Raw genomic sequence first — 115,343 nt, 5'->3', positions numbered from 1 at the left:
AATTGATGGATTCAAATCTGGAGCTCAAAAAGCTCAATGAAGAAATGGATCGTTTTGTATACAGTACGTCTCATGATTTGCGAGCCCCACTCCTTTCGATTCTAGGATTACTGAATATCATAGAAAGTGAAAATACACAATATGATATCAAGGGATATCTAAAACTTCTAAGGGACAGTACCGTGAAGTTGGATAGATTCATTAGCGACATTATTGACTATTCCAGAAATACCCGATTGGAGATCAACTGTGTAGAAGTGGATTTTGCCGCAGTCATAGATGAGAGTTTCAAGCACCTCAATTACATGCCTGGTTGTTCAACTCTACTCAAACTGATCAATATTGACGACCACACCAAATTATACAGCGACGACAGAAGGCTTTCAATCATTTTCAACAACTTAATATCAAATGCTATCAAATATCAAAAACCCGATATAGAAGATAGCTTTGTCAATATTGAAGCTGAAATTACCGCTTCAGAACTCAAAGTAGAAATTGAGGATAATGGCGTTGGAATTGAAGAAAAATACCTTGATCACATTTTCGATATGTTTTATCGTGCCTCTCCAGAAGCCAAGGGCTCTGGATTAGGCTTATACATTGTGCAAGAAACGCTAGAAAAACTTCAAGGAAATATTGAGGTAGAATCTACCTACGGTGAGGGAACCAAGTTTACGGTAACGATCCCGAATATGATATTAGGCGCTTAGCATGAGGATTCTGATTTACATATGGCTAATTTTCGTATTATCCATGTCAAGTCAGGCGCAAAATACACCTCCCAATGATCTTACCCCGTACTTCAATGCCATCATCGTTAGCAACATGGATTCGTCTTTGGTCTGGTATCAGCAAACTTTAGGATATGAAGTACTGAACAGTAAGCAATTCCCGGAAATGGGCTTCAAACAAGCCAATCTTAAAAAAGGAAATGCTAGTCTCGAACTGATTGAACTCAATTCCGCCATTGACCCGAAAGAGCTTATTCTTAATTACGATAGTAAAACAAAAGTGTTAGGCCTATTCAAGCTTGGATTTCAAGTTGATGATTTTGATCTATGGATTGCATTTCTAAAATTGAAACAAGTATCATTCAATGGTGGTGTAGTTAAAGACGAAACCACTGGAAAGCGAATAGTCATTATATTGGATCCAGACAGCAATCGTATACAATTATTTGAAAGATAGTTAAACCCTACAGCCTATGCTACCCAACAAAACTTATTTTGTATCAAAAGTATTCTTAAACTTGATTCTGTTTTCTATTTTTTTAAACACAACTGGTTTTACTCAAAACATATCAGACAGCCTTACCTTCATTCACGCTCAATCAGATCAAAAAGTACTCCTCACCCAAGGCATGCTTTTGGAAATTAAAACGAATGACAATCAAAAACTAGTGGGTGAATTCAATGGAGGATCTAGCACAGAGTTTTATCTGAAACAAAAAAACAATAACCAAAAGTTAGCCCTATCAGCTATTAAGAAAATCACAGCATACAAAGAAGGAAGTAAAGACCCCATCACAGGGACTGTTCGGTTTGTCGTAAGTGCTTCAAGTGCTACATCATTGATTCTAGGCGCAGGTGCAATGGCTGGAGGTATCGCTACAGTTAGCAACAATAAGGCACTTGGCATAGGCCTCATCGGCGTCAGTATTCCGTTGATCTACTATGGGATCAAACTTCATTTTATGCTTAAAAATGCTGATCGAGATGTTATAAAAATGAATAAGGGTTGGACAGTTGCCAGTTCCAATCAGAAATAAAATTAAAGCGAACATCACTCCTCCTTTATTGGGATAAATTTCTTTTATCATTTCATATAGAATGAGCTAGTTTTCTAATAATGAAAACGATATCACGAAATTCTATCATCTCGCTCTTTCTGATAACCAGCATTGTCTCTTACTATTACTCTTGTACCCAACTAGAAGAACAACAATTAGACACGCCATCCTCCTACCCTAATCCTAGCCTGAAGGCACAACCCAATATTTTATGGATAGTGGCTGAGGATTTAAGCTCATATATTCCTGCCTTTGGCGACAGTACAGTAGTTACACCGAACCTAGATAAGTTAGCAAAATCGGGTGTATGCTACGACAACTTCTACTCACCGCACCCAGTATGCGCACCTGCCAGAGCTTCGATCATCACTGGTATGTATGCCAATAGCATTGGTGCCAGCCACATGCGTACAGGCCCGTGGTATGCAGGTGCAGCTACTGCTGAAACCATAAGTAAATACAATGAATTGCAGCCAGACGGACTTGAGGCTTATGAAGCTGTTCCGCCGGCTGAAGTGAAAATGTTTACTGAATATCTCAGAGCAGCAGGTTACTACTGTACCAACAACAGCAAGGAAGACTACCAGATGATCAAAACACCTACTGCATGGGATGATTCTAGCAACGAAGCCCATTGGAGAAATAGACCCAAAGACGTCCCTTTCTTTTCTGTCTTCAACCTGATGGTAACACATGAGTCCAAAATCTGGGCAAAAGCCAATGATTCGCTATTGGTGGATGCAAATCTGGAAATACCAATCCCACCCTATTTGCCAGATACCGAAATAGCAAAAAATGATATTCGGAGGATGTACTCCAATATATTAAAAATGGATTCTCAAGTTGGAGAAATATTACATCAGCTTGAATCGGATGGTCTTTTGGATAATACGATCGTTTTCTGGTGCACCGATCATGGCGGACCACTACCCAGACAAAAGCGACTGTTATATGAATCAGGGTTGGAAGTTCCTGCGATCGTCCGATTTCCTAATGAGCAGTTGGCTGGACAGCGAGACGACCGACTGATCAGCTTTGTTGATCTGGCCCCTACAATGCTCTCCATAGCTGGTATTCAACCGCCAAAACATATGCAGGGCCAGGCTTTCCTAGGCAAATATGCACGACAACATGAACCCGAATATCTTTTCGCGGCATCAGATCGATTCGATGAATATACCGATCGCATTCGATCAGTTCGTGACCAGCGATACAAGTACATTCAATACCTCATGCCTGAACAGCCCATGTACGCAGACATTGCTTATCGCAATCAGATGCCCATTATGCAGGAACTGAAAAGACTACAAGCATCTGGAGAGCTTACACCAGAGCAAGCTTTGTGGTTCAGGGACTCCAAACCAACAGAGGAATTGTTTGACCTGGAAAATGACCCCCACGAATTGAATAATCTGGCCGAAGTACCAAAATATGCTGACAAGCTCAAAGAACTTCGTACCGCATGCAACGAGTGGAAAATTGACATTAAGGATACCGGTCTTATTCCAGAAAAGGAGCTCATTGCCCGCTTCAAACCCAATGGCATCCAGCCACAAACGGCTCAACCAGTCATCCAAATAAATGATAGTCTTACCGCGATCACCTGTACTACTGAAGGTGCATCCATAGGATATAAACTGTATCACAAAAGTGAAAACCCGGACCGAATGAGCTGGTCTGTCTACACCAAACCATTTACAATCTCAGAAGAGCAAGAATTACAGGTAATTGCGCATCGAATGGGATACCAGCCCAGCGAAATCGAAGTCTATGCATTGTAGCCGATTTATTAGTCTATCGTACGATTGGCATAAATTATCCGTAGCTTTGCGCCTGCAAATAAATACACCCCTATGAAACGCGTCAAAGCATACAAACAGCTATTCAACGTAGAAGCAGATACTGATCTGAAACAGTTGAAATCTACCTATAGAAATTTGGTAAAAGAATGGCATCCAGACAAGTTTCAAGATGAGGTCAAAAAATCTGAGGCCGAGATCAAAAGCCAGGAAATCATCGACGCGTATCACTTTTTGGTAAGTATAGCTCCCGAAACCAAAGCAGCCAATCTGGATGAATACATCAAAACCACTACAGAATCTGGCATAGCCGATTTCAAGCACAAAGGTTTGCTCCTTGAAGTGTCATTTACTGATGGTACCACTTACGAGTACTTTGGGGTAAATAGAAACTTATATCTCAAGTTCGTGAATGCAGAAAAACAATTCCGTTTCGCCAAAAGAAATATCTTCAACTCCTTCCTTTACAGAAAATCAAAGCGAGATCTAGAGATGGCTTAACAGCCATCATACTTTCCCGTTGTTTTAAGTGTTCTGAAGGATCACTTAAAACCTGAATGATATCTAGTGTCTCTGACACGGCTTTTCTTATGCGATTATCGAAATCTCCAACAAGCCTTTTTGGCCAGCGTAACATTTTGCGCTGGAGTAAAAATAGTGCTCTGGCTCATCAGTTAATCTCGCTTCTACTGGATTGTTGTGAATATAACCCAGTTTCTGATCCATGAACTTATTAGAGACCAATTGCTCTGCGTGATTGTCCTGTCTCCAAAATTGATAATTTTTATTATTACTGTTTTTTCTTCCTGCTGACTCAAAAATCCACAACATCCAATTCTTCCTACTTTCCCCTGTATTTTCTTTAATTGATTTGATGATTTTTGATGATGTAAATTTCTTAAAATCTCTTACAATATCTGATAATGCTTCTCCATCTTCCTTTCTTGATATGATCAAATGAAGGTGGTTAGACATTAATACCCAAGCATGAATGATTAGCCCTTTCTCAGTCTGGCAATATTTCAAACTATCAACCATGATCAGCCGATAATCATCTCTTGTGAACACATCCACCCACTCCACAACTGTGAAAGTCACGAAGTACATGCCAAGCGGATCATTAAATTTATAAGCAGACATATCTCAAATATATGGAGATCTTGCTTCTTGCGCCGTGTCGAAGACACTCGTTTTCATTCCTTACTTTCAAGTCTCCCTTCTGAAGACTTAAAAGAACATGCAACTTTTCCCGACTGAAGATAATCTACAAGGGATCGCCGCGCTGCGCTCGCGATGACGTCGATTTTTCGGGTTTACTTTACCAACTTCCCAATTGCCATTTCAGCCTTTTCAAACCCAAACCCTTTTAAGACATTGGTCAGTTTCGCTTCTATTTCATCATTAGCAGGATTACCAATACTACCCAAGTGCGTATGATTTACTGACTTGTTGAGTGTGCTTCCACCCTCTTCGATGGCTTTGCCCACTTGGATATAGGCATCTCGAAAAGGTACGCCTTCATTTACCAGACGGTTCACTTCTTCCACGCTAAACAAGTCGTTGTACTTCGGGTCGTCAATAATATCTGACTTCACCTCGATGTTTTTCATAGCAAAAGTGCAGACCTCTAGCGTAGATTTCAATTCTGCGAAAGCAGGTAAGAAAGTCTCTTTGATCGTTTGCATATCCCGGTGATATCCAGAGGGCAAATTGGTCGTAATGAGTGTTACTTCGTTGGACAACGACTGCAACTTGTTCATCTTGGCACGGATGAGTTCGAATACATCCGGGTTCTTTTTGTGCGGCATGATGCTCGACCCTGTAGTCATTTCTACCGGAAGCTTCAAGAAGCCAAAGTTCTGCGAGTTGTATAGACAGATATCCATACTCATGCGAGACATCGTAGCGGCGATACTACTCATAGCAAATGCCACAGACTTCTCTACCTTGCCACGGCTCATTTGTGCATATACGACATTGTAGCTCAAATCTTCAAAGCCCAACAACTCAGTGGTCATTTTACGATCCAATGGAAAAGACGAACCATAACCTGCGCCAGAACCTAGCGGATTCTGATTGGCGATCTTATAAGCCGCTAGAAGCAGCTGTAAATCATCCGTTAGACTTTCTGCATACGCGCCAAACCATAGTCCAAAAGACGAAGGCATAGCCACTTGCAAATGTGTATAGCCGGGAATGAGAATGTCTTTGTGCTTTTTACTTAAGCCATTGAGCGTGTGGAACAACTCCTCAACCAACTCTGTGATGATTCTAATCTCCTCACGGATAAACAAACGCAAATCGACTAAAACCTGATCGTTTCTAGAACGTCCACTGTGAATCTTTTTACCGATGTCTCCAAGTTTTCTTGTTAATAGCAACTCTACTTGAGAGTGAACATCTTCAATACCATCTTCAATCACAAACTCACCCGCTTTGATTACATCAAGGATATTCTTCAGTTCTGACAGTAACTGATCCAATTCTGATTTGGTCAGCAGGTCTATACTCTCCAGCATGGTAGCATGTGCCATGGAGCCATACACATCAAAAGGCGCCAATAGTAAATCCAACTCACGATCGCGGCCTACGGTGTAGGTTTCTATTTCTTTCGATACTTCGTTTGTTCCTTTATCCCAGAGTTTCATGTTTTTTTATTCAAGTTCTCCTTTATTTATGTCCGTCATCACGAGCAAAGCGAAGTGATCTTAAAGTTTGATTTCGAATCGAAATTTCAAGATTGCTTCACCCCGTTCTTACGGGATTCGCAATGACGTAATATGAGAGACAGTTACAATTTCAAATCCTTCAACAATGCTATATATCCTTTAATGCCATTCTCTATCTCGTCAATCCCAATATACTCATCTGCTGTATGCGAACGAGCAGAGTCGCCAGGCCCAATCTTGATCGTATCAAACGGCATCAGTGCTTGATCCGACAAAGTCGGCGAACCATATTTCTTCATCCCTAAAGACTCCCCACGCTTCACGATAGGGTGATCTTGCGAAAGACCTGATGAGTTTAAACGAATCGAACGTGGTTTCACATCCACATCCATTAGTTCGTCGATGATTTTTACCGTCTCTGCATTAGTGTAGGCATCCGTCGTGCGTACATCTACTACAAACTTACAGCTATCAGGCACGACATTGTGCTGAGCGCCCGCCTCAATCAATGTCACTGTTTTCTTTATTGGTCCCAAATAGGCGGACTCCTTTTCAAATTGAAAATTCTTCAACTTTTCTATTTCAATCAAAGCTTTGTAGATGGCATTCTCTCCCTCGTCTCTTGCGGCATGTCCACTTACACCTCTGGCTTCACAATCCAAAACTACCAATCCCTTTTCTGCTACAGCCATATCCATAAGTGTAGGCTCGCCAACTATAGCCAAGTCTACTCTTCCCAATTCAGGTAAAATCGAGGCTACACCATTGGCTCCAGATATTTCTTCTTCGGCTGTGGCTGCTATTATTAGGTTGTACGGCAACTGTTCCTGATCTTGATAATGCAAAAAGGCCTGCATCAAACAAACCAACGGACCACCAGCGTCATTACTTCCTAATCCATAAAGCTTTCCATCTATGACCTGCGCTTGGAATGGATCCAGCGTATAAGAAGCAGCTGGCTTTACTGTGTCGATGTGAGAATTGAGTAAAATCGTTGGTTTAGCATCATCCCAATACTTGGACTTCAACCATAGATTGTTTCCTGACCGCTGCGGCGACAATTGTTTTTCTTTAAAATAGGATTCTACAAAATCAGCCACTTCTTCTTCCTCTCTACTGAACGATTGAATTTCGATCATTCCTGAAAGAAGCTCTACAGCATCTTGAGTTTCTGGGTCGTATGTGTCGCTTATTTTTGACATATCAAAGTACCTGAATACTCGTCAGATTGTACGGTGTCGATTGCATCGAAATGACAGATTTTCACCTGCTCCACACCAGCATCAATCGCATCAAATGCATTATCGATTTTAGGTATCATACCATCACTGATGGTACCATTCTTTTTCAACCCATCATAGTCCTTTTTTCCGATCTTCGGAATGACGGTTTTGCTTTCAAAATCACTCAACACACCTGGTTGTTCGAAGCAGTAAACCAAATCCACTTCATGGGTTTCTGACATCCCGGTAGCCAAGGCTGCAGCGATCGTATCTGCATTGGTATTGAGCAATTGCCCTTTGTTATCATGAGTCAATGCACACACCACAGGCGTGACATTTAGATTGATTAATAAATTTAACATATCGCCATTAACTTTCTCAATATCACCAACATAACCATAATCAATTACAAGATTCATTCGCTTATGCGATTTTATCAAGTTTAGGTCTGCGCCAGACAATCCCAAGGCTTGAGTATCAAGCCCTTGCAGTTTCGCTACAATCTTTTTGTTTAACCCTGAGAAGATCATGGTCACCACCTCAATCGCGTCTTTGTCAGTGATCCGACGACCTTCGATCATCTTAGGTTCGATGCCCATTTTTCGTTGCCATTCAGAAGCGATATTTCCACCGCCATGTACCAGGATTTTCTTCCCCTCTATTTTGGTAAATTTCTTCAAGAAACCATCCAGAGCTGCTTCTTCGTTGATGACCTTTCCACCAATCTTTACTACCGTCAGTTTCTCCATTACCCTATTAGTTTTCTAAGTACCAAATTCGCGGATGTCACACGATGTGCCGCTTGCTGCATCACGATAGAATTTTCACTGTCTATCACTTCATCCGACACAATCACATTTCTTCGCACAGGCAGACAATGCATGAATTTCGCATTATTCGTCAAGTTCATTTTCACTTTATCGATCATCCACTTTTTGTCTTGCGACAAAATCTGACCATACTCCTCATACGAAGACCAATTCTTAGCATAAATAAAGTCTGCCCCTTCAAAAGCTTTCTTCTGATCATATTCTAAAGTGGCACCTTGCATAAACTCAGGAGCCAATTCATACCCTTCCGGATGGGTCACCACAAAATCATAATCCATTTGACCAGCCCATTGTGAAAATGAATTGGCTACAGCCTGAGGCAAAGCTTTCGGATGAGGCGCCCAAGAGAGCACTACTTTAGGCTTTTTCACTTGTGCAAACTCTTTGATCGTAATCATATCTGCAAGCGACTGCAATGGGTGCAAAGTAGCTGATTCCATATTGATCACAGGCACTGTACAGTGTTTCACAAACTGATTGAATACCTTTTCTGTATAATCATCTTCTTTATTGCTCAAGGAAGCAAAAGAACGCACGCCCACGGCGTCAAAATAACTACTCAACACGCCAGCCGCTTCTTTGATATGCTCACTGGTATAGCCATTCATTACGGTGCCATCTTCGAATTCCAACTGCCAACCTTCTTGGTTTAGGTTGAAAATGAAGGATTGAATCCCCAAGTTGAATGCTGCTTTTTGCATACTCAATCTTGTCCTCAAACTAGGGTTGAAAAACAGCAAGCAGATAGACTTGCCTGTATATACTTTAGGACCGTAGGTCTCTATTTCTTTTTTAAGTGCCAATGCTTCATCCACCCACCCTTGGGGATCATCCACATCGTTTATTGAGCAAAAGTTCATGATAATATTTCTTTTAGAGCATTCACAAAAGTGTCAGCTTCTTGTTTTCCAATTCCCATCGGGGGTAATAATCGTAAGACATTTGGGCTAGTAGCCGCGCCTGTAAATATTTTATATTCGGTCAGTAATCGGCTTCGTATTTCCTTAACTGGCTCTTCAAACTCCAATCCTAAAAGAAGCCCCTTTCCTCTGATCTCTTTGATGGCATCTATTCCTTCCAATTGCGCTTTGATGTATTCACCCATCTCAGCAGCATTGTGGATTAATCCCTCTTCTTTGATCACATCTAAAACAGCCAATGCAGCTGCACATGCGAGGTGGTTGCCGCCGAAAGTAGTTCCTAGTTGTCCATAAGTAGCTTCAAATCGAGGGGCAATCAATACTCCACCAATAGGAAAGCCATTGCCCATGCCTTTAGCAACGGTCACTAAATCAGGCTGAATACCGGCATATTGGAAGGCGAAGAATTTTCCTGAGCGACCATAGCCTGATTGAATTTCATCCAAAATCAACATGGTCCCCGTCTTCTTACAGAGTTGCTCTAAGGCAATTAAAAACTCATTCGTAGGCTTGTAAATACCTCCTATACCCTGAATACCTTCTATGATGACAGCCGCATACTCTTTAGTTTTCAATGCCTCTTTTACTGAATCCAAGTCATTCAACTCAAACAAATCAATATGATCTGTTGGATTGACCGGCGCCTGAATTTTGGCATTATCAGTTACCGCTACAGCCAATGACGTACGACCGTGAAATCCTTTTTTGAATCCCAATACTTTTTTTCTTCCTGTTTCGAATGAAGCCAGTTTCAATGCGTTCTCATTAGCCTCTGCCCCTGAGTTACACAGAAAGAGACTATAGTCTGGCAAACCTGAAAGTTCTCCCAGCTCTAGTGCTAATTCATCCTGAATGGGAATTTTGATTGAATTAGAGTAGAAACCAATTTGCTGCACCTGTTTAGTGATATTTGAAACATACTTTGGGTGCGAATGACCAATTGATATTACGGCATGCCCACCATACATATCCAAATATTTAGTTCCATGATCATCCCAAACATAGGCACCTTCGGCCTTCACCACATGGATATCAAAAACAGGGTATACTTTATAATTTTCCATGTTTACTTCTCTGAAATGATGTCTGAAATTTTGTCGTAAGATTTCATCAAGCCTTTGATCAAAGCAGAACTCATACCTTCATGTTCCATTTCATTCAGCCCTGAAATGGTGCAACCACGTGGAGTAGTTACCTTATCAATTTCTTCTTCCGGATGACTGTTGGAGTTGAGCAACAAGCTAGCTGCTCCCATACACGCTTGTGTAGCCATGTTTTTAGCCTCTGGCGCATCAAACCCTAATTGTATCGCACCTTGTGTAGTGGCACGTATCAAGCGCATCCAAAAGGCAATACCACTGGCACAAATAACCGTTGCGGCCTGCATCATATTTTCTTCGATCACCAATGACTGGCCTAAGGCATCAAAGATTTGTTGTGCAATCTTCATTTGCTCCTTACCCTGCTCATTAGCACTGAGGCAAGTCATCGACTGTCCCACAGAAATAGCGGTATTCGGCATACTTCGAATCACAGCAATATCCTTTTTGATCACTGCTTCGATATCTGCAATAGCACGTCCAGTAACGGTAGAAATCAATACGTGTCTACCTTCTAATAAAACACCCTTGATTTCATTGAGGACACTATTGATTTGACCAGGCTGAATGGCCAAAATAATGATATCAGATTGCTGAACCGCTTCAATATTGCTCGAAGTGACTTTCACTTTGTTGCTATCGAATTTCTCAGCGAGACCTGTTACATTTCGCTTCGTGAGCGTCAATTGGTCTACATGAAACCCTGTCTGCTCTGCAATACCCTGAGCAATGGAGAATCCCAAGTTTCCCACGCCTATCAATGCAATTTTCATTTTTTAGAATTTAGTAATTAGTAGTTAGACATCAGATCAAAAGCCGCTGCTCTTTAATCTTAAGCCTTCTTTTTGGTCCAGTCCAAACATGAGATTCATGTTTTGAACTGCCTGACCAGATGCACCTTTTATCAGATTATCGATCACAGAGGTGATCAATACCGTATCTCCATGTTTTTCAACATGAATCAAACACTTGTTGGTATTTACCACTTGCTTCATATCTGGTGCTTCGTCCAGCACATGCACAAAAGCTGCTTCCTTATAAAACTCTTTGTACCAACCCACTACTTCTTGCTCACTTGCTTTTACTGTCGTGTAAAGGCTTGCAAAAATCCCTTTGGGGAAATTGCCTCGAACAGGTAAAAACTTGATGTCATGAGCGAAATCATTTTGCAGCTGCTTCACTGACTGATTGATCTCTCCTAAATGCTGATGACTAAATGCTTTGTAGATAGAGACATTATTATTTCTCCAACTAAAGTGTGTGGTACGGCTTGGGTTTTGGCCTGCGCCTGTTGATCCGGTAACTGCATTCACATGCACATCCTCTGTTAACACACCCTGTGCAGCTAGTGGCAATATGCCCAACTGAATCGCTGTAGCAAAACAACCTGGATTTGCTAAATGCTTGGCCGATTTGATGGCTTTCAAGTTCAACTCCGGCAATCCGTAAACAAAATCATTGCCTTTTGCTTCCAACCGGAAATCATTACTTAAGTCAATGATTTTTACATCCGCTGGCACTTTATGACTGTCTAAAAACTCTTGCGTCTTTCCATGACCTGAACAGATGAATATGACATCTACATTCAAATTAAATTCAGAAGAGAAGTCACCTTCCACATCACCTATCAAATCCTTATGCACGCTATGAATTGGTTTCCCAGCGTTACTTGAGCTTTGTACACAAGTGATTTCCACCTTTGGATGATTGGCCAATATTCTCAACAATTCTCCAGCAGTATACCCTGCTCCCCCTACTACTCCTACCTTAATCATGAATTGATCGAATTATAAATTTTTGATTGGTTAGCCAATATTTTGGTAAAGCCTTTAACATCTTCACCAGACCAGCCATTATTCATTTCTCCATACTGACCAAACTCTGATTTCATCAAGTCTTTATCTGAAGTAATTCCCACCACTTCAAAACGATAAGGAGCCAATTTCACCGTCACAGTTCCAGTCACGTTTTGCTGTGTGTTTTCAAGAAACACTTCGATATCACGCATCACTGGGTCTAAGAATTGTCCTTCATGCAGCAACATGCCGTACCAGTTCGCTAATTGTTCTTTCCAATGCTGTTGCCATTTAGTCAACACATGTTTTTCTAACGTGTGGTGTGATTTGAGAATAATCACAGGCGCTGCCGCTTCAAATCCCACTCGACCTTTGATACCAATGATGGTATCACCTACATGTACATCACGTCCGATTCCATATTTTGAGGCCAAATCATTCAATTTGAAAATAGCATCCACCGAATCGAGTTTCTGACCATTCAAGCCAACAAACTCTCCTTTTTCAAATTGAAGTTCAACTACTTCAGATCCATCTTTTTCTACTTGACTTGGGAAAGCACTTTCTGGCAAGCCCAAATTAGAAGTCAAAGTCTCGTCACCTCCTACAGAAGTACCCCAAAGGCCTTTGTTGATCGAGTATTTAGCTTTCTCCCAAGAGATATTCACGCCTTTGGTCGCTAGGTAATCAATCTCCTCTTGACGTGATAATTTGTTATCTCGTATTGGAGTGATGATTTCAATATCTGGACATATGATTTGAAAGATCAAATCAAATCTAACCTGATCATTTCCAGCGCCAGTACTACCATGAGCAATATATTTTGCACCGACAGACTTGGCGTATTTAGCAATTGCTAATGCCTGGAATGCTCTTTCAGCACTTACAGATAATGGGTAAGTATTATTTTTCAATACATTGCCATAAATCAAGTACTTCAAACACTTTTCGTAGAAATTCGAAGTTTCCTCCAGACACTTATGCGAGTCTACTCCATAAGACATCGCTCTCTTTTTGGTTTCCTTTAGTTCTTCTTCTGAAAAACCACCTGTGTTTACTATTACCGTATGGACATCCAGTCCCTGATCTTTAAGATAGAATGCACAATAGGTTGTATCCAAACCGCCACTAAATGCCAATACTACTTTCTTACCACTCATTTCTTCTTATTCAATTTTCGTTTGTTCTTAAAATTTGTCAAGCGCTGGAATCGCTTGGCAATTACACCTTTCGGTTTTTCAGTTTCTTTTACTTGAGATTTCTCATCGAAGAGCATACCAGTACACAGACAATTGGCTCGATTGTTTCGCTCCAAAATATCATGGTTAGGACAGCTCTTACAGCCATTCCAAAAGGCGTCATCTGTGGTCAGTTCTGAGAAGGTGACCGGACGATAACCTAATTCATAGTTGATTTTTAGAACAGCCAAACTAGTCGTGATTCCAAACAATTTGGTACCAGGAAATTTCTCCTGCGACAACTCCAAAATCTTCTTTTTGATTTTTTTGGCCAATCCAATGTTTCGAAATTTTTCACTTACTACTAAGCCAGAATTGGCTACATACTGTTTGTTTTGCCAAGTTTCTATATAACAAAAACCTGCCAACTCGCCGGCGTAGCTTGCGATAACCGCCTGACCTGATTCAATCTTCTTACGGACATATTCAGGTTCTCTTTTTGCGATACCAGTTCCACGTGCTTTAGCAGCAGACTCTATTAGATCACAAATTTCCTGAGCATACTTGATATGCTCTATGGTTGCGTATTGCACATCCACGTTCATAACCAATGAACTTTAATGGTTTAAATAAAATATTTTGAAATAATGTTGGAATTGGGGTTACCGCATAGGTAACCCAGTATTAGCAGACCCCTACGGGCCTGTTGTTCCTCCTTGGAGCAGGAGTAGCAGCGATGAATGCGATATGTACTTGCGTGTTGTTCATCCTTGTGATACAAAGAAAGAGAAAGTATTATTGAAAGCGCAAGCTTTTGTTTCGATTTTTAATAAATCCCTGAATATTTAGAGATCATCCAAAATATTAACCATTTATTGAATGATTTGCAACGGCTACAATTAGATTAACTGATTTTGAAGAAATACTCTCTCCTCTTCGATATCAAAATATTCAGAGAAGACATCTAATTTTTTCACTTGTTCCCTCAGAAATTTTTGATGATTTTCTGACTCAATATTGAAAGGTCGGTGAGCTAATGCCGCCTTAATTTTACCCCACTCTTTAAGTACTTTTTTGGTCTGATCTGAAAAGTAGGTTTGTTGGAATTTTTCCCAGATATATTCTTCGGCCATTTCACTAGGATGGATCATATCTGTCTTATAAAAGCGATAATCACGCAGGTCATCCATCATCATTTCATAAGCTGGAAAATAGCTCACCTGACTATCTTGAGTCAACTCATGACACAGCACTCTTAGCAATGATTTACTTAATTGGTTTTCGACAATTCCATCTTTGATATGTCGCACAGGGCTCACAGTAAACACAAACTGTAGTGAAGGATTTAATTGAATCAATTTTGTTTTCAATTGCTCAAAAGCTCCCTTCATTTCTTCCAGACTTAGCAGTCTCTTGGTAAACTTTTTTTGTGATATTTTATGACAATTAGCCACAACTGAGCCGTTTTCTGCCCATTCATATACATAGGAGGTGCCTAGTGTAATGAAGACAATTTGCGCTTGATTCAAATAATCCGATAGCTCCTTAAGCTTAAGTTTCAGTACGGTCTCCAGTGTTTTTTTATCCCTTCCTGAAAACTGAGAATGAAAGTCCAAATGATACCACAGCCCTCCCACTTCAACGAACTTATCGTCATCTAAGGGATCATTGCTCAGGAGTTTAAAGATGGAGATTGGATTATAAACCGTTCCTAATGGATTAACCAAAACAGGAATCTTACCGCTTTGTAGTTTTGCTCCTATGTTTTCTGAAAAGCACGATCCGATGGTCAACAATTGAGTATCAAAGCCCATCTGAAGATGTGAAGGCTTCGGGTGGAATTCGGTCCGGAAGTTATTTGCGTTGTGAATAACCATAGATCAAAGATAAGGCAATAAAAAAAGCGACACTATCGCTAGCATCGCTTTCTATATCTTGAGCTTATTATAATTACTCAGCTACTACATTGATGTTTACATCGTGCTGAACTTCTTTGTGCAAGTCCAAAGACACTTTGTATTCTCCAACGTTTTTCACTTGTGTATTAAAGCTAATTTTCTTTCTGTCAATTTCGAAACCTTTGGCAGCCAAAGCATCTGAAACTTGCAATGCAGTAATAGCACCGAAAATTTTACCGCTTTCACCAGCTTTAGTTTTGATTTCCAAAACAACTTCCCCTATAGACTTAGCCAAATCTTCAGCATCTTGTCTAAGCTTCTCCGCTTTGTGAGCTGCTTGCCTGATGTTTTCAGCAATCATCTTCTTGTTAGAAACGCTTGCAATGATGGCAAATCCTTGAGGAATCAAATAGTTTCTTCCGTACCCTGGCTTTACATCTACTGTATCGTTCTTATATCCAAGGCCTTTGATATCTTCTTTCAATATAATTTCCATGTCCTTGTCTTATTTAAGTGAATCAGTAACGTAAGGCAACAAAGCAATATGTCTCGCTCTTTTGATCGCTTGAGAAACTTTACCTTGGAATTTCTGGCTAGTACCAGTCAATCTTCTTGGTAAAATCTTACCTTGTTCGTTTACGAATTTCAAAAGGAAGTTGGCGTCTTTGTAATCAATGTACTTGATACCGTTCTTCTTGAACCTACAGTATTTCTTCTTCTGATCGGCTCTATTTATTGGCTCGTTTACTAATGTCATGATTTTGCCTCCTCTTTCTTTTTGTTAAATGCACCGCTCTTTCTCTTCACATTGTAAGCCAATGCATGCTTGTCCAAAGCAGTAGTTAAGAATCTCAAGATTTTCTCGTCTCTTCTGTACTCAGTCTCAAGCGCGTCAACGATTGTCTCTTCTGCTTCAAACTCGAACAATTGATAAAACCCTGTTTTTTTGTGCTGAATCGGATAAGCTAATTTCTTAAGGCCCCAGTTCTCTTCATTGATGATTTTCGCACCATTGTCAACTAGTACCTTCTTAAACTTACCGACAGCATCCTTCATCTGATCATCAGACAAAACGGGAGTTAAAATGAATACCGTCTCGTAATTTTTCATTATGAAATATTTAGTTTAAAAATTTTGAAGTGCAAAAGTAGGTAAATGAGTTGAAAGTGAAAAGCATTAAAGTAAAAAGACTTTTCACTTTTAAACTTTATACTCTCTTACAAATCCCACTTTTCATTCAAATGACTGAAGGCGTGGTGGCCTGTCAGGTCAAACTGGCAAGGAACGATAGAGATGTAGTTATTGGCAATAGCCCATTCATCGTTATCCTCTCCTTTGTCATGATTTACAAAATTACCCACCATCCAATAATAGTCTCTACCGTGCGGATCTCTACGTTTGTCAAACTCCTCCTCCCATCGGGCATTTGCTTGTCGAGCAACTTTGATTCCTTTGATGTTTTCGTTCTGCTTAGGCGGGATATTCACATTCAACGCAATTCCTTCGGGCAAACCATGCTGCAATGCTTCATTAGCAATTTTCAATACAAACTCATCTACATGTGAAAAGTCAGCGTGCCAGCTAAAATCACACAATGAAAATCCAATCGCAGGAGTTCCTTCAATGGCACCTTCTATAGCAGCTGACATCGTGCCGGAATAAAGTACACTAATACTGGTGTTGGAGCCATGATTGATTCCACTAACTACCAAGTCAACCTTCCTGCCTTTTAACACTTCGTGCTTAGCTAATTTGATGCAATCCGCTGGTGTTCCAGAACATTTATAAGCCTGGATATCATCAAAAATATCAGTCTTAGTCAATCTCAAAGTATCACCAACTGTAATCGCATGTCCCATTCCAGACTGAGGCCCATCGGGTGCTACTACTACCACCTCGCCAAGTTGTGACATGAGGTCAACCAACTTTCGTATTCCCTTTGAAGTGATACCATCGTCATTAGATATTAAAATTAGCGGTGCAGACATAAATTTTTATTCTTTCTTTTAGATCAACAAATAAAGCGAAAAAAAAGACCCAATTTCCATTGGGTCCTTAACATTTCTCAAAGCTTATTAAAAATCAACCACCTTTGATGACATAGCCATCTGCGATCAATCTAAACTCATTAAATATTTTCGATGTAGCCACCTTAATATTCTTTCTTGAATCTTTATTATCTCTTGAAAACACACCCGAGGCATATCCTTGCCAAACGGTCTGTTTCTTCTTGCGATCAAAAAACACTACAAGCAAGGTACCATCGTTCATTTCGTAATTACTAACTCTATACTCTTCGCCCTCGACCTCCTCATCTTCGAAAAAATCATCAGATGAATCATTATCTTTCTTTGAACCCTCCAAGGCTTGATCATTATTTACCCAACTCTCAAAGTGAGGTTGATTATAACCTCGCAATGAAAAATCATCGTAAAATATTTTATACATCACCAATAAGTCCGGCTTTTTTGTTTGCTTGAAATATCCTTGCGCTCCCATTCTTGAAGAAATGGTTTTTTCAAGGATTTCACGATGAAAAAGCGTATCATTCTCAGGACTTGTCATGAAGTTATAAGTTCGATACTTCTTGAACTTACCCCCATAACTATAATCAGAATCTGTAATAAAATCTTTTTGTGAGAGGCAGCTCCCTAAGAGGATCATTGTGCCAATTAATAAATAATTTTTGAGTTGTGTTGAATATGCTCTTATCATTGGTTTTTTTGATTTACAATTGAAGCATCACTACAATTACAATAATGATTGAACCCTACAATTTAAATAAAATTTATCTATTCAGGATAGAAACACAAATTTGAATTAATAAATTCCTTACTTATCAAATAGATATTATCCTTATATAAATTTGTGTCTTTAAAAACCTTATTAAGATGTCAAGAATTTTAATCATTGGTGCAGGAGGTGTGGGCCGTGTGGTCGCCTACAAATGTGCGCAAAACCCAGAAGTATTTACGGACATTTGGATGGCCAGTCGAACCAAATCTAAATGTGATCAAATAGCAAAAGATATTGATTCAGATCTCAATATCAATATTACCACGGCACAAGTTGATGCAGACAACGTTCCGGAGTTAGTTGTTTTAATCAACAAAATCAAGCCCAAACTACTCATCAATGTGGCTCTTCCCTATCAGGATCTTACTATTATGGATGCCTGTTTGGAAACTGGGGTTCACTATTTAGACACCGCTAATTACGAACCTAAGGATGAAGCCAAATTTGAATATAAGTGGCAATGGGCCTATCAAGATCGATTTAAAGAAGCTGGCCTTACCGCCGTTCTAGGTTGTGGATTTGACCCCGGTGTAACAAGCATCTATACTGCATACGCTGCCAAGCATCATTTTGATGAAATTCAATACCTGGACATTGTTGACTGTAATGGCGGTGATCATGGTAAAGCATTCGCCACAAATTTCAACCCTGAAATCAACATTCGTGAAATCACTCAGAATGGACGGTATTGGGAAAACGGAGATTGGGTAGAGACGAAACCATTTGAAATCAAAAAAGAATTAAACTACCCTAACATTGGCACAAGAGACTCTTATGTACTCTACCATGAAGAACTAGAGTCACTCACTAAAAACTTCCCTAGTTTAAAAAGAGCAAGATTTTGGATGACATTTGGCCAAGAGTATTTGACTCATTTAAGAGTAATTCAAAATATTGGCATGGCTTCTATAGAGCCTATCAAGTACAAAGGAGTAGATATCGTTCCCTTGCAATTTTTGAAGGAAACCTTACCTGACCCAGGTAGCTTAGGAGACAACTACGAAGGAGAAACTTCAATCGGTTGCAGAATTAAAGGCTTGAAGGATGGAAAAGAAACCACCTACTATGTTTACAATAACTGTAAGCACCAAGAGGCATTCAATGAAACGGGAGCTCAGGGCGTGTCATATACCACTGGAGTTCCAGCTATGATCGGCGCGATGATGGTTTTGACCGGTGAATGGACTGGCGCTGGCGTATTCAATGTAGAAGAGTTCAACCCTGATCCATTCATGGAAAAGCTGAATACTGAAGGACTGCCTTGGCATGAACAACACAACATTGATTTGGAAGTAGAGTAATGCAAAAAAACATTCCTTCTCCTTGTTTTGTTCTTGACGAGCAAAAACTAGAAAACAACCTGAGTTTGATCAAATCTGTATCGGATCAGGCTCAGGTTGAAATCATCCTTGCATTCAAAGGCTTTGCCATGTGGAGTGCATTTCCAACGGTACGGAAATATATTTCTGGAGCTACTGCCAGTTCTGTTCATGAAATGATGCTCTGCAATGAATATATGCAGACCAAATCTCATACTTATGCGGTAGCTTATAAGGACAGTGAAATAGATGAAATTCTTGCAGGAAGTAGTCATATCACGTTCAACTCCATCAATCAATTAGAACGTTTCGGTCCCAAGGCTAAAGCAAGTAGTGTATCAGTAGGACTAAGAATTAATCCTGAATATTCCGATGTGGAGACCGATTTGTACAATCCCTCCTCACCTACTTCAAGGCTGGGGGTAAAAACAGACGCTTTAGCCCTAGAAATTCCTGACTACGTTGAAGGCCTTCATTTTCATGTATTATGCGAATCAGATTCTAAAGCCCTGGAGCAGACACTCAAATCAGTAGAAGAAAGATTTGGACATTTGCTACCCCAAATCAAATGGCTCAATATGGGTGGCGGACATCTGATGACCAGAAAAAACTATGATACAGATCATTTGATCAAAGTCCTTAAGGAATTCAAAGTCAAGCATAACTTACACCTGATTCTTGAACCAGGCAGTGCCTTTGCCTGGGAAACCGGATCGTTAAAAACCACAGTACTAGATATTGTTGACAACGGAGGAGTTAAAACGGCCATTATTGATGCTTCTTTCACTTGCCATATGCCCGATTGTTTGGAGATGCCGTACAGACCTAATTTAGCGAAAGGATATACTGACGCGAAAAAAGGCAAACACCAATATCGACTTGGTGGGGTAAGCTGCCTTGCCGGTGACTTTTTGGAGGCCTATTCTTTTGATCAACCGTTAGCTATAGGAGATGAAATTGAATTTCTTGACATGATACACTATACCATGGTTAAGACTAGTACCTTCAATGGGGTTCAACATCCAGCAATTGGAATCAAAAGAAAAGATGACTCTTTTGACTTGATAAAAACATTTGATTATTCAGATTACAAAAATAGACTTTCCTGATTAGTGCTGGATGATGATTTTTCTTACTATAGCGTTAGCCCCTTTGTAAACTTTCAAAAAGTAGATGCCATTTTGAACGTTTGAAATCAGCAATTCGCGAGATCGATCCATCACCAATACTTTGCCGGATAAATCCAGCAACTCATAATAATCAAAGTCTCCTTGAAGGGTCAACTTCTCATTGGCAGGATTGGGATAAATGACTACTTCAGGCTTTGGCTCATCAACTGAAGTTACAACATAGTCCGAATCAGCAAAAACGGGTCGAATCATAATCATACCCTCTACTTTGTTATTAGGCTCCCATTCATCTTCTGTGTTCACAAAAATTTTCTGCGTACCAAGTAGACTATTATTATCCAACCCAATACCTATATAGTCATTAGTAAACTGTTGAAACCCAATATAAAACTCACCTGAAACTATAACAGGGGCATCTAAAACAAAGCGATCAAATTGATTCAACTGAGCACCACCTGGTATGATATAGGTTTGTTCACGCAAAACGCTAGATGGTTCTCCTGAAAGATCCTTAAGTACCGAGAGCAAAATCTCCTCCCCTGAGGAAGAAGGATTGAGCTGAGGAAAATAGATATCGATGTAAGTGATCGTGTCAGCAATTGGTATATTATAATGTATAGCCAACTGAGATCTATTTTTATTCAACCCTGCCGCATATTCTGCACTACCGTCATCATAAGCCAATGCCTCGTGGATTTCAAAATATGACCTTATGGTATCATTAAGTCGATAATTGTATTCATCGTCAGTCAGATATGTAATTACTTCAGCACCTTCTGGTCCGTCAATAGATTTGATAAAATATCCATCCGTTGTAGAAGAAAATATCAATTCCGTTTCAATGAACAACGAGTCATATCCCAAAAAATACGAATCATTCAATGCAGGTATAAAGTTGGTATTTCGGCCATTCGCTGGTAAAGAGAAATTATCGTCCGTATCGTTGAGGTAAAACAAAGTGGCATTGAAAGCTGCACTGTCTGTATTGGGGTAATCGTAATTCGTTAATGTGTACTCAAACTCTACGGGATGCACTTTATTCTCTAATGTGGCAAAGTCGAATGAAATCTCATGGTAAATAGTATCTGGAAAGTCGAACAAAAGATCATATGGAATCATGGTATACTCACTGAAAATTGGAGTTGGTGCTTCTGTGACTGCTCGATCTACAAGCGACTCGTTGATTGGAGATCGATCCTGATTAAGGTAAACATAGTCTATATGCCACGCATCATAGGGGCCTAAACTATTGCCAACAGATACAAATCTGAATTGAAAACCTGAATGAAAATAATCGTCATGATTTATTTGGATAGATTCCTTCATGAAGGAATCAAACCTATTATCGGCAACTCCTAACAATGTAAGTTCTTCATTCCATGAGCCTTTTTTATCCAAAAATTGCAACATCAAAAAATCACGCTGTTCTGGCACTTCACCCAACCCTTCCATCTGCCAATAAAAGGATAACCAAACAGAATCGCGTTTATCTGGCTTTACAGCTTCCAAATCGATGGGCTGAGAGGTCAATACATCTACTGTATCACTTCCTACTCCACCTGGGTTATGAGGGTTACCAAACAAATCGTTCCCATCGAATGAAGCCACATTAACTGTTGGCGCTACTTTACCTAAAGTGCCATTTATCACCGCTCCTGTATTGCTTTCCCAAAGCGTGGAATCGGCTGCGGTTTTTGAGAAAGAAAAATCATCCCAGAATGGCAAGTTCACAGTATCCCTCGTCGCCGTTATTCTAGCTCCACTGGAAGTCGCTAACGAATTAGAAGCTCGGTTGATGGGTCTAATATGAAGCTGAGCAAAGCTGACCGTATCCAAGCTCAACATCATTAATATTACCACGCTCCAGACTGCTAATTTCATAATATTCTTAACGAAGAATTTATTCAATATTTTATGATATACATCTTATTCAGAGACCAAATCCAAAGTAGGCACATCTTCTACCGCAGACGAATCTACTTCTACTATCCACAAATCTATCTCCTGACCAATCCGCGCAATCCTTTTTGCATTTGGTGCATGCTTAAATACTCTACCAGGACGAGCTTCAATCGCTTCAACTGTTATATCACCATTGGAATCTTCCTTCTCTTTCATGATTTTACCTTCCTTCTCATAAAATACGTCTCCCAACTTCAATCCATAACCGCGCATCACAAACACCGCTTCATCTAAAACCATATCGGTTAAATTCAGCATTTGAAAGGTTTGATTCCCTAAGCCATCCCCTACTTCAAAGTCAATTTTTGATCCTTTTGGAATTTCATCACCTGCATTTAACTTTTTCCCTTGATAATACTGACCAAGTATCGTATTTAATGCAAAATCAGGCCTATATCTGATTTCTCCTAAAAACAACCCTAGACTACGTAACTCTAATTGGGCATTTTTTAACGACCGTTGTATCAAGGACGGCATCTTAACCACGGGAGGCTTTGATGAGTTTAGGGTAATGTAGATTTTCCGTCCTTCTTTTACCTTGGCATTCGGTAAGGGAAACTGTTTCAATACAGTGAGTGGAGGAAATTTGGGTGAATACCCAGAGTCTGGTTCAATTTCATACCTCAGATCTCTTTCTTCTAAAAACTCTCCTAAATCCTCAAGTAAAATCCCTTCAAGATTCGGCACAGTCATACTCTCTCCATGATTAGTGGTAAAAGGAAGATAGATGTAAAACACAAACAGCAAAATCGCTATAGATGTTGCAGCCGCCAATCCAATATGTACTAATAAGTCTTTCTTCGAAGCTCCAGTTTTACTCATTTCTTTCTTTCAGTCAGTGACGCGGCAAATTACATGGAATCATTGAAAAAATTAAATAAATGAGTGCTATAAAAAGTCAATTGAAAGAATGTTAACTTAAATCTCTTCTTATATACATTTGCTTCCAATATGGAGAACAAAATCAAAGTAGGCATCTTGTTTGGTGGCAAATCAGCCGAACATGAGATCTCGCTGAGATCAGCAAAAAATGTAATCGAGGCCCTCAATAAGGACAAATATGAGCCGGTGTTAATTGGAATTGACAAAAGTGGTCAGTGGCTTTACAATGAACAGACTTCCCTCATTCTTCATGCTGATGATATTGAAAAAATAAGCCTTAATACAAATAGTGATAGTGTTTCACTCATCCCTCAAAGTGAAGGGCTACTCTCCGGGGCTAATCAAAAGGTGGATGTAGTATTTCCAATTCTTCATGGACCAATGGGAGAAGATGGTACCATTCAAGGGTTGCTCAAGTTAGCCAACATACCCTTTGTAGGCGCCGGTGTCTTAGGCTCTGCTGTTGGCATGGATAAGGATGTAATGAAACGTTTGCTTAGAGATGCTGGATTACCTATTGGTAAATATATTACTATCCGTTCTCATCAGGATCGACCTACTTTTGATAGCATTACCAAACAGCTAGGCTTGCCTTGTTTTGTAAAGCCTGCAAACTTAGGGTCCTCTGTAGGCATCAACAGAGTGGACAATGAAGAGCAGTACCATCAAGCACTCGACGAAGCCTTTTCATTTGATCATAAGGTAATCATCGAAGAATTCATTGAAGGTCGAGAAATCGAATGTGCGGTATTGGGTAATGAAAATCCAAAGGCTTCTATACCAGGTGAGATATCCTTTACACATAGCTTCTACTCTTATGAAGCCAAATATCTGGATGATCAAGGATATAAAATTGATATTCCGGCACAGATCACTGACGAGCAGATAATAGCCGTGCAAAAAATGGCTATTGATACATTTCAGACACTAGAATGTGAAGGATTTGCGAGAGTAGATGTATTCTTAACCAAAGACGGTAGACTACTTGTCAACGAGATAAACACTATTCCAGGGTTCACACAAATTAGCATGTATCCCAAGCTTTGGGAGGCCTCAGGCATTCCATATTCTGATTTGATTGATCAGTTATTGCAATTGGCTATTGCGAGATTCGTAAAAGAAAAGCAGATCAAGAGCTCGGTTTAAGCTACTGATGAATGATTATTTTATTGGACAAGTTAGTAAAATCACCAATGGCTTGAAGAATATACATGCCATTGTTAGTACTCTGGATATGATCAATTCGATAAACTTGGTTCAATGTGTTTGGAAATGATTGTTCTGCAATCACATCTCCATCCAAGCTCATTATTCTTAGCAAGATTTCCTCTTTGATGTTAAAGTTAAATTTGACTTCAATATAATCCGTAGCAGGATTAGGGAAGGCTCTCATAGATTCAGTAATTACAATTTGATTTTCGTCTGCAGAAACATAGAACTCAATGTTATCCAAATACAAATTATTACCATTCTGATTAGTTACTACAAAAGCAAGTCTAACTTCCTGATCACCAACCAAGTCACTGAGATCTACAAATTCATTCCTCCAATCCTCAGTAGTCACTGGTGACCAAGCCGATTCGCTCTGGGCGATAGCCAAAGCACTACCTTTTTTGTTATAAACTTCAATTGGATATACTCTGCCACAATTGGTCGATGCCAAAATCTGTAATTGATCATTTCTATCTGATTTATTCGCATAGGAAACATCGAAAGTCATTGAGGCCTCTTCCGTTGCTGAAAAATCGAGAATGGGACTCACAAACCAATTTTCCACACCCAATTCATCAATATCATAGCCCATAAAACTAAGCGCATAGTTACTTACATTTTCTTCCCTGAATTCTGAAATGGTCCAATCCGTAGGTGCGTCTGATCGCCAGTAATACCAGCCGGAGCCTTCTAGGGTTTTAGCAAACTTCTGACGAACAGGTATTACTTCAGACAATGTATCTATTTCAAAATACACCGTTTGAAAATTATTACTCTTGTCCTGATCTACTTCTCCGTTAGGTCGTTCGATTACCACGTCCATTTGATACTTATTATTTTCTAAATTATAAGATTCAATCTCAACCACTTCAGTCTTGCCCGGTAATAAATTCAGATCTGAATTGACATTGACAGAATTGGATCTAGAACCAAATTCATAATTCACTGAAAATGATGTTATAACCTGAGAACCAAAGTTTTTCACTTGAACGTTCATTACAATATCTTCTTCACAGGTTACCATGGGCAATGACTCTACTGCAGTAATTCCAATATCGTATTCATTAGCTGCACTTGAGTAAATTTGTATATCATCTAAATACAAGTTATTCCCTCCTCCGTTACTTCCTACGAATGCTATTACAACCTCTTTGGTTGAAAATTCCCCGAAGTTTATATCAATTTCGACCCAATCAGCTTGATCTGCAGGAACAAATAATGAGTTGGTAGCAGGTGAGGTACTTAATTCTGCCCCTATCTTTTGAAACAAAATGTTATCCTGTGGAAAAGTAGCTCCACAATCTGTAGACACCATAACAGTCAAAGCGTCACTTAAATTTGTATCATGATTCGCATAAGCATACTTAAATTTCAAATCAGCGGTAGGTAGCTCTGTAAGGTCAAGTACAGGGCTCAATAGGTAATCTAATTCTCCAAACGACCCTCCTGGAGCACCATAATAACTTAGCATAGCTGCTTTATTTTCTATAGTAGCATTCGGTGCAGTCGCAAAACCCCAAGCGGGTGGATTCAAATTACTATTCTTCATTTTCCACAACTCTGCAATTGACTCCTCTGTACCTTCATAATCTTCGGTCAAAGGAGCAATTTGAATTGAAGGAAAAAATGTACTAACGGACTCACAATCATTATCTGCATTACCATCTATTCCTCCGTTAACAGACAGAATTTTTATTGAAATTTCCTCAACATTTTTGGAGATAGATATCTCGGACAAATCAACGAAAATCGATTGAAGAGGAATTAATGTTTCTACATAAGAATCGGTGATTTGTACTTCTCCATCCAAAAGCAGTTCAATTGAAAAACTAGATATATTATTACTCCCATAGTTTCTCACCTCTACCTGTGGAGAAAGTTCTAAACTACAATTGCCAAATGTGGGAGATATTACAGAACGTATCCCCAAATCATTGGCTACCTGAATTGCCTCTTGCGCACCTGAACTACTGAGTAGTTCTTTTCTTCGAGGGCTATTCTCCAATACAGTTCTCATACGATCACCTTGACAATTGGTAAATAGATTCATGCACTCATCGTCAGTATAATCCATGTAATTTTGAAACATGTCAATAGTAGAACAAGAGGTTTGACTTACATCTGGACATCCAGAGCTACTACTTCCTTGAACCGGCGTATCAGTGCAAAAATCATCTACACTACAGCCTCCATCTCCCCAAATATGACGAAGTCCTAACCAGTGCCCTACTTCATGCACTAGGGTTCGTCCTTTCGAAAAATCATCTGCATTGAACCCTGTGCCAAAATACTCATAATCTACATATACACCGTCTATCAATCGGTTAAGGTTGGGGTCTTCATCCATACCAGGTTCATTCGATACTGGAAACTTTGCGAATCCAAGCAATCCTCCACTCATATGTGCCACCCAAATGTTGAGATATTCTTCTGCAGGCCAGTAGCTATTAGCAGCTAATTCTTTTGCTTGACTTATCGAGTAGAAATCTTGATTGCCAACGACTCTTACCACTCCGCTAGTTGGCAACCCTTCTGGATCCCTCTTAGCCAAAACAAATTCCAACTTCACATCCGCAGCAGCATCTTCAAACTCAGCTGGCGTATTCACCCGATCGGCATTCATTCTCCGGAAGTCTTCATTCAGCGTGTTGATTTGAGATGTTATTTGTCCCATGGGGATGTTTCCTCCAGTCCCTTCGGGTTCACTTGCTTGATGAACTACATGAACGACAACCGGAATTTCATAGAGGGTCTCACTCGTGGTAACCGCTGCTCTATTTTGTTTGATTATCTGCTTTTGGAAAATTTCTTGTTTCAACCAATTCTCGAATTGAATCTTTTGCTCTTGCTGATCCATCGAAGATTTTGACTCATTGAAAAGCATAGTACCACATCTATCCTGTGCAATAGACAAGTGACAACCCGCAACTAATACAAAAAGGAATATGAATTTCAATCTGAAATGTGGTTTAAATCCCAAATACCATTTTGAATGAACGAAGAGAACTTGAATAAATTGGGAGGTTAGGTATGGAAATGTATTAGTTGACCGATGCAACATTCACAGCATTAATGGCTTTCACTTCTGGGGCAACGCGCTTTACCGCTTCCTCAATTCCTGCCTTCATAGTCATAGGAGACATTGGACACGCCTCACAAGCACCTAAAAGCTCAACTTGAACGACATAATCATCATCGATATCAAGCAACTTCACATCACCTCCATCAGCTTCTAAATAGGGTCTGATGTTGTTTATCGCCTGATCAATTCTAGCTAAAAGCTCTTGTTTTTTGTCTGCTTCCATAGGGTCAATGACTTATATACGGTAAATTTAGTTCATTTGAACAATCTTTGTCTTTTCTTTTGAGGCATTTCTTATAGCCACTTGTCTGGCCACACTTTGTGCCAACTCATTAAAAGCATCCTCTGTGATTCCTTCTTTCATGACTGCCGGGTAACCGCTGTCTCCACTCTCACGAATAGACTGCACGATCGGAATCTCTCCCAAGAAGGGAATCTCATACTTTTCAGCCATCTTCTTTCCCCCTTCTTTACCAAACAAATAGTATTTGTTGTCCGGCAACTCCTCAGGTGTGAAATAAGCCATATTCTCTACCACTCCTAGCAAGGGCACATTGATTTGTGGTTGTTTGAACATCGACAGTCCTTTCTGCGCATCTGCAATGGCTACTTTCTGTGGTGTTGTCACGATTACAGCACCAGTCACAGGTACAGATTGAACTAGCGTCAAATGAATATCACTCGTCCCAGGAGGCAGGTCAATCAACAAATAATCTAATTCGCCCCATTTCACGTCGCTAATAAATTGCTTCAATGCGGAACTGGCCATGGGTCCACGCCAAATAATGGCATTGTCTTTTGGTGTAAGGAAACCAATAGAAAGCAGCTTCACTCCATATTTCTCAATGGGAATCAACATGTTCTTTCCGTTTTCCTCCACCATACTTGGCTGTTCATGCTCGCAATCAAACATGGTAGGCATCGATGGGCCGAATATATCCGCGTCGATAATTCCAACACTCGCGCCAGATTTGGCTAAAGCCACGGCCAAATTGGCCGTCACCGTAGATTTACCAACACCACCTTTCCCCGAAGCGACGGCGATGATATTCTTTACATTTGGTAAAATCATTGACTTACTTCTGATACTTGTCACATCAGAAGTCATATCAATATTCACTTTCAAACCGTTTAAAATTGGTTCCAGCGCCTTCAAACAGTCATTCTTAATCACTTCCTTCAATGGACAGGCTGGAGTGGTAAGTACCACAGAGAAGCTCAGTGCCTCGTCAGTGATTTCAATTTTTTGAATCATACCCAGCGTGACCAAATCCTTTTTAAGATCCGGATCCTGAACCTTACTCAACGCCTGCAATACTTCCTTTTCTGTGATTTTCAAGATTAAAAATGGCTTGTTCTACAATTTTTTTGCAAGTTAAAGGATATCCCTGTTTTGTATCACATAATCAGGCAATTTCGTTTTAGATTTGCATTTCCATACGGGCAAAAACAAAATCCTTACATTTAGTTGATCAAAAGTCAAACCATAGAAGAAATCAAAAGCAGGATGGATATCTATGAGGTGGTGAGTGACTTTGTTGCCCTCAAGAAATCAGGATCGAGTTATAAAGCCCTGAGTCCTTTTACCAATGAAAAGACACCTTCTTTTATGGTGTCTCCTGCTAAAGGTATATTCAAATGCTTCAGTACAGGAAAAGGGGGTGATTCCATTTCCTTCTTGATGGAAGTGGATGGTTTGAGCTATATCGAAGCATTAAAGTATCTGGCTCAGAAATACGCCATTACTATCGAAGAAGATGAGGCGGATCCAAATTACCTTGCCGAACAAAGTATAAGAGAAAGCCTTTTCATTACGCTCAATTTCGCCAAAGATCACTTTGTTGAGAATCTTTGGAATACAAACGAAGGTAAAAGCATAGGCCTCTCCTATTTTAAGGAACGAGGATTTAGCGAGGAAACGATAAAAAGATTCGATCTTGGCTATTCACTGGATCAATGGCAAGGTCTGATAGACGCCGCCAAAAAAGCTGGCCATAAGGATGAGTTTCTTGAGCAAACAGGACTCAAAATTGTAAAAGAGGATAAGTCTTATGACCGATTCAGAGGTCGAGTTGTATTTCCCATTCACAACATCACAGGTAAGGTCATCGCCTTTGGTGCCCGAACGCTCAAATCCAACGAAAAAGGCCCAAAATATATTAATAGTCCTGAGACTGAGCTTTATACAAAGAGCAAAATCCTTTATGGCATTTTTCAGGCAAAAAACGAAATTAGAAATCAAGAAAACTGCTACCTGGTAGAAGGATACACAGATGTGGTTTCATTAAGTCAGGCAGGGATCACTAATGTAGTAGCTTCATCCGGTACTTCGCTGACAGATGACCAAATCAAACTGATTCAGCGATATACTAAAAATGTAACCGTACTGTTCGATGGAGACAAGGCTGGTATCAAAGCCTCCATGAGAGGTATTGATATGATGCTGACCGGTGGGTTAAACGTAAAAGCAGTCCCATTTCCAGAGGGAGAAGATCCAGACAGTTATTCCAAACAATTGGGTGGAGCAGCGTTTAAGGAATATTTGGATGAAAACGCACAAGATTTCATTGCTTTTAAAACAGGTATCTTCCTAAAAGATGGTGGAGACGATCCGATCAAAAAAGCGGAGAGTATTCGAGAGATTGTGCAGAGTATTTCACTGATTCCTGATCCCATTCAAAGAACGGTCTATATTCAGGAATGTAGTCGTCTAATCCATGTAGATGAAGAAACGCTCATCAGTGAGACCAATAAGCTGTTGCTGAAAAGCAGCAAGGAAAAATGGGAAGCACCTATTCATGAAGTTCCCCCGGAAGCCTATGAGCCAGAAAAGACTGAAACCAAAATCAGTCGAGATGATATCATCAAAGTGCAGGAAAGAGAAAGCATACGCATGCTGATCAACTACGGTTCGGAATTGGTTGAAGGAATAGAAGAAGGTGAAGTTTCCCTAGCCGATTACTTTATGGCAGAGTCTGAGGATATCACTTTCGAAACCCCGATCTACAACAAAATTTTAGAGATTTTCAAAGAAAACCTGGCCAAAGGTCAGATAAGTACGATCCAACAGTTTTTGGATCATGAAGACCTCGCTGTAAAACAAGCTGCGGTTGATTTGTCTACAGAGCGCTATGAAATCAGCACCAACTGGTCTGAAAAATTCCAGATTCATGTAGCTCATGAATCTCAGACATTAAAAAATTCAACTTATACTAATATCTTGCGGCTCAAATTCCGTATCATTCAAAAGATGATTGCTGAAAACATGGAAAACATCAAATCGGCAAGCGAAGAAGAGCAGATAAATAAATTTTTGAGCATCCAAGGGGATTTAAAAAGCATGGAAATGACCATTGCCAAAACCCTTGGAAATGTAACCGTGAAGTAAACCCAAAGTAATATGCTAGACCCTGTATCAGAAGCGATTGAGGCTATAAAAAATGGAGAGGTAATCATCGTTGTAGATGATGAGGACAGAGAAAACGAAGGAGATTTTATCTGTGCAGCAGAGAGCATCACCCCTGAAATTGTCAATTTCATGGCCACGCATGGTAGAGGACTAATTTGCGCGCCTTTGGTAGAAGAAAGATGCGATGAATTGGGCCTTGAACTGATGGTAGGCAAAAACACCGTCCTCCACGAAACTCCCTTTACCGTATCAGTAGACTTAATTGGCTACGGCTGTACTACAGGAATTTCTGCAAGTGATCGGTCTAAAACAATCAAAGCTTTGGTTGATCCAAACATAAAGCCTGAAGAATTAGGGAAACCTGGCCATATCTTTCCACTGAAGGCTAAAAAGGGTGGTGTACTTCGTAGGGCTGGGCACACCGAAGCAGCCATTGATTTGGCAAGATTAGCTGGTAAATTTCCAGCTGGTGTGTTGGTTGAAATTCTAAATGAGGATGGTAGCATGGCTCGTCTTCCGCAATTACGTGAAGTTGCCGATAAATTCAACCTTAAACTCATCTCCATTAAAGATTTGATTGCTTATCGAATGGAGAAAGAATCTTTGATCGAAAGGGAAATCAAAGTAGATATGCCAACTGAGTGGGGTAACTTCAAGATGACTGCCTACAAGCAAATCAGTACTGGAGAACACCACCTAGCCTTGGTAAAAGGTGATTGGGATCCTAAAGAACCAGTCATGGTCCGTGTACATTCTTCTTGTTTGACTGGAGATATTTTCGGATCGTGTCGATGCGATTGTGGAGAACAATTGCACAACGCTATGACCATGGTAGAAAAAGAGGGCAAAGGTGTCATAGTCTATATGAATCAAGAAGGAAGAGGTATTGGCTTATTAAACAAGTTGAAAGCCTATAAGCTTCAAGAGGAAGGATTGGATACTGTAGAGGCTAATGAAAAATTAGGTTTTCAGGGAGATCATAGAGACTATGGTGTTGGTGCTCAGATTCTACATGATCTTGGAGTAGAAAAAATCAAACTAATTACTAACAATCCAACAAAAAGAGTGGGATTGATGGGATATGGCCTGGAAATTGTAGAAAATATTCCTATTGAAGTGGACCCCAACGTTCACAACAAAAAATATCTCGAAACTAAGCGAGATAAAATGGGTCATAGTATATTAAGGAATGGTTAAAAAGGTTTTCGCGTATTTTGTATTCACAACTCTTGTGCTTACTGCTAATGCACAAGAATTTTCTTCTCGCATGTTTCATAAAGGTTGGCTGGTGACAGAAGACCAAGATACTGTGCGAGGAGATGTAAAATACGATATGGAAACCAATGCTGTTCAGGTGGTCGTAGCAGACGAGAAGGTTCAAACCTACAGCAGCAAAAAAATCTTATACTTTGAAATCTATGACAATATATTAAAGACCTATCGTCAATTTTATGCCATCCCCTATCAGGTAGAATCAAATTATAAGGTTCCTGTTTTATTTGAAGTATTGTATGAAGGCAAGACCTCTTTATTGGTCAGAGAAAAGATCGTAATGACAACAGACCCTTACAGTCAAGCCTATTTTAATGGACCTGCGGCCTCATCTGAAAAACTCTCTTTCACTTATTATTTTGTTGACACTGAGGGAAACATGGAGATGTATAATGGGAAGAAGAATCATTTATTTGAAATACTCAGTAAAAACTCCAATCAGGTAAAAGAATACGTCAAAGCGAACAAACTCAAAACTGACGAAATGCGAGACATTGTTCGTATCACTGCTTTTTATAATTCTCTTTAGACGTACTTAGAAATAAGTATTTTTAGACGATTCTCTTACTCCCCTAGCTATTTAAGCTTCTTTTCTATTTACTTTTAAACTTTGACTTAAGTAAGTCAGTCGTAAACTTTAAAATAAAAATAGCTATGAAATTAAGCGCTCTGTTTTCAATTCTTACCTTATCCTTATTTGTATTTAGCTGCGGAGGCGACGACGACAACGATGATCCATTTGCGGGAGTACCTAGCAGTGAAATAGTTGACATTGATTTAAGAGATGCCACTCTTTCTGGCTCTGCCAGTTCTTCAGGAAGAGGTGCAGCTGTCGGGCAAAAGTGGTGGACTCAAAAGGTTAGCAAAATTGACTTGTCAGGTGAATGCGGCGATAATGAAAGTCAAGAAATCACAGATGGTTATTATTATGGTTTCTACCCTTCTGGCGAATATTTTGCAAAAAGTGGTAAAAGTGGTACTCCTGCGCGAGTGGGTAGTTGGCAATGGGAAGATGATGATACGAAAGACGCCATTATCATCAGCAGTGTGGTTTTCACCTTGAGAGGATTGAACTCTGATGAATTAATCATTGCAAGTGATCAAAGTCAGGCTTCTTGTACTGTGATTACCTGGGAGCAATTCAACAACCCATACGAAGAATAATTTTTGAAAAATGATTAAGCAAAAAAGGAGAGCCAAATAGCTCTCTTTTTTTGTGATCAACAATTTCTTATTTCAAAAATGCTACCGACAAAGTAGCTACATCATTTGGTACATAAGGTGACAAATCAGATAAGTCGGTAAACTCCGAAGAAAAGCCTTCTGGCACATTTTCACCTGCTCCAAGAAAACCAGATGTTTTATCAAAGTATGCCGGTGGTACGGCGTTGGTCAAATAGGCGTCAATCAAATTCTGATCTGTGATTCCTATACTTTTTATTTCCGCATCAAAAACGGCATATATCGAATAGTCATCCATTACATCTGCAGTTTCGACTGTGGACAGTGGTAGTGCCACCTCAGCGACAGCAATATCATTTGCATCATCTGCTCTAGCTATAAAGGCATAGTTTCTATCCACTGCTAAATCTGCATTTACCAACTCCAAGTTCGGATGATTTGAATTGCCAAACACTTCATAAATATCTCCTTCCTTCACCACGGTCATTTTCAACTTGTTCAATTCTTCGTGATTTGGAAATCCATCGATAGTTACCGTCATGGTCTGCTGTGCATTATCACTAGACTCTTCATAATCCAAGCGATAGAACGTATCAATAAACTCCTCTCCTTCCAATCTATTGATATAATAGGGATTTAAAATGGCAGTTCCTTTTACAGGGTTACTATTCCAAACCACCTGCAAAGCCAAACTTCCGTCTTCATCTTCTACTATCATTTCATGTGCATAGTTCACTCCTCCATACGACACACCGTCACTAAAAATGAATGTCTTAGATCTACCATCTTCATCACTTTCTATCGTGAAAGTTTCCACATTGACAATGTGTGCCACTCCAACCACAGTTACTATTTTCTGTAATACCATGGCAGCTTCTTCTCCCACGTAAATAAATTCTCTTAGCGCACCATAAATAGTATTTCCTGAAACGGACTCACTAGTATTCTTTAAGCGCCCGGCGCTTAACCCTGCTGAATTACTAAGCGTGCTGGGTATGTCCACAGTAAACGTTTCTGGAAATTCTGCAACTACATTCTCTTTAGCTTCTTCCTCAATACATGACCACATAAAAACAGTCAAAATCAAAAGCAAACTGACATTTCTCACAATTATTAATTTTAATAGGTATCTTTTTACAAATAATTAAAACTTTTCTGATGTCACCTTCATCATAATACCGAAACGCATAATTAACCGATTAAGTATTTATGAGTACCGCGACATTGCTAGACATTGCGATGAATCATTCGGAGAACATCATTGATCGTGCCAAACTTGGTGACAAGGGAGCATTTAATAAGCTGGTGAGTCTCTGGCACAAGAGAATTTATAATTTTTCTCTTAAATATTTCAATGATCATGATCTGGCAACGGAGGCAACACAAAAAACCTTTATAAAGGTATTTGACCATTTGGGGCAATTGAAAGAAATTGAAAAATTCAAGTCCTGGATATATGTCATTGCTTTGAACCAGTGCCGTGAAGAAGATCGAAAATTCGGCCGATTATCCAAAATGTTTATTTCTTCAGATGAGGTCAGCGAGGTTAAATACAAACAAGAACAAACCAGTAGCCCCGAATCCGATTATGTCAAATCAGAAATGAGCGACATAGTCACCGAAGCAATCAACGAATTGGGTGAAGAGCAAAAAGCGGTTTTGATTATGAAGGAATATGAAGGGTTGAAATTTAGAGAAATCGCAGAAATATTGAACGTTTCAGAAAATACGGTGAAATCAAGATTGTATTACGGATTGAGCCACTTGAAAAAAATATTAGAAAAGAGTAGAGCATTTAATGAATCATACCATGATGGAAAATAAAATTGATGAGGCAAAGATCATCGACTATTTGTATGGTGAATTGCCTAAAGAGGAGATCAAAGAAGTAGAAAGCTTACTGGAAGAGCACCCAGAGCTTAAGGCAGAGATGCAGAGTATGCAGGCCACTAGACATGCGCTCGGCACACTTGAGGACAAGGAGATCATCCCCCCCACTTTTGTTTTTAATGAAGGTCAACAATCTATTTCCTTCTTTCAGTCAGAGGCCTTTAGATGGGTAGGCTCAATAGCTGCAGGTTTGAGTTTATTATTGATATCAGCTGCGTTATTGAATTTCAACATCTCGAATTCTGCCCAAGGATTGCAAATTGGGTTTGGGGAACTTACGCCCTTGCCAGACGAAGAATTAAACAAGGAAAATGTAAAAGCCTGGATGAGCGAGGTAATGGATGACTACGAATCTACTACAGATCAAAAAATTGCTGCTGTTCAAACGCAATTGACTTCCGAAATGGAAAACCAAGATCAGAAGAACATAGCACTGATGACAAGTATGATGAAAAGCCATTCAGCTGGTACTGGTCAGCTCATGCAGCAATACGTGGCACAATTGAATAATGAAAACAAGGAGATTATCCAGAACTTCTTTACAGTGTCCACTGAAAAACAAAAGAAATATGTAAAAACAGTCATGGCGGATTTCAATGAGTTTTATCAAAACCAAAGGAACTACGACATGCGTTTGATTGAGACTAGCTTGAGCAAAATACAAAACACTCAGGATGTCAAGCAATTAGAACAAGATCAATTGCTAGCCAGCCTGTATGACATGGTTAAAACTCAAAGTAAATAAGTACAAGTATGAAAATTAAGTATTTGCTAATAGCGACAATATATTCGACTCTAAGTCTTACGCTTACAGCTCAGGATATTGATCAGAGCAAAATGGATAGAGACCTGAAAATTGCGGAAGACGTGGTCTCATCACTTGTGAAAGGTGAATCCAACGATGGTCGATTTTATTCAGCCAGCCCTGAGGCTAGCTACATACCTGGCTTCGGAGTAATGATTGACATAAACAGTTCAGGTAAATTTTACTCTCATAGCTTTGACCCCTCATACAATCTCACTTTCGTCTTAGACGATGAGGATTTCCATATCGATGTGGACGATATGGTAGAACTTGAAATGCAGGCAGAAATGCTGGCCCGACAGGCAGAGGAAATTGAGCGTCAATCTGAAATTATTGAAAGAGAAAATGAAAGAATGCTTCGAGAACAGCAACGTGCCTTGGAAGAGAAAGAACGAGCGCTGGAAAGACAAATGGAGCAATTGGAAAGAAGACGCGAACGAGAAGAGGAAAGAGAAAAAGAAGAGATAAAACGAATTGAGTATCAAGAGGTCAACAGAGTAGTGATTGATAGTGATGACGAATACACCTACCGCTACTCGTACAGTAACTCTAATGATGATGACGATGACGAAGACGACAAAGGCTACAGTTACGCTACTAGAGGATATCAAAAGGATTTTGAAGACTTAAAACCGCTGTACAGACAAGTCATGGTGACTTTCCTAACAGACTATGCAGACCTCATCGGCCAACTCAACGACGATGAACAAATTATGCTCGTTACAAAAGGTGGTCCTCAGGGATTTGGTGCCGTACTCTACAACTCTTCCAACCAAGGAGGAAAATTTAGTGCCTCAACATCCAGAAGGAATATAGCAGATTTCAAAGCAGGGAGGATCTCCAGAGCAACCTTTGAAAATAGAATCAATTTCATTGAAAGTAAAGGAGAGGAAAAAGCTGCTGCAGATTTAGAATTGTTTTCAAGCATTTTTCAAAGGCTTTACAAAACAGACTTGGCCACAACATACTATACCTCATCCCCCATTTCTTATGAGAGACTAAAAAGTTTTGGCGTCATTTATAGAATGAAAATGTATTCTTCTATTTCTACAGGAAGAGACAGTTATCGAATGCCTACTCAACGAAAGAGCAATTTAACTCGTGCAGAGAGAAACAAGGCGGTGATGGATTTGTACCCGCAGTTTATCAATGATTTTAAGAAGAATGTGATAGACTATGGCAAGACAATTAAAAGTCTGGAAGCAGATGAAGCTATACTTTTTCAGATCATCCTTACAGAATGTAATAACTGTGACATTCCAAACGAAATCAATGTGTTGATAAAACAAAAAACTCTTTTGGATCTAGATGCAGGTAGGATTAGCGAAAGCCAGGCTTTAGAACAGATTCAAATAAAAGACGCTAGCTAGTCTAAATTATAATTTCAAGTATAGTCTGGGACGCCTTAAGCAAGCGTCCCTTTTTATTTATAGCACAAACATTTCTGCTGCTTGCTTATCATTATTGTCCACAGCCTTCTTTTGTAACGTGAAATCATTGGTCTTTACATCGTAGACGTACTCCTCTTTTAGCTTTTGCTTGTTTTTGGCAATATATTCGATCGCCTCTAATGCATAATCTAATTGCTTATCAGTCATGGTTGGATGTAGAGACATTCTAGCCCAACCAGGCTTCCCAGTAAGGTTTTGACTATCAATTCCATCGGTGAGTCTTTTTGACTGTGATTGATCAAGCTCAAACAAATAATGACAGTACGTACTAGCGCATGCCCATCCGCCTCTAATTTGAACTCCAAATCGGTCATTCATAATTCTGACCACAGCATTGTAGTGTATGTCATCAATATTGAATGACACCACGCCAATACGCTTGGATTCTTGCTCTCCTACAATTCGAACACCTTCGATTTGGTTCATCTTTTCAAATGCTTTGGAAACCAACTCTTCCTCTCTTCTCTCAATATTAGCGATTCCCATTTTTTCTTTGAGCTTAATCGCTAATGCCGCTCGAATCGCTTGAAGAAATCCTGGTGTACCTCCGTCTTCTTTGGCTTCGTCGTTAGAAGTAAATCCATACTCTCCCCATGGGTTTGTCCAGGTTACGTTGCCTCCACCAGGGACACATGATTTACCTGTATAAATCTTTTTGTTAAAAAGCATAACACCACATGCACCAGGCCCGCCTAAAAACTTATGAGGCGAAAAGTATATGGCGTCCAGGGCTTGAAGATCATTTTTTGGATGCATATCCATAGCCACATACGGAGCAGTAGCCGCATAGTCTACAAAACAATACCCTCCATTCTTATGCATCACTTCTGCCATTTCATGAATTGGAGTAATTACACCAGTTACATTCGACCCTGCCGTAAAGGCTCCTATTTTCAGTTTCCGATCAGCATATTTATCTATTTCAGCTTGCAGCAGATCTAGATCTATTTTCAAATCTTGTCCGGGTGGAACAATGACTACATCCGCCACAGTCTCCATCCATGAGACATGATGAGAATGATGCTCCATGTGGGTAATAAACACAATCGGCCTATCCGACTCTTCAAGCTCAGGGGTGTTTTGATGCTTGCAGAGTCCAAGAATTTGCTGAAGTCGTACAACACCTCCTGTCATACCAGATCCTGTGAGCACGAGCATGTCATTTTCAGAAGCATTTACATGTTCTCTTATTATTTGCTTCGCTTGGTTATAGGCTGTAGTCATCAGACTACCTGTTTTATTGGAATAAGAATGAGTGTTGGCTACCCATGGACCAAATTTTTTAGTAATAGCCTCTTCGATAGGTGCATACAATCTACCACTAGCTACCCAGTCGGCATATAACATATCAAAGCTACCAAAAGGCGTGTCGAATGATTGGCCGCAGCCAACGACATTTTTTCTTATCTCATCGAAATTCATTGGATCAGTGTTGTTTGGACTGCAAATTTACAAATCTACCTGAAGGAACAAATTAATTGAAACACTAAGTGTTTAGAATAAAATGAGAAGCATACTTGTCAGATAAATTTGATTAATTTACTCCACCTTTTCACCCCATATTTAAGGTTATTCGTTAATTCAATAAAATGAGACTTTTACTTTTACTGTCTTTCTTTGCTGGGATCGGTACGACAATGAGTGTAGCACAATCAACGCCAGCACTTTCCAAAATTGACAGTTTAAAATCGCTATCCATTACTTCATCGGACAGTACGCTTGTTGATATTTATAATCAAATCAGTTGGGGTTATCGAAACATCGACATTGACTCCTCTATTCATTTTGCACAGCAGGCGCTCTGGCTTTCACGCGAAATGAGTTACCTCAATGGAATTAACCACAGCCTCAATTACCTTGGGATTGCCTACAGGAATCGAAGTAATTATTCGAAGGCACTAGAATTGTTTTTTGAAGCCTTAAAATCATCTGAATACTCAAAAGATTTACAGGAGATCAGTTATACCCTTATCAATATTGGTAACATCTATATTTTTCAAACCAACTACCAAGGAGCCATAGACTATTTCCAACGTGCGTTGGAGAATGCCAAAATCATCAACGACGGCAACATCATGGCTTATTGTTATTTGAACATCGGCCGATCACTTGTTGGACTTGAACAATATTCAAAAGCCGAGGAATACTACAGACAGGCTCAAGAGCTTCGTACAAAAATGAACGACTTGGAGGGTATGGTTATCTCAAATGTGGATATGGCCGAGTTATACATTAAAACCAACCTTCCTGATAAGGCTCTAAGTCTTTTGACTGAAAACTTAATTAATGTCAAAAGACTCAATCATACCAGCACATTGAGTCTCAGCTATATCAATATAGCCCGCTGCCACATAATGAAAAATAACACTGTAAAAGCGAAAGCATTTATTCAAAAAAGCATGACACTCAATGAGGCTCATGGCTTGAAAAGCAATCAGTCGCAGGCGCTCCAGTTGTTATCCGAGATCTCAGAAAAATCAAACAACTACAATCAAGCTTTAAATTATTTCAAGCTTTATGTAGCAACCAAGGATTCCATCTTCAATGAAGAAAATACTAGAAAAATAGAATCTCTACATGCTCAATATCAAACTGAAAAAGCGGAGGTAGAAACCAAATACCTTAGAGAACAAACTCGATTGAACCAGGTGATTATTGAACGACAGCGAGCGATAATCACCCTGGCTGTTGTGGCCTGCCTTCTGTTCCTAACGGTAGCTATTATTGCTTTTTGGTCTAGCAATGAACGCAAAAAGCTTAATGCTCAGATTGAGGATCAAAAAGAAAGAGCCTACAAACACAACAATGATCTCATAGACATCAACAATGAGAAAAACAATTTGATTAGGATACTATCTCATGATTTGCGTGCTCCAATTAACAATATCAAAGGACTTACCGAAATTCACCAATCCGAACATCAAGAATTTGGTGCATCAGAAAACCACACACTCAATCTAATTAAGAGTGAATCTGATCGAATCCTTTCGATGATCAGTAAAATATTGAACGTAGAAGCTTTGAGCACAACGCCTAAAACTGCCAATAAGGAGCGGGTGAACATTGTTAAGGTAATGAATGACACAATCACTAGTTTCAATTCTACCGCTCGGGCTAAAAATATAACTATCAAAGGCGAAATCAGTGAAAAGGCATGTATCATCCTAGGCGATGATATTCACCTGCATCAGGTACTTGAAAATTTAGTTTCAAATGCGGTGAAGTTTTCCAACCCTGACACAACCATAACTTTGCAACTGAACGTAGTGGGTAAATCTGTGCAGTTAAGCGTACAAGACCAGGGACCCGGCTTAACAGAAGATGATAAAAACAAAATTTTCAAGAAGTTTCAAACCTTAAGCGCGAAACCCACAGCGAATGAAGTATCTACTGGATTAGGACTTTCTATTGTCAAAAAATACGTAGAACAGATGAATGGAAAAATCTGGTACGAAAGTGAACTAGGAGAAGGAACTAAATTCACTGTACAATTCGAATTGGCTTAATTCGGCTATTGTACCAGTAAGAATTCGTAATTATTACAAGGATTATATAGCGAAAATACAGTTAAATCTGGTTGAGAAGGCACAGGATAATAGAGTGAATAAACCTCTCCTCCACCAGTTCCAAATATCTCGTCTGTAATAGACTCCAGATTATCTCTTTCTTCTGTAGTAAGATCACAGGGGTAATAATCATCAGCAGGATCAGCGTTAGAAGTAAATTGAATCTCGACTTTGTTCTCCGTTGCGCTAAGCACATCAAATTTCCTTAGTGCTATTCTCGAATTGCCGTTGTCATCTTCATAATAAAGACCAGTAGCATACTCAGGTTGTACCAAGGAGTCAACACTGCATGAATAATAAGCACTATCACTATCTAAGTATCCATAATTAAAAGCAAATCCCGTTGCCGAAGGAAAATACTCATTGATAGAACCACTTTGAGATAAAGAAAATCCATCTGCATCAGCTACAAAAAAAACATTAACACTGTAAGGGCTATCTTCCATAGGTTGAAAATCCAAGCCCTTAATATCAAATAAAGTTTTGTACATCGTCGCATTACCCAGTCCGGTAGCCGAGCCTGTATATACCGGAGACATTGTAGCACCTCCTGAACACATAGGATCTCCAGTTTCTGAAAAATTAGTCAGGCTCATTTCTGAAAAACTGTAGCTCTTCCCTGCCAAGCTAAAACTGAAAGGATTCGATAGTACCAACTTGCCATCAAAAAAACCATAGCCAGAGGTTTGATCTAACAATACAGAATTATCATTGGAAACAATTTCAGCATTGGTCAAACCAACTGCTGCACTTCGTAGGTTGATGCTTCTTTGATCAAGGTTTACGCTCCAAAAGACAGACACATTTTGATCTGAAAGCGCAATTTGCTGAGTGGTACCCGCAAACAGTGAACTGATGGTATCATAGGCCAACATATTTTCCGACAGGTCTCTGGAAAATACATCACCGGCATTCGCTGAAGCTGGAACTAAGGATATCACCGTCGCATCTCCAGAATTGTCAGACTTACTTGCAAACTGTAAGTTGTTGCCCTCCTTCCCTACATAGTAAAATTCAAATTCAGCTCCAAAACTGGATGCGTTCTGTTCAAACAGAAAGTGAAAAACGCCGTATGTCTCAAAAATTAACTCTAAGCTCAGTTTTGTATCCAAACGATAGGCAATGGTTTGGTCAAAGAAATAATCATCGTCCCCAGGCACATCTGATTCTATATGCACAGTACCATCTTCTTCAAAATCTAAAAGAATATAAAATATACCCGACTCAGGGGTTGGTTGATAATTTAACACCCAGCCATTGGCAGGAGCTGTAAGTTCATTCTGCAGATCGCTAATAGCCCCCTCACTTCTCTCGGCCGGCGGAGTGATTTTATCTATCTCGTCACTGCAAGAAGCAACAAGAAAAATAATGATGATATAAAGTCCTTTCAATCGATTCATAGTTATCATAACCTTGATAAAGCGGATGCTCTCAAATCATCCAAATCAATACCTGTGGATTTCAAGTAATGTTCTTTAATGGAATTTAGTTTCTCCAAAATCAACTTCCTTCCGGAATTTCGATCCTCACAGCCTGCAGTAGCACAATTCTCCTCGAGTGTGATATACTCATCGAAAAAATCTGCCTCCGCCATATAAAAGGCAATAATTTCGGCAAAGTCTTCATTTGGGCTGCTTGTTCCATAAGGTGAAACAAATCCTCTTATCAACGCCTCCTCTTCGCTCACATTAAACCACGACCCCGCACTACTATATCCCGAAGCTGAGATTTCTTCAAAAGCCGTAGGGAGTTTGTCGTTTTGGTGCACGATATGTGCAAATTCATGGTAAACCGTATGTAGCTGTCTCAGAAGCCATTCTTCATCATTAACATCGATTGAATTGACATCAGTAAAGGTAATTCGAGCACCTGCATCTGCTGTTCCTAAAGTAACTGTACCATCTCCATTGTAAATCAGTCCACCTAAAAACACGATTTCGCCTGGCACATATCTTCTAAAATAAGCCTCACCACCTTCTACATCGGCGTATACATCTATCCAATACTCATCAATGAGATCCAACATTGGTCTGATTACTTCCAATTTAGGTGGAGCCACTTGTTGTCCAGGATCAACAAACTTTTCATCATATCGATAGCGAACAGCTATCCCATACTCTTGAACAAAGTTGTCATCGATGTATTTGTCCAAGTCCGTGACTGGAGCATCTACCTCTGAAACTGGTGTATCCAGTTTATCTTCTTCCAAGCAAGAGACAAGCAAAAGCACAATCAAACCAAACCGTAGTTGGACCAACCATTCGATTTGAATCTTCTCTATGTATTTAAAAATTCCTTTCATACTACCTTTCATTACGTTCTAGGCCGCCGACTTCTTGAGCCGATGTTGGTATTTGCAAAACCTTTCGTAGGTCGTCCGCCTCCAACTCAGCTATCACAGATCCATCAGGACCTAAATGCTGAACAGGCACTTGAAAACGCTTCAGATCAAACCAGCGCATCCCTTGTGCAATAAACTCTTTTTGTCGCTCCAAAATCAAATACTCATACAGTATGGTAAAATCTGTCCAGCTGGATGGATAAAATTCACGCAAAAGCTCCATAGTTAGCACTACATCGTCCCCTGAATATCTTCTATCCGACAACACCTGTAAATCTGCTATAGCTTCATCATTATTTCCCAATTGGATATTGCATTCCACACGATTCAGAAGCACTTCTTCTCCTCTGAATGCAAGCGCGATATGATAGGGTGTTCCCACATTAGAATTTATACTGCTTCTCTCAAACAAACTTTCATAACGAACTGGGAACAAAGTATTTTGCCCTTTGACCCATGCGGGGTTTTCTCTCTCATCAGTTACGTCATCAAACACGTTGGATGCAAACAAACTTCCATAATCATTTCGATCTATTCCATAGGCAAAGTCAGTCCGTTGAACCAAGGATATCTTACGCATAAGCATTAGATTACTTGGTAGATCGGGAGAAGAATACAACTGAGGATACCCTGTAGTCGAAGATTTTGCTGCTCGAAACTCTTCCGAAGTCATATCTCTAACAAAAGCACCAGGATTACTCCCTAGTAACTCATTTGAATATTGAAGACACCTAATGAAGTCTCCTGTAAACAAGTAATAACGAGATGCAAAAGCCAATGCGGCATTTTTGGTGAAGTGATATTTCCCACTATTTGAATAAAAGCTATCGTCAACTAATTCTAACCCAAGTTTCAGATCATCCTCTATTTCTTCATACGTCTTGTTTACAGACGGCCTTTCATATTCAACCAAAAATTCAGTCTCTGGAGTTTCAATATATGGTACACCCAATCCTGACCCGTCTTTCAATATCCAATTGTCCTCACTAAATAAATTGACCAACATGAAATGACCATACGCCCGAGCTAATAATGCCTCTCCTTTGATCGCGTCTCGATAAGGTATATCAGTCTCATCTATTTCCAATTCATCAATAATATTGAGCACCTCATTGGCATGAGCAATTGCCGTATAGGTTTGGTACCAGAAAAAAGCTGGAGTATCCTGCTCATTAGGATCCGAAAATGGATCATCCCACACGTACATTTGTTGATGTGACGGTCTAAGCGTTGTGCCGATTGTATAGGTGAAATCATCAGACATCCAGTCTGTAAATGCATAACTGGCATCAGAATAGGCGTTAGTCATTAATTGTGCCGCCTTATCTAAATCATCCAGAGAAACTCTATTATCTGGAATTTCTTCTAAAAAAGAATTACAGGCACTTAAGGCAATAAGTAAAAGAACTGCCCCTTGCTTAAGCTTATCCACTAATAAGTCAATTAAATTCACAACAAATACTGTTAATCTCTGTATCAATTTCTTCATATCATTAGATTCCAATGTTTAAAGAAAATGTTACTAACCTGGGTTGTGGTAAGGATACCCCTCCCGAACTGAAAAATTCAGGATCTTGGCCATTCAGCGCATCATCCGAATAGATCAACCATAGGTTTTGCCCTTCTACACTCAAATTCACTGTATTCAATCCGATTCTACTAACCCAGGTTGTTGGCAGTTGATATGACATCCTCACGGTCTTAAGTCGTATGTAGTCTCCATCGGCCACCCTAATATCACTTTTATTATAAAGTGAATAGCTCGTCAAATCGGCTCCACCAGCAGCTACCGTTCTTACTGGCAATATGGCTGGAACATTGGTAATATCCTCATCCCCAGGCACTACCCATCTATTGGCTAGTTCTGCTGGCAACGCATCAAAATCAGTATAACTTGCTTGTACCACGTCATTCAAGCGTATCTTATAATCGAACTTGCAAGAAAGCAATACACTCAAAGACAAGCCTTTCCAGGTAAACGTATTTGTCAAACCTGCTCCTCCTCTAGGTTCCGTGGAGCCTTCATACTTTAAAGTGGTGGTTAAGTTGTCCCTACTCTGCAAATCGTATTGCAACACCACTTCTCCATTCTCATCGTAAAAGGTAGGATAACCAGAACTATTAAGACCGGCAAACTTAGAAGAGAACAACCCTCTTCTTGGCCCACCTAATACTGCCGCTCCATTTTGCCCTAAAGCATCTACGATCCTTGGTCCAAAATCCAAACGTGTGATCTTGTCTTTTGTATAGCCAATATTAAAATTTGTGGTCCATGAAAAATCGCCACGTGTCAAATTCACTGTATTCAAGGTAAATTCAAATCCATGAGATTCCATGTCTGCAAAGTTTCCTGTTTTCACGCTTTGACCTCCCACTCCACTAGTCAATACCTGCCCTATCAAATCAAATGACTGACGACTATACCAATCAATAGAGGTGTTTATTCTACTATTCATCAGTCCAATATCAACTCCTATATTTAATTCTTTCAATTTTTCCCAAGTCAGCTCCGAGTTAGTTAGATCTTGGATATAAAGGTAGGGTTCTTGATCAGTAGGCCTAACCGTTACATCAGCCTGCAAATTCAGCAAGGCACTTGCGTTTGGTGGAAGGTTTCCTGAGATACCATAAGTACCTCTCAATTTCAATTGGTTGATTACAGACAAATTAGACATGAAATTTTCGCTATGAATATTCCAAGCACCACTCACATTCCAGGTAGGTAAGTATCTGGCACTTTTACTTTCTCCCAATTGATTAGAGCCATCATACCTCACCGTGAAATTGGCTATATACTTTCCTTTATAGGCATATCCGCCATTTAAGAACAAACCAATGAAACGATCTCTCAACTGATTCTGAGAATAAATATCAATATTTTGAGAATTGAAGAACTCTACAATATTTGGGTCGGTTACCGCAATGCCTCCACTCTCATAAACTACTCCTAATCCAGTAGTGCTCTTTTCGCTTCTATTGGTAAACCTAATTTCCTGCCCCCCCAATACATTGATTTGATGAATTTCATTGTATGTCTTAGACCACTCAGCACTGACTCGACTGAAGAAATTCAGCATATCACTTTTATCCAAATAATTAAAACCACCGATAGGCAACACCACAACTGGGTTCAAGCCAGGATTATCAGGATCTCTATATAGCAAGTTATTGGCGTCCTGAATAAATTGTGTCTCGTTAGCTCTATAGGCTTCGGACTGATTGGACTTCTCATGGACGGTATGATCGCGCTGAGTAGATGCATACCTTAATTGCATGACACCTTTGAGGGAAATGTTTTTAGTTGGATTAAGTTCAAAATCAGTTTGAGTAGAAACATCAGCTACTGTGATGTCTATAAAATTATAATTGAGCTCTTCCAAAATATTGAAATCAGCATAATTTCTTCTGAAGTATTCTAATTCTCCATTTTCATCATACGGGCGAATGGAACGACTCGTATTAAGTGCATAACTCAACGGGTTAATGTCAAAGCTCCTGCTGTACCTTCCAGTAATCGGGTCAAACTCTCTATTCCTTGTTCCTGGCACGGTTTGGTCCCGGTAACTAGCAGATAGTTTTAATCCAAAAGTGAATATGTCAGACAAAAAATAGGTGTTTCTTGAGCTTGCTGTTAGTCTTTGCACTTTGTCGGCAATAGTCTGCCCTGCATCGTTTAAATAACTAATTGAGTAATAACTATTAGACTTGTCCGTACCAGAAGTAAAACTCAATGAATGCTGTTGTTGCAATCCGTAGTCCCTAAAGAGAACATCAAACCAATCCGTATTGGCGTTTTCATACTGATTGAGAAATTGTTCATTCAGCCCGCCTCCAGCGCCCCAGGGTATTTCATGCTGAGCAATTTTTGTATACATCTTGCCCATAGCTCCATAGTTCTGCGCCCTCACAGATGTCGTGATGTCAATTAGTCCCTTTTGGGTCATTTCTCTATACACTGACATCTCCTCTGCAGAATTCAATAGACTGAATTGATTGTAAGTTGGGCGAATTTTTACGGAATAGTTTCCGGAATAATTCACTCTCAATGCACCGCTTTTACCACGTTTAGTTGTAATTACAATAACACCATTAGCCGCACGCGCTCCGTAGATGGCTGTAGCAGAAGCATCCTTCAATATTTGAAAAGATTCAATATCATCGGGGTTGATGTTGGCAATCGATGAGCTGATTAGGGTGTTAGCATTTCCAGAAATAAAATCGTCAGTATTGACATTAGACAAATCCTCTAAGATCACTCCATCGACCACAAAAAGTGGCTGGTTATTACCATTGATAGAGGCGTTTCCTCTGATTCTAATTTTAGGCGATGATCCAAAGGTGCCTGATACATTATCTACATTTACTCCTGCTACTCGTCCTTCCAGGACACGGCTGACGTCCACAATACCATCCACTTTGATATCATCCATCTTCAAGCTCTCAGAAGCTCCAGTAAACAGCTTTCGGTCTACTTCTTGGAATCCATTCACCACTACTTCCTGAAGTGCAACAGACTCTTCTTCAAGTTTGATTTGGAATTTTTGATTGGCACTACCGATTTTTATTTTTTGCTCTTTCATCCCAAGCATACGAACCACCAACACCTCTCCTTTGGTCGCTGTAAGAGAAAAATTACCATCCAAATCTGTAATGGAGCCATTAGTAGTATTCTCAATAACTACTGAAACGCCAACCATAGGTTCTCCGCTTGGGTCAACTACTTTTCCGGATATGCTTGTTGTTTGAGCAAACAGAGATTTGTTCGAACAAAAGGACAACACAAAAAACAATAAAAATCCTAAGCCCCTTCTAGCCATCAATCGAAAACATTTATAAGAATTAAGTATTTATTTTTTTAATTCTCGTCCAAGATAAAGGCGTAGATTAATTCTATTTCAAGCGTATTCAAGTACTTGGCATATTCTTCATCAGTTAGACTATTGAGATAATCATTTATCTCGGTATTAGAATTAAAACGAGAATTCAGAGCCGCGATTGTGTCATCATGAAACCAACCTCCAAATGTTGCTGGCTGACTAATCCAAAGCCTTTTTTCTTCCTTAATATTAATAGAGAATTCTTGCGTAAATTCATCCTCATCCTCTTTGTTTTTAAGAACTAAATCGTCACCTTCAATAGACCACAAGCCGTCGTCAATCAAGCTTGGGGCACCTTCTAAACCGACAGTTCGATCAAAAGTATTATCACCATTTAAAGACAGGGTGTAACTGGTATAGGTAAAACCACCAAAAGTAATACCATCAATCGGAGCAGGTGTATCCTCATTACTTGTAAACCCTGCAGGAAAATCAGCTAATACAAATGATTCCAGCTTCCAAGTCCCAGAACCCTCTGCAGGCTCAGGATCTTCACTACTACAAGCAGCAACAAAAACAAGAGAGAAAGCAAACAAAACGGATTGTAAAAAATTTTTCATATGATACGATTTATGGGAATTACTCTTCGTTTATGCATTCCCTTTTGGTTGAAATTTTGAACCTTTTAAATATATCAACTTAAAAGGCAAAGACCCCTGTTTTAAAAATTAAATTTTGAGTAATAATTATACGCAAGGGATAATTACGCAAGACTATCATTAAACTCCCAAATAACAAATGATCTATAACCATAGTCGCTTGGTGCATTTTACTGCAATTACTAATTAAACAAAAAAAAATTACAAATAGTTGAAGCTAGGCATTCGTTTGTGTCTAGTTTTTTGAATTTCATTCAAATCCGAGTAGACATCGATCATAATTTACTATTAATTTACGTCCAAACGAATCATCGAAACACACTTGGCAACTCACAACAATTTTCTACAATCTCTTGCACAAAAGTGTCAGGATCAATTTGGCAACCAATGTGATCAGCTCACCATCATCTTCCCCAACAAAAGAGCTGGTGTATATTTTGCTGATTATCTGGCACAATTATATGATCGCCCGATTTGGTCGCCCGTCATCCTAAGCTTCGAGGAATTTGTAGAGCAAAAACAAAACAAGAATTTTGCGGATGACCTTCAGATGATTTTTCTCTTGTATAAAGCTTACAAAGAGATCGTAAAACAACCGGAGGATTTTGATGTCTTTTTTCCATGGGGTGAGATGATCCTCAAAGATTATAATGACATCGATAACTATCTGGTAGATGTTGATCACATTTTTAGAGTCATAAAATCACAAAAAGAGCTCGACGAAGCTTTCCAACATTTATCTGAAAAGGATCAACAGATCATTCAAGGATTTTGGAAGGGCTTCCTTCCTACTCCCAATAAAAAACAAACTGAGTTTATATCCACCTGGTCGATTCTTGCTGAATTATACGCTCGATTCAATGCGCTTTTAGACGAAAGTGGATTGATCTATAAAGGAAGAATGTTTCGCGAATATGCGGATCAAGTTTCTTCCGAAGAAACAACTATTTGGTTTGCCGGATTCAATGCCTTGACCAGAGCTGAAGAAAAGATCATCAAGTCTTATTTAGAATTTGGTACAGCGGACATCTTTTGGGATGTGGATGAGTATTACTTCAATGATAACAATCAGGAGTCAGGCACTTTTTTTAGGGAATATGCAGCTGATGAGCATTTCAAAGCAAGTATCACAAGGGATCTAAAACAAACGATCAATGAGGCCAGTCTATCTATTGACGTTCTGTCAGCTCCTTTTGGAATGGGGCAAATTAAAGCCGCTGCTCAAAAAATTGAGAAGTTGTCTCTTTCAAGTGCTGAGCAATCAGAATTACTTGTCATTCTTACGGATGAATCATTACTTCAGAATGTATTGCATGCCCTACCCGAGCAAATTGAAAAAGCAAACGTGACAATGGGATGGCCAATTGCCCAATCCAGAATCTATCTTTTCATCTCAAAAGCCATTTCACTCTATGACAAGTATCAGTCCAATGGTTTAAAAAAAATATTGCATAAAGAAGTGCTGAACATCCTTGAATACAATGACCTGCTTAACATTACTCAAGAACGAATCAACAAGTTTGATTCGATTGGTATTAAAAACAATAACGTATATCCATCGGTTGAATACGTTATAGAAGAATTCCCAGAGCTCGGTACAATTCTAAAATCAGTTGAGACTACACAAGAGCTCCTCACTCAATTCATTGCATTCTTCAGCGAATTGGAATTCAATAATCTCACTGACATAGACCGTTCTGTAGCAGTGTTGATTCATAGCACGCTGAAAAGGATCGACTCTGCCCTAAAACAGCATGGCGTAGCACTCAGCTTTACCTCATTTAACAGGCTCTTTCTAAAATTAGGAAATACCCTTAAGTTGCCGCTATCTGGAGACCACAAACAAGGCATACAGATGATGGGGATTTTAGAAACCAGAAATCTTTCTTTCAAGCATGTTCTAATTATAGGAATGAATGAAGGAAAGTGGCCCAAAGACAGCTCAAACACCTCTTTCATTCCCTACAATATTCGAAAAGCATTTGATCTCCCTACGGTCGAACATCAAGATGCTATGCAGTCTTATTTGTTTTATCGTTTGTTGCATAGTGCAGAAAACCTTTGGATCTCGTACAACAACATATCTGAATTCAATCATAATGGTGAACTAAGTCGATATGTGCGGCAGTTACAGTTTGAGTCTAACCTTGCCTTTAATACCTCGGCTCTAGTGAACCCAATTGTGGCCGAATCGTCGCCAGAAATCACTATTCAAAAACAAGGAGAGGTACTGAATAAGTTAGGTGAATTTCTAAGTACTGAGTCTGAGCCAATCAAAAGGTTATCTCCTTCAGCTCTGAATACTTATATAGACTGCAAGCTTAAGTTCTACTTTCAGCACATCGAAAAAATCAAGGAACCCGATGAGTTATTGGAAGACATGGATCCCTCGTTGTTTGGCAACCTCTTACATGGCGCCATGGAGCACCTGTATGAAAACAAAAAGCATTGGACGGCAGAAGATATCAAGCATTCTAAAACTGAATTAGATCAAGCCATTCGACAGTCCTTCAAAGATCAAAAACTTTCTGAAGAACGTGTACAAACCGGACGTCAATTAATAGCCTATGAGGTCATCAAATCTTATATGCAACGTATTTTGGTTTTTGATGAATCTCATTCACCTTTTACTATTCTAGGACTAGAAGCCACGGATTACTTTGTAGACTTCCCTATAGAAACCATCGATGGAAGTGTGAAGGTTGGCCTCAAGGGTGTCATTGACAGGATCGACGAATATGGCGAAACAGTAAGAGTCCTGGACTATAAATCTGGGAGAGACGACAGAAAGTTCGGGTTGATGTTCGATTTGATTGACGGCAAGTCGAACAAAAGAAACAAAGCAGTATTTCAACTTTTCTACTATTGCCTACTTTATAAAGAGAACCACCCGGACATAAAACGCCCCATTCAGCCAGGATTATTCAACAGTAAAGATCTGTTTGACGATAAATTCGATGCTTTAATTACGCAAACCATCGATCGCAAGAACAGGTTAGTGCTCAACTATGCTGACTTTGAAGAAGAGTTCAAAGAGGTACTGCTTTACTTACTCACAGAAATGTTCAACCCCGATATCCCCTTTTCACAGACCGAAGATGAGCAAAAATGTCAGTATTGTGCTTATAAACAGATTTGCAATAAAGGATAGTCTTACAGAACTTTAGCCTATATAATTTCACTAGTTTTGATAAACAAAAACAACTAACGCTATGCTTAAAAAAGTAATCATTGGATTGGTCGTCGCATTTGTAGCATATTTCGCTTACGGTGTACTCACTACGCGATCACACAGTCCATTAACTACCACTGAAAGGAGCTTGGGAGATTTAACAGTTTCAGTTGATTACTGTCAACCCTACAAAAAGGGTAGATTAATCTTTGGTGAAGAGATTGAGGAGGCATTAGTTCCTTATGGCAAGTATTGGAGATTAGGAGCAAATGATGCTACAGAAATAACTTTTAGTCAAGATGTAAATTTTGCAGGAGAGTCAGTAGCAGCTGGAAGATATAGGATGTACGCTGTACCCTACAAAAGTAAATGGGAAATTTCTTTAAACAGTCAGCTGGGTGAATTTGGCTATTTCGAACCGGACTATGCGCTCGATGTTTTGAAAGTGAATATTCCAACTCGGACCAACCCTAATACAATAGAGCAATTCACAATGACTTTTGATACTGATTCTACAAGTTTATACTTAAATATGGGGTGGGATACCACTATGATAAGGATACCAATAACTAAAGAGTAAGACTAAAGACATAAAAAAACCATTCCGATAATCGGAATGGTTTTTTTATGTCTTATATAATGGAGGCTTAAGCCAACTGAGCATCTAATTTTCCAGCCAATACATTTTTTGGAACCGCTCCTACTTGCTTATCTACCACTTCGCCATTTTTAAATACAAGCAAAGTTGGGATGCTTCTTACGCCATATTTAGCAGACACTTCAGGGTTAGAATCAACATCTACTTTTCCTACAACTGCCTTCCCTTCGTAATCCCCAGCAAGCTCTTCCACTACAGGTCCAATCATCTTACAAGGTCCGCACCATTCTGCCCAAAAATCCACCAATACTGGTTGATCGGTTGATAATACGTCGTTGAAGTTGCTGTCTGTAATTTCTACTGCTTTGTTCATGTCTATTGTTATTTAAATATTGTTATGCATCGAAAAACGCAAATATAGTAGAAATAGTTAAGGCCAAAAGATTGATTTTGGCAATGAGCAGATAAACAAAAACTATTTAGTTTTTCAATAGTACACCGTTACTGTATTCATACTCAAGCGTCACATTTCCGTTCTGATCATACCATTTGGCTGCCCCGTGCATCTTTCCATCGTACCAATTACTTTCTTCCATGATCTTGCCGTTGTCATAATATTGAGAACGCTTTCCTTGGAACTCTCCAGCCACATAGTTTCTTTTTTCAGTGATCACTCCATTATTGTAATAGATAAACTCACCCTCCTCGATTCCATTTACATAGTAAGCCTTCAAAGTCAGTTTGCCTTTGTCATCCATTTCCAAATGTGTACCATGCATGGTTCCATTCACATAGGTAGAAATTGATTTCACCAATTCATTCGGATGATAAGTAATCCAGCTTCCATTTCTAAACCCATTAAAATACTCTCCTTGCTGCTCAACCTTTTCTCCAAAATGAATGGTAGCCTTGATTAATCCTGGCATATGATCAAACTCCACTCTTTCCGCATAATCAGGTAAGTTATTCAAGCTCTCGGCTCCACCGGAGGTGACTACACCAGAATCACATGCAGCTAAAAAAATTACAAATCCAATTAGAAAATAAATACTGTTTTTCATTTCAAATGATTTTGATTCAAAAGCCCAAATGTAATTTTTTTACTTGAAATTTTCCTGCACCTTATTCCAATCTTCAATGGTGTCTACATCAATTAGTTCAGGTAGTTGAGCATAACTTCTATTTAGCAGCGAAATAGCCTTAATAGTATGACTGAATACTTTGTCAGTACTCCAATCAATTCCTTCAAACAGGGAAGGCTCAAATGATTTCATACCGAGAAGGTAATACCCGCCATCGTTAGCTGGCCCAATTACAAAATCATTTTCTTCTAATTTTTGGAATGCCTCTTTTAAATGAAATGATTTGAGTTGTGCGCAGTCTGTTCCGATGATACAGACCTTTTCATACTTTTCTAATTCATTGCTGATGGCCTGAGCCATTTTAGTGCCCAATTCTCCTACGCATTGAAGCTTCTTTTGAGTATTTATCCAGTTATCTTTCTCATCTATGTGTGTCGTATAATACACGATTAAATCAATCTGAGCTTTTGCGGTTTGTTCTTGCGTATAAGCTAGCAACTTATGGTATATATCAAGCGCGGCCTCATCCCCTACATCTTTAGCCAACCGAGTTTTTACTTTCCCCAACTCTGGGTTCTTCGCAAAAATGATCAGTGCTTCCTTAGACATTTTTTAACAAAGGTTTATTTTTCAATATTTCATAAACAGCTAAACCGATGACCAAAATATACTCCAGTGCTATCCAACCCATCGGATGCTGATAGCTACTATCAGAATAGCCCAGGTATGATATAAATATTATCCCTGACCACATGACCGGAAAAGCAAAACCTGTAAAACAGCTAAATGCCACTAAAGGAATAACATACCAAGGATGTACGGTAGTAGCAAAAATCAGCTGAATGAATAATACGACAGTAAACGCTTTCGCCCATCCGGTTTGATCATTGACCGCAAATAAGGAATACCCAACAATGAGCACAAAGGCAATGACAGTAAGCCAAGGACCAGCAGTCTGTACGATATCATATCCCTTGACCCAAAACCCTACTTCCCTAGTCAGAAAAAAGATGCCGGCATTAAATTCAAATTTTCGAAAGAACAGGTCTAAGCCATTACCTAATCCATTAATGATTTCTAAATTCAAAAAAGGCAACGAAAATATGATCATGTTAACACCTATAACCGAATAGCTCAATAATGATTTTTGAACACCCATTTTCTTAATGAGCAAAGGCAAGAACATCAATGGAGTCAATTTGGCTAATACGCCAAAAGACAAGGCCATGGCTCCTCTTACCCATTTGTTTTGTTCGTAAAACCACCAGGCCAATAGAATAAAAAAGATTACCACTCCTTCAAAGTGAATATTTCCAGTCAATTCGAGTATGACCAAAGGGTTTAAAGCATACAGCGAAACATGTGTAGCACTTCTAGTCATTTGAAATAGCAGATAGATGACTCCCATTTCAAATAGCAACAGTACGAATCGCATCACCATCGCAGACCAGAAAACATCATTAATGCCAGAAAGCGCTGGAATGGCAAAGATATATTGACTAATAGGCGGGTAAGTGGAGTGGTATGTTTGTGAGTTTAATTTCTTATATAGATCATTATATTGATTAGTCAGATCATCCACCAAATCCGCTGGCGTAGACTGATAAGGACTAATCCCTTCTGACCAAATTTGTCCATCCCAAATGAAGCGATAATAATCATCAGACAAGCATGGAGCTCCAAAAAACAAAAGCAATCGAATCAGCAATGCGGTGACTACCAACTGAGTGAAACTAAAATCAATTTTAAAAATGATGAGCAGGTAAAAAACAAAAGCAACTCCGTAGATTGGAACCAGCCACGAGCTACTTCTTTCGAATCCATAATGCACACAAAGCATTGGAATAACTAATCCCAGAATAAGCCAGCCGGTTTTAAACCCCAAAGGCTTTTTAGGCATGCTTGATGTGTTTCAATGAATGGAAGAATACAATGCCAAATCCTATAGCCAACATGATATGAAAAATGATCAGCCCAAAATCATGCAGCATCCAAGCAGAGGCAATGCCCCAGATAAAATAAACACACAACATCCCCTCGACCAGTGTCCCCCAGGTCAGTTTGGGTTTTATATATTGATTGTTGGACCAGCTTTCAGATCTTTTCGTAATGTTGAATTTTGGTGTCCTAATGAACGGCGTCTTAAAGCCCAAAAAACCTTCCATCACTGCGACCGCATTGTGTAAAGCCAATCCCATGGAAAAGGATAGAAATAGTGGGAATTTCTTCAAGAAAGTGGATTTAGTTTTCACCTTGACTATTTGCTTCAATCCTACATAGTAAAAAGCAGCTATCGAAAAGAAACCAATCAAGAACAAACTTCCCAAATTGAATAGCCACTCCAAATTTGGATTGGAACTTTTGATATACAGCATAGGGATGCTCAAGATAGATGCCGCGAGCAGTAGCACAAACACACTGCTATTCAACAAATGCATAGCAGCATGAGCTTTTGTTTTAAAAGACTGATCAGACCGAAAAACATTGAATAGATTTTTCTTCGCCGTTTCAGCAGCACCTTTGTTCCATCGATATTGTTGAGACTTGATCGCCGACATGATAACTGGAAGTTCGGCCGGCGACTCTACGCTTTCATCAAATTGAAATTGCCAGCCCTTGAGTTGTGCTCGATAACTCAGGTCCAAATCTTCAGTCAAGGTATCCGCCGACCACCCTCCTGCGTCCAACACGCATGACTTTCTCCAAATACCCGCCGTTCCATTAAAGTTCATAAAGCTACCGGAGCGATTCCGTCCTCCTTGCTCTACTGTAAAATGAGCGTCCAAGCCAAAAGCTTGCATCTCTGTCAGAATAGAATAATTTTTATTGACATGGCCCCAGCGAGTTTGGACCATACCTATCTTCTCATTCACAAAATAACCTACCGTTCTTTTGATAAAATCAGGATTGGGTAAAAAGTCAGAGTCAAAAATAGCAGTAAACTCGCCCTTGCAAATGGAAGTACCATAGGCCAAGGCACCAGCTTTAAATCCCTTTCGGTCATCTCTCCTAACCTGTTGAATATCAAATCCTAGATTCTGATAGTGCTTAACTTTTCCTTCAATGATATTGATCGTTTCATCGGTAGAGTCATCTAATATCTGAATCTCAAGTTTATCTTTGGGATAGTCTAGTTGGACGACACAGTCAATCAGCCTTTCGGCAACATACCTTTCATTATAGATAGGAAGTTGAACAGTAACAACTGGCTCGTAAGTATTGTCAAACGAAGCGGTTATTTTGGATGATGGACGAGTATATACCCAAGTCAGGTGCAACTGCCCTAAGCTGAACAAAAATATGGCTAACAAAGCCGTACAATAAACGACCACTATGATCCACTCCATCTACAAATATCTAAATATCGTTTGAATGATTTTGTATCCGGCTAATAGGGTGCCCTTAATAGTTCCGGATATCTTTGATACACCAATTCGGTTGCGATAGTTCACCGGCACCTCGGCTATTTGCATTTTCATCTTGGCTGCTTTCAATTGCATTTCTACCGTCCAGCCATAGGTTTTATCCTGCATGTCCATCGCCAACAAACTTTCATATCGAACAGCTCTGAATGGCCCCAAATCGGTGTATTGTACTTTATATAAAATTCGCAAAAGATAAGTAGCCAACCAATTACCAAAAATCTGTTGGGGAGTCATGGAACCTTTTTCTTTTTTACCCAAAGCCCTGGAACCAATCACCAGATCAGCATTACCCACTCGAATAGGTTCTAACAGCGCATGAATGAACTCTGGAAAATCAGAATGATCACCATCCAAAAACACGACTGTATCAGGTTTGGGCTCATCCAGATCAGCTATATGGGACATTCCTTTCAAACAAGCATTACCGTACCCACGTGCCGCTTCTTCCAGTACCACAGCTCCTCGCTCTTTGGCTACCTCTATCGTATCATCCGTAGAACCATTGTCTACTACAATGATATGCCTCACGCGGTTTTTGGGTATTTCATCAATGACCATCCCTACTGCATTCTGCTCATTGAGCACGGGAATGATCACATCTACGATTTGAGGTTTGGGCATCAATCCTCCGGGTAAGGAATGAAAATGAAATTGGTGAATTTCTCATCTACCACAAACAAGCAACAAAACTCATCTGGATTTTTATAGGCTTCCTTGAAGATATCGACATTTTTTTCTTTCACTAGATCACGCTGAACAAACTCATCCAAATACGAAGCTGAATAATTCCATTCCGCATCGAGCTCCTTTTGCTTGATCAAAATCTGCCCCACGCCTACATCCGTTTTGGCAATTGGGAATATGGGATATTCGGAAAAGCCTCTACTTCTGATTTGATAAGAAGCTTCTTTTAGATTATCTGATACTTTGATAAAGTCCTGAGTGATAGTTCCCAGGTATTTGCCGCTTAATTCAGGATCGTTATTCATTCTAAATTCAAGATTTGAAATTCAAGATTCAAAATTAGCTAGGATACTTTCTGTAACAAAACAATATGGACGCCAAGATCAGTTCTTGTAGAATCAAAAGCTAACAATAGCTCTATACTCAATGCATGATCCCCTGATCCTTCAACAGCTTGTACTTTTCTCCACAATTCATACTGGTTAACTCAGAGCCCTTAGCTCCTTTGCCTTTTTTGTATTGTGCCTTGTTTTCAGCTACGTAGGAATTATAAAAGGCTTGCGCTTCTTCTCTGAATACATCTATAACATGTCCATCCACTTCCTGATTGTGCGCATCATTGTCCGGATAGGCTTCAATAAGTTTAGTCAATTCTGAATCAATTTGGTCCAAATCATTGATGTCCAACTCTCCATGATTAAATCTCGGAACGCCTAAGACAAACTTGGTGATATAATGAACGGCATAGATATCCTCAGCCTCCAATGAAGCTCCTTTCACTTCCAATTCTCGCTGCATAGGAAGCGCAAAAGATTCAGCAATAAATGAGCGCTCTGTTCCATCTTGATAAACCAGCTCTTCGTATTTCTCCTGCATTTTTTTAGTACCGGCTAACGGATCTTTACCGTTCTGCCGATTCTCCTTCTTTTTTGCAGCAATAGCCTTCTCCGCAGGTTTTAGTTGGGGAGCCGTTGTATTCCAAGTGCTTAGAAATTCATAAAGTGGTTTCCTGATTTTACTCTTTTCAGAATGATGAAGCGTAGACACCTTAGCTGAAATAGCATCTTGTGCTAAAGTAGGAATGGTAAAAAAAACAACTATGACAAAAGCGGCAAATGGTTTAATTGTATGCATGGTGATAGTGCTTTGATTTCGAAACATAAATTTAGAAATATTTTGAACTCATTCCTATCCCTACCCAAAGTGCGATATTAAACTTATCTCTCATTTCATGCAACAATATTGCATTTTTAAATTGCAAATTATATAATTGCAACAATATTGCATTTATAACTATACCAATGAAAAACATCTTTATAAGTCTCGACCTTGTAGGATTCCTATCTTCGTTACTATGTGCGATACATTGTGGCGGTCTTCCACTTTTAATCAGCTTTACATCATTTTCAGGGTTAGGCTACCTCAATAACCCCTGGATTGAAATTACCCTGATTCTCTTTAGTTTGAACATCGCCTCCTATGCTTTAATCATTGGCTATAAAAGATGCCATCATCGTCCACTGGCCTTGATCATTGTAGTCATTGGCTTTGTGTTCATCCTGTTTGGTCATACTTCTAGTTCAGAGTGGTTCGAAATCGCTTTTTCAACCCTTGGTGCGGTAGCCATCGCTAGTGCACACTTTGTCAATTGGAAGTATATGAGGTATGAATACCTCAAAAAATCTACAAACTGATCAGTTAGTACAATTAAATACCTAAAAAATTCTCTAAAAGTCGAATCAGATCCTTCTAAAATTAGAACAATAATCTTATGGCAAAGTTCATAACCTTTCATATACTCCTGATTGTGCAATTCCTCTGCGTCTCCAATCTATTTGCCCAGGAGGACCAAAACTTCTCTCCTCCCGAAAAGGCACCCTTAGTGGTAGCCTCCAAAGCTGCTGGTCAAATCAAAATAGATGGCAAACTCAATGAATCAGATTGGCAAAAAGCAGAGGTCATAACTTCCTTCTTTAAAATGGAGCCTAGACAAGGAGGTGACTATTTGTATGACACCAAAGTCAGTCTATTGTATGATGACAAGAATCTCTATGTTGGAGCCTTTTGCAAAGATTCATTGGGACGAAAAGGCATCAGAGTACAAGATTTAAGACGCGATTTCAAATGGGGAGAGAATGATATCTTTTTCGTTCAATTGGATCCTCAAAATCTAAAGCAATATTGCGTCTCGTTTCAAACCACTCCCTATGGTAATCAACGTGACCTTCAGAATTTTAACGACAGCAATACAGACAACGATTGGAATGCACTTTGGTCAGTACGAACCCATCGCACCGACTCCGGCTACTTTGCAGAGTTTGCCATTCCATTCAAGTCCATTCGCTACGACGAAGTGCCAGATGGACAGTCCCCAACTTGGGGAATCACCTTTAGCCGATTAGCTCGGAGAGATTACGAGCAAACGGTTTTTCCTGCGATACCGCAATCCTTTTCGCCCTACCGAATGACTTATGCAGCTCGCCTGGAAGGATTGGAGCTGCCAGAACCGAGTGCCAATGTCAGAATTGAACCCTACACACTTTATCAATATGATCAAACCGAAGACGGAGATACTCAAAATTCTACTGGCGAGTTGAAACTTGGAGGAGATGTAAAATGGGCCATCAACTCTCATTCTGTTTTGGATCTCACCTTCAACACTGACTTTGCCCAGGCAGACGTAGACAGAGCAGTAAACAACCTCGAACGGTTCAATATTTTCTTCCCCGAAAGACGACAGTTCTTTCTCGAAAACTCAGGCATATGGGCTGGAGCAAATAATAATTCAGTCGTACCTTTCTTTAGTCGAAAGATTGGCTTAAATGGTAGCTTTAATGCCGAGCCAGCCAGAATTGACGCTGGCACACGGTATACGATGAGGAATGAAAAACTATCCATTGCAGGACTATACATCCACCAGGCCGAAACGGATAAATCTCCCGGTGCTAGCTTTATGGCTGGACGATACCTTCAGAACTATGGCAATGAAAACAACGTGGGCGTCATGGTTACCCATCGGCTGGATCAACAATCCACTAAATTAGGAGCTCAACAAAGCAACAATACCACCGTCTCACTAGATGGTTTTATCAGACCAAATGACGAATGGGAAGTTTCTTATCTCATTTCTGGATCTAGAGACAACTCGAATGACACTCTTGGAATAGCAGGAACTTTTTTCGCCGGTGCCAATAGCAACAAATATTATGTTGGCTGGCGCACTAATTTCGTCTCGGAAGACTATAACCCTGATATGGGCTTCGTTTTCCAAAAGAATGTAATCAATCACAGCCCGGGAGGATATTATATCTGGCGACCAAAAAACATATCATGGATCAGGAGATGGGATCCTGGGGCTTTTATAAATTATTACCATGATTTTGATTCTCCTGACAATTTCCAACAAGCCAATATTTACCTATTCCCTGTTTATATCTACTTCATAGACAACAGTTTCTTGCAATACGCCATATTCCCAACCTGGCAAAACATCAATTTCAGTTTTGCTCCACTGGGCCTTTCCATACCTGAAGGGGACTATTACTATACCAGGCAGCAGGTCAACTTTAGGACTAATCAGTCGGCCAAAGTTTCTCTAACAGGCAGTATAAATTGGGGCGGATTTTACAATGGGAAAAGAACAACCATTGAAGGAGGGCTAAGAATTGCCGCTATTCCACATGCTGCTCTTACCGTCGATTATGAATACAACAAGCTAACAGATATTGGAGAGGTTCCACAGCAGTTGAAAACACATTTGACCACCATAGGCTCACGATTTGCATTGAACCCAAGGGTTCAGCTTTCGGCTTTCTATCAATACAATACCTTCGACGAACAAGGACGATGGAATGTACGTGCGAGCTGGGAGTATCAGCCGTTATCGTTTCTATACCTGGTATTCAATGATACCCAAATCGATGGACTGGATGATCCTTTTAGCGAACAGCAGTTCATCGGAAAGCTTACTTTTTTAAAACAGTTTTAGAAGTATTCATTTAGGCCATTCAAGTCTAGGTTGATAGAGAAATCTACTGACAAGTACCATTAAATTCACACCTGATGAAGGTCAAAATTCGGGAAGATGTGGACAAAATACATATCCTCATCAAATACAACAGTATAGGTATTCCAGAAAAGGATCTCTCATTTGTGTTTGGAAAATTTAATCAAAGCGATCACACCAAAGAGAAAATAGAGCCAGATGTATTAGTAGAGTTTACAGGTCAAAGCAAACGCAGTGTTTATAGAAAAATAAAGAGCAACACAGGCCTCTCTCTGATGCAATAAATCAAGGAATGCAGATTAAGGAAAGCCCTACAAATGCTCGAAAACAAGGAATAACCTACCGTTTCTGAAATCTCTTATGCGGGAGGATTCAATTACTTGAGCTACTTCACAAAAAGCTACAAAGAGGGATTTGGCTAACAACCATCGGATTATCTGGATTGAAATGAATAACTAATCACAAGGGAAATTAGGATCGGTATCGCATCATTTTGATCTAAACAGATACTTCCCGTAAACTCTGTTTGAGGTAGTTCTTAATTAGACAATCTCTGGCTCGCCTTCTATAATACCATAAAAGGCTTCATCTTTTCCCTTCTCCAGTGCCCATCCAGCATTTCCAAAATCAAAATGCCAGTATTCTTTCAAGTCCACTACAAAATCCTCTGCTTCAAAAAGACCTATAAGAAGTGCTCTATTTTCCTTCGCTTCCGTTGATACTTCCGGATGATATGGATAACACTTTTTATTCAGGTCAATTTTCAATCCATCGTTGGTTCCGAAATCCATCACACAGTCTGCCTTCAGATCATAGATAAGCGCATCTACCGCTCCACCTGTTGTATGTGTTGATTCCTTTTCCGGCGCAATGAAATAAGAAACGATGCTATGAATTTCATCAATTCCCATATCTGGATGCTTTTTAAGCTGGAGAGCAACACATTCATCCCACAACATTTTTTGGTGATCGAAAGATCTCCATACCGAGCGGATAATCAAACGTTTATGGTCTTCATCCAGCGCCCGACTAATTCTCCCTATTTTTTCAAAAATAGGCTCACGTACCAAATACCTGTAGTTCTCTTTCATAGATGGCTCATAGACCAAATTGAATCCCGCACCCAATAAACTCTTCATCGGAGAATGATCTTCTCTAATCTTGATGGATGGAAAAAGTTTCTTGTGATTCAAGTCTTTTTCCTCCACCATTTTGCAATATTGGTCGGTATTTATTCGCATTGATATATTTTTTAGAAATTGTTTGTGAGCACATAGCTGAAAGCAAGGCTCCATAATTTAGACCAAAACTGACTCTGTCTCCCACCTTCAGCACTTTATCTTGGGTATTCATAATTAAATGGTCACTGCTGGCACCAAGTATGACCATATTTTCAGGGGGTATTAATTGATCCGTCTGCACATCCAACTTACCTATAGCTAAAATGGCTCGTTGTATCTGGCCTATATCTTCAAAAACAGGCTTATTGCCGAACGCATCTAAACCAGACTCTCCAAAGGGAAGAGAGGGCTTAAGACTTGTTTCTATGACCTCAGCAGACAACGAAAAAGCATCGGTATGTAAATCAGGAATGGCTATTCTTTCTAAAGTTTCACGGCCTAGAAATATGGATTCTCCCAAACGAAAATTGTTAATTCTCCCCAATATTTCTGATTTTGAAAACCAATGATAATTGGCTGAATTGCCACCTGAGATAATGGGCAATGATATATTGAATCTTTTCTCAAGATCTACGGCCAATGATGATAGTGCTCTCATCTTTCGAGCATTGGGCTTTATCCCTCCAAAACAGGCTAAATTGGTTCCGATTCCGACCAGCTTAATGTTTGGCAACCTTAGTATTTTCCTTACCACGCCATTGAGATCGATGGGCATCACTCCTTCTCTTAGGTCTCCCATCTCGATCATCAGAATGATCTTATGAATCAGGTTCTCTTTTTCTGCCGCTTTTGACAATAACCGAATAATTGCAATGTCACTATTCAAGCTTATTTCGGCATATTTCACAACAGAATCCACTTCGCTAGCCAGTGTTCTAAGCAAAAGGAACTTAGCACGTACTCCAGCATCCAATACCCGTTTGATGTTAGCTATCCTTGAATCTGCAAGAAAATTGAGTCCATTGTTAACCAGAATATTTGCTAAACTGGGATCCCCTCCTACAGCCTTGGTGACAGCAAAAATATTGATTCCCCTAGATCCAAAAAGTGCTTTAACTACATGGGCGTTACTGGCAATTTTCTCCAAATCGATGACTATTTCTGGACTAGACATGCCGCTTGGTTCCTTTTAGCAAGCTCCGGGAATATCTCATATATTTTTTTTATCAATTTCCCACACCCATGTTTTAGTACATCTGTAGTGGGTAAATGGTATTCTTCTTCATAATTCAATACTGTTTGATCCACTTCCTGATCAGTCATATCTTCATGATTGATTGTAATGGCAATCACTTTAGCATTTGAAAAGGTTTCAATCAAATGAATCTCACTGGCCAGTGTGGGCATAGGAATCGATGGATAATCACAATGATTAACTCTTTTAGGAGGATGCTGTACTATAACGGCTTTGGGGATAGCTCCACGGATAATGGCGGTAGAAGAAGTAAAAGCTGGATGACTCAATGCACCTTGCCCTTCCACGATAATTATATCAGGGTTTTCATGCTCAACGGCATTTAGAATAGCGTTTTCGACTTCACCGGTAGAAAATCCAGAACTCAGTACATCTACGGCTATCCCGTATTTGGAGCCTTGAAGCAACCCAGTTTGTCCGGTTGAAATAAAAACAGCCTCAATGCCTTCTCCTTTTAATGCCTCTACTAATTTGACGGCTGTAGTTCTTTTACCCACTGCACAATCAGTTCCAAAGACAGTGATGATCGGAGTTTTGACAGCATGAATTCGTCCGGTAAAAATATGAAGATCTTTTCGTGCCGGTGGTTTTCTAATGTCACTCAAGGTCACACCATATTGAATAGCCAATTGAACAAACTCATCATCATCGGTAAAAAACTCAGGTAGTCCATTCACGATATTCATTCCAGATTGCATCGCACTGATAATTACATTCCTTTGCTTAACATTCAGAAATGGTTCCAGTGGCGCAATGCCGTATATGAAAAATTGAGGTGTTTGATTCAATGATGTGATCGCTTGATCAATACTCCCAAAAACTGGTACCCCATTTTTTATTCCGTCAAGGTATTCACCTGCATCTTGTCCATTTTTCGTGCTATCTATTACCCCTTTAATTTCATATTTTTCAGAGTATCTCACCAAGCCATTGGCCACTTTACCATCTAGTTTTCCTAACTCATTTTCGCTATAGACTAATGCAGTCATTTTCATTTTGATATAATTTATTGCTTGAAATCAGCGTATCAGATCTTTTCCAAAATCGGATATTGAACATGTATTTCATGTCTGATAATAATAAAAGGCAGTATTGTATAGACAAACACTCATTTCTGAGTTATCGAATTTCGAACTACTAGCCAGAAGATGGCTGCACTGTTGTCTAAACAAGAATGTAGAAGCATGAGCACTGGCTCACTATACAAAAATCGTCAATTGTTTGCCAGATCAGTTATATATTCAAATCGGAGGTTTACACAAATCACACTTCTGAAAAGCAAGCGGTACGACTCCCATACAAATACTTGTCTATCCGGATTGAAAAAGTCTCAATGGGTTGCAGGTCTATAATGCTAACCAGACCACCCTACCGATGTCTTAGTGTTTAAACTTAATAGATTGACTTTTCTATCTTTAATTTTCCTTACTAAGGAAAGAATCAGCCAATAATTGCAAAAAATGAATGGTGGTATGACGATCAATCCTCCGATCAAAAATTGTTTGGAAAACTGAATGGCGGTATTTAGCCAGGCATATTTGAAGAGTACAGTTTCGGAGTGATTAAACGCAAAGCTGCCGATTAGACCTGCGATCCAATATAAGGGTATCATGGTAAAAGTATTCCATACAAGTAAGGATAAAATCATAGCAAACTTGTTTAGTCTTTTAAAAGAAATGGCTAGTAAAACCACAATAACGCCACTAAATCCTGGGGTAGGAAAAGCAGAAATAAACGTACCTAAAGCAAAACTAAATGCCACCTTTCTTTCGGAATCATGGGATTTCAGGATGGCTACCATGTTTCTTCTGAATTTGTACCTGATTTGCTCTATGAGCTTGCTTGCTTTGGTCATATAAAATAAATAAAAGCTATTAGTTAGGCTGATGTAGGCCATCTGCTCAGAGCCAAAACTTCATGATTTGAGCAAATGAGATATTAGGAACGACAGATCAATAAGTTTGTAACTCATCAAGAATGACATTTAATTCTATCCTGGTTTTATTCAGCTTCACCATAAGCAGATTAAGCATAGACTCTCGTTGTCCTTCTTCAAAATGAAAATCCTCATCGCATAGTGCTGGAAATCTCCATTTGAGCATGACCATTTGTTCTCGCCAACTTCTTGTTATGTTCATTATATAATCGAATTTCTAAGGTGCTGTAAATCAGGAAACAATTGGCAAATTTGGTTGATAAGTTTATCACAACCATGAGTCATGACATCAGTAACTGGAATTTGAAAAACCTCCTCATATTCTTCAATCACATCATCGATTTCCTTTTCCAACATGTTTTCTTGATTGATCGTAATAGCCATTACATACGGGCCTGCAGATTCTTCAATGAAATCGATTTCAGCTTGGAGAGATTGGATAGATATATCAGGATGCGTATCGTAATGCCTTCGTTTGGGTGCATGTTGCACAATTATAGCATCAGGGAGTGCACCCTTGAGAATAGCAAAAGTTGAAGTAGCAGAAGGATGACTAAGTGGCGCCTGTCCTTCTATAATAATCAGATCATAAAATTGACCTTCATCAGCCTCTAAAATCGCATGTTCTATTTCACCCACAGCAAACTCTGAAGTCAATTGATCTATTGCGACTCCATGTTTTGCTCCCAGTAGCAAACCAGTCCTCCCTGTGGCCACAAAACCAGCCAATAGGCCTTCTTCCTTGAATGATTCAATTAATTTCTGAGCTACAAGACATTTACCAATGCTGCTATCCGTTCCTAAAATCGCAATAACCGGTGTACTCATGCCTTGAATCCGCCCAGTGAAGTTATGTAGTTGATCTCTGGGTACGGGCTTTGTCACATCAGTAATTGTTACCTGATACTTTTTTGCATAATCAACAAACCCTTTATCATCAGTAAAAAATTGAGACGTTCCATTGATGATATGCATGCCATACTTCATGGCTTCGAAGAAAATGTGCCTTTCTTTTTCTTCCACTTTGGTGCCTGAGAATGAAACTCCATAGATAAAGCATTCAGGCCGGGCATTCAATCTTTTTATTGCGTATTCAGTGCTCTTGTATATTGGAATTCCGTTGGATATGCCATCCAATAATTGCCCAACATCCTGACCAGTTTTTGTGCTATCAAGGACGCCAACAATATTATATTTTTGAGAATACTGTACCAAGCAATGAACTAGACTACCATCTGATTTATTAAATCCGTTTTCGTAATAAATAAGGGCTGTTGTTTTCATAATTTTCTTGTGTTTATTTTAACAGCCAGTGAGTCTGAATTGGCGTAATTGATAGAGTCAAATATTTTCTCTACTGAGCGTCTTTATTTAAAATCTCCCTTTCGAATAGCACCCTATCTTTGGCATCCGGATGGCCCAGCACTGTACAGTAATAGATTCTTTTGATGTATCTCCTCACAATCAATTCTATATCCGGAGTAGCTTTCGCATAAACTGAATCGCCCACTCGGTACTTATTTTCATCATCTTCCATCTTGGCTTTACTTGTTAAATTTCACAGGCTAACGTCTTCGTAGCCACTTTTTATAATGATTGATAACATTTTGAATGCTTGTTTTGCCCTTATACTGTTCCAAATATGAGCTGGAATAACCGTTGCTTCCCCTGCAATCAATGTAGTAGAAGCCTCGTCTATAATAATTTCGGCCTCTCCCTCTAGGATTTGAATCATATGATCGAAGGGAGATGCCCTAACAGGTATACACTGGCCCGCATCGAAAGAGGAAATAGTTATGGTGCCAGTTTTTTTTCTCAAGATGAATTTGGTGACCACCGATCCCTTCTCATATCCAACCATATCGACTAGTCGATGATTGGCCGATTTCTCGAGTTCTGTACTATTCATTAATTTCTGCCATATCTCTACTTCATTCAATTGGCCTCGGTTTTACTCTCCTTTGCTTCTCTCTTTTCTTTTGGCTGCTTTTGCTGCCCGTTTTTCTTTTAATGTCTTCTCAGGTGCTTTCTTGCCTGATTTACTCTTGCCTTCTTTTTCTTTTGACATGATTGTTATAATTATAAGTAATGAGTCACTACAACAGCAGTTTTTTATTCCACACAAAAGTCGATTTATTCAGCAAGTAATGTGTTACACCCTGGCTTATCAACATTACATATATCCCACTTCTATGCAAGGAATTAAATGAAGTAAGGAAGCCTTGATATTATGGGTTTTGTCGCTCAGATAACAACCTTAGTCTTTGCCATAAGCAATAATTCTTGATAGAATTTCGGTTGAACTGCATTTTTAGGAATCAATATAATCTTGCCTTTATTAAACGATAAATAGAAATACTTTTCCTTCTCAATTATCATGTTCAATTCAGACCAGTTGCATTCAGATTCCAGTTTACCCTCGATATAAATCTCTAAAGATTCATTCGACATTTGAAAGACTGTCAAATTTGTTCTTGTGATTCCCTTGAGGTATTTATCTACCTTAGAGTTTGCTCTAGTAGATACTGTGTGAGAATTAATCTGAAGAATAATGACTCTGAAAATAAAGTACAGACCAGCAAAACCAGAGATAAGATACCATGGAATAATATGATGCTTGCCAAATTCAAAGCTGAATAGAGCTATGGCTATCAACAGCAAAGGCAACGCAATTAGTAGCAGTTTTAAAGTCGCTTTCCTATTAAATGCTCTGAGTTCAAGTAATTCGAGTTGATATATATTTTTTAGTTCCTCGAAATTACACTTCAGATCATATGGCACCCTTCGCCCAGACATGTTCGGCATTCTCAATGGTTGAAGAGTAGAAATATCAAAAATGCCATAATGGTTATGGAAGCCGAAATATAAAATGTAGTCGAGGTAAAAATAATTCTAGAAAAATTATGCTTGAAGCGTTCGCTGAAGCGCAAAGAGCGATTATTATAATCCGAGTAATCTTTTTTTATCATGAAGTACCTATGTATTTCACGAATACTTCCAGTGAAAAAATGAACTAGCACAAAGAAGACAATCACAGTAAATGCACCTAAATCCCTGAATACGCCTATCATTTCTTACTCAGCACTTTCTCTACTCCAATAAATGGAATAGCTCCAGCTCCCGTGACCTTTGGCAAAATACCATCCCATTTTTCTATGGCCTTGAGATTAGCTTCAATTTTTCTTAATTCAATCAGATCTGGTGAAATATTCATTTTTTGTAATCTTAGTGCCTCGGCTTCGGCCGTTGCGGCAGCTATAGTTTGTTGGGCTTCTACCTTTATCCTATCCAAGTCTCTTTTGGCCTTCAATGCATTTTGTTCAGCAGTTTGTTTTGCTTCTATTGCATCCGTAAATGTTTGAGAAAAGCTGAACGATATAATTGAGAAGGCATCCACAGAGATGTTTGATGCAAGCAATCGAGTAGTCAATGACTCTTGCATTTCTGTACTCACTGCGGGTCTCTTTGTGATTAGCTCTTCGGCCGTATACCGGGCAGATACCGCTTTCATTACTTCCTGAATGGCTGGATCAATAATCCGTTCTTTGAATTGCACGCCAATCGTTTGATAGACAATGTTTGCTTTATCTGGAATGATATGATAGTTAAGGGCGACCGAAAGGGCGACGTCTTGAAGGTCGGAAGATGCAGAAGCGGCATCCGTGATGGCCTTTTGAATCTTTACATCCATCAAAATAGCCGTTTGCATCACAGGCAGAAGAAAGTGAATTCCTTCATTCAAGACTTGATCCTGAACAGCCCCAAAATTCTGAACGATCCCTCTCTCTCCAGCTCCAACTTGAACCCATGGTTTAAACAAAAAAACCAAGACCAGAACTAACCCTACAATGAATAACTTCCTCCAATTACTATTGTAAAAAACATTTTTGATATCATTTATATCTGAGTTATCTATGGCTCTCATCTTTTATTGCAAAGATGAAATTGGCTCGACAGACTATGTTATACAAGCCTGGACTTGAGTTACATAAATCTCACGTTTGAAAAAATTCTGGTAGAACATCTTTGGTTGCGCTATTAATGACAAACAAAGGATCAAGCAAGACTTTTAAAGACCATATCATACTCCCTTCTATAAATCCTCCAAATTAGCTTTTCGCTTATTTTTGAGTTGCTTGTAGAAAGTAGGTGTCAATCCCGTGATTTTTTTGAATTGATTGGACAGATGTGCGACACTGCTGTAGTGTAACTTATAAGAAATTTCGGTCAGATTGAGCTCATCATAAATAAGTAACTCCTTCACTCGTTCTATTTTGTGCAAGATGATAAACTGCTGAATAGTAATGCCTTTTACTTCTGAAAAAATATTAGCCAGATAGGTATAGTCATATCCCAATTTTTCGCTTATGTAGTCAGAATAATTAACCTTTGGCAATTCATCAGTATAGTGAATCATCTCAATGATTAAATTCTTAATCTTTTCTATTAATATGCTTTTTTTGTCATCAAGCAATTCTAGCCCTGACTTCATCAGGTTCTGCTTTAGCTGAAGTCTTTGCTCAGGAGTGATGTCCTCTAAAATTTCAATCATCCCAAGGTCAACAACCACATAGTGAAGCCCGAGCTTCAGAAGCTCTTCTTTAACCATCATTTTGCACCGCAAACTGACCATGTACTTGATGTATAACTTCATAATCAGTGCTTTGCTTTTATGGAATACGTGAGGACTTCAATATCATAGGAATATAATTTCCAATTCATTGAGCTGAACAAAGATACTTTATTAAAGCTTGTTGAAGCTATACACAAAAGCAGGTAAAAGATTTGATTGATTTATCCTCTCCTCTCCAACAGCACAATATTTTCTACATGACATGTTTGTTTGACTTAAAAACCTTCTTCCAAGCCTGCAAAGCTCTATTTTTGATTACCACTGGTTTTCGCGGACAAAGAACGGACAAAAATATGTCACTTTCTCAGTTTTTTCCCATCTCAGATAGGAAAAAGATATAAAATGCTTCCCATCATTTGAAAAGACAGGAAATGGATGGAAAATAACACATTGTCACTCTGCTTGATTGCTATAATATAATTTATGAAAAATATTCAAAAATGGCTTCCATCCAATTTCAATATTAACGATATTCAGTCTTTAATAATGAAATTGGATATAATTCTATGAATGTCTTTCATTCAAAAGCTGATATTGAGGATAGGCTTACCAAGGCTTTCAGAGAAAAATATAAGCGCAAGGATGTTGTTCTGACAGGGATTCTCCTAGCTAGGCCTGAAGATAAATTGACTAAATCTGATATTCTTCCTCACTTAAATTACTGGCATTACAGGTCGGATTATTACGCAGATTTTTTCTGTGCGGGGTACATTCCTGTAGACTTCGAAAATGGCACCATTGCCGTTGACGCTTATATAGATGATCTTCAATGGGGTTTTTCTCATTCCGCTTTTGTGGAGATTGTCGAAGATATTGAGAATACTACTGACTGGTCATATAACGGCGACCCCACCTTAATACTTATAAATGCCTATTTCGATGAAAATGCAGCTAAATTAGACTTTCATCGACTGCTAAGAATCAATTTTAGAGAACTAAGTCTTCTAAAGAATCCACCAACTCCGACATCGATTGCTGAGAATGTATTTGAATTCGCTAAAAAATGCAACGAGGATGAGAGTGATCCAATATGGGAACTTAGCACAAAGTTTGGAAGACGCATTTTACGAAAAGGTATTAAAACAGCATTTTTATCATGGCTTCCAAAATGGTTGAGCCCTACGGTGGCAGAAGCGATGCAATTCGAAGTTGTGCACGAAATATGACATCTTACATGTGATACGCAACTGTATCAATTTGATTACTACTGGGCTTGCAACGTGATAACGGAGATTGTGGAAATTATTAGATCAGTTATTTTAATCCAATTGTAACAAGGGTTATATTACAACTCTCACATAACACAATAAACTTTGGCTTGAAAGAGATTACAGATGGCAATCGTGGTGCCATTAGCTCACTAAAGGGTTATAGGACTCAGGCATTATATTCGATATGTCGAATATTAGAAGATCAAAATCAGGAGTTAAAATACATTCCAGAGGGAATTGAAGATCTAGATATTCTCAATGAGAGCGAAACACTTCAGGAATGTATCCAGGTAAAATCTACTACTGGCACGCTTTCATTTTCCGATCTAATTCAGACAAACAGTAAAACATCCTTTTTTCATCGTGCAGTACAGACATTTGAAAATGGTAATAATCCTAAACTTAAGCTTGTATGTTTTGGAAATATTAGTGAGGGTCTAATCAAACTTTTTGCTCCGGAAACTGACTTCAAAGGCTTTGAGCAGAAGTTTAAAAATTTCGATTTTTCACCTGATCAGTTAAAGTATCTTCAGTCCAATACATCATTTGAGACCGCCTCAGAAGAGGATTATCAACATCGGACCATCGATTTAATCAAAGCGAAAGCCGTAGCCATTGATGCGGATCACGCAATTGAATATTTGCATTATTGGCTTTTTTTCTTATCAGAAAAAGGTGGTGAAATTACCCAAGAAATTTTATTTGCTAAGCTCAATGATATAGGAAAGTTCGTAGCCGAACGAGAAAAATATCACACCCACCTACACTCCTCAATTCGTAAAATTGAAACGAGGATTCAACAAGATAATGCTGTTGATCAATTGAGCAATGGTTTTTTCGAGGGAGTTGGAGCTACTTATGATCATATTTCAGCCGGACTGGATGTAAAAAGAGAGGAGAAGCTTTATGAAGTTGCTCAATTTTTTAAAACTAAGGATGCTGTTATTGTTCATGGTGCTTCAGGACAAGGAAAAAGCGCCTTGGCTTATCGATTTATTAAGGATTACTCTGCTTTGGCATATGAGGTGATATTGTTGGATAGACTCCAAGCCACCTTAGAACAAATTCAAGCTTTAAACGCTATTTCAAAATCGCTTGAGATACCCATTTTGATCTACATTGATGTTATACCCGGTAATCAAAACTGGCTTCAAATTTTAAAGGACTTTGCATCTGGCAGCAACTTCAAATTTCTAATCACCATTAGGGAGGAAGATTGGAACAGAACACCAGAAAAAGAGGCAGCATTCAGTTTTGGAGATGTTGAATTAAGGTTGACTGAGGAAGAAGCAAAATCAATCTATCAACGACTCAATAGTCGTTTGGATGATCATAATTTCACTGATTTTGATGAGGTGTGGCTGCGCTTTGGGGGTCATGGACCATTGTTGGAATTCACTTATCTGATCAATCAAGGTAAGACGCTGAAATCAAGAATTGAAAGCCAGCTCAATCGAATTGAGGATGAAAACCCCGAGTTCATTCAACTTTTGAAAATCGTTTCTTTTTCAGACAACAATGCAGCCAGGGTCAAAGTGGACAAGATTAGGAAGGCAAAAATTTCGACAAAATTGCGGCTCGCTGTGGAGTTTCTAAAAGGCGAATATCTGCTTCAATTTTCCGAAAATGAGTTCTGGTTGCTTGGGCTACATCCGATAAGGTCTGCCCTTATCAGTGAACTACTTCATATTGGTGATACTGATTTGGAAGCCACCTGTATACAAAGCTTAAAGTTGGTCGAGGAGGCAGACTTGTTTGTTTTATTGACCAATGTTTTTCGAAATATATCGATATCCAGGCCAACAATTATGAAGGCTTTGAATGATCATCAATGGAATGACTATGTTGCTTATCGCGGTATTTGCAAGGCATTGATTTGGTTGGGCATTAAAACCTTCACTGAAGATCATGAGCAGTTGATTGAGGGTCTCTACAAAGACGACTCAGAGCTATTGGCGCTTAAGATTTATCTAAATTTTTCAGAAACCGTCGAATCTATTAAGTTTCTTAAGGAAGATGAAAACTGGAATGAGAAATATCAGGTAAAAAAACAATTATTCAAAGGTCATGGAGTCTCCAAGTCTGCAATTTTCAGTATTGCCACAGCTTGGTTGAAGGTAGTTGAGATCGAAGTTAAATCTGTTGAAGGTGATCAGGCCTTAGAGGCGATGGGTGAATTTCTTTTTTGGATAAGCTATTTATTGCCGGACAAGACGATTCCGCTCAATGAAAAAGAAATAAAGTTTGGAATTCAACACTTGTCAATACATGCTTCTTCCCGTGCCTTATTTGGCCTTCATTGCTACTCAGATGAGTCCAAAGCCATTGCCTTGAGTTGTGAAGAGGTTTTTTTGGAAAGACTTCATAAAAAATATGAGATTGGGTTAATTGAAAGGGAAGATGGCTGGATTAAGGCACATTTTATACTAGATATTTTTAACGATTTTGAAGATGAAGGGAATATTCCCCACTTAAGAAAATTGGAAATAATTGATGCCTTGCGCTATGGGTTGCCCTATTTAAACAATCATGGCGCCAAAGGATATGGACACAAACTACATTTTGTTTCTACTGATCATGACGATTCAAACGCACAAATCTCAACCGAGAATAATCCAATTGAGTACTTGGTTTCCCTTAATAACACTCTCCAAAACCTGTTTACTTATGAAAGGCGTCCTGTTGATTGGACTGAATTTGTAGATCAAGTGCTTTCTATGCGAAAGAAAGCTATTTCGAGGCTAGAACCTTTTCTAAATGTTTTGGAAGAATATTTTAGAAAAGGAAGAAAACAAGCGGTTTTTGTTCAATATGCTAGTGAACTTGTTAATGTTGAACTGGCTTTAGAATTCAAAATTTTATTCCCACAAAGTATTTCTGATTCATTGGGTCTTGTGGCCGAAGGAAGTGACCAAAACGCAAAAAAAAAGGTTTTAACTGAGGGAAACGCTCATTCACTTTTGAACAAAAAGTTCAAAGCGTATCGGGATGATCATAATGAATATTTCACTTCACTTAACAATTTTCTTTGGCAGTCAGCTAAGGTAATCTTTTATCAACTTCATCTAGCACTGGGTAAAAAAAGAGATGTTGTTCGTATTTCATTGGTAAATATCATGGAAGCCCATAAGCAGCTGGCTCTTTTTCAACGTTCGTTTGGAAATTACTTTGGCAAGTACGTGGATCCCGTTGAGTTGAAGAATGTTGAGGAGAAGGAAGAACATATTTTAAGATCAATAGCTTTTGGCTGGAAGCACGTTGTCCACCCCATGCCAATGCCTTTAAAAAAAGGTGTTATTAAGGAATCTTCCATCTATTTAAAGAAGTTAAAGAATGATTTTGAACGTCGAATTAAAAGGGATTGTGACAAGAAGGCAGAAGAAAGCGGCCATCTGATTGAAATTGAAGCACATTTCGAAGCGGAATATAAAAGATTGATTCTCGTTGCCGATCTTGTAGACGTCATTGACCAGTTTAATGGAGTGGCTATTTGTCTACAACTACTCAAGGATGCCATAGGCACATGCCAATATTTAAGCTTGAAGCATTTGATGTTGGATTTGAACTATAATGAGTTTTGGATTATTCCTTCTTGTTTAGGTCAGGTTTATCACAAGCGAACTTACAGATTCAAATTGCATCAATTTACACTAGGAAATATCGAAAAGTTGCAGTCTCACGCATTTTTTCCTCAGGAAATTGACGAAGAAATAATTGAGAAGGTAGGTTTATTTATTCAACCTGATTTAAGCGGAAAAGTTGCTTTTGTCGAATTCATGACGAAATGGTATCAAGAATTGACTGTTGCGGTTGGAGTCGCTGCCCAGCTGCACGAGTTGGCTAGTCTAGATGGTCATTCAGCTATCGAGGAGGAGATCGTGAAAAAACAAATACAAAATGCTATTGATAAAGCAAACAATGCATTTTCTAAATTGACGGGAAATTTAGGTGAACAATTGAATTATTTTGAAGGTAAAACTGAGTTTGATGAGCTGGAACAGGAATACTTTCAGCTACTTCGCGAAGTTGCCGAAGCAGTACTTCCAACTCCTAATGAAGAAGGCAAGGAGATTTTCAGTGTCAGCCTGAACTATGATGAAATTTTGAGTTGGCGCAATAAATTAGAACAGGCATCGGAGCGATTGGGGTTGATTTATTTGATTAACCTAAAACTGATATCAAAGTAAAATTTGGAAATGATGTTTAATAATCAAAAATGACCAATTGGAAAATCAATATGCATTTTAAGTTTAAACGTGACAACTGGCAACATGAAAATTAGAGATTGGAGCTATTAAAGCTTATAACTTCTTTAAGAAAAAAGAATGAGACCAATAGCATATAAGGCTATTTTGCTGGAAAGTGAAACATATACCCTTGCTGATTTATGGGCGGGTTATAGCCTTGAATCAATCGCAAAGAAATCCCAGATCGAAAAAGTTCTGACGGAGTTTAATGATTCAGATTTTAAGACATTTGACGAATCATTTGTAAAGAAAGCAGATGATCTTATTATTTGGTTAACCGTGATGTCAACTAAATGATAAATTACGGCTCAAGACTATCAGTATATTCGATAGCATCTGGGAAAATTTCCTCTTGGGTATTTTCATTACCATTGATAATAGATATACCAAAACCATCATTTATCACAACAGAGCCATTATTTTGCCTGATCGCTTCTTTGATTTGATTTCTGCGCTTTTCGTTTAATGCTTTAATAGCATCAACCATTTCGTTGAATTCTTCCAGGGTCTCAGGTCGAACTGACGGGGCTTGATTTGTATCTGACATTTATCCTCCTTTAATCGGTAAAAAATTCGGTGACGACTTCTTCCTTATAAGTGCAAATATAGTACCACAACTCTTCAGCCAACAAAACTAAAATAGGCTGTATAACAGCTGAAAAAGCAGCATGAAACTCACTGTCCGCACTAATTATATTCTCTTTTTCATAGAAAAAATTTACGACTCCAACCGACCTCGGTCGAGTCGTTACTTTTGCCTCTTCTGATCGCTTAAACTCATCAAAAGATAAGTCAAAAGAGGCTAAACTCAAAAAATTATTACTCCTATCGTTATAAAACTTTTGCGTCTGTTTACGTACCCTGTCCGGCAAATGTTGAAATTCCTTCTCTATTGCTACTGTATTCGGGATAATATATTCACCTTTTCTATAAGCTAGGCAGGGACCAGGAATTTGATCCAATTCTTCAATATCATCACGTAACACCATCGAGACCATATTGGTGACTTTTCCATTTCCAATTGGAAAATGAAGCTTATTGGCCGATATTAAGGCACACATAATGTAACGATTGGCAATATAATGCCTAGGAACTGGTGTGTTTTTATTGAGCTTCCTGACTTTCTCCATTAACACTTCGTTTTCTTTCGTGTTTTCAATACCAATCATGATATTGGCACTAAATTGTTCAATGTCCTTTCGCATAAAATCAGCAAGAAGTTGACAGCCACGATGAAGGATTTCATTGAATATGCTTTCACACCTTTCTTTAGACTCTGGACTTGGATCACTTGATTTTAAGGCTTCTAACCGTTTAAGTAGGTAAATCGTCGTTCGGAAATCTGGAACAGCATTCGAAAGAGCTTCCATGTTTGGCGTTTTATATATCGCATATTTTATATCGTCAACGGCACTGAGTACATGATTTTCCACTTCGTCAATAGCACTCTGAACACGGGCTTCTCCACTTTTATTGATCAATCCATAATGGACGGAAACAAATACAACCCAGATAAAGGTGGATAAGTAATATAGCAAGGCTATCCAGCTTACATTTAGCGAAGCAAACACCAGATCATCTGAGAATACGGTGGCGAAAAAGACCTTCGTCCCTGTTAAAATTTCTTCTCGGTAGATCGCTAAAAAAAGAGCAAAAAGAACCGATCCCAAATAGATACATGATCTTCTGATGGTATGACGGTTAATCCCATTTCTTTTCCCCCAAAGGTAAAGAGTCCTTTTCTTAATCATAAAATTTAGGTCGTCTGGTTATTCTTTCTGTAAAAATCGATCAATTAACTTGAGGGTAATATATCCATCTACCCGTCCTTTTGGCGTTCCTTCTGCTGTTATAAAAGCGTCTTGCACATCTTCTTTACTCATCAAATCAGAGACTTCCTTAAGGGTGCGTTCTTTGCTGATGGTAATGAATTTCCTCTCTTTTCCTTCACTGATAAAATCAGCTATTTTTTTAGTCGCAGTTTGTTTTGACATATATGCTATCATGTCATCTCGATATAAAAGTGAAACGACTTTATCATGGTTGAGACCTGTGAAAATGGGAAAACGCGATTTATTGTACGTGTTTAATATCTCTATAGTCGCTGTCATGTCTTTACTTGTGTCCACTTCGAAAAATATGGACTCATAAACGATCATGACCTGCTCTACACTAATGGCCTTGGCTAATTTCTTTGGAGAAACCTGATCCAGCAATTCTCCGAACTTTTGAGAGGCAGATTCGAAATTTTCCCTGCCAAAAAAATACGCAAGGACTGTACCCACCCAAGCGGCCACAACAGGCAGTACTTGGTTGAAAATGTCTTTTGCTGCGTCATTATCTGGAGCGGCATTTATAGCATACAGGCCAATCACCAGCATGGAGGCAATGGCAAGGAAAATGACTATTAACCCCAAAGAATGTCTAGTTGCATTATTATCATCTTTGATCTTGGATAGGACAAGGTAAAGAACCACAAAGAACCCAAGCAAAACGAAAGCACCTACAACCAAAGAACCTGTTGGAAATATCGTTTCACTCACTTCGAATTTGGCAGCAACTTCTTTAGCTATTTGCAATGAATCAGCTGCACTAAGTTTAGTTTCTAATGAATCATTTGGAAGCATTTGCATGTTCATAATGGTTATTTTAGTTTGAATCCTGCAACTAGATTGATCGTCGTACGTTCCCATGCGCTGGTATCCTTCTCGGCATTATCATTGAGATCATTGATAAATCCCTGAATACCAAAAACGGCATTTAAAGGCGCATCCTTTTCTGACAAGTAAAAGCCAATACCAAGATTGGTTTTATTATCACCTTCCTCAAGGGTGTTATGCCTGACATGTAACATCGGATTAATCCTTCCATTGGTATTCAAACCAATATCTAACATCGTAGAGGTATTGAAAATATTCTCTGCGTATTCCTGAGCCAAATAAACGGTCTTTGCATCAGGGGTAATGATCTGTTGACCGTTAGCAATTGGGGTAAAGAATTCATAAGAGGTCAGGCCTGAGACATTGTCAGACCAACCTAGCCTAAAACCAAATCCAAATATCAACCCTCCTTTTTCAAAACTCGTTAGGGCATCGTCAATAAAGCCAACTTGCACATAGCTATTCAATGGAGATTGAGTCTCTATTTGTTCACCCGAAATTTGGGTACTGTCATAGGTTTGTAAACGACTTACACCTAGATTTCCAACAACATAAAAAGCGCTTTTGGCTTGCTGATTTAAATACCAGGTATGGGCATAGGTCAGGTTCCCCTCAAAATTAAAAATGCCATTTTTTACTATTGGAAAAGATTTGTCTTTCCCTTTTAGGGATAAAGATAAAGCCCCAAAATTCCATACGCTATCAGGAAGCATTTCTGGGAAAGTTATAGAAAAGGCTATCTTTTTTTCCTGTGCATTCACATTTAAAGTATTGTTCTCGAATACAGGAAAGGACGATTTGCCTTCACCGTCTTGCATGACATTGTATTGAGCCAACAGAGTGTGACTCACAACAGTAAGTAATGATATTAGATAACTGCGCTTCATGTGATCGGGGTTTCTGGTTGAACATCCGAAGGGATGGATACGCTATCTACAATGCATCCTTTGTTTTTTGACCCACCAGTGCAGCCTTCACTGATTTTACCCTCTTTTTCTTCTACCAAGTCCTTCCAGTCATTCTCGTTCTTAATTTCAATGCCTAGCTCAAAGCCAGTATTCCTTGGACCGCCAACGATGAGTTGATAGTCAAAATCTCCTTCAACATCAATTGAAAACTCATCAGATTTCCAAGTTTTGAAATCAGGTGATTTTGAAAATCCCAGTGAAAAATCCTGATCATTTTCAGGGTAAAATTTAACGCTCCATAATTTGCCCTTACCTGTGACGGTAACTTTAAAGGTGTGAATTGCCATGGTTATTTAAGTTTAGGTTTACATGTTTTGTGGTTTATTCTTCGTGATTCTGCTTATTACTAGATATTAAAATAAGATGGGATATATCTTTCTCTAGGACTGATAAGATCAAACCTGCGGAGTTGGTGATCAACAAAAATATGATGGTAATTGATGGATAGGAATGCTGCCCATTTGCGGGTACACCTGCGCAATTTTTGAGTCTCATAGCAACAGTGTTAGGTGTTGTCTCTCAAAAAAGCTGCAAACTAATTTATTTAAAAAATTCGTCTTATCAAAATCAGGGTCTTTTTTCCTGATTACCTTGTGATTATAGAAGAAATTAGAGACACAATGCTTGCATGACGGCTCATGCGTATTTATCTATACTTTACTTAGTTGCTCTTTTTAGAGATGCTTTGCTTGTATTTACTTACCTCATCATTGCTTAAACCATCTGGTGAAGAAATGATGAAACTTGATCCTTGTATATCAACCTCAAGAACCATATCCGTATTCATTTTGAAGTCTATTTTTATTTTATTCTGATCTTTGTCAGACGGCCTTTTTATGACAATCGTTTGAACTAAGGTATTTTTTGATGCTTTTGCATGCCCTCCCTTTAAAATATTTACCCTTAATTCAGTTGCCTCTTTATTATTGGGCTGAAACTCATAGGCTGCATTGGCCGGAATGATTTTTCCTTTATGGAGAAATATATGATAGCCATTATCTTCTAGCTCAACACCATAATTGTCTTGAAGCACTTCCATAACCAGTCTTTCTTTCAATGCGCCAGTAAAAATGGCACTTTGAATAATAGCGCCTTTGGCCACACAAGTCTCCGCGTCTAGATCTCGATAACAAGTAATATTGAGTTTTTCTTCTAGGTATGATTTAAGCCCATAGGTGTGTCCTGCACGGCCTAACAATAGTACTTTGGTCTTGTTTTCTGAATTGAGAAGCGGCTTGACCTTGGTCACGATTCGTTTCATCAAAGGTTCAGTAATGTCTAGGAATTTCTCTCTTGTTAATATGAACTCTGGTAATATTTCAACACCGTTTTTGATAATTCCAGCGGGTACATGAAGTCTAATTTCTTTTTGATCACTTAACCGTTTCTTCTTCTCGGCTATTTCCTTTTGAAGGTCATGGTCTGTTTTTGTGCCGCTTTCTTTTAGTGCTTGGTCAATGTTTTCTGTGCCAAATTGCTCCAATAGTTGCTCCTGGAGCCAATTTCTTATTTTGAGGTCAAAATCCAGACCACCAAGAAATGTATCGCCTTCGATTCTTAAAACTTGTAGAGCAGCTGAGTCTGGCTCTTTATCTTCACTTATGGTTTCAATGTAAGAAAGGTCTAAGGTGCCACCTCCAAGGTCTATGACCAATAACTTTTCACCAATGTTGCGATTTCTTGTATATTCTAATGCTGAAGCAGTGGCTTCATTAATCAATCTTTTCACCTTTAAACCTGCAATGGAGGCCGCCTCCAATGTGGCTCTCCTCTGGGATATATCAAAATGGGATGGAATGGCGATAACAGCCTCGTCTACTTGTTCTTCATAACCCATCTCTTTCATGTCCAATTCTGCGAGAGATACGAGCTCCTTGAGAATAATGGCTGCTACATATTGTGGATGAGTTCTTTGTGTTGAGTTTATACGGATAGTCTGATCTCTTCCAAGATGCCTTTTGAATCCGGCCACATAGGTGTATTCCTTTTCTGTGGGTTGATGCCCAACCGCAACTTTGTCATTTAAGAAAAAAACTTCTGAGGGTAAGCTTTGAGTGCCTCTGGCTTGAACGATTCTAGGTTTATTCTCGTGCCAGTAGCCAATGACAGATTTAGTCGTACCCAGATCAATGCCAACAATCATTTATTTAGGGTTAGGTGTGTAGTCTTATAATAACTCTATGATAAAAAAATCGTTAAATAAGTTAGATATGTTTTACATAACTTCAAAATCATGATAGATATTCCAGATAATTTTTCGATGAAAGGAGATAGAATACATGTTTCAAGTGATCCTAACCCTCACCTTACTGGCAGGTGGAATGGACAACGTACGGCAGATCACATCCCTTACCATGGCCAGACTACACTGGGTATGTTTGATAATTCGCTACCAGGAGGAAGTATTGGTGAAGTCAATGATTTAATGCAAAAATTCCCAAATACGTTCAATGATTCTGGGCTCAAGTGGTAAGTGTAGTTTTTAGGTTGAATTCCCAACTGCGCTTACTTTTCAAATTCATTAAACAGTAATGAATATGGAATACTCAACGGCTGTCAGTAAAACTCGGTAGCTATTTCCTATTCAATCTTCTGAATGCTTGAACAAACTGAAAGACCCCATATCCTATTACCAGCCGAGTTATAAATAACCATGACAAAACCCAATCTGGCTCATAATTGCAGTAATAAGAATAAAAGCTCATAAAGTCCCATTTTGTCAAGATAAATAGGTATAAAAGCGAATTTACGACCATACCGAAATCTGGGATTTGTTCGACATGGGAGTCAAATCTAAATATCAGGTAATAGATAGTTAAAAAAAGCAGTGCAAAACCAATTGTAAATAAAAATGCTCTAGCCCAATTTGTACCATAAGAATTAGACACTCTGTTTAAAAAAAGTGAAGCCCTATCCTGTCCCCTCCTCCAATACTGCTTTTTCCAAAATTGATAGTTTTTACTTAATTTTAATTCATATTTATATGCTTTAAGCTCAAGTATTTTGTATCTAATAGATTCTACACTATTAGAAGTTTTCTCATGCTCATGTTTAATAAGCCTATAGGTCTCTCTAAAATTTTGAGCAGATTGAATATTCTTATGCTTTGAGTTAGTATAAAACGGAATCATTAACAGTACCTCAATTTTATCCTCTTCCATTCTCATTCCAAAAAATTGAAGATTTGCATTGTTTAAATTTGATCGAGATAGGTCAAGCCCCTTTTTAAAAGTGGCTCTCTCAAAAGATATGAAAGTGTCAGACCCAGGCCTGATATAAATAAATATTACTCCTTCATGAAAAACTGTTTCAGAAAAAATTGCTCTATCTAGAAAATCTGTGAGCGAAAATTTTGTATCATTATGAAAGTGTGATTGATAGAAATCTACAAGACTTTCAAATGTTGTGTTTTCAAAATTACAGGCATAAAAGTCACATTCATGAAACCTAACATTCTCCTTGAATACAGCGTTTTCAAAGTCCAACCATGCATCAAACTCGATGTTATAGAAATTAATAGCAAAATTTGCTTCAAAACCGAATAACAATATGTTTGAGCTGATTTTCTTAGAGTACATATGTACTGAAACAGGACTCTTCTCGTTTGTTTCGATTATTTTTTCTTGAAGAGTGATAAAAAAAACAACAATCTCTTCTGCTTTATCAGTAGAAACTTCTATTCTAATTTCATTTGTTTCATCATACGCTATTTGCTTTTTCTCTACATATTCTTCTAAAAAAAATTCAAATCCTTCCTTCATGTATTAATGTTTAGGTCAAAACAGCTATAAATCTCATTCAACTAATTCATAAATAATAACTGAACTTTAACTTTTAACCCTAAAAAAAGAAATTAAGTATTCTGTTAGAAATATTGGGCGTTCCCCTGCGGGTCGGGCTATCGCCGCTACACGGTAGCTGGCTCTATCCCTAACGCTTACCTTAAACTTCCATAAGTGGTTGTGATATATCTATTCATATTTGTAGAGTTAAGGAAAACCTTACATTATCTTAATAGATAAAATTATAGGTAGCTGGTATGAATAGTTTCAATTTCGAAAGTAATCTTGAATTAAGTGATGAATACAAGACCCATCCAATCTTCAAACAACTCGATGAGTATAACTCCTTTTATGACTCTCTATCATTCTCAATAATGGGCTTCATTAAGCCGGGTGCTGTAAGTATTATTAACCTTGATAGCTATGTGTATTCATCCATTCAAGGAACGCTGGAATCCATTAACCTGACCTTAAAATCAGGACGCATCAATGATGCTTATGCTCTCCTTAGAAAACTATTTGATTCAACAATCATAAACATCTATTGCAATCTTTATCTAGAGCAAGAGTACACCATTGAAACTCACGCCCAAAATGAAATCAATGACTGGATGAAAGGCAATAGTAGAATTCCAGATTATCGTGTCATGACGCAGTACATCTACAAATCAGAAAGGCTCAAACCAATTATGGAGCTTTTAAGGAATGATGATAGATACAAAAAGATTAGAGATCGGTGTAATGCTCATACACATTACAATTTCTTTAGATATGTGTTACACAACGACAACCGTATTCATCTAGGTAATAACATTCGTGAAAACATGTTGAGTGTTTTCTCTGAGGACTTGAAACAAATCTATATTCAGCATTTGTCCTATTTGTTTTTCCTTAATGGTCATTATATGATGTCAAGCGATTATATGGATCATCTTGAAATGGGCATGACTCCTCCAGAAGGTTCTGAAAAGTGGGTTTCTCCTCCTATTCAAGATGTTTTTAACAATGTGATTAAATCATCTCGCCCTGACATAGCCGAAGTAATAAAACGTCATACAAGTATGGACTTATCCTAGAGTTGATTGTCAATAGATAAAACACCATTTCTATTCAGTTGCGCCAAAGATAGCCCGCACCGGACACGACAAAAGACTACGGCATAAAGCCAACGCTTTTACCCCCCGCTCGTTTATTCCGTTTCCTTTTGTCTTAGTCCTTTATGCTTAGCTCTTTGCGGCTTATCGGAAAGAAATGGGATGATGTGAACTGGATTTTATTTCAAAGACGTATCAATTGTGAATACTTCATCTGAAAAAGTAACTTTGATCTGATCGTACTATTTGTTTCAGAAGCTCTCAAAAATCATGAAGACTCTCATTAGCGGATTTGTTGGTTGTACTCTTGTGATGGCTAATTCTCTTTTTGCACAACAGACACCTCCAAACGAGATATTCAAAGTTAAGCCGGTGATTTCTATTGATCTTGAAGAGACAAACCATCCCTTCCCAAATATGCCAACCATTGAACCCGAAGCTTCGGCTCAGCTCCGTCCTAATCATATGCGGCGGGGGCAGCTCATTGTTCCACAATACTCAGATAATGCACTTGGTTATGGTATTAAACTCTATAGTGGTCATACCTTAAACTTGAGCATTGATAAGGGCTTGGAAGAGAAGGTTGCCAAAGACTTTATTAAAAGCTGGGAAAATGAAGGAGAAATACAATTTCACGAACTCATTCATGGTTTGCGAACAGGTGAAATGACCTGCAACACTCTGGTACAACAAGCACCCAACAGAAAATGCTATTTACTTTATAATGCTTCAGATCATTCGGGAAAGAATGAGAGAGGCATCTCAACTTTTAACCAAATCCTAAAAATCAAAGACCGCAACAATCACTATGTTCGGATTGAAGGAAAATTTGAGGCCAATGATGTTAGCACGATCTTTTACCTCGCTAATGAAATGAAGGAATTGGATATTCTGAAACTTCCATTATATGACTTGATCCAGAATTCTAGCATGGATCGTATGGGTATCAGCCATGGCAAAAAGAACAAGATGGTGACCTACTTTTTCAGCAACAAACATTTGACCTTAACAAAGGGGAAGTCAAATGAAGAACTCTTTGGCTATGACTTTGAAAAAGCCATAAAAGAACTTGTTCGTTTTCTTGAGTTTGAGAAAATCGAATGATAATTGCTTCCCCCTGCTTTCACTTTCCAATTGAGCCATCAAGTTTCATTGGTGGTTGATCATTGGCAAACCTTATTAGGTTTTCTTCAAATCGCTTTAGTGCTTTATTATTGCAGCCATTAAGTTCAATAATCTGTTCCATATCAGCTTTTAAAGAAGACATCTCTTTTGATACAGATCTATTATTCATGCCTTGAGTCCAAATACTTAGGACATTTTTCAATGCTTCTTTACTATTAATATTTTTTATTGTTCTATAGGCTTCGTATAGTTTGGGAGAAGCATAATACTCCGTTCCCTGCTCTGTCCATTCTACACAAGTTCTTCGAATTTCAACACCATACCCGTCCCTAGTAACCCGTTCCTTGCTACATACGTCTCTGTAAATTTGAACCTTGTTATTTGGAAGGCTTGAAGAACAGTTCTTAGCGAAGTAATTCATATAATTGAAGATCATTGCTGTGAACTGCAGATCATTCCGATTAAATAAGACTCTGTCGAAATTGCCTTCATAAATTTTCTGGACTAAATCTGAGTTTTTTAATTCCTTGGTTTCCAAAAAGAAACCATGTTTTTTTATATACTTTTCTTTGGCAAGTCTATCGCGCTTCTTTTCCTCTAGTAGTCTTAGTTTCTCGTCTTGAGCCTCTTTTTGACTGTATGTTTGAAATTTTTCTTTCTCGATCAGAAATTTTTCTTTCCTGATGGGAAGCTCAGTAGTAAGTATCATGTGCTCGAATCTCCGATCATTATAGATTTGTTTTTTGATTAACTCTCCTGTTCTTTCCCTTTTTACATAGGCCAGATTGAGTACATCAGTAGACCTTTCTGGATAGAAATTTTCCAAATTTTCTACTTTATTACAACTACCCTTTAAACCATAAATTTTCAGCTTGCTAGTTCCAGAGTGATCAATAACAAGTTTTTGATATGGAATAACAAAAGGGAGAGAGTCTTTGACAACTTCCATGAGAAAAATATGAGGGTTATAGATATCACTATTGACATCAATTGGTCTTAAATACACTTCTTTAAGAATTTTATCATTTTCATAGTGCTTTAAAAGTAGGTACTTGTGAACATAGTAAGTTTTGTCATCATACTCTTTGTTAGAATAATAAGTTTCTTTGCCTACCCTGGCATTAATGAGAGATGAGCCATTTTCATCGTAAAATTGATAGACACTCAATGAATGATAAGAAGAGTTTAAAATATTTTTACCTAAATCATTAAGTAAATATTCATTTTCTCTTTTTAATGCTGATGCTTCGGCGGTATAATCAATGTGGGACTTTAATTGTTCATCTACATGATGCTTTAAGTCAACAAATTCATCGATTGTCTTCTTATCTCCTACACCTACTATTTTTAGTTTTTTAATAAAATCAATGTCTCGGATATCAAATATTTCACTCCATTTGCTTGAATAATGTTGTCCAGCAGGTATGCTATATATTTTTTTATAATAGGCGTTGATAAAATTCTGGCCATCTTCTCTATCAAAATCAGCAAAGAATTTTTTATTCTGATCAAATTTTATCCATTCAAAATCCGTGTAAGTCTTATAAGAATTAAGTATATCCTTAGTTACATGTAACATACCGGCTTCAGTCCGAGCTTCATTCTGAGTTATCATATTACTCTCAAATATTAATTCTCTTGTTCGTTCTCCTTCAAAATATTCTATATACTTAAAAAAATCGATTTGTCTAGTTTTTTTACCACTTGTCGCAAAGGTATATTTTAGCCTATAGATTGATACAAATACTTCCTTAGGCTTTGGTTTCTTCCCCTTTTTTTTGGCTACAGGGACAATCATTTTCGCTCGATATATTCCTGGAAAAATTTGCGCCCTTTGACTCGACGCTGAAAACGATAAACCGATAAGTATACCGATAAATAAAAGATATAATGGTCTCATGCGAACTGCGATGTATGAAAAGATAAACTAGCCTAATTATTAGGCTCATACAAAAAAAGTGGAAAATTATTCATCCGGCGTACTAGTGTAGCCACTAGTTATTAATCGTCATTCATTTTTTGGTATCTGAAAGTAAATTAGCTGTATTCGTAATCATTTTTTGAAAAGTTATTCTAATTACCGGTCGGTAATCCGCTCTTGACTGGCGAATAGCCGAATAAATAAACATCTTTATTGATTGTTTAGCTCGTACTTAAATTTATGATCAGATTAGCCTACTTTTTCCTTATTGGAGCACACTCACTTATCGCACAAGTTCCAATTCTTGACTCGCTGCAAATTGAAATTGAAAACAAAGAAGTCCATGACTCGCTATATGTTGACTTGCGTAATACCTTTTCAAAACATTGCATTTATAGCAGACCCTCGGATTCTACTTTATTGGAGTATGCTTTTGAAACACTACAAATTGCAGAGGAAATTGAGTACCCTTTGGGACAAATCATTGCTAACCAAAGAATTGCAACCATTCATCATTATCTACACGGAGAATCGATAAAGGCATTAGAATACTACCAGCGAGCTGTGTCCATAACAGATCGGCATTCTTCCCTAAAAAAACACATGGTTGGCAGTCTGCTAAATATAGGCACTATCTATACTGAGCAACAGGATTATGACCTGGCTTTGAAGATTTTCAAAAGGGTTTTGAATGAATTTGACGGTTATGCCATACCGGAGCAACTGATCGGAAATGTATTCGGGGAACTTAATGAGTTAGATTCCGCTGCGTATTATTACAAACAAGCAATTCATCGTGCACATTCAGAAAAGAACTTTCCTGTTGAAGCAAATTCGCTTAGCAACCTTTCATTAGTCCTATCAAGGGCGGGATACTTTGAAGAAGCTACTATTTCTATTCAAAATGCCTTGAAATTGGTTGAAATACACCAGATTGAAATTGTCAGGCCAACAGCATATTTAAATGCTAGTGAAGTTTTCTTGAAAGCAAAAAAGTATGATTTAGCTGAATCTTATGCTTCGAATGCTTTAGAGCTACCCACATTACAGGGCAACCTTTTTGTCCAAAAAAGCTTGTATGCAACACTCTATGATGCCTATAAAGCAAAAAAAAAATATAAAGAAGCTCTTTCCGCTCATGAGCAGTTTAAATCACTCAACGATAGTATTACGGCTTCCGATCGAAGAGTGGAGTTTACCAAGAAGGATCTGGCATTTGAAAGTGAACGCAAAGACCTTCTTGCTCAGGCGGAAATCTCAAAACAAAAACTTATTAATAAAACTTACCTGATTTCTGGTGGAGGAATTATCGGAGCACTCTTTTTGATATCATTCTTAGTTTGGCAAAAACAAAAAGTCGTTTCCAAAGGAAAAGAATCTGAATTCAAAAAAAATCTTGCTGAGTCAAAACTAACAACTCTGAGAGCTCAGATTAATCCGCATTTTATCTTCAATGCGCTCAACTCCATTGATCAATATATGTTCAAACATGGCGCAGAAAAGGCCAGCAATTATTTGGTTAAATTTTCAAAATTGATGAGGTCGATACTCGAAAACTCAACGGAAAATTGGATTATGTTAGACGAAGAAATTACTCTTATAAAAACGTATGTTGAAATTGAAAGTCTCCGTCTCAATAATACACTAAAGTTTGATATTGAAGTTGATCAAGAAATTAATAAGGAAAGCACCTTGGTTCCTTCTTTATTTATTCAGCCGTTTCTTGAGAATAGTATTGAACATGGTATTTCAAAGAAAGATGGTTTGGGAGAAATTTCAGTAAATATGTATCTGGAAAATCAAGAAAGACTCACCTGCATCATAGAAGACAATGGTATTGGTCGGTTCATCTCCACCCCCTCACACAAGGGAAAATCAATGGGAATGGAAATAGCGCAAAACCGAATTGATTATTTAAACCAACTGACCAATCAAAAGACCCATTTTGAATTGCAGGATTTAGAACAAGGGTTAAGGGTTATAATTTCAATTCCGTATCAAATTAAATTTTAACTATGCTTACAGCCGTTATAATTGAAGACGAAAATCATTGTATTGAACGATTAAAAAGGGCTCTTGAAAAAAGCTCAAATAAAATCAAAATTATAGGAGAGTTCGATAATATCAAGGACTCGTCTGAAAACTTACCCAAGCTTGCTCCCGACCTTATCTTCTTGGATGTAGAATTGAAGGACGGCTCGTGCTTCGATTTACTTCAAAATCTAGAAAATATCAGTTTTGATGTAATTTTCATCACAGCACACAATGAATATGCTGTAAAAGCATTTGAGTATAGTGCTGTTCATTATCTGCTCAAACCAGTAGATTTTGATGATGTAGAAATTGCTTTAAAAAGGTCTCTCCAAAACAAAAAAATTCGAGACACAGACTCGCGCTTAGCAACTTTAATTCACAACCAAGAAACTTTGAGTTCATCAGAAAAGAAATTAATAATATCTTCAACGAATGAGAGATTATGTTTCAAAATGGGTGAAATTCTGCGTTTTGAAGGAGCTGGAAATTATTGCACTATCATATTATTCAACGGTGACAAACATTTGATCACCAAGACGCTTAAACATTACGATGACCTTTTGGAGGACTTTTATCAGATTCATCAATCTCATTTGGTTAATATGGATCACGTGAAAAAGTTTGTGAAAAGGAAAAACAGCTCCTTTGTTTTATTAACTAACAATGAAAAAATACCCGTTTCCGTCCGAAGAAGAAGCGGCCTTGATCGTTTTTTTGATAAAGAGTTGATTTAATCGAGATAGTTTAACTTTAAATCTCTAACCAAATTATGGGCCATCTGGAATTAAAGGAGCAATTTGGATGCCTGGACTTTCGACTGTTGGTGCTTCCGTCTTATCTATCATTTGATCTGGCAAAACTCCTCCTTGCAATGACCCTGCTACCTCAAATGGTTGACCTTCAAAAAAACTTTCAACGACATTATTATGTTCGAAATACTCATGTTCTCCATTTTGGGCATCGATTAGATTTGCCTCAACTGCTGGATTTAATTCAAAGTCTGGATTTATCGTGTCTTCCGCCAATTTCATGGCGGCTTCCACACCGCCTAGATTTTCAATTGTTTGGTTTTGTATGGCTCTGATTTCCGGATTATCCGATAGCCCCAAATCAAGCATTGTACGAAGGCTACTCATTGCTAAATCACTTTCGCTTATATCCTCATCAGGGATGGCATACCCATTCAAATTTTCAGCTTCTGATTTGATAATACCCCAAAATTCTAGTTGACCGGATGTCAAAGAATTTTCAAATTCTGCCATTTCCTGTTCGTCAGAAAATGGATCAACAAATGCCTCTTGCTGGTCTGGAGATAAGCTTCCATAGAAAGCGTTCATATGGTCTATATGTTTGCCAAATTCCGTTCTCTCATAAGTGGTTGAGACTCCAACACCCTGCCCCTTTGATCTCAAGTACCAGAAAAGCTCATCCTGCTCATTTTTGGAATTATCTTTAGTCATTGCTCAACCATTTCCTCATTCTCTAATCACTCGTTTATTTTAAAACGAAATGATTAAGAATCGATTAATGTGATCTACAGTTTTTGAGCAATCATTAACGGGACAAAGACCGAACCTACCGGTTCGTGCTTTTCTGTATTATCAAGCTGAATAAGAAGAATTCGAGATTCTGATCTAACTCTTTGATAGATACGCGGATCTACTTTATCAAGCTTGATTGTTTTACTCTCAGTATCATCACCACCAACATATATTTCACCCAAATCAATATCTATGGATACCCATTGAGGTGAAATGTTAAGTGGCTCATCATAAAAGAGTGCGATTTGATCTTTGTGATTTAAGGCAAGTGATGCTTTCATCTTATCAGTGTACTTCATTCAGAAATTAAATATCAAGATTTATGGAAGTCTCATCAGATTACTCCATTGGAACCATTTTAAGAAAGTAGGCCCGCATCTGGTAGCGTGGCATAAGCATCAAGAATAGTGGATAGATTTTCAGGGCGTACCTTCTTACGCCTACCGCCGCGCCAATCATGGATCATGACTGCCTTTATATGATCGATCCTAAATCGTTTCAAAAGGACATAAGGTTCGAAATTCGTTCTTTTGATTTCTGCTTCAAGCTTTTCCAGGTACTCGGGCGTTATCTCAACCAATCGGGGTGATTTACGTCGATCTGATATTTGAACCTTTTTTGGTGGTTCGTAAGCTTCAATGAAGCTCAAAACCGCATCGAAACTATTCTTATCCGCAGTTTCCGTTTCCCCTGAAAGCCAATTCTTTAAGATTTGAATATTAAAGCCGTAATATCGAGGGGTAGCCTTGGATATATCAGCCTTCTTAATCCCCTTCTCTTCGATCAGGGATTTCATCTTGTTAATCTTCTGGGGGGTGAGCTTAATGCGCTGCAATGTAGGGAACAGGCTATAGGCTTTGATCAGTGCATCATATTCTTCTTTTGAAGGGTGCTTGACCTGTCCCATCAATATATTATGGATGCGACTATGATTTAGGCTCTGCGGTAGAAAATCAATTTTTGCAAGACCAACTGCACCTATGCCCGTGCGCTTGTTTTCATCCAGTAAGACCTTATAGGCATCTGGATTTTCATTGAAATCTATATCTGAAAGAGCAGGTTTTCTAGGCATAGAATCAAGCATATAGGCTTAATTCTTAATAGACCATTAAGATTAGATACAAATTAGGCTAAAGGCTATGAATAATTTACGGCATTTTCATATTTATCTGTGAGAATGGTCATGTCATTTAGGCAATGGGGAAAAATAGATTTTGGGAATGGAAGTGCAATTAACGAGGGGAAGAAGTCAGTCTTAGTGTGAATAAAGAAGCTGGTGGAAAAAAAAGACATGACAGTCGAAAATGAAAATTCAAGACAGATAAAAAGTGAAGAACGTCTGAAACATAATGAGCAGACGAGCTTTAATTATACGTTGAATGGCAAGGCTGATGAGGTTGGCCTGATTGCCAAAGGCAGTGCGTCCAATGCAGGCGGTAATAATGAGCTTTCCGAGAAAAAGAAGAAAGAGCGTGATGAAAATCTCAAGCTCCTACTGGAAGGCAATAAGGACTTCAAAGCCTTTATGGATGATTTCGGTGACAAGCTGGATGATTATAACAGGGTGGCAGATCGACAGAGCCGAAGACAGGCGGCCTTTGAATCCGGAGATTGGGATCAATACAGACTAATCCTGATTAATGACTATGATATGAATGCTGATGATGTTGCAGCGATGAACAATGAAGATTTCCAGAAGCTTGATCCAGAACTTCAAGATTTAGACGAATTCACAAAAGAAACACTAAAGCACGAGCTGATCCAGCTTGCGAAAGACTATGATGAAGAACATGGTTTTACAGACGAGCAAAAGCAGGCACTACAGGAGCTTATGAGCAAAAGTGGTATTGAGGGTATAGACTTTGACGAGGTATTTTCAGACGTTAAGAAGGATGCCAATGTAGGATTTGTAAATGATGTTGAAAACGCCACTCTTGGTACGGTTTCGGAGACATTTAATTTGGCCGCAAATGATAAGCAAAATCCATTTGATCTGGATAATCAAAATAAAAGCGCACCTGATCCATTTTCAAGCACGCCTTCAAATTCGCCTAATCCGTTCGGTTAATTAATTTATACTCGCTACAACTACAGGCTCAACATTTTCTGGTATGACCAGATGGTTGCCGTGTTCATCAACAAATTCCTCTGCAATTATGTCAATGGCTCCGCCAATTTGTCTTGGAGAAAAAGCATTAACGATTTTGCTATTAATATTTTTTGAATAACGAACTCCATCCATATAGATTGTGACCAGAGTTTCGCGCTCTTCACCTGTTTCTTCATGGGTCGCCGTAATGTACATGGGCTTATCCGTAAAACGTCGGTCAGCAAAGGCATTTGCTAGAATTTTAGCATTTTCTTCTGCGGAGCGTTCAGCCTTCTCACCACCATAAATGTGAATAGCAAGCTTACCTGCTTTAGATGCCTCAGAAGCATCATTAGAGCGGCCTGATTTAACAATAGGCGCATTAAGAGGACGTGCCTCATTATTTTCAACTGCGGTCTTTGTGCCTGGCTCTTTACCGCCATTGTCGTTCGCGACAGCAGCGCCAAAGGTCAACATCAATGATAGTAGTACAGCTTGCTTCTTATTCATGGCCTTTAATCCTTTTATACCAACATACTTTATATCAGCTTTTACCCTTTGTGTACAAGGGGTTTCAAACCGTTTCTTAAAAAATTAACGTTTGCATTACTGCGAGTTATAAGACGCAATATAATGGAAATTTTCTTACTACGTGTTATAACACGCTGATTTTTATAACGCATTTCTCGTCTTTTGATCTCGTACTATGAAAGATGAAAAAGCCATAGATGACCTTTTGAAAGCTCTTGGAGCCAGACTAAAAGAACTTCGTAAAAAAGGTGGGTTTACTGGCGGTTACGTAGGGTTTGCCATTCATCAGCTTGAAATGCAGCCCAAGCAATATTGGGAAATCGAAGAAGGTCACGCCAATATCACAATGAAAACTTTGATCAAAGTTTTAAAGCCTCACAACATTACATTAGAAGAGTTCTTTAAGGGACTGTAATTACAGCTCGACATACATATGTACCCTCTTTTAAAAAAGAAGAACAAAAAGTGAACTTTACCTATTGACTCCAGCAATTGACGCTGCTACAACCCGTGATTGTAAATTGATTATAGGAATATTTTCCTGAAATCAGTAAATGTGTAACTCATTGTGTGAGGAGTAAATAGAGGATGAGTAACAATACTCTGTATTATGGCGAAATAGTCGCCCGCATAGCTGGAAGGCTATACCCACTAACTGAACATGCTAACGACAATAACCTTCCACGAGATCTCGATCTCACGATGGAAGATATGATCTGCGACATCAGTGCAGATGCCGGACGTATATTCGACCGTCTGGAAGATTTGTCAGGTGAGCATTTTATCGACTGGCGTAAAGCCCTGGAGCATTATTCAGATGCACTTCGGAGCTTTGTGTTAGGCGGTAGGATGCCCTGTACAGCTGACATGATCTCGATGGCAGCTAAAAGCATGGACATATCAAGAGCAGAGCGACTGGCACTTGCCAAGGAAAAGCTTTAGGCGTTCCACCTCGCGCGGCGCAAGGTTCTCTTAACAGCAAAAAAACATTTCCCCACTTTTCCGCATTGCATTTGTGCAAAGTGGGTGATCCCCCTTGTTGTTTTTTTGACCTTGCGTCTTGCTCACCCCCTGTTCGCCACATGGCAAGGGTTATGGCGAACCCCATAACCCCTTTTACAAAGGTGTTTTAACCAAAGACATAAAGGAGAAAAACTATGTCAGAACAAACCAAAGAAAACCAAAACGAACTTTTTGCAGATACAAATATCTCGATGAAATCAGGACGTTTAGTTAAAGATGCTGAGCTGATTGCTAATGGAAAATTTGTTCGTATGAGACTAGCAACAAACAAGCAATATGAAAGTGATGACGGGGTTAAGACCTTGGTCAATTACTTCAATGTTCTTGTATCCAGCAATCTTACTGATGCCTTCGCACAGGCCAAAGACCTGAAAAAAGGTGATTGGGCATATATCAAAGGCGAAGACAATTCCAAAAGCGTTGACACTGCCGAAGGTTATAAAGAAACAGCCGTGACCACTTTTGCTTACAAAGTGACCAAGAAGAAAGCCGTTCAAAACAACGAACCTCAACCAGAAACAGTAGCTCAAAACGAGCCTGCAATGCCCTAACTCTCAGCCCCCAAACTATGGAGGAAGCACATCTCCCCTGCTTCCTCCACTTTTTTTAAAAGGAGCAAAATATTATGTCTCATGCCAGAACTCAAAAGCCAGACATTCAACAGGAAATCACAAACAACATCATCACCTTATTGGATGAAGTTGATCTAAAGGACTACCAGCCGCCCTTTGCTAATCTTGCAGCCCTCGGCATTCCTGAAAACCCGATAACAAAGAACCAGTATCAAGGCATCAATATTCTTGCGCTTTGGTTCAATCAGAAATCAAAATCCCTGCGCTCTAATAAATGGGCAAGCTTCAAGCAATGGCAACAAGCCGGTGCGTCCGTCAAAAAAGGTGAAAAAGGCTCTCGCATTATCTTCTATAAAACCCTTACTAAAGAAAACGAAACCGAGTCGGGTGATAAAGAAGAAATGAAGATCCCGATGCTTCGGCAATATGTAGTATTCAACGCCTCTCAGGTTGAAGGCTTTGAAGATGTTAACCAAGTACAACTACCAGAAATTGATAAGGTTGAACGCCTATCATTGGTCGATGAATTTTGCCGAAGCACAGGCGCGGATATTCGAACAGATAGTGATGAAGCTTTTTATTCACCACTCGGCGATTACATCAACATGCCAGAAACATCCCTGTTCTTTGAAACCGACCAAGCAAGTGCTACAGAGAATTATTACTCCACCCTCCTCCATGAATTGACGCATTGGACGGGCGCAAAGCAGCGGCTGGATCGCAAAAATGATCCAAATAAAAAAGCCATTGAGAATTATGCGTTCGAGGAATTGATCGCGGAGCTTGGCGCAGCGTTTCTATGCGCTCAGCACAATATCAAGCAAACGCAGCCAAAAGATCATGCGCTTTATATCAAGAGTTGGCTGTCTGCCTTGCGCAATGACAAGACCCTCATTTTTAAAGCCTCGGCACAGGCTGCAAAAGCCAGCCAATACCTCAATGATTTCCAGAAGGAGTTTGCTTAATGGCCAAGCGATACGACCAGATGAAAGATAAATACAAAGTGAAATTCGGAAAAATGTCCTATTGCTCAGGGCATCCTTGGTATTACGTTTTGGGCGGTACGCCAATGTCGGTAAAAGAGATTTGGACATTAATGCAAGAGCCAGATAGATACGGCTACCTCAAGGATGATATTGAAAAGTCTGCGGGTAACAATCAAAAACTTAGAAAACTTCAAGCTGATATTAGGCTAAGCCTGAATAAGGATATTAGTCGATACCGCAGGGTAGTTTTTGAATTCAATCAATTCCGAAAGTCTAATTCAATAGACCTTGAAAATCCAAAATGTGAAGACATCCATGTGTCCATGAGCCTTAAAGTCAGTCACCTACTTAACGGCTTTGCTAATCAGAGACATGTTAATGATCTACTCGCCCATCAACCCGAACTATTCGATATCCTGTAAGGAGTCACTAATGAAAACATTTATAGCAAAGGCCGAAATGCGCACCTATCTACAGGTACAAATCAGAGCCAATACCCAGAAGGAAGCTGAACAGATAGCATCTCAATTATGTGGCAGTGAATTCACTGAAATAGAGGGTAGCAGTCATTGGGAAATATACAATGTTGAGGAAGTACAAATATGCATATTGAAGAAGTAAAGCTTACTTATCGAAACAAGCTCAAAGCCCATGAAAGGCCAAAGATTACTTGTGCCAAAGATGCTTATGAAATATTTCTGGAGAGCTGGGATCAAGATCAGATCGAGCTAATCGAAGAATGCAAGGCGATGTTTTTGGATCGCCAGCTTAGGCTTATGTCTATCGCCTCGATCTCGAAAGGTGGCCTCTCGGAAACTACAGTCGATCTGAGACTCGTCTTCGCCATTGCCCTTAAAAGACGAGCCAACAGCTTTATACTTGCTCATAATCACCCTTCTGGGAATTTAAAACCGAGTAAGGCCGACATTCATCTTACCGAGCAATTCTATAAGGCGGGAAAATTGCTGCGTATTGATTTAGAGGATCATTTGATAGTCACTAATGATGGCTTTTATTCTATTCTAAGCGAACTATAAAACTAGGCAGAAAGCGAAAGGCTCTTTTCGCCTTTTACCAACTCAAGTCTATAACCACATGCCTCAATAATATTAAGGAAGTTGCTGAGCTTCACATCCGAGTTTTTGCCTGACTTTATATTCTGGATTGTTGTCGGTGAAATTCCTGCCAATTCGGCAAGCTTTCGCACGCTTTGCTTTTCGTTATCCATTAAAGTCATCAAAAGTTCGGATAAGGCGAATTCCTTAAACTCCTTATCATAGTCTTTCTTGAAATCAGGATCATCCAAGAACTTGCCGAATGCAGACCCGAATTTATTTTTCGTTTTCTTCTCCATAATATGTTCCTTTCTTATTTCGTGTTTCGTAATCCAGTTTTTTATCCAATGCCCGGTCTTTTTCTGACTTGGGCAATTTTTGCTGTTTCTTGATAAAAGCATTAGTGATAATGATTTTCTTACCACTAACGAAAAAGCATAAAAACCTATGAGGTTGAGGCTTGAAGGCATAGATTTTATCCCCTTCATTCCTAAACTTCTGTTCGTTCTTTATTTGCCCGACATCTCCCATCATTTGGAGAAGATGAGCAAACTTCTTAGCATCTGACGCTTCCATGTTCGTCAAATACTCTCTTGCTTGACTTTTACCCTTCTCATCGAAATAGAACTCTATTTGATATTCATCACCTTGATAGGCTATGTATTCGGGCAATTCATCCATACTACAAGTGTACAACTTTATTGGTACAGTGTCAAGTATTGCTAACGATAATTATCATAAATAGTTGGCTTATGGCGAGGTGCTACTTCGGTGCATTAAAGGGTCACTGAACTACTTGTTTCAACCTTAGAAAGTGAACAATCTCAAAGTGCTTATAATTCTATCAGACATCACGTCAGGGGAGATCAAATCCCTGATTTTGACGCAAAGCAAAACGAGTTCAACATGCGCCATATGAAACAATGAAGAAATTGATAAATATTCACACAAAATAGGTAATTGTGATTTTAATATTATCTTGGAAGCATCACATAAAATCTTTAGAAAGAGAAGAATGACCTTCAACCTAAACCGAGAAAAGAAAATAAAAATAGCTAAGGGATTGATAGCCAATCCATCGGTGTTTTATGGATCACATGATGAAGGAATAATTGATCTGCTTGATCATGTATTTAATCTTAGAACTAAACCATCAGAAGACTCGAGATATAAAGACGCTTACGGAGATGCTGTTAAACATCTTGTCCATAATAATGACTGGGAACTAGAATACACACTGCTTACCAGATTTGATGTTACCGAAGGTGATAAACTAGTTAAGCTGCTGGAATATCTTGTAAGCCCCGGCTTTCAGCCTTCGGAACCACAAAGGCTTAATCTTGCTGATGAAATAAACTTTCAACTTAATAAAGAAGGCTTCAGCCTAGACACTTCTGGATTTGACAACGACGACAATCCAATATTTGAATTATCCAACTACGACCCTAACAACAAATACCCAACAGGTGTCGTGAAAAACAACATCAGGTTCTTTCCCAACTATGAGGTTAAGGATTTGAACGAGTTTAAACCCGAAGAAAAAGATATATTCATCCTGGACTTTCGCGACTTTGATTGGTGGAATGATTATTCCTTAAAATCTCGTTGCAATTTGGTTTACAGAGATTCTGACGGTGAACTGGATAAATTTGGTGAGCTTAAAATTATTACGAACGATTCTAGCAATTATTCAGAGCACCAAGATAAAGATGGCAACTTTCAAAATTTTCACCCGATTCTACCCGAATCTTTTACTGAACTAGATGATTCCTTTTGTAGCCTGGGACAAAGCAAGGCATATTATGAATATCTTAAAGAGGAGTATAAGGCCAAATTCAGGTCAATACTATTCGCTTTAAGGGATGCTGCATTCTTCACAGATATTTCTGACATTTTTGAAAGGGAGAGCTATTTCAAAAACTCCCTTATAAGAGAAGACAAAGCTGAAAGAATTCTTAGAGAAGTAAGATTTGAACTGAGTGGTAGAACACGTGCTGATATGTACACGTTCACCCATCTATTTTCTCCAAAATTTGGTGATGCCGAGATTCCCCCAATAAGAATTAATTTCGATTTTGAGGATACTTCTGAAATACCCAATAGAATATGCGCCATCATTGGTAAAAATGGGGTTGGAAAGACACAATTCATTTCCCAATTACCTCGTGACCTAGCCGAAGAAAATGATGAGTTCTTTGATAGCGCAACTCCGTTATTCTCAAAAATAATCGCATTATCATATAGCCCATTCGACACTTTCAAGCCAAGCAAATCCGGTATTAATATAGATTACACCTTTTGTAGTCTAAGAGATGAAACTGGTGACATGGGTGATGATAGAGGGCGAGCCATCAAATTTGGACATACAAGGAAGCGAATAGAGGAATTAGAACGGGTTGAAGATTGGGAAGAAATCCTAAGTGAATTTCTTCCTGAATCTTATCTCCTAGGGATTTTCGGGCGTGATGATTTAGGTAAGCCCAAGGTAAACATTGAGAAACTCAACTCAATGCGTAGAGAACTTAGCTCAGGCCAAAGAATACTACTAGAAACCGTAACAAATATTATTGCTCATATCCGATATGACTCGCTACTGCTTTTCGATGAACCAGAAACTCACCTACATCCCAATGCTATTGCTCAATTAATGAATACTATTTACGAGTTGGTTAAAAGGTTTCAATCCTTTTGCATTCTTACGACTCATTCACCAATTATAATTAGAGAGTTACTCTCCAGAAATGTCTATGTTTTTGACAGAGTTGAGGACTCCTTAGCAATCAGGAAAATCGGATTGGAATCTTTTGGTGCTAATTTATCCGATATAACAGAAGAAGTTTTTGGGACAAATGAAATCCCAAAACATTACCAAGAAATAATAAGACGATTAAAGCGAAAGGAAAAAAATGCCGATGAAATCATTGAGGCCATCCAGAGCGATAATATTCCTGTCAGCCTGAATCTAAGGCTTTTTGTAAACAGTATTTTTGAAGAGAGCGAATGATAAATTTAGAGCCATATGGTGAGGATTGCCATGAGTTTCATAAAACTGTTGTTTCTAAGAAATACAGCAAAAAGAGTGACCCTGAATATAAGGAACGCCTAAATGCACTGGATGGTCAGATAGAAGAAGTATTTGAGCAATATGCAGAGTTGTTGAACGAAGATAATCTTAAATCTATTGCTCCATATGGGTACTCTGGACAGCAAAAGACTGATCTCTTATCCTTATATCGCTACAAAAGCAAAATCCTGCAAGAACTCAATGTATTGCTGACAACAAAGGATGAAAGAAAATTTAACACTTGCCAGATGTGCACGATTGAACCTGTGCATTCATTCGACCATATAGTACCTAAAGAAGAATTCCCTGAGTTCGTCGTTAACCCAATTAATCTACTTCCCTGCTGTTTTAGCTGTAACGGACAAAAAGGCGATCAATGGCTGATCGAAGGCGAAAGAGCCTTTCTTAACTTGTACTACGACATACTACCAGAAGCTCAATATTTACAGGTAGAATTCGAGTCGTATCCAATTCCGATTTTTTCAATAGACGGATCAGCCTTGGATGATAATTTTTCCAATCTAGTACAGTCACATTATGAGAATTTAGATTTATTTAAAAGGTTCAGAGAAAATTCTAATGAGGTCATTGACCCAATTGTTTCCTCTGCCAAATACACGGTTCCACAATTAGGCATAGAGAAATTTAAAACGATTGTGGAGCAATCGACTAACGAAAGACGATTAAAATATGGTATCAATCATTGGAAAGCCATTCTTGAACTTGAACTAGTCAATCATGACGATTTTGAATCCCTCTTAGCTTGACATACTAAAGAATTAGGACTATAGTCCTACGATGCTTTTATCTGAACTCGAAGTCGCGAAAAAAATCGGAAAACCTCTGACGGATTTATCGCCTCTAGCTCAAAAAAGAAAAGTCCGAAAACTCATTAGAAAATCTGGAATGATTCCACATGTTTTTTATATCAAAAACAAGGAAATCTGGTGCCTTCCGCCCGAACAAGTGGTACAATTAACACAATGTCAAATGAACTTAAAATATTCAAAAAACCAAAGTCACCAAACTGGTACGTTCGAGGTACCATCCACGGTCAAGAAATCTATGAAAGCTCAGGAATACCTCACAAGGGTTTAAAGACACCCTCTACTCAAATCAAGGATTATAGAGATCGCCGCATCTCCGAACTTAGAGAAGCTTATATCTATGGAAAAGCCTACTCAGCCACCTTTCTTGATGCAGCCCTAAACTATCTAAAAGCAGGTGGATCACCTCGCTACTTAGGTGAATACAAGGGAGGTGAATGGACAGGACTAATCGGAAGACTTGGACATTTCAAAATAAGAGAAATTGATCAAGAACAACTCAACGACCTAGCCCATGAAATGTACGGGCATTGTACACCTGATACTCAAAACCGACAGTTTTGGACTCCCTTTATTGCTGTTTGGAAGCATAATACCAAAGGCCAGAAACCCCTATGCCCCTATGTTGAGTGGCAACGCCCCAAGCGAAATAAATCTAAGACTCGATCTCGTAAGCCTTGCACCTATGAAGATGCAATAAGCTTTATTAATGCTCTTTCTTATCCAGCAGCAAAAGTGATGTTTTTTCTTTTTTGGACAGGATGTAGACCCCTTGAAGCATTTGACCTAGAAACTCACAGCCTTAATCCTGAATGCGATTGGATTGCCTTGGATGAAACCAAAACAGATATGCCAAGAGGAATTCCAATGCATAAATGTATAAAGCCATTAATGAGCTTTTTAAAAGAGCAGAATAATGAGCATGTATTTTTGAATACGCTTGGAAAGCGCTACCCATCGAATAGAAAGTATAATAAAGCCGGACGGATAATTTATAATTCTGGAGGGCAAATGGCTTGCCCGATCAATTCAGCTAAAAAGAGATCGGGGATTAGTATTACTCCTTATGTTGCAAGGCACACCGTTTCTACATATTTAATTTGGCCTGGTGGCGTGAGTGAAATGATTAAAGATGAAATCCTTGGTCATGCCTCTGAAAACGAGATGAGTAGGCATTATACCCACCTTCCAAGAAAGAGTTTGATTGAAGCGATAAACCAGTTACCTAACCCGGTTGGCTTAAGAGATGATTTAACCGATCCGTGCAAAATCCGTGCACAACATGACAAAACTTACAAGTCAAACACCACTAAAAGCCTTACTGAGAAAGACTTTGAAGCCATTTCTCAATGGCTATAATTGCATCCCTGCTAAGGGAGTATAGGGTTAATAACTCTATCGAGGGTTCGAATCCCTCAGTGTCCGCCATTTCCTTACTGACTGCGGCTTTTCAGCCGACCAGCTCTCTGAAAAACACCTCCATTTTTGAATATTACCGCTCCAAAATCAGAGGAACAGATAGGGAACATACAATGAACATTGAGGGCAATCCGTGCAAAATCCGTGCACTAGATTTAACAAGATACTGTCCAAAATCTTCACACCACTGTCCAAAATCTTCATAGAGGCCAAGTTGAATTTAGTTTGTGAACTCTTTTACTTTGAAATAAACGCTTTTTATGGAATATCTAACTGAAGTCATTACCTACATCGACGCACATGCCCAAGAAATACCTTATCCAGATCACTTGCTTGAAACTCAATTTTCGGTCTCTAGCAAGAAACTGTACAGAGATTTTAAAGCACGATTGGATGAAACACCTCAGCGCTACATATTAAAGCGCAAGATGGAAATGGCCTATTCACTAAAAGAAGAAGACCCCTCTCTGACTATAAAAGCGATTCGTAAGCTACTAAATATGACCTGTTCAGTCAGAACCTTTCACAATAATTACGCACGCTATGCAAAAAACAATCAGGCTAACAGTAATGCTGATGATTTCGACCCATTATGGAGGTCTCAAAATCAACTCAATGAAATCCTGCTTCGGTTTATCTTGAGACACATAAAGTTTGAGGTAAAACAGGAATCTCTACTAAATCAGTGGATCACCTATACTGTTGAAAATACAATTCTTCAAGTTCACCCCTTCGGGTTTGATTCTTCACACTCGTTCAATATATGGGTCGATCCGGAAACAGAAGCACTAACATCTAACCTGATCTTGGAATATGGGATTAAAAACGGCCTTGACGGAATGGATTGTGCACTCCCTGCGAAGATAGATATTTACTTTTTGCTATTTGCCAATCTCCATGCTCACCTTGAAGGACATGAGCATTACATTGACATTACAAAGAGCATTAAAAATTATGGCAATTACCTGTCAGCCTGCAAGCCCTTTTTCATTGATGATGAAGTAGCAGAAATGCCTAACGAAGCTGTTGAGATTGATCAGGACTCCGATTTTATCAAGGCAACTGATCCATTCTTCCAAGAATTCAAAAATGAACTCCTGGACAAGTACAAGACCGAATTTCTAAAGAAGTTCAATATTGAAATGGCAACTATCTCTGAACTCAACAGGGATATTCGCAACGACAATTATGAGGCCGTAAGCTTGACATTATCAAAAATTTTGGTTGATCCCAACAATACTGCATTAACAGATTTACTTTTCTATCTCATAGATCACCCATATCTGCACGATCAGGATATTTCAGAGTTCCCTGGAGCATTCCTTGACTTAAAAACTTTAAAAGTGACGAAATCCATGCACACCGAACAAATTCAGAAATGCTTGTTGAGCTTTAAGGCGGAAAGCGACAAGCTATACGAATCCGAGGAAGATGAGGATTGGAATTCAGAGGATTTTAAAACCTTGGCTAAGGAGATAATCCTTAAGAAGGATCACTAAGCTTTAAAGTTTCAGCGATCATTTTAATTTGATTGTGATCACATCCAAATGCATCGCTCTTCGAGAGTTCAATAACTCTATCCAATTTCTCATTTTCGGTCAGTTGAGCCTTAGGTTCCGATTGGTTTGCTTTCTTCCAGGTTCTATTAAAATAGTCAGAATCTTCAAAAGTCATCAACGGTCCTGATCCTATAATTTTTACAGTTAGGTCAACTGCTTTAATATCCCAATTATACTTTTCCAGAAGTGAGATCATGGCCTCAACTTCTGTTTCGTCATTATCAGAACTTGTCTTCTCAAAAGCCACGACAAGTGTTTTAAGCTTGCCTTCTAATTTATTTTCGTCTTTCAAAGACTTCCTCCTCATTTACCAGAATGGAGGTTTATCTAGCAGACTTTTGTTTTTATGTCAATTATTTTAGGTGTGGGTTAGCATCAAACCTAGTTGACTTCTGGATAATTTTGATCCGGTTTTAAACCGAGTTCCTTTTGTTTCCTTTCAAGACGTATGACAGCCGTATTATTAAATAATTTACCTCTTCTAGTTCTTAGATTTAGTATTGCATTAAAATAATGGGCGATTTCATCATAAGTATTGGCGTGCTTTTTTGCCTCAATCATATGAGGAAACATTTCGCGGGCAAAGTTATCAGCTGCTTCTTTGTTTCCTCTATTACCGTGTTTATAAAGACGTCCCTCCTCTTTTTTTGATAAAATTTGATCAATGGCATCTTCAAATTCAACTAAATCCCCACCCATAAAGGAATTAAAGAGTTTCTTAATGTCGCTTGAATATTCTGGATATTTCTTTTTTAATTTCTCATCTACAACGAGTTTCTTTTTTCCACTAGACAAGTTCTTCTCCTCTTCAATACTTTTCGTATCTGCAAACCTAACTTCGTCGCCTGTTGGTACTATGAAGCCATATTTATCGACTACATCCGCTCTAGCAAACTTGTCATATACTGCTGACTTAGAAGCTTCAAATTTAATGGCGTTAGCGCTTTCATTTATCACTAGTCCATTATAGGATTTTGCGTCCTCTTGTAAATTTGACAAATCATTTTCATCAACGAAAATCTCCCTCACCACCAATACAGATTTGGTATTTTTTTCTTCTGTCGTTCGCTTTTTAGTCATCGAATTGATTATTAAGTCCAAACCTTAAAAGTAAACTACATTCCTAGTAATGTCAAACATTTAGCAGTATTTGGAATTGATAAATTGTTTTACTACGTTTACTTCATTATGCAGTAATGATTATTAATACAGCATATTGATTTATTTAGAATACTAATATTTAGACAATATGAGGACACTATTAGACAATCTTTTAAAGGGAGAAACTCACACTACAGATCGCCATATCTATTACGATTTCACCATCGAAGATCATATTAAAGAGTGGGTAGAAACGGCATTAGGAAACAAAAAAAGAAAAGTCCCTCTAAGGATAACTAAGAAGCAAGCCAAACTAAGATTGGATGAAGCTCTGAGCACAATACACGCAAAGTACAGTTTGAAAATTAAGCTGACAAAAAACGAGTTGACCCAGCTCCAAGATAAAATATCAGATATCAAAACCCGCTTCTCTGAGTATGTTGAGTCGGAAAAATCCATCATCCCGGATGAAGTCTACGAGCACATTGATCTGCATAATGCCAAGCTGAATAAGCTACAAGCACAAGCAGATGAACAGGAAAAATTCAATTCACAATCAAAACAAAAAGACCATGATTGATAGCAAATTAAAAAATGCCCTGAAGGACTTTATTGTGTCCTGGCCAGTATTGTTTCTGGTCAGTGTAATTCTGTTCGTTACAGATTATACATTGAGCAAACCACTTTACACGCTTGTGCTCGATATGCCCGTACTCGGTAATATACTGGCATTGGGTATGGCGACATTATTTAGTGTGCTTCCGAAGGTTACGGGTAAGCTTTTGGTGAAGAAGAGATATGACCTCATTGTCATTGCCTTCATTCTTGGATTAGGACTGCTGAGCTTCATTTATGTTGGACAAGCTGAGGTTGCCAGACAAGAAGCAGCCGATCCCCTTACCTTTTATCTTGACCCAGACTCAGCACCAAGACGTGAATCACAAAAGCACATCATTGCTACCGGCCTTATCACACTCTTGTATGGTTTTGCGGTGTTCTTGAGCTACTTGTATTACTCTGATGCCAAGAACTTTCAACCGCTCAGAAGTCGCTTATCCATGTCCGAATTATGGAGAGCCTTTCAATATCGTGTTTTGCTTCTCAAAGGTCGATTCGAACGTGCCAATGCCAAGCCTACAATTACAGCAGAAGGACGTGTCACAGACCACCTGAATTCCCTAGAAAAAGAAGCACGTGAGCTTGAGAAAAAGCTGGCGAGAATGGAGCATGACTACAAGTACGAACTCGACATGCATAAAAATGCAAGGTTACGCATAACACAGGCTATAGAGATAGCTTATATCAACTGATTTTCAACTTTAAATACTTCAAATATGAAAGAGATACAAAATATAAAGATCACAACCAGCAAGGTTGGTGTGGGTTTGCTATTGAGCCTAATGTTCATTGGAACTGAGCTAACTGCTCAAATCGTAGAGGTGGGTATTATCCGCGATGTTAGTGAAAGCTCGAATGAGGCTAAAGCATTTGATGAAGATGCAATCTTTAGAAAAATGATCACCTATCTTGATCTTAAAGACTCGGATCAAGGGGTAAATTTCAGAACCGCCACGTGCGGCGAAAGCAGGATAGCCGAGATACGCTTAGCACCATTACAAAAAGCTGATGATAGCTGGTTTGCATCTAGCTCTGAGCGCGACAAAGCACTGAGACAATTTTTAGCCAAAGCTAAAGTTGATTTGGACTATCTAGCTGATCAACCATGTGATGAGCAACAGACCAATTTATATCGAACGATAGTCGCCATCACAAAGGACTTTCATTCAAGCGCTTCCAGTAAAACTCTTTTCATTTTCTCGGACGGAATCGAAGTAAGTTCAGCATTCAACGCCCTGCGCTATAAAAATAACCCTGCACAGGTCATAACCGATTTTGATGCTATTGTTGAGGCTTTGGAGCGTGATGCCCTGCTTCCTGATCTGGCAGGATTTTCAGTGATCTTGATTACGCCGGGTAAGACGGATATGGAGCTTTGGATGTCTCGATTTTGGGAACGTCTCATAAAAGCCAAAGGCGGTGCATTTCAAGCTAGGGCTGCCTTTTAGCAGCCCTCTTAAAACCTAATTATACAACTAAAATTCAAGGATATGATTACGGATAAATCCAATCGGGACATGCAGGTTCGCAAGACGCTTAAAATTTCTGATAATGCAATTATCTGGGGAGCTTATACCTCTCCATTCTGGGAGACATTTTTTAATAAGCATTGGGAGAAAACGTGTCTTTTATTACTGAAACAATATGCACGATTTAACAAAGCCATGCTCGCAACCATGCATTGGTGTCTATTTCGTTTCAAGGCTGGAAGTCAGACCATAGGTATCCTTGCCATTTGTTCAGCCCTGAGTTTTTCGCTTAGCTTCAATAGTACGCATGTGCCTATTCTCTTGAAGCCCTTAGCCATGTTCCTAGTACCTGTTTTACCTTTTTTCAAAACGCCAAGTGAACTCTACCAACTAGCTTTTATTGATGTGGAATCAAAGTTTTTACTGGTTTACACAGGGCTATTTACGCTTACATCTCTGACTCATTTAATTGCTGTGTGGATCGGGAAAGGAAATTCAAGCTTAACCATGAGAGGTCAGAGTTGGATCGGATTAGGGCTTTCCAAATTTCTACCTGTAAACGAATTTTTATGTAGCCTGCTTGATTTCGCGATTGCTGTCGGAATTGGCATTGCTGCATGGAAGTATGTTGGAGATGCTCATTTTGGAATTTTCATGATCTCAACAGCTTCCGCTGAACTGGCACAGCAAGTTCTGGATCGCTCATATCAGGCACACACACGATCAATTTTAAACGCATGAGAACGATGAACAGCGATAAGAATATTTTCCTTTTTCCCTTGACACAGGAGAACAAAACGAGTACATCTAAATGATAAAGACGCGCACCATATCGTCAGGCATCAGCCTTTTATTCATGCTCGTCTTTTTCAATCCCGAACAGACTAAAAACGAGACCGTCATGATGAGAATAACAGCCTCAGCAAATGCGAAAGCCGCGTCCGGCTATCACAAGACCTCACTCAGAAAACAAGGTGAATACTACAAGGAAGAGATTGAAGCTTTCTGGAACGGGAATCTGGCTACACGATTAGGACTTAAGAACGTTACTTTAGAGAATTTTGATGCTTTAGTTCACAATCAAATTCCAGACTCAAAAGAACGTTTAACGCCGATAACAAAGGATAATCGAAAAGTGGGTTGGGACATAACCACCCTGCCCCCAAAGAGTTTTAGTGTTCTCTCAGCGTTAACAGATGATCCCGAATTCATAACAGCCTTTAAGTATGCAAATCGTGAAATGATGCTTGAAGCTGAACGGCTAATCTTAGCTCAAGCTAACACTCAATACGGACGCTTTTACGAACACACTGGCAATGGATGCTGGGCAGAATTTCATCACAGGATCGGCAGACCTGTAGAACATGTTAGAAGCGACGGTAAAAAAGTCTTTGCGGGACAGCCATTGGAGCATATTCATAATTTTCTGATCTCCGCTACCTACAGCAAAGAACGAAACAAGATATTAGCGATTGATCCATATCTGATCTTCAAGTCAGCGCCTTACCTGCAATCCTACTTCCATAATATCCTAAGCAACAAGATGGTTGAGCTTGGCTATAAGGTCGAGCGTACGCAAGATGCCTGGGAAATTGTTGGCGTCCCGAAATCAATTTTGGAGCGGTTTTCAGAGCGAAGTAAAATCGTGGATCGTCTAGCGCAGGAAAAGAATGTCACCGATCCAAAAGAGAAAGCAAAATTAGCGGCACTCAGCCGCGTAAGTAAGAACAAATCTGTGCCTGAAAACAAGCTTTACGATCTCTGGAAAGACCAGTTGAGCAAGGAAGAATTCGAGGCTCTGCAAAACATCAAAGGAGAATATAAAGGCAAGTCCAATTCAATATCTGTAAAAGAGGCAATAGATCGAAGTCTTTCCCATTTCCTTCAGAAGAATTCGATAGCCGAAGAAAAACGCGTGCTGGGTCATGCAATGGCTTTGAGCTTTGGAAGCGGTCACAGCCCAGCAGATTTCGAGAAAGAACTGAATAGCCGAGATAATATCTTAAAATCGGAAGAGAATAATATCAACATTATCACAACCAGAGAAATGGTTCATTTTGAGGATTTTATGATCTCTCTCGCAACCGAAGGAAAAGGCAAATTCAAGCCTCTTAATTCTGACTATAAAATCAAGCGAGACTTCCTTAATAAGGATCAAAAGAATGCCGTAAAGCAAATTCTTTCATCTTCCGATCAAATTGTGGCTTTGGAAGGAAAAGCAGGTTCAGGCAAATCGACTTTGCTTCAAGAACTAGCTGATGGCCTAAGAGCAGTTAACAAAATCATGACTCCAATAGCCCCCTCATCACAAGCTGTTGAAGTCCTTCGGAAAGAAGGTTTTTCCGAGGCACAGACAATTGCTGCTTTTTTGATAAACCCTGAATTACAGCAATCAATTCGAGAAAATGTCATTTGTGTTGATGAGGCCAGTATGTGCGGCGTGAAAACCAAATCCGAAATTCTAAAAATTGCTAAAGAACAAAATGCAAGAGTCATTTTAAGCGGCAACATTGGACAACATGCAAGTCCTGGAGAATATGGAGATGCGCTTCGCATCCTACAGCAGGCTAAAATCAAAACCATTCACGTGAAGCAGAATATGAGACAGCAGCCTTCGGATTACAAAAAGGCTGTCGATCTTATATCTAACCGCAAGACCCTTGAGGGCTACCAGATTTTAGATAAGAAAATGAAGGCCGTTCAAGAGATACCGGATCATGATGAAAGGCTTAACAAAATAGCCGATGATTACATCGCATCAATAAAGGCTAAACGCAGTGCATTGATTGTAAGCCCGACAAATTTTGAGAAGGATCAGATTTCAGAATTAATTCGCAAAAAACAAAAAGCAGCAGGTCGTATTAAAGGCCAAGAAAGAACCTTTGATACACTCAAAGATTTATCACTCAGTGAGAGCCAGAAAAAGGATTTGGTGAATTACCAAAAAGGCCATGTCGTGCGATTCATCAAGAATCAAAAAGCCAAGGACAACAAATCGGGCTTCAAGGCCGGCTCACATTATGAAATCTTACCGAGAGAGAAGAAAGACAAGATTATGGTTCGGGACTTAAAAACAAAACAGGTCCTAACCCTGCCCCATGACAAGCCCGAATATTATTCGATTTACCAAAAGACCAAAATCAATATAGCGACTGGTGACTTGATTAAACCGACAGTTAATTTGAAGTCCAAGGAGAAGACCAAGATCAATAATGGTACTCCTCAAATTGTAAAGGGTTTTGTTGGTAGCGATATCAAATTGGAGAATGGTAAAACACTTGCCAAGGATAGCTATCATTTAGCGCACAATTATGCTTCTACGAGTTTTTCAGCTCAAGGGAAGACGTGTCAGGATGTGTATATCAGCATGAGTGAGGCATCCCGTGGTGCCATTAATGATCAAGCCTTCTATGTAGCTGTTTCGCGAGGACGATCTCGAATCCAGCTATACACAGATGATAAGAAAGAACTCAAATCAGCCATTGTAAGAAGCGGAGAACGCAAGACGGCTCGTGAGGTTGCCAATGAACATGAGCGCAGATTGCTTGAACAAAAGCAACGTGCTCATCACCAATCAATGAATAAGAAAATAGAAAACTATGCGGTATCAAGACAAAGACAGAACGAAGTTACGAGGGATATTTCCAGCAGAATCTAAACCAACAGATCAGGATTCAAAGCAAAGTTCACCTGCTGTTTTTTCTACGACAGGCCAGTTCTATGCCATTGGCGCAAAAGGTGAGTTGGTCAAACGCTTTGAAATCATTCTCCGCTCTGGAAAACGCTACGGTATTTCCTATTCAATGCTTCCGATTAGCATATTGGCAGACAGCAGCCTGCTATACATCAAGGCTTATGAATTATTGATAACCATTGCAGGCCGCAACCTTGACCCCATCCATGATAACCTGACTCAGGAGCTATTAGCCTGGGTTAAAACCAGTGCTTCCGGCAAGGATGACGGCTTGGCAAGCACGTTTGTCAAAGACATTACAGTCGAAGGAGACGCAGTAAGCGAATATTTAAAATGATGAGATATGAAAGGATCCAAAAAACATAACAAATACAGGTTAACACCAAGAAATCTATCCGAAGAAGAGTTCCAAAACCGTCTCGATCTCTACAGCAAAGGGGATCAAAATCAGTTCTTTAAGATTCAAAAAATCAAGAAACGCTATCAAAATCAACAGCGAGAAGAGCTAGACAAGCGGGCTAAATCTGATCTGTTCTTCGCTCACGGTATAAGAGCCGCCCTGCCCCATACATCCTTCGAGAATATCAAATACGCCAGAGAGCAAGCAGATCAAGATTTACGTGACGGTATTGTTGAAGAAGCAAAAAGTGAATACCGACGACATGAAAATTTGAGCAAATGGTTTAGCCATGAAAAAGATAAAGAGCTAAAGCTAGAAGATACCACCAGACAATCTGACAAAACCAAAGCTTATAAGAAGCTTGGAAGCCTCATGGCTGAATATAGTGCAGTGAAGGATGTTAGAGATCAGACGAAGGAACAGATCAAGAAAATACAAGCTGATCCTGAAAATTTATCGCTGGCTTCAAGCCTGAAAACGCCAGAACTGGATCAGAAATCCTTATCCAAAATCAAGAAAAAACTGAGCAAGTATTTCAGTGAGACTGAACCCTCACCAAAAGAATTACGCAAATCAAAAGGAATGGACAGAACAATAGATTAGACAATTAAAGAACTTAGATATGAAACTGTTTCAATCAAATTCAGAGAAGAGCTATCAGAGCCACGAAAACCTATTAGATACACCGCTTTATGAAGTACCAGGTACAAAGACCATAATTACATGGGCTGATGCGGTTGAAGGAACTCTAATAACCGGAAGCACGGGAAGCGGAAAATCCAGCGGTGCGGGAAAACACGCAGCACTAGCCATGTTGAAAGCAGGATTTGGCTTCTGCGTACTCTGCGCAAAACCAGATGAGAAAGACAGGTGGGTAGAATACGCTAAAGCCACAGGACGAGAAAAGGATTTGATCATCTTCAATAAGGCAAGTGGACTTGAATTCAACTTTTTAGAGTACGAAATGCAACGCAAAGGGGAAGGTGCAGGAGATGTTTTTAATACTAATAACGCTTTGATGAACTTACGTGATATAACCCGCCTATCCTTATCAGGCAGTGGAGGCAATAATCAAGACCCGTATTGGGATGAATCTTTAAAAGATTTAATCAGCAGTATTATCTCCTTACTTGCATTGGCTGGAGAGGAAATCAGCATTTCCAATATGCGCAAGCTTGCAACCACCTCATTCATAGAGGAAGAAGCAAAACACTATAACAACCTTGTCCGAACCATTACCACAGAGCGAGGCATTGATCCCCAAAAACGAGAGGAAGCCAGAATTGAACTTGCAGAATGGATCGCTTCAAACTACTTCATTCAGGTGTTTCATAAAATGCAAAGCCGTGATTTGACGGAGAAAGAACAAGAAGATGCAGGTACTACCGAAGATTTCTGGCTTAATGAATTTGCAAGATTATCTGAGAAAACGCGGAGCATTATAGTTCAATCGTTCATGGGAATGATTAATCCTTTTAAGTATGATGGAATCTTAAAAAATCAATTTGCCGCTGGTCTTAGCGAAGACCTCCTACCTGAAAATATTATTGAACAAAAAAAGATCGTTATCGTCGATTTTCCTCTTAAAAAATTTGGATTGGCTGGTCGCTTTGCGGCAACCATTTACAAATGTGAGTTTCAAGGTGCAATGCAGCGCCGGAAAGTTAATGAAGAACCTGCCCCCAAACCTGCTTGTCTTTTCATTGACGAGTATCAGGCATTTTGTAACCCTCAAGGGGATAGTGATTTTCAGGCCATGGCGCGCAGCTCTTGGGCGGCTACAATGTACATCACTCAAAATTTAAATAACCTTTATTGCATTATGGGAGGCCATAATGCCAGAGCTATGGCTAAGAGCTTATTGGGTAATCTCAATTTGAAATTTTTTGCAAGCAATGCCGATTTTGAAACAAATAGATGGGCTTCTGAAATGATTGGTCAGCACATCGTAGATTTTCAAAATTTGAACATAGATAAGGATATGCAGATCAGTAAAAGTAAGAATCAGCAATTACAGTTCAGAGTAACACCTGATCATTTTACCGTCTTGAAGACAGGTAGAAAGGCTAATAATTATGTAGTTGAAACCATAGTCTTTAAGGCAGGCAAAACGTGGGGTAGTGACCAACAGAACTTCGCCTTAGTCGACTTTAATCAAAGGAAATGAATTAAGAACATAGTCAGAATTGACCAGAAGGTCGATTTAGTCAAATAAACATATCCGATATGAAAATACATAACTCCAAAAGAGGTCTTACCAGAGATTTTGTATCCCTGATATTGAGTGATATGAAAACCTTGGAACGACAAGAAGATTTTATTAGAAATTCTGTCGACTATTCAGGTTCCGAGCATCAGAATGCGCACAACAAGATTGCTCATTTACTAGCCGTAAAGGAGGCTATGCATGCGCTTAACCTGATTATTAATGATTATTGCATTGAACAGATTGAAGCCCTTCGCCGAGCCTCACAAAAGAAAGCATTGGAAGTTGATTTTTTAGATATGATTGACCCAAGAGCCGTAATTCAAAAACGTGAAGCCGCCCTGCTCTGTGGGAGATCAGAATCCTGGCTACAAAAAGGAAACCATAAAGACCAGTTCGATAATGAAAAGAATGGTGGCCTCAATGTTTTGAGTTTTGCATCCTACTTGAAAGAATTTAAGCCATTCGAATACGAAACATTCGTAAAGAATTACAAAAAAGAAACCCAATTAAAAGTTGGGTAAATCATCATACGTGTTCTCTCTGGAAAAGGTCGATAAGTATCTTCGCAGAGTCCTGATGTCAGTCCAGCCTAAAAACAACTGTATTTGATCAAGCGTACATCCATGACGAACACAAAAGCTGGCAAAGGTTCTACGGCTGGAATGAAAAGTGACCTGCTCATAAGCCTGAATTGTTTTCCTTATAGGCTTCCCCAATTTGAATGTTGTTTTTTGTATTTCGTGCTGCAAGCTTGGCAGCTTCGTTAGAATTTTCTTCAAATTCTTGTTTTGCTGTTGGTTCTGTGAAAAGGCCCCGACAAAAGATCGTCCGTATTTGTTAAATATTTCTTCTGCTTCCGGCTTTAAAGGCACTTCAAAATACGCATTCGTTTTTTCCGCGTGCATTTTAATTCGACCATCCTTCACATGAACATCCTCCAAGCGTGTCAGGTCACTCCATCGCAAACCCGTAAGCACACTGAATTTAAAAGCATCATAGGTTTTGATTTCAGCAGGGTTGTGAGGGTTAGGTGTATAGTTTTTGTATTCTTCCCATTGCTCTTGGGTTAATGCAATAATCGCATCTTGCGAAGGCTTCTTGCTTGATAAAACTTCTATATACTCCTGAATATCATCAATGGGTAAAGACAGCTCGCTATATTTTTGAATATGTCTAAAGAAAGATTTAAGGTCTTTTAAGAACCGGATAATGGTCGTATCTGATTGTGAAACTGTTTTGGTAACGCTAAACG

The 115,343-nt window shown here is 38.9% G+C and carries 114 protein-coding genes (2 of these 114 cut by a window edge); 50 read left to right on the top strand and 64 right to left on the bottom strand.

The features are described 5' to 3' along the window. The 5 genes from R8N23_RS10995 to R8N23_RS10975 form a co-directional block, all read left to right on the top strand. Positions 1–713: the 3' portion of a HAMP domain-containing sensor histidine kinase gene (locus tag R8N23_RS10995; RefSeq protein ID WP_318171646.1), read on the top strand. Its footprint begins 169 nt before the window's first position; the window shows 713 of its 882 coding nt (coding positions 170–882); the start codon falls outside the window, past its left edge; it ends in the stop codon at positions 711–713. Between the two features lies 1 nt (position 714). Then, on the top strand, positions 715–1,191 hold the full coding sequence (locus R8N23_RS10990; RefSeq protein ID WP_318171645.1) for a VOC family protein: 477 nt from the start codon (positions 715–717) through the stop codon (positions 1,189–1,191). Positions 1,192–1,207: 16 nt separating this feature from the next. Then, on the top strand, positions 1,208–1,771 hold the full coding sequence (locus tag R8N23_RS10985; RefSeq protein WP_318171644.1) for a hypothetical protein: 564 nt from the start codon (positions 1,208–1,210) through the stop codon (positions 1,769–1,771). 80 nt (positions 1,772–1,851) lie between these two features. Continuing rightward, positions 1,852–3,573: a sulfatase-like hydrolase/transferase gene (locus R8N23_RS10980; protein WP_318171643.1), complete on the top strand. Its 1,722-nt coding sequence runs from the start codon at positions 1,852–1,854 to the stop codon at positions 3,571–3,573. 72 nt (positions 3,574–3,645) lie between these two features. After that, complete coding sequence (locus R8N23_RS10975; protein WP_318171642.1) at positions 3,646–4,092, top strand: J domain-containing protein; 447 nt, start codon at positions 3,646–3,648, stop codon at positions 4,090–4,092. Positions 4,093–4,179: 87 nt separating this feature from the next. Here R8N23_RS10975 and R8N23_RS10970 read toward each other — a convergent pair whose 3' ends face one another. The 16 genes from R8N23_RS10970 to R8N23_RS10895 all read right to left on the bottom strand — a co-directional run bounded on the left by R8N23_RS10970 (position 4,180) and on the right by R8N23_RS10895 (position 17,920). Next, positions 4,180–4,731, bottom strand: coding sequence for an REP-associated tyrosine transposase (locus R8N23_RS10970; RefSeq protein WP_318171641.1), 552 nt, complete (start codon positions 4,729–4,731; stop codon positions 4,180–4,182). A gap of 173 nt (positions 4,732–4,904) precedes the next feature. Then, positions 4,905–6,239: an argininosuccinate lyase gene (gene argH / locus R8N23_RS10965; RefSeq protein ID WP_318171640.1), complete on the bottom strand. Its 1,335-nt coding sequence runs from the start codon at positions 6,237–6,239 to the stop codon at positions 4,905–4,907. 143 nt (positions 6,240–6,382) lie between these two features. Beyond that, on the bottom strand, positions 6,383–7,462 hold the full coding sequence (locus R8N23_RS10960) for a M20 family metallo-hydrolase (RefSeq protein ID WP_318171639.1): 1,080 nt from the start codon (positions 7,460–7,462) through the stop codon (positions 6,383–6,385). Beyond that, positions 7,450–8,232, bottom strand: a complete 783-nt coding sequence (gene argB, locus R8N23_RS10955; RefSeq protein ID WP_318171638.1) for an acetylglutamate kinase — start codon at positions 8,230–8,232, stop codon at positions 7,450–7,452. The genes R8N23_RS10960 and argB overlap by 13 nt, the downstream gene beginning before the upstream one ends. Beyond that, positions 8,232–9,176 (bottom strand): N-acetylornithine carbamoyltransferase, encoded by a 945-nt coding sequence (locus R8N23_RS10950; RefSeq protein WP_412071666.1) that lies wholly within the window; start codon positions 9,174–9,176, stop codon positions 8,232–8,234. The genes argB and R8N23_RS10950 overlap by 1 nt, the downstream gene beginning before the upstream one ends. Continuing rightward, positions 9,170–10,297: an aspartate aminotransferase family protein gene (locus R8N23_RS10945; protein WP_318171636.1), complete on the bottom strand. Its 1,128-nt coding sequence runs from the start codon at positions 10,295–10,297 to the stop codon at positions 9,170–9,172. The genes R8N23_RS10950 and R8N23_RS10945 overlap by 7 nt, the downstream gene beginning before the upstream one ends. Before the next feature lie 2 nt (positions 10,298–10,299). Next, positions 10,300–11,106 carry a pyrroline-5-carboxylate reductase gene (gene proC / locus R8N23_RS10940; protein ID WP_318171635.1) on the bottom strand — a complete coding sequence of 269 codons (807 nt, stop codon included), beginning with the start codon at positions 11,104–11,106 and terminating at the stop codon, positions 10,300–10,302. Between the two features lie 36 nt (positions 11,107–11,142). Continuing rightward, complete coding sequence (gene argC, locus R8N23_RS10935) at positions 11,143–12,108, bottom strand: N-acetyl-gamma-glutamyl-phosphate reductase (protein ID WP_318171634.1); 966 nt, start codon at positions 12,106–12,108, stop codon at positions 11,143–11,145. Continuing rightward, positions 12,105–13,289 (bottom strand): argininosuccinate synthase, encoded by a 1,185-nt coding sequence (gene argG, locus R8N23_RS10930; RefSeq protein WP_318171633.1) that lies wholly within the window; start codon positions 13,287–13,289, stop codon positions 12,105–12,107. The genes argC and argG overlap by 4 nt, the downstream gene beginning before the upstream one ends. Next, positions 13,286–13,912, bottom strand: a complete 627-nt coding sequence (locus R8N23_RS10925) for a GNAT family N-acetyltransferase (protein WP_318171632.1) — start codon at positions 13,910–13,912, stop codon at positions 13,286–13,288. Before R8N23_RS10925 ends, argG begins: the two co-directional genes overlap by 4 nt. A 294-nt stretch (positions 13,913–14,206) precedes the next feature. Continuing rightward, positions 14,207–15,184, bottom strand: a complete 978-nt coding sequence (locus tag R8N23_RS10920) for a GSCFA domain-containing protein (protein ID WP_318171631.1) — start codon at positions 15,182–15,184, stop codon at positions 14,207–14,209. A gap of 73 nt (positions 15,185–15,257) precedes the next feature. Next, positions 15,258–15,701 (bottom strand): 50S ribosomal protein L9, encoded by a 444-nt coding sequence (gene rplI / locus R8N23_RS10915; protein ID WP_318171630.1) that lies wholly within the window; start codon positions 15,699–15,701, stop codon positions 15,258–15,260. A gap of 9 nt (positions 15,702–15,710) precedes the next feature. Beyond that, positions 15,711–15,962, bottom strand: a complete 252-nt coding sequence (gene rpsR / locus R8N23_RS10910) for a 30S ribosomal protein S18 (protein WP_263050496.1) — start codon at positions 15,960–15,962, stop codon at positions 15,711–15,713. Further along, entirely contained in the window at positions 15,959–16,315 is a 357-nt protein-coding gene (gene rpsF, locus R8N23_RS10905; protein WP_084370701.1) for a 30S ribosomal protein S6, read from the bottom strand. Before rpsF ends, rpsR begins: the two co-directional genes overlap by 4 nt. Positions 16,316–16,422: 107 nt before the next feature. Continuing rightward, positions 16,423–17,193, bottom strand: coding sequence for a 5'/3'-nucleotidase SurE (gene surE, locus R8N23_RS10900; RefSeq protein ID WP_318171629.1), 771 nt, complete (start codon positions 17,191–17,193; stop codon positions 16,423–16,425). 94 nt (positions 17,194–17,287) lie between these two features. Beyond that, on the bottom strand, positions 17,288–17,920 hold the full coding sequence (locus R8N23_RS10895; RefSeq protein WP_318171628.1) for a DUF4136 domain-containing protein: 633 nt from the start codon (positions 17,918–17,920) through the stop codon (positions 17,288–17,290). Between the two features lie 176 nt (positions 17,921–18,096). Here R8N23_RS10895 and R8N23_RS10890 point away from each other — a divergent pair, with 176 nt between their 5' ends. Both R8N23_RS10890 and nspC read left to right on the top strand, forming a co-directional pair. Next, positions 18,097–19,302 carry a saccharopine dehydrogenase family protein gene (locus tag R8N23_RS10890; protein ID WP_318171627.1) on the top strand — a complete coding sequence of 402 codons (1,206 nt, stop codon included), beginning with the start codon at positions 18,097–18,099 and terminating at the stop codon, positions 19,300–19,302. Further along, a complete protein-coding gene (nspC, locus tag R8N23_RS10885) occupies positions 19,302–20,429 on the top strand; it encodes a carboxynorspermidine decarboxylase (RefSeq protein WP_318171626.1) in 1,128 nt (375 codons plus the stop codon). Before R8N23_RS10890 ends, nspC begins: the two co-directional genes overlap by 1 nt. Here nspC and R8N23_RS10880 read toward each other — a convergent pair whose 3' ends face one another. Beyond that, entirely contained in the window at positions 20,430–22,331 is a 1,902-nt protein-coding gene (locus R8N23_RS10880) for a T9SS type A sorting domain-containing protein (RefSeq protein WP_318171625.1), read from the bottom strand. Positions 22,332–22,376: 45 nt separating this feature from the next. Then, positions 22,377–23,234 carry a PASTA domain-containing protein gene (locus R8N23_RS10875; RefSeq protein ID WP_318171624.1) on the bottom strand — a complete coding sequence of 286 codons (858 nt, stop codon included), beginning with the start codon at positions 23,232–23,234 and terminating at the stop codon, positions 22,377–22,379. A gap of 129 nt (positions 23,235–23,363) precedes the next feature. On the opposite strand from R8N23_RS10875, the gene ddlA reads away from it, so the two are divergent. Beyond that, complete coding sequence (ddlA, locus tag R8N23_RS10870; RefSeq protein ID WP_318171623.1) at positions 23,364–24,440, top strand: D-alanine--D-alanine ligase; 1,077 nt, start codon at positions 23,364–23,366, stop codon at positions 24,438–24,440. 1 nt (position 24,441) lies between these two features. On the opposite strand, the gene R8N23_RS10865 is transcribed toward ddlA, so the two are convergent. The 3 genes from R8N23_RS10865 to R8N23_RS10855 form a co-directional block, all read right to left on the bottom strand. Then, entirely contained in the window at positions 24,442–27,462 is a 3,021-nt protein-coding gene (locus R8N23_RS10865; RefSeq protein ID WP_318171622.1) for a T9SS-dependent choice-of-anchor J family protein, read from the bottom strand. Between the two features lie 85 nt (positions 27,463–27,547). Continuing rightward, positions 27,548–27,811: a NifU family protein gene (locus tag R8N23_RS10860; RefSeq protein ID WP_318171621.1), complete on the bottom strand. Its 264-nt coding sequence runs from the start codon at positions 27,809–27,811 to the stop codon at positions 27,548–27,550. Between the two features lie 27 nt (positions 27,812–27,838). Continuing rightward, positions 27,839–28,927, bottom strand: coding sequence for an Mrp/NBP35 family ATP-binding protein (locus tag R8N23_RS10855; protein WP_318171620.1), 1,089 nt, complete (start codon positions 28,925–28,927; stop codon positions 27,839–27,841). 129 nt (positions 28,928–29,056) lie between these two features. Here R8N23_RS10855 and dnaG point away from each other — a divergent pair, with 129 nt between their 5' ends. From dnaG to R8N23_RS10835, 4 genes are all read left to right on the top strand, one after another. Further along, the gene (gene dnaG, locus R8N23_RS10850; protein WP_318171619.1) at positions 29,057–30,976 is read left to right on the top strand and encodes a DNA primase; all 1,920 of its coding nucleotides are present in this window, start codon (positions 29,057–29,059) and stop codon (positions 30,974–30,976) included. 12 nt (positions 30,977–30,988) lie between these two features. Continuing rightward, complete coding sequence (locus R8N23_RS10845; protein WP_318171618.1) at positions 30,989–32,194, top strand: bifunctional 3,4-dihydroxy-2-butanone-4-phosphate synthase/GTP cyclohydrolase II; 1,206 nt, start codon at positions 30,989–30,991, stop codon at positions 32,192–32,194. Beyond that, positions 32,187–32,798: a hypothetical protein gene (locus R8N23_RS10840; RefSeq protein WP_318171617.1), complete on the top strand. Its 612-nt coding sequence runs from the start codon at positions 32,187–32,189 to the stop codon at positions 32,796–32,798. The genes R8N23_RS10845 and R8N23_RS10840 overlap by 8 nt, the downstream gene beginning before the upstream one ends. Before the next feature lie 125 nt (positions 32,799–32,923). Beyond that, entirely contained in the window at positions 32,924–33,433 is a 510-nt protein-coding gene (locus tag R8N23_RS10835; RefSeq protein ID WP_318171616.1) for a hypothetical protein, read from the top strand. A 67-nt stretch (positions 33,434–33,500) separates the two neighbouring features. Here R8N23_RS10835 and R8N23_RS10830 read toward each other — a convergent pair whose 3' ends face one another. Further along, positions 33,501–34,559 (bottom strand): hypothetical protein, encoded by a 1,059-nt coding sequence (locus tag R8N23_RS10830; RefSeq protein ID WP_318171615.1) that lies wholly within the window; start codon positions 34,557–34,559, stop codon positions 33,501–33,503. A gap of 101 nt (positions 34,560–34,660) precedes the next feature. Here R8N23_RS10830 and R8N23_RS10825 point away from each other — a divergent pair, with 101 nt between their 5' ends. From R8N23_RS10825 to R8N23_RS10815, 3 genes are read left to right on the top strand one after another with little or no spacing between them, the layout of a single operon-like run. Beyond that, positions 34,661–35,275 carry an RNA polymerase sigma factor gene (locus R8N23_RS10825; RefSeq protein ID WP_318171614.1) on the top strand — a complete coding sequence of 205 codons (615 nt, stop codon included), beginning with the start codon at positions 34,661–34,663 and terminating at the stop codon, positions 35,273–35,275. Further along, complete coding sequence (locus tag R8N23_RS10820) at positions 35,262–36,086, top strand: hypothetical protein (RefSeq protein WP_318171613.1); 825 nt, start codon at positions 35,262–35,264, stop codon at positions 36,084–36,086. Before R8N23_RS10825 ends, R8N23_RS10820 begins: the two co-directional genes overlap by 14 nt. A gap of 8 nt (positions 36,087–36,094) precedes the next feature. Then, positions 36,095–37,516: a hypothetical protein gene (locus tag R8N23_RS10815; RefSeq protein WP_318171612.1), complete on the top strand. Its 1,422-nt coding sequence runs from the start codon at positions 36,095–36,097 to the stop codon at positions 37,514–37,516. Positions 37,517–37,573: 57 nt separating this feature from the next. Here R8N23_RS10815 and R8N23_RS10810 read toward each other — a convergent pair whose 3' ends face one another. Continuing rightward, positions 37,574–39,019, bottom strand: a complete 1,446-nt coding sequence (locus R8N23_RS10810; protein WP_318171611.1) for an aminotransferase class V-fold PLP-dependent enzyme — start codon at positions 39,017–39,019, stop codon at positions 37,574–37,576. Between the two features lie 167 nt (positions 39,020–39,186). On the opposite strand from R8N23_RS10810, the gene R8N23_RS10805 reads away from it, so the two are divergent. Then, complete coding sequence (locus R8N23_RS10805) at positions 39,187–41,103, top strand: tetratricopeptide repeat-containing sensor histidine kinase (protein WP_318171610.1); 1,917 nt, start codon at positions 39,187–39,189, stop codon at positions 41,101–41,103. Between the two features lie 5 nt (positions 41,104–41,108). Here R8N23_RS10805 and R8N23_RS10800 read toward each other — a convergent pair whose 3' ends face one another. From R8N23_RS10800 to R8N23_RS10780, 5 genes are read right to left on the bottom strand one after another with little or no spacing between them, the layout of a single operon-like run. After that, the gene (locus R8N23_RS10800; RefSeq protein ID WP_318171609.1) at positions 41,109–42,563 is read right to left on the bottom strand and encodes a DUF4302 domain-containing protein; all 1,455 of its coding nucleotides are present in this window, start codon (positions 42,561–42,563) and stop codon (positions 41,109–41,111) included. A 5-nt stretch (positions 42,564–42,568) separates the two neighbouring features. After that, positions 42,569–43,465, bottom strand: coding sequence for a substrate import-associated zinc metallohydrolase lipoprotein (locus R8N23_RS10795; protein WP_318171608.1), 897 nt, complete (start codon positions 43,463–43,465; stop codon positions 42,569–42,571). Position 43,466: 1 nt separating this feature from the next. Beyond that, entirely contained in the window at positions 43,467–44,993 is a 1,527-nt protein-coding gene (locus R8N23_RS10790) for a RagB/SusD family nutrient uptake outer membrane protein (protein WP_318171607.1), read from the bottom strand. Between the two features lie 4 nt (positions 44,994–44,997). Next, positions 44,998–48,321, bottom strand: coding sequence for a SusC/RagA family TonB-linked outer membrane protein (locus tag R8N23_RS10785; RefSeq protein ID WP_318171606.1), 3,324 nt, complete (start codon positions 48,319–48,321; stop codon positions 44,998–45,000). Positions 48,322–48,359: 38 nt separating this feature from the next. Next, a complete protein-coding gene (locus tag R8N23_RS10780) occupies positions 48,360–48,941 on the bottom strand; it encodes a lipocalin family protein (protein WP_318171605.1) in 582 nt (193 codons plus the stop codon). A gap of 361 nt (positions 48,942–49,302) precedes the next feature. Between R8N23_RS10780 and R8N23_RS10775 the strand changes: the two genes are divergently transcribed. Together R8N23_RS10775 and R8N23_RS10770 are read left to right on the top strand one after the other, a co-directional pair. Continuing rightward, positions 49,303–52,131, top strand: a complete 2,829-nt coding sequence (locus R8N23_RS10775; RefSeq protein ID WP_318171604.1) for a PD-(D/E)XK nuclease family protein — start codon at positions 49,303–49,305, stop codon at positions 52,129–52,131. A gap of 61 nt (positions 52,132–52,192) precedes the next feature. After that, positions 52,193–52,732: a DUF2911 domain-containing protein gene (locus tag R8N23_RS10770; protein WP_318171603.1), complete on the top strand. Its 540-nt coding sequence runs from the start codon at positions 52,193–52,195 to the stop codon at positions 52,730–52,732. A gap of 67 nt (positions 52,733–52,799) precedes the next feature. Here the strand turns inward: R8N23_RS10770 and trxA are convergent, their stop codons facing one another. From trxA to R8N23_RS10730, 8 genes are all read right to left on the bottom strand, one after another. Next, on the bottom strand, positions 52,800–53,123 hold the full coding sequence (gene trxA, locus R8N23_RS10765; RefSeq protein WP_318171602.1) for a thioredoxin: 324 nt from the start codon (positions 53,121–53,123) through the stop codon (positions 52,800–52,802). 106 nt (positions 53,124–53,229) lie between these two features. Continuing rightward, positions 53,230–53,811 (bottom strand): toxin-antitoxin system YwqK family antitoxin, encoded by a 582-nt coding sequence (locus R8N23_RS10760; RefSeq protein ID WP_318171601.1) that lies wholly within the window; start codon positions 53,809–53,811, stop codon positions 53,230–53,232. A 39-nt stretch (positions 53,812–53,850) separates the two neighbouring features. Beyond that, entirely contained in the window at positions 53,851–54,441 is a 591-nt protein-coding gene (locus tag R8N23_RS10755; RefSeq protein ID WP_318171600.1) for a TIGR04282 family arsenosugar biosynthesis glycosyltransferase, read from the bottom strand. Then, the gene (locus tag R8N23_RS10750; protein WP_318171599.1) at positions 54,434–55,732 is read right to left on the bottom strand and encodes a hypothetical protein; all 1,299 of its coding nucleotides are present in this window, start codon (positions 55,730–55,732) and stop codon (positions 54,434–54,436) included. The genes R8N23_RS10755 and R8N23_RS10750 overlap by 8 nt, the downstream gene beginning before the upstream one ends. Further along, the gene (locus tag R8N23_RS10745) at positions 55,725–57,179 is read right to left on the bottom strand and encodes a glycosyltransferase family 2 protein (RefSeq protein ID WP_318171598.1); all 1,455 of its coding nucleotides are present in this window, start codon (positions 57,177–57,179) and stop codon (positions 55,725–55,727) included. Before R8N23_RS10745 ends, R8N23_RS10750 begins: the two co-directional genes overlap by 8 nt. Beyond that, on the bottom strand, positions 57,180–57,878 hold the full coding sequence (locus tag R8N23_RS10740; RefSeq protein ID WP_318171597.1) for a glycosyltransferase family 2 protein: 699 nt from the start codon (positions 57,876–57,878) through the stop codon (positions 57,180–57,182). It abuts the gene before it with no gap. Further along, the gene (locus R8N23_RS10735) at positions 57,878–58,246 is read right to left on the bottom strand and encodes a hypothetical protein (protein WP_084370734.1); all 369 of its coding nucleotides are present in this window, start codon (positions 58,244–58,246) and stop codon (positions 57,878–57,880) included. Before R8N23_RS10735 ends, R8N23_RS10740 begins: the two co-directional genes overlap by 1 nt. A gap of 118 nt (positions 58,247–58,364) precedes the next feature. Continuing rightward, positions 58,365–59,075, bottom strand: coding sequence for a hypothetical protein (locus R8N23_RS10730; RefSeq protein ID WP_318171596.1), 711 nt, complete (start codon positions 59,073–59,075; stop codon positions 58,365–58,367). 167 nt (positions 59,076–59,242) lie between these two features. Here R8N23_RS10730 and R8N23_RS10725 point away from each other — a divergent pair, with 167 nt between their 5' ends. The 3 genes from R8N23_RS10725 (at position 59,243) to R8N23_RS10715 (ending at position 62,231) form a co-directional block, all read left to right on the top strand. Next, complete coding sequence (locus R8N23_RS10725; RefSeq protein WP_318171595.1) at positions 59,243–59,635, top strand: MerC domain-containing protein; 393 nt, start codon at positions 59,243–59,245, stop codon at positions 59,633–59,635. 77 nt (positions 59,636–59,712) lie between these two features. Beyond that, positions 59,713–61,929, top strand: a complete 2,217-nt coding sequence (locus tag R8N23_RS10720) for a DUF5916 domain-containing protein (protein ID WP_318171594.1) — start codon at positions 59,713–59,715, stop codon at positions 61,927–61,929. A 74-nt stretch (positions 61,930–62,003) separates the two neighbouring features. Continuing rightward, positions 62,004–62,231, top strand: a complete 228-nt coding sequence (locus tag R8N23_RS10715; protein ID WP_318171593.1) for a hypothetical protein — start codon at positions 62,004–62,006, stop codon at positions 62,229–62,231. 258 nt (positions 62,232–62,489) lie between these two features. Here R8N23_RS10715 and R8N23_RS10710 read toward each other — a convergent pair whose 3' ends face one another. The 11 genes from R8N23_RS10710 to R8N23_RS10660 all read right to left on the bottom strand — a co-directional run bounded on the left by R8N23_RS10710 (position 62,490) and on the right by R8N23_RS10660 (position 70,913). Further along, positions 62,490–63,086, bottom strand: coding sequence for a M15 family metallopeptidase (locus R8N23_RS10710; protein WP_318171592.1), 597 nt, complete (start codon positions 63,084–63,086; stop codon positions 62,490–62,492). 16 nt (positions 63,087–63,102) lie between these two features. Beyond that, entirely contained in the window at positions 63,103–64,242 is a 1,140-nt protein-coding gene (locus R8N23_RS10705) for an alanine/ornithine racemase family PLP-dependent enzyme (RefSeq protein ID WP_318171591.1), read from the bottom strand. Further along, positions 64,224–65,318: a DUF1611 domain-containing protein gene (locus R8N23_RS10700; RefSeq protein ID WP_318171590.1), complete on the bottom strand. Its 1,095-nt coding sequence runs from the start codon at positions 65,316–65,318 to the stop codon at positions 64,224–64,226. Before R8N23_RS10700 ends, R8N23_RS10705 begins: the two co-directional genes overlap by 19 nt. Before the next feature lie 359 nt (positions 65,319–65,677). Beyond that, positions 65,678–66,178: a DUF2062 domain-containing protein gene (locus R8N23_RS10695; RefSeq protein ID WP_318171589.1), complete on the bottom strand. Its 501-nt coding sequence runs from the start codon at positions 66,176–66,178 to the stop codon at positions 65,678–65,680. A 97-nt stretch (positions 66,179–66,275) separates the two neighbouring features. Continuing rightward, complete coding sequence (locus R8N23_RS10690) at positions 66,276–66,461, bottom strand: hypothetical protein (RefSeq protein WP_318171588.1); 186 nt, start codon at positions 66,459–66,461, stop codon at positions 66,276–66,278. Continuing rightward, the gene (locus R8N23_RS10685; RefSeq protein WP_318171587.1) at positions 66,461–67,543 is read right to left on the bottom strand and encodes a DUF1611 domain-containing protein; all 1,083 of its coding nucleotides are present in this window, start codon (positions 67,541–67,543) and stop codon (positions 66,461–66,463) included. The genes R8N23_RS10690 and R8N23_RS10685 overlap by 1 nt, the downstream gene beginning before the upstream one ends. A gap of 70 nt (positions 67,544–67,613) precedes the next feature. Then, positions 67,614–67,796: a hypothetical protein gene (locus R8N23_RS10680; RefSeq protein ID WP_318171586.1), complete on the bottom strand. Its 183-nt coding sequence runs from the start codon at positions 67,794–67,796 to the stop codon at positions 67,614–67,616. 21 nt (positions 67,797–67,817) lie between these two features. After that, complete coding sequence (locus R8N23_RS10675; protein ID WP_318171585.1) at positions 67,818–68,198, bottom strand: cupin domain-containing protein; 381 nt, start codon at positions 68,196–68,198, stop codon at positions 67,818–67,820. A gap of 305 nt (positions 68,199–68,503) precedes the next feature. Next, a complete protein-coding gene (locus R8N23_RS10670) occupies positions 68,504–69,064 on the bottom strand; it encodes a YcxB family protein (protein WP_318171584.1) in 561 nt (186 codons plus the stop codon). A gap of 262 nt (positions 69,065–69,326) precedes the next feature. Continuing rightward, on the bottom strand, positions 69,327–70,184 hold the full coding sequence (locus R8N23_RS10665) for a prohibitin family protein (protein ID WP_318171583.1): 858 nt from the start codon (positions 70,182–70,184) through the stop codon (positions 69,327–69,329). 168 nt (positions 70,185–70,352) lie between these two features. Then, the gene (locus tag R8N23_RS10660) at positions 70,353–70,913 is read right to left on the bottom strand and encodes an AraC family transcriptional regulator (protein WP_318171582.1); all 561 of its coding nucleotides are present in this window, start codon (positions 70,911–70,913) and stop codon (positions 70,353–70,355) included. Positions 70,914–71,398: 485 nt separating this feature from the next. Here R8N23_RS10660 and R8N23_RS10655 point away from each other — a divergent pair, with 485 nt between their 5' ends. The 3 genes from R8N23_RS10655 (at position 71,399) to R8N23_RS10645 (ending at position 76,647) form a co-directional block, all read left to right on the top strand. Next, positions 71,399–72,058: a hypothetical protein gene (locus R8N23_RS10655; protein WP_318171581.1), complete on the top strand. Its 660-nt coding sequence runs from the start codon at positions 71,399–71,401 to the stop codon at positions 72,056–72,058. A gap of 152 nt (positions 72,059–72,210) precedes the next feature. Next, on the top strand, positions 72,211–76,290 hold the full coding sequence (locus tag R8N23_RS10650) for a hypothetical protein (RefSeq protein ID WP_318171580.1): 4,080 nt from the start codon (positions 72,211–72,213) through the stop codon (positions 76,288–76,290). 138 nt (positions 76,291–76,428) lie between these two features. Further along, on the top strand, positions 76,429–76,647 hold the full coding sequence (locus R8N23_RS10645) for a hypothetical protein (RefSeq protein WP_318171579.1): 219 nt from the start codon (positions 76,429–76,431) through the stop codon (positions 76,645–76,647). 4 nt (positions 76,648–76,651) lie between these two features. Here the strand turns inward: R8N23_RS10645 and R8N23_RS10640 are convergent, their stop codons facing one another. From R8N23_RS10640 to R8N23_RS10615, 6 genes are all read right to left on the bottom strand, one after another. Beyond that, positions 76,652–76,897: a hypothetical protein gene (locus tag R8N23_RS10640; RefSeq protein ID WP_318171578.1), complete on the bottom strand. Its 246-nt coding sequence runs from the start codon at positions 76,895–76,897 to the stop codon at positions 76,652–76,654. Positions 76,898–76,907: 10 nt separating this feature from the next. Further along, complete coding sequence (locus R8N23_RS10635; protein WP_318171577.1) at positions 76,908–78,101, bottom strand: hypothetical protein; 1,194 nt, start codon at positions 78,099–78,101, stop codon at positions 76,908–76,910. A gap of 18 nt (positions 78,102–78,119) precedes the next feature. Then, entirely contained in the window at positions 78,120–78,989 is an 870-nt protein-coding gene (locus tag R8N23_RS10630; RefSeq protein WP_318171576.1) for a hypothetical protein, read from the bottom strand. A gap of 5 nt (positions 78,990–78,994) precedes the next feature. Further along, complete coding sequence (locus tag R8N23_RS10625) at positions 78,995–79,897, bottom strand: hypothetical protein (RefSeq protein WP_318171575.1); 903 nt, start codon at positions 79,895–79,897, stop codon at positions 78,995–78,997. Next, positions 79,894–80,265 carry a hypothetical protein gene (locus R8N23_RS10620; protein ID WP_318171574.1) on the bottom strand — a complete coding sequence of 124 codons (372 nt, stop codon included), beginning with the start codon at positions 80,263–80,265 and terminating at the stop codon, positions 79,894–79,896. Before R8N23_RS10620 ends, R8N23_RS10625 begins: the two co-directional genes overlap by 4 nt. 374 nt (positions 80,266–80,639) lie before the next feature. Then, entirely contained in the window at positions 80,640–82,121 is a 1,482-nt protein-coding gene (locus R8N23_RS10615) for an Hsp70 family protein (RefSeq protein ID WP_318171573.1), read from the bottom strand. A 90-nt stretch (positions 82,122–82,211) separates the two neighbouring features. Between R8N23_RS10615 and R8N23_RS10610 the strand changes: the two genes are divergently transcribed. Continuing rightward, positions 82,212–82,451, top strand: a complete 240-nt coding sequence (locus tag R8N23_RS10610) for a hypothetical protein (RefSeq protein ID WP_318171572.1) — start codon at positions 82,212–82,214, stop codon at positions 82,449–82,451. Positions 82,452–82,551: 100 nt separating this feature from the next. Here R8N23_RS10610 and R8N23_RS10605 read toward each other — a convergent pair whose 3' ends face one another. Beyond that, positions 82,552–83,739: a pentapeptide repeat-containing protein gene (locus tag R8N23_RS10605; RefSeq protein WP_318171571.1), complete on the bottom strand. Its 1,188-nt coding sequence runs from the start codon at positions 83,737–83,739 to the stop codon at positions 82,552–82,554. A gap of 278 nt (positions 83,740–84,017) precedes the next feature. Between R8N23_RS10605 and R8N23_RS10600 the strand changes: the two genes are divergently transcribed. After that, complete coding sequence (locus R8N23_RS10600) at positions 84,018–84,836, top strand: hypothetical protein (RefSeq protein ID WP_318171570.1); 819 nt, start codon at positions 84,018–84,020, stop codon at positions 84,834–84,836. 288 nt (positions 84,837–85,124) lie between these two features. Next, on the top strand, positions 85,125–85,958 hold the full coding sequence (locus R8N23_RS10595) for a hypothetical protein (protein WP_318171569.1): 834 nt from the start codon (positions 85,125–85,127) through the stop codon (positions 85,956–85,958). Between the two features lie 19 nt (positions 85,959–85,977). Here the strand turns inward: R8N23_RS10595 and R8N23_RS10590 are convergent, their stop codons facing one another. Further along, positions 85,978–87,879, bottom strand: coding sequence for a hypothetical protein (locus tag R8N23_RS10590; RefSeq protein WP_318171568.1), 1,902 nt, complete (start codon positions 87,877–87,879; stop codon positions 85,978–85,980). A gap of 261 nt (positions 87,880–88,140) precedes the next feature. Between R8N23_RS10590 and R8N23_RS10585 the strand changes: the two genes are divergently transcribed. After that, entirely contained in the window at positions 88,141–89,913 is a 1,773-nt protein-coding gene (locus R8N23_RS10585; protein ID WP_318171567.1) for a histidine kinase, read from the top strand. A gap of 2 nt (positions 89,914–89,915) precedes the next feature. Then, positions 89,916–90,668, top strand: coding sequence for a LytTR family DNA-binding domain-containing protein (locus R8N23_RS10580; protein ID WP_318171566.1), 753 nt, complete (start codon positions 89,916–89,918; stop codon positions 90,666–90,668). 33 nt (positions 90,669–90,701) lie between these two features. Here the strand turns inward: R8N23_RS10580 and R8N23_RS10575 are convergent, their stop codons facing one another. The 3 genes from R8N23_RS10575 to R8N23_RS10565 all read right to left on the bottom strand — a co-directional run bounded on the left by R8N23_RS10575 (position 90,702) and on the right by R8N23_RS10565 (position 92,547). Next, positions 90,702–91,394, bottom strand: coding sequence for a hypothetical protein (locus tag R8N23_RS10575; protein WP_318171565.1), 693 nt, complete (start codon positions 91,392–91,394; stop codon positions 90,702–90,704). Between the two features lie 74 nt (positions 91,395–91,468). Then, positions 91,469–91,756 (bottom strand): hypothetical protein, encoded by a 288-nt coding sequence (locus tag R8N23_RS10570; protein WP_318171564.1) that lies wholly within the window; start codon positions 91,754–91,756, stop codon positions 91,469–91,471. A 77-nt stretch (positions 91,757–91,833) separates the two neighbouring features. Further along, a complete protein-coding gene (locus tag R8N23_RS10565) occupies positions 91,834–92,547 on the bottom strand; it encodes a hypothetical protein (RefSeq protein WP_318171563.1) in 714 nt (237 codons plus the stop codon). A gap of 204 nt (positions 92,548–92,751) precedes the next feature. Here R8N23_RS10565 and R8N23_RS10560 point away from each other — a divergent pair, with 204 nt between their 5' ends. Next, positions 92,752–93,543, top strand: coding sequence for a hypothetical protein (locus R8N23_RS10560; RefSeq protein WP_318171562.1), 792 nt, complete (start codon positions 92,752–92,754; stop codon positions 93,541–93,543). On the opposite strand, the gene R8N23_RS10555 is transcribed toward R8N23_RS10560, so the two are convergent. Continuing rightward, positions 93,544–94,074, bottom strand: a complete 531-nt coding sequence (locus R8N23_RS10555; RefSeq protein ID WP_318171561.1) for a hypothetical protein — start codon at positions 94,072–94,074, stop codon at positions 93,544–93,546. A gap of 196 nt (positions 94,075–94,270) precedes the next feature. On the opposite strand from R8N23_RS10555, the gene R8N23_RS10550 reads away from it, so the two are divergent. The 7 genes from R8N23_RS10550 (at position 94,271) to R8N23_RS10520 (ending at position 97,713) form a co-directional block, all read left to right on the top strand. Further along, positions 94,271–94,510: a helix-turn-helix transcriptional regulator gene (locus R8N23_RS10550; RefSeq protein ID WP_318171560.1), complete on the top strand. Its 240-nt coding sequence runs from the start codon at positions 94,271–94,273 to the stop codon at positions 94,508–94,510. Positions 94,511–94,806: 296 nt separating this feature from the next. Continuing rightward, positions 94,807–95,037: a hypothetical protein gene (locus R8N23_RS10545; protein ID WP_318171559.1), complete on the top strand. Its 231-nt coding sequence runs from the start codon at positions 94,807–94,809 to the stop codon at positions 95,035–95,037. A gap of 215 nt (positions 95,038–95,252) precedes the next feature. Then, entirely contained in the window at positions 95,253–95,669 is a 417-nt protein-coding gene (locus R8N23_RS10540) for a single-stranded DNA-binding protein (RefSeq protein WP_318171558.1), read from the top strand. Between the two features lie 74 nt (positions 95,670–95,743). Beyond that, the gene (locus R8N23_RS10535; RefSeq protein WP_318171557.1) at positions 95,744–96,655 is read left to right on the top strand and encodes an ArdC family protein; all 912 of its coding nucleotides are present in this window, start codon (positions 95,744–95,746) and stop codon (positions 96,653–96,655) included. A 20-nt stretch (positions 96,656–96,675) separates the two neighbouring features. Beyond that, a complete protein-coding gene (locus R8N23_RS10530) occupies positions 96,676–97,098 on the top strand; it encodes a hypothetical protein (RefSeq protein WP_318171556.1) in 423 nt (140 codons plus the stop codon). A gap of 10 nt (positions 97,099–97,108) precedes the next feature. After that, complete coding sequence (locus R8N23_RS10525) at positions 97,109–97,297, top strand: hypothetical protein (protein WP_318171555.1); 189 nt, start codon at positions 97,109–97,111, stop codon at positions 97,295–97,297. Next, the gene (locus R8N23_RS10520; RefSeq protein WP_318171554.1) at positions 97,279–97,713 is read left to right on the top strand and encodes a JAB domain-containing protein; all 435 of its coding nucleotides are present in this window, start codon (positions 97,279–97,281) and stop codon (positions 97,711–97,713) included. Before R8N23_RS10525 ends, R8N23_RS10520 begins: the two co-directional genes overlap by 19 nt. 2 nt (positions 97,714–97,715) lie before the next feature. Here the strand turns inward: R8N23_RS10520 and R8N23_RS10515 are convergent, their stop codons facing one another. Together R8N23_RS10515 and R8N23_RS10510 are read right to left on the bottom strand one after the other, a co-directional pair. Then, positions 97,716–98,030, bottom strand: coding sequence for a helix-turn-helix transcriptional regulator (locus R8N23_RS10515; protein ID WP_318171553.1), 315 nt, complete (start codon positions 98,028–98,030; stop codon positions 97,716–97,718). Beyond that, complete coding sequence (locus tag R8N23_RS10510) at positions 98,008–98,412, bottom strand: type II toxin-antitoxin system RelE/ParE family toxin (RefSeq protein ID WP_318171552.1); 405 nt, start codon at positions 98,410–98,412, stop codon at positions 98,008–98,010. Before R8N23_RS10510 ends, R8N23_RS10515 begins: the two co-directional genes overlap by 23 nt. 334 nt (positions 98,413–98,746) lie before the next feature. On the opposite strand from R8N23_RS10510, the gene R8N23_RS10505 reads away from it, so the two are divergent. The 4 genes from R8N23_RS10505 (at position 98,747) to R8N23_RS10490 (ending at position 104,540) form a co-directional block, all read left to right on the top strand. Continuing rightward, positions 98,747–100,735, top strand: a complete 1,989-nt coding sequence (locus R8N23_RS10505) for an AAA family ATPase (protein WP_318171551.1) — start codon at positions 98,747–98,749, stop codon at positions 100,733–100,735. After that, positions 100,732–101,562 carry an HNH endonuclease gene (locus tag R8N23_RS10500; protein ID WP_318171550.1) on the top strand — a complete coding sequence of 277 codons (831 nt, stop codon included), beginning with the start codon at positions 100,732–100,734 and terminating at the stop codon, positions 101,560–101,562. Before R8N23_RS10505 ends, R8N23_RS10500 begins: the two co-directional genes overlap by 4 nt. 216 nt (positions 101,563–101,778) lie before the next feature. Further along, positions 101,779–102,981 carry a tyrosine-type recombinase/integrase gene (locus R8N23_RS10495; RefSeq protein ID WP_318171549.1) on the top strand — a complete coding sequence of 401 codons (1,203 nt, stop codon included), beginning with the start codon at positions 101,779–101,781 and terminating at the stop codon, positions 102,979–102,981. A 320-nt stretch (positions 102,982–103,301) separates the two neighbouring features. Next, a complete protein-coding gene (locus R8N23_RS10490; RefSeq protein ID WP_318171548.1) occupies positions 103,302–104,540 on the top strand; it encodes a helix-turn-helix domain-containing protein in 1,239 nt (412 codons plus the stop codon). On the opposite strand, the gene R8N23_RS10485 is transcribed toward R8N23_RS10490, so the two are convergent. Next, positions 104,524–104,907, bottom strand: a complete 384-nt coding sequence (locus tag R8N23_RS10485) for a hypothetical protein (protein WP_318171547.1) — start codon at positions 104,905–104,907, stop codon at positions 104,524–104,526. The two genes, R8N23_RS10490 and R8N23_RS10485, sit on opposite strands and share 17 nt — an antisense overlap. Before the next feature lie 74 nt (positions 104,908–104,981). Then, positions 104,982–105,680 carry a hypothetical protein gene (locus tag R8N23_RS10480; RefSeq protein WP_318171546.1) on the bottom strand — a complete coding sequence of 233 codons (699 nt, stop codon included), beginning with the start codon at positions 105,678–105,680 and terminating at the stop codon, positions 104,982–104,984. Positions 105,681–105,849: 169 nt separating this feature from the next. Between R8N23_RS10480 and R8N23_RS10475 the strand changes: the two genes are divergently transcribed. The 9 genes from R8N23_RS10475 to R8N23_RS10435 all read left to right on the top strand — a co-directional run bounded on the left by R8N23_RS10475 (position 105,850) and on the right by R8N23_RS10435 (position 114,612). Continuing rightward, a complete protein-coding gene (locus tag R8N23_RS10475; protein ID WP_318171545.1) occupies positions 105,850–106,281 on the top strand; it encodes a hypothetical protein in 432 nt (143 codons plus the stop codon). Continuing rightward, positions 106,274–107,011 carry a hypothetical protein gene (locus tag R8N23_RS10470; RefSeq protein ID WP_318171544.1) on the top strand — a complete coding sequence of 246 codons (738 nt, stop codon included), beginning with the start codon at positions 106,274–106,276 and terminating at the stop codon, positions 107,009–107,011. The genes R8N23_RS10475 and R8N23_RS10470 overlap by 8 nt, the downstream gene beginning before the upstream one ends. A 24-nt stretch (positions 107,012–107,035) precedes the next feature. Continuing rightward, positions 107,036–107,767: a hypothetical protein gene (locus R8N23_RS10465; protein ID WP_318171543.1), complete on the top strand. Its 732-nt coding sequence runs from the start codon at positions 107,036–107,038 to the stop codon at positions 107,765–107,767. Positions 107,768–107,809: 42 nt separating this feature from the next. Further along, positions 107,810–108,529, top strand: coding sequence for a hypothetical protein (locus R8N23_RS10460; protein ID WP_318171542.1), 720 nt, complete (start codon positions 107,810–107,812; stop codon positions 108,527–108,529). A 160-nt stretch (positions 108,530–108,689) separates the two neighbouring features. Further along, positions 108,690–111,446 (top strand): MobF family relaxase, encoded by a 2,757-nt coding sequence (gene mobF, locus R8N23_RS10455; protein WP_318171541.1) that lies wholly within the window; start codon positions 108,690–108,692, stop codon positions 111,444–111,446. Further along, the gene (locus R8N23_RS10450) at positions 111,388–111,819 is read left to right on the top strand and encodes a hypothetical protein (protein WP_318171540.1); all 432 of its coding nucleotides are present in this window, start codon (positions 111,388–111,390) and stop codon (positions 111,817–111,819) included. Before mobF ends, R8N23_RS10450 begins: the two co-directional genes overlap by 59 nt. A gap of 6 nt (positions 111,820–111,825) precedes the next feature. Continuing rightward, the gene (locus R8N23_RS10445; protein ID WP_318171539.1) at positions 111,826–112,485 is read left to right on the top strand and encodes a hypothetical protein; all 660 of its coding nucleotides are present in this window, start codon (positions 111,826–111,828) and stop codon (positions 112,483–112,485) included. Positions 112,486–112,504: 19 nt separating this feature from the next. After that, on the top strand, positions 112,505–114,049 hold the full coding sequence (locus R8N23_RS10440) for a type IV secretory system conjugative DNA transfer family protein (protein WP_318171538.1): 1,545 nt from the start codon (positions 112,505–112,507) through the stop codon (positions 114,047–114,049). Positions 114,050–114,108: 59 nt separating this feature from the next. After that, on the top strand, positions 114,109–114,612 hold the full coding sequence (locus R8N23_RS10435) for a hypothetical protein (RefSeq protein ID WP_318171537.1): 504 nt from the start codon (positions 114,109–114,111) through the stop codon (positions 114,610–114,612). Here R8N23_RS10435 and R8N23_RS10430 read toward each other — a convergent pair. Continuing rightward, positions 114,598–115,343 carry the 3' portion of a tyrosine-type recombinase/integrase gene (locus R8N23_RS10430; RefSeq protein WP_318171536.1) on the bottom strand. 565 nt of this gene lie beyond the right edge of the window, so the window shows 746 of its 1,311 coding nt (coding positions 566–1,311); the start codon falls outside the window, past its right edge; the stop codon is at positions 114,598–114,600. The two genes, R8N23_RS10435 and R8N23_RS10430, sit on opposite strands and share 15 nt — an antisense overlap.

Source organism: Reichenbachiella sp., from assembly GCF_033344935.1.
Classification (GTDB): domain Bacteria; phylum Bacteroidota; class Bacteroidia; order Cytophagales; family Cyclobacteriaceae; genus Reichenbachiella.
The sequence above is the reverse complement of the archived record's forward strand: the minus strand, read 5'-3'. Positions and strand labels throughout refer to the sequence as shown.

Bases quoted from the DNA above. Each gene is read 5' to 3' on its own strand.
- R8N23_RS10990 (WP_318171645.1), top strand. From the start codon at position 715: ATGAGGATTCTGATTTACATATGGCTAATTTTCGTATTATCCATGTCA.
- R8N23_RS10985 (WP_318171644.1), top strand. From the start codon at position 1,208: ATGCTACCCAACAAAACTTATTTTGTATCAAAAGTATTCTTAAACTTG.
- R8N23_RS10980 (WP_318171643.1), top strand. From the start codon at position 1,852: ATGAAAACGATATCACGAAATTCTATCATCTCGCTCTTTCTGATAACC.
- R8N23_RS10975 (WP_318171642.1), top strand. From the start codon at position 3,646: ATGAAACGCGTCAAAGCATACAAACAGCTATTCAACGTAGAAGCAGAT.
- R8N23_RS10970 (WP_318171641.1), bottom strand. From the start codon at position 4,731: ATGTCTGCTTATAAATTTAATGATCCGCTTGGCATGTACTTCGTGACT.
- argH (WP_318171640.1), bottom strand. From the start codon at position 6,239: ATGAAACTCTGGGATAAAGGAACAAACGAAGTATCGAAAGAAATAGAA.
- R8N23_RS10960 (WP_318171639.1), bottom strand. From the start codon at position 7,462: ATGTCAAAAATAAGCGACACATACGACCCAGAAACTCAAGATGCTGTA.
- argB (WP_318171638.1), bottom strand. From the start codon at position 8,232: ATGGAGAAACTGACGGTAGTAAAGATTGGTGGAAAGGTCATCAACGAA.
- R8N23_RS10945 (WP_318171636.1), bottom strand. From the start codon at position 10,297: ATGGAAAATTATAAAGTATACCCTGTTTTTGATATCCATGTGGTGAAG.
- proC (WP_318171635.1), bottom strand. From the start codon at position 11,106: ATGAAAATTGCATTGATAGGCGTGGGAAACTTGGGATTCTCCATTGCT.
- argC (WP_318171634.1), bottom strand. From the start codon at position 12,108: ATGATTAAGGTAGGAGTAGTAGGGGGAGCAGGGTATACTGCTGGAGAA.
- argG (WP_318171633.1), bottom strand. From the start codon at position 13,289: ATGAGTGGTAAGAAAGTAGTATTGGCATTTAGTGGCGGTTTGGATACA.
- R8N23_RS10925 (WP_318171632.1), bottom strand. From the start codon at position 13,912: ATGAACGTGGATGTGCAATACGCAACCATAGAGCATATCAAGTATGCT.
- R8N23_RS10920 (WP_318171631.1), bottom strand. From the start codon at position 15,184: ATGGTTATTCACAACGCAAATAACTTCCGGACCGAATTCCACCCGAAG.
- rplI (WP_318171630.1), bottom strand. From the start codon at position 15,701: ATGGAAATTATATTGAAAGAAGATATCAAAGGCCTTGGATATAAGAAC.
- rpsR (WP_263050496.1), bottom strand. From the start codon at position 15,962: ATGACATTAGTAAACGAGCCAATAAATAGAGCCGATCAGAAGAAGAAA.
- rpsF (WP_084370701.1), bottom strand. From the start codon at position 16,315: ATGAAAAATTACGAGACGGTATTCATTTTAACTCCCGTTTTGTCTGAT.
- surE (WP_318171629.1), bottom strand. From the start codon at position 17,193: ATGTCTGCACCGCTAATTTTAATATCTAATGACGATGGTATCACTTCA.
- R8N23_RS10895 (WP_318171628.1), bottom strand. From the start codon at position 17,920: ATGATAAGAGCATATTCAACACAACTCAAAAATTATTTATTAATTGGC.
- R8N23_RS10890 (WP_318171627.1), top strand. From the start codon at position 18,097: ATGTCAAGAATTTTAATCATTGGTGCAGGAGGTGTGGGCCGTGTGGTC.
- nspC (WP_318171626.1), top strand. From the start codon at position 19,302: ATGCAAAAAAACATTCCTTCTCCTTGTTTTGTTCTTGACGAGCAAAAA.
- R8N23_RS10880 (WP_318171625.1), bottom strand. From the start codon at position 22,331: ATGAAATTAGCAGTCTGGAGCGTGGTAATATTAATGATGTTGAGCTTG.
- R8N23_RS10875 (WP_318171624.1), bottom strand. From the start codon at position 23,234: ATGAGTAAAACTGGAGCTTCGAAGAAAGACTTATTAGTACATATTGGA.
- ddlA (WP_318171623.1), top strand. From the start codon at position 23,364: ATGGAGAACAAAATCAAAGTAGGCATCTTGTTTGGTGGCAAATCAGCC.
- R8N23_RS10860 (WP_318171621.1), bottom strand. From the start codon at position 27,811: ATGGAAGCAGACAAAAAACAAGAGCTTTTAGCTAGAATTGATCAGGCG.
- R8N23_RS10845 (WP_318171618.1), top strand. From the start codon at position 30,989: ATGCTAGACCCTGTATCAGAAGCGATTGAGGCTATAAAAAATGGAGAG.
- R8N23_RS10840 (WP_318171617.1), top strand. From the start codon at position 32,187: ATGGTTAAAAAGGTTTTCGCGTATTTTGTATTCACAACTCTTGTGCTT.
- R8N23_RS10835 (WP_318171616.1), top strand. From the start codon at position 32,924: ATGAAATTAAGCGCTCTGTTTTCAATTCTTACCTTATCCTTATTTGTA.
- R8N23_RS10825 (WP_318171614.1), top strand. From the start codon at position 34,661: ATGAGTACCGCGACATTGCTAGACATTGCGATGAATCATTCGGAGAAC.
- R8N23_RS10820 (WP_318171613.1), top strand. From the start codon at position 35,262: ATGATGGAAAATAAAATTGATGAGGCAAAGATCATCGACTATTTGTAT.
- R8N23_RS10815 (WP_318171612.1), top strand. From the start codon at position 36,095: ATGAAAATTAAGTATTTGCTAATAGCGACAATATATTCGACTCTAAGT.
- R8N23_RS10810 (WP_318171611.1), bottom strand. From the start codon at position 39,019: ATGAATTTCGATGAGATAAGAAAAAATGTCGTTGGCTGCGGCCAATCA.
- R8N23_RS10805 (WP_318171610.1), top strand. From the start codon at position 39,187: ATGAGACTTTTACTTTTACTGTCTTTCTTTGCTGGGATCGGTACGACA.
- R8N23_RS10800 (WP_318171609.1), bottom strand. From the start codon at position 42,563: ATGAATCGATTGAAAGGACTTTATATCATCATTATTTTTCTTGTTGCT.
- R8N23_RS10795 (WP_318171608.1), bottom strand. From the start codon at position 43,465: ATGAAAGGAATTTTTAAATACATAGAGAAGATTCAAATCGAATGGTTG.
- R8N23_RS10790 (WP_318171607.1), bottom strand. From the start codon at position 44,993: ATGAAGAAATTGATACAGAGATTAACAGTATTTGTTGTGAATTTAATT.
- R8N23_RS10785 (WP_318171606.1), bottom strand. From the start codon at position 48,321: ATGGCTAGAAGGGGCTTAGGATTTTTATTGTTTTTTGTGTTGTCCTTT.
- R8N23_RS10780 (WP_318171605.1), bottom strand. From the start codon at position 48,941: ATGAAAAATTTTTTACAATCCGTTTTGTTTGCTTTCTCTCTTGTTTTT.
- R8N23_RS10770 (WP_318171603.1), top strand. From the start codon at position 52,193: ATGCTTAAAAAAGTAATCATTGGATTGGTCGTCGCATTTGTAGCATAT.
- trxA (WP_318171602.1), bottom strand. From the start codon at position 53,123: ATGAACAAAGCAGTAGAAATTACAGACAGCAACTTCAACGACGTATTA.
- R8N23_RS10760 (WP_318171601.1), bottom strand. From the start codon at position 53,811: ATGAAAAACAGTATTTATTTTCTAATTGGATTTGTAATTTTTTTAGCT.
- R8N23_RS10755 (WP_318171600.1), bottom strand. From the start codon at position 54,441: ATGTCTAAGGAAGCACTGATCATTTTTGCGAAGAACCCAGAGTTGGGG.
- R8N23_RS10750 (WP_318171599.1), bottom strand. From the start codon at position 55,732: ATGCCTAAAAAGCCTTTGGGGTTTAAAACCGGCTGGCTTATTCTGGGA.
- R8N23_RS10745 (WP_318171598.1), bottom strand. From the start codon at position 57,179: ATGGAGTGGATCATAGTGGTCGTTTATTGTACGGCTTTGTTAGCCATA.
- R8N23_RS10740 (WP_318171597.1), bottom strand. From the start codon at position 57,878: ATGCCCAAACCTCAAATCGTAGATGTGATCATTCCCGTGCTCAATGAG.
- R8N23_RS10735 (WP_084370734.1), bottom strand. From the start codon at position 58,246: ATGAATAACGATCCTGAATTAAGCGGCAAATACCTGGGAACTATCACT.
- R8N23_RS10730 (WP_318171596.1), bottom strand. From the start codon at position 59,075: ATGCATACAATTAAACCATTTGCCGCTTTTGTCATAGTTGTTTTTTTT.
- R8N23_RS10725 (WP_318171595.1), top strand. From the start codon at position 59,243: ATGAAAAACATCTTTATAAGTCTCGACCTTGTAGGATTCCTATCTTCG.
- R8N23_RS10720 (WP_318171594.1), top strand. From the start codon at position 59,713: ATGGCAAAGTTCATAACCTTTCATATACTCCTGATTGTGCAATTCCTC.
- R8N23_RS10715 (WP_318171593.1), top strand. From the start codon at position 62,004: ATGAAGGTCAAAATTCGGGAAGATGTGGACAAAATACATATCCTCATC.
- R8N23_RS10710 (WP_318171592.1), bottom strand. From the start codon at position 63,086: ATGAAGAGTTTATTGGGTGCGGGATTCAATTTGGTCTATGAGCCATCT.
- R8N23_RS10705 (WP_318171591.1), bottom strand. From the start codon at position 64,242: ATGTCTAGTCCAGAAATAGTCATCGATTTGGAGAAAATTGCCAGTAAC.
- R8N23_RS10700 (WP_318171590.1), bottom strand. From the start codon at position 65,318: ATGAAAATGACTGCATTAGTCTATAGCGAAAATGAGTTAGGAAAACTA.
- R8N23_RS10695 (WP_318171589.1), bottom strand. From the start codon at position 66,178: ATGACCAAAGCAAGCAAGCTCATAGAGCAAATCAGGTACAAATTCAGA.
- R8N23_RS10690 (WP_318171588.1), bottom strand. From the start codon at position 66,461: ATGAACATAACAAGAAGTTGGCGAGAACAAATGGTCATGCTCAAATGG.
- R8N23_RS10685 (WP_318171587.1), bottom strand. From the start codon at position 67,543: ATGAAAACAACAGCCCTTATTTATTACGAAAACGGATTTAATAAATCA.
- R8N23_RS10680 (WP_318171586.1), bottom strand. From the start codon at position 67,796: ATGGAAGATGATGAAAATAAGTACCGAGTGGGCGATTCAGTTTATGCG.
- R8N23_RS10670 (WP_318171584.1), bottom strand. From the start codon at position 69,064: ATGCCGAACATGTCTGGGCGAAGGGTGCCATATGATCTGAAGTGTAAT.
- R8N23_RS10665 (WP_318171583.1), bottom strand. From the start codon at position 70,184: ATGAGAGCCATAGATAACTCAGATATAAATGATATCAAAAATGTTTTT.
- R8N23_RS10660 (WP_318171582.1), bottom strand. From the start codon at position 70,913: ATGAAGTTATACATCAAGTACATGGTCAGTTTGCGGTGCAAAATGATG.
- R8N23_RS10655 (WP_318171581.1), top strand. From the start codon at position 71,399: ATGAATGTCTTTCATTCAAAAGCTGATATTGAGGATAGGCTTACCAAG.
- R8N23_RS10645 (WP_318171579.1), top strand. From the start codon at position 76,429: ATGAGACCAATAGCATATAAGGCTATTTTGCTGGAAAGTGAAACATAT.
- R8N23_RS10640 (WP_318171578.1), bottom strand. From the start codon at position 76,897: ATGTCAGATACAAATCAAGCCCCGTCAGTTCGACCTGAGACCCTGGAA.
- R8N23_RS10635 (WP_318171577.1), bottom strand. From the start codon at position 78,101: ATGATTAAGAAAAGGACTCTTTACCTTTGGGGGAAAAGAAATGGGATT.
- R8N23_RS10630 (WP_318171576.1), bottom strand. From the start codon at position 78,989: ATGAACATGCAAATGCTTCCAAATGATTCATTAGAAACTAAACTTAGT.
- R8N23_RS10625 (WP_318171575.1), bottom strand. From the start codon at position 79,897: ATGAAGCGCAGTTATCTAATATCATTACTTACTGTTGTGAGTCACACT.
- R8N23_RS10620 (WP_318171574.1), bottom strand. From the start codon at position 80,265: ATGGCAATTCACACCTTTAAAGTTACCGTCACAGGTAAGGGCAAATTA.
- R8N23_RS10615 (WP_318171573.1), bottom strand. From the start codon at position 82,121: ATGATTGTTGGCATTGATCTGGGTACGACTAAATCTGTCATTGGCTAC.
- R8N23_RS10610 (WP_318171572.1), top strand. From the start codon at position 82,212: ATGATAGATATTCCAGATAATTTTTCGATGAAAGGAGATAGAATACAT.
- R8N23_RS10605 (WP_318171571.1), bottom strand. From the start codon at position 83,739: ATGAAGGAAGGATTTGAATTTTTTTTAGAAGAATATGTAGAGAAAAAG.
- R8N23_RS10600 (WP_318171570.1), top strand. From the start codon at position 84,018: ATGAATAGTTTCAATTTCGAAAGTAATCTTGAATTAAGTGATGAATAC.
- R8N23_RS10595 (WP_318171569.1), top strand. From the start codon at position 85,125: ATGAAGACTCTCATTAGCGGATTTGTTGGTTGTACTCTTGTGATGGCT.
- R8N23_RS10590 (WP_318171568.1), bottom strand. From the start codon at position 87,879: ATGAGACCATTATATCTTTTATTTATCGGTATACTTATCGGTTTATCG.
- R8N23_RS10585 (WP_318171567.1), top strand. From the start codon at position 88,141: ATGATCAGATTAGCCTACTTTTTCCTTATTGGAGCACACTCACTTATC.
- R8N23_RS10580 (WP_318171566.1), top strand. From the start codon at position 89,916: ATGCTTACAGCCGTTATAATTGAAGACGAAAATCATTGTATTGAACGA.
- R8N23_RS10575 (WP_318171565.1), bottom strand. From the start codon at position 91,394: ATGACTAAAGATAATTCCAAAAATGAGCAGGATGAGCTTTTCTGGTAC.
- R8N23_RS10570 (WP_318171564.1), bottom strand. From the start codon at position 91,756: ATGAAAGCATCACTTGCCTTAAATCACAAAGATCAAATCGCACTCTTT.
- R8N23_RS10565 (WP_318171563.1), bottom strand. From the start codon at position 92,547: ATGCCTAGAAAACCTGCTCTTTCAGATATAGATTTCAATGAAAATCCA.
- R8N23_RS10555 (WP_318171561.1), bottom strand. From the start codon at position 94,074: ATGAATAAGAAGCAAGCTGTACTACTATCATTGATGTTGACCTTTGGC.
- R8N23_RS10550 (WP_318171560.1), top strand. From the start codon at position 94,271: ATGAAAGATGAAAAAGCCATAGATGACCTTTTGAAAGCTCTTGGAGCC.
- R8N23_RS10545 (WP_318171559.1), top strand. From the start codon at position 94,807: ATGATCTGCGACATCAGTGCAGATGCCGGACGTATATTCGACCGTCTG.
- R8N23_RS10540 (WP_318171558.1), top strand. From the start codon at position 95,253: ATGTCAGAACAAACCAAAGAAAACCAAAACGAACTTTTTGCAGATACA.
- R8N23_RS10535 (WP_318171557.1), top strand. From the start codon at position 95,744: ATGTCTCATGCCAGAACTCAAAAGCCAGACATTCAACAGGAAATCACA.
- R8N23_RS10530 (WP_318171556.1), top strand. From the start codon at position 96,676: ATGAAAGATAAATACAAAGTGAAATTCGGAAAAATGTCCTATTGCTCA.
- R8N23_RS10525 (WP_318171555.1), top strand. From the start codon at position 97,109: ATGAAAACATTTATAGCAAAGGCCGAAATGCGCACCTATCTACAGGTA.
- R8N23_RS10520 (WP_318171554.1), top strand. From the start codon at position 97,279: ATGCATATTGAAGAAGTAAAGCTTACTTATCGAAACAAGCTCAAAGCC.
- R8N23_RS10515 (WP_318171553.1), bottom strand. From the start codon at position 98,030: ATGGAGAAGAAAACGAAAAATAAATTCGGGTCTGCATTCGGCAAGTTC.
- R8N23_RS10510 (WP_318171552.1), bottom strand. From the start codon at position 98,412: ATGGATGAATTGCCCGAATACATAGCCTATCAAGGTGATGAATATCAA.
- R8N23_RS10505 (WP_318171551.1), top strand. From the start codon at position 98,747: ATGACCTTCAACCTAAACCGAGAAAAGAAAATAAAAATAGCTAAGGGA.
- R8N23_RS10500 (WP_318171550.1), top strand. From the start codon at position 100,732: ATGATAAATTTAGAGCCATATGGTGAGGATTGCCATGAGTTTCATAAA.
- R8N23_RS10495 (WP_318171549.1), top strand. From the start codon at position 101,779: ATGTCAAATGAACTTAAAATATTCAAAAAACCAAAGTCACCAAACTGG.
- R8N23_RS10490 (WP_318171548.1), top strand. From the start codon at position 103,302: ATGGAATATCTAACTGAAGTCATTACCTACATCGACGCACATGCCCAA.
- R8N23_RS10485 (WP_318171547.1), bottom strand. From the start codon at position 104,907: ATGAGGAGGAAGTCTTTGAAAGACGAAAATAAATTAGAAGGCAAGCTT.
- R8N23_RS10480 (WP_318171546.1), bottom strand. From the start codon at position 105,680: ATGACTAAAAAGCGAACGACAGAAGAAAAAAATACCAAATCTGTATTG.
- R8N23_RS10475 (WP_318171545.1), top strand. From the start codon at position 105,850: ATGAGGACACTATTAGACAATCTTTTAAAGGGAGAAACTCACACTACA.
- R8N23_RS10470 (WP_318171544.1), top strand. From the start codon at position 106,274: ATGATTGATAGCAAATTAAAAAATGCCCTGAAGGACTTTATTGTGTCC.
- R8N23_RS10465 (WP_318171543.1), top strand. From the start codon at position 107,036: ATGAAAGAGATACAAAATATAAAGATCACAACCAGCAAGGTTGGTGTG.
- R8N23_RS10460 (WP_318171542.1), top strand. From the start codon at position 107,810: ATGATTACGGATAAATCCAATCGGGACATGCAGGTTCGCAAGACGCTT.
- mobF (WP_318171541.1), top strand. From the start codon at position 108,690: ATGATGAGAATAACAGCCTCAGCAAATGCGAAAGCCGCGTCCGGCTAT.
- R8N23_RS10450 (WP_318171540.1), top strand. From the start codon at position 111,388: ATGCGGTATCAAGACAAAGACAGAACGAAGTTACGAGGGATATTTCCA.
- R8N23_RS10445 (WP_318171539.1), top strand. From the start codon at position 111,826: ATGAAAGGATCCAAAAAACATAACAAATACAGGTTAACACCAAGAAAT.
- R8N23_RS10440 (WP_318171538.1), top strand. From the start codon at position 112,505: ATGAAACTGTTTCAATCAAATTCAGAGAAGAGCTATCAGAGCCACGAA.
- R8N23_RS10435 (WP_318171537.1), top strand. From the start codon at position 114,109: ATGAAAATACATAACTCCAAAAGAGGTCTTACCAGAGATTTTGTATCC.